We start from the raw sequence: 115343 nt of genomic DNA, 5'->3' as shown, positions 1-115343 counted from the left end.
GTGCTGGCGCCCGCGCCCGACCTGCCCGAGGAGCGGGCGGTGGCCGCGCAGCAGCTCGCCATCGATCTGGCCACCGCGCTCGGCGTGGTCGGGCTGCTCGCGGTGGAGCTCTTCGACACGCCCGCCGGGCTGGTGGTCAACGAGCTGGCCATGCGTCCGCACAACTCCGGCCACTGGACGATCGAGGGCGCGCGCACCTCCCAGTTCGAGCAGCACCTGCGCGCGGTGCTGGACTACCCGATGGGGGACACGTCGCTCGCCGCGCCGGTGGTGGTGATGGCGAACGTGCTCGGCGGGGAGCCGGGCGGTATCTCGATCGACGAGCGCCTGCACCACCTGTTCGCCGCCGAGCCGGGCGCCAAGGTCCACCTCTACGGCAAGCAGGTCCGACCGGGCCGCAAGATCGGGCACGTCACGGTGCTCGGCACGGACCTGGCCGACGTGCGGGCCCGGGCCGCCCGCGCGGCGCGGTGGCTCCAGGAGGGAACAGCATGAGTACGGTCGGGCTGATCATGGGTAGCGACTCGGACTGGCCGACCATGCGGGCCGCCGCCGAGGCGCTGGACGAGTTCGGCGTGCCGCACGAGGTCGGTGTGGTCTCCGCGCACCGCACCCCGCTCAAGATGATCGAGTACGGTCGGTCCGCCGCCGGCCGGGGCATCCGGGTGATCATCGCGGGCGCGGGTGGGGCCGCCCACCTGCCCGGTATGGTCGCCTCGGTCACTCCGCTGCCGGTGATCGGCGTGCCGGTGCCGTTGAAGTACCTGGACGGGATGGACTCGCTGCTGTCCATCGTGCAGATGCCGGCCGGTGTGCCGGTCGCCACGGTGTCGATCGGCAACGCCCGCAACGCCGGGCTGCTCGCGGTCCGCATCCTGGGCGCCGCCGACCCGGCGTTGCGCGACCGGATGGCCGCCTACCAGGCGAGCCTGGAGGACCTGGTCGCCGAGAAGGAGGCGGCGCTCCGCGCCTCGCTGTCCTGACCACTCCCACAGGTCACTCACTCTGCGTGTTGACGGCCTGCGGTCACCGAGTGTGGTCGACGGTGCCGGAGTGGTGGCTGCCCCTTCGCCCCTTTGCTCTGCAGCCATCGACGCAGCACTACATCGACCTGCGGTTCCCGTTTCACGCTCGCCCTGTGGTTCGAGAATGCCTGGTTGCGCAGGGTGACTGCTGCGCCCGTGGCTGCAGAGCAAAGGGGTCTCGCGGTGGTCGGGCCGGCGGCCGGTCCGGTGCGGAGGGTGACCGCCGTCGGTGACCGGTCGGGGCGTCAGGCAGGACGAGCGGACCCCGTCACCGCATGCCGCGCAACGCGGTCTGCAGGCGCTCCTGGGCGCGGCGGCGCCGCTCGTTGCTGGCCCCGAGCACGAGCAGCACGATGCCGACCGGGATCAGCACCAGCCACGGGCCGAGACTGAACAACGCGTGCACCGCGGCGACGGCGGTCACCGTCGCGCCCACGATCACCGGCGCCTGCTGCCGGCTCATCGAGCCGAAGATCAGCACCGCCACTGCCCCGAGCAGCAGCAACACCTGACGCAGCATGCTGGAGTCGGTGGCCACCACGATCGCCAGCGTGGGCAGGAACGCGGTCACCAGCGCCGGCCCGTACGCCACCCAGCTCGACATGTCGGGCCGGTGCCGCAGTTGCAGCACGCCGACCAGCAGGGCCAACGCGGCGAACGGCAGGGTGTAGGCCTCGGGCAGCGCCACGTCGGCCACCCACATCAGGATCCACCAGGCGGTGATCTCGCAGGCCACCACCGCCCAGAACAGCAGGTTCCGCTCGAACGGACGACGCCCCGGCCGGCTGGCCGCCACCCCGAGCACCGCACCCCAGGCGGCCAGCAACGCGGCGATGTGCCGGGGCGAGTCGAACGCCAGGGCCAGCGCGATGAGCGCCGCAGCGTACCCGCTCCACTCGACGGTGGCCGCCTCCCGGTACGCCTCGGGCCGGCGCAGCCGGGGCAGCGTGGCGGCGAACACCTGCAACGCCGCGCCCACCGCCAGCACGCCGAACGCCGACCACACCGCGGCGAGCCCGGCCACCAGCCCCAGCGTGAGCACGAAGAGCTGCGCCATCAGCGAGGCGAACAGCCAGCCGAGGATGCGGGCCCGTTGGGTGGTGCCGAAGAACGCGGCGACCGCGCCCACCCCGACCGCGCTCCCCAACGTGATCAGGGTGAGGTCGCGGGTGGCGAGCGCGCCGGCCAGTCCGGCGCCACCGGCGGCCAGCCCGATGACGAAGACCAGCACCCGGGCGACCCGGATCGAGCGACCCGGCTCGGCCAACGCCGGCGGCGGGGTCAGCGCCAACCCCAGCATCGAGATGGTGAACACCACCAGCCCCGCCTCCGCGGTCACCGGCCACCCCTGGCCGAGCGCCACCGGCGCGATCAGCAGCGTGAGGGCCGCCCCGGGCAGGATCACCGGCACCGCCCGGGAGCGGCGACCGCCGCTGAACCCGGTCGCGGCCAGCGCCGCGGTCGCGGTGAGCAGCAGCGCGGTGAGCACGTGGGTCGGGTCCACCGCGTCCGGTGGCGGGGTGAGCAGCTCCGGTGGCGGCCCCTGCCACACCCGGCCCAGCACCACGAACGTCGAGAACAGCGCCACCACCAGCGTGGGCGCCAGCGTGGCGAGCGCCAGCGCGGTGGGCAGCGCCGCCGCGGCCAGCGCGCCGGCCGCCGGGCTGACCCGCCACCGGAGCTCGGTGGGGCGGTCCGGGTCCCGGCGCAGCGCCCCGTTCAGCAGCACCGACCACCGGCGTACCGGCCGGGCCGAGCCGACCGGCGGGACGGTGGCCGCCCGGATCAGCTCGGCGAGCACACCGAGCAGCGCGGCGGCGGCGGCGAACACCCCGGCGGGCAGATGGACGACGAGGGCGGTGGCCGCCGTGACGGTGCCCGCACCCACCACTGCCACGCTGGCGTACGGCAGGTACTGCGGCACCTGCCGGCGGACCGCCGCGACCACCGCCAGGCCGAGGCTGGCGGCGGCCAGGGCGGCGGTGAGCACCACCTGCGCGGGGCGGCCGAACTCGACCGACAGGGCGGCCACCGCGCCGGGCAGGGCGAGCAGGGCCGACCCGGCCGCGGCGCCGCCCACCTGGACCAGGTGCGGCGGCATGCCCTCGGTGCGGACGTCCTCCACCAGCGCCGGCGCGAACGATCGGGCCAGGGCCGCCACCGTCACCCCGATCAGGGCGATGCTGCTCAGCGCCAACGCGGTGGTCCAGGGCCGGACCAGCCCGGCGCCGGTGGCGTGCAACGCCACCACACCGGCCACGGTGGCCCGGGACAGCGCGGCCCTCGGGTCCGTCGCGGCCACCGCCGCCATCCCGAAGACCGCGGCCACCATCGTCCCGACCAGCACCGGCGACCACCAGGGCAGGTCGAACGCGGCCGGCGCGCCCACGGTGGCGAGCACCGCGCACACGCCCGACACGTCGTACTTCCAGGGCGGCGGCAGCAGGACGGCGGCGGTCGCCGCCAGCAACGCCAGCGCGACCGGCGCCTGCCAGGTCGTACCGCCGGTCGGTGCGGCCGGCCAGCCGCTCAGGTCACCGGCCCAGATCGGGCCGGGGGTGGCCAGCACGCCGACGCCGCCGCGCAGCGCGCTCCAGGCGGCGACGAGACCGATCAGGGTGCCGCCGGCGGCGATGCCGAGGATCGGGCCGCGCCGCCACTCCTCCGGCAGCGCCCGGGCCGCGACGGCCACCACCAGCACCAGCGCGGCGGCCACCATGAGCTGGCCGCCCGGCGCGAGTACCGCGGCGATCCGCACCAGCGTGGCGACCAGCGCCACCGTGGTGGCGGCGAGCGCCAGGTCGGAACCGTCGAGCGACATGTCGGCGCGGCGTCGGGCGTCGATCCGGGGCGCCGCCGCCAGCAGCGCGGCGGCGATCAGCAGCAGCCCGCCCACCCAGCCGTCCGCCGAGGTGGCGCCGGGCGCGAAGAGCCCGGCGACGGCGACGGCCACCGCGCCGAGCACGGTGCCGAGCGCGTGCGGCATGCTCAGCTGCCGCTGCGCCACCTGCACCAGGGCGGCGTAGGCGAGCGTCACGCAGACGGCGAGGAAGCTCGCCGCGAGGATCGGCACGGTGATCTCGCGCAGGTTGGCCGGAGTGGCCGCCGGCGGGGTCGGCACGGTGGCGGCGACGAACGCGGCCACCGCTCCGGGCAGGGCGAACGCCGCGCCACCGGCCGCCCAGGCGCAGACCGGATCCGTCGCGGCAGCGGCGATCCGGACCCGGGGCGCGAGCGAGACCAACGCCCCGGCCAGGAAGAGCAGGGTCAGCGCGGCCGCGGTGAGCGCGGGCCGGGCGAGCGCGGCGCCGGCGCCGGTCAGCCCCAGCCCGGCCGCGGTCACCGCGTGCACCACCGCGGCCCGTTCCGTGCCGGCGGTGAGCCCGAACACCCCGATGGCGACCGCTGTCACCAGCATCGGCCAGCACGCCGTCGCCCAGCCCAGACCGAGCGAGGCCGGCACGGCGAGCGCGGTGAGCGCGGCACCGACCACCGCGAACTCGCGCCGGATCGAGGTGGGCAGCGCGACCACGGCGGCGACGGTGAGCAGCAGCGCGGCGACGGCGAGCTGCCAGCCGGTCGGGCCGACCGCCCGGGCCAGCTCGGCGTGCCAGCCGCCCAGGTCGGCGGACCAGGCGGGCAGCGACGCCCGGACCGGGGCCAGCCCGGCGCGCAACGCGCCACCGGCGACCACCAGGCCGCTGACCGTCAACGCCGCCGCGGAGGCGAGCTGCGGGCCCCGGCGGGCCGTCTCCGGCATGGCCCGCACGGCGAGGCCGGTGAGCGCGATGACCGCGGCGATCAGCAGCAGGGACCGGCCGGGCAGCGCCACCGAGGCGACCCGCCCGAGCGCGCCGATCACCGCGAGCGTGAGGATGCCGGCGCCCACGTCGGGCAGCGGCGGTCGGCGCAGCGCCAATGTGCCGGCCATCGCCGTCAGCGCGGCGAGCAGCAGCACCGCGCCCGCGCCGGCGGCGACCGGCACGGTGGCGGCGCGCAGCAGGGCGGTGACCGCGTACGCCAGGGCGAGCGCCACCGCCGCGCCGTGCAGCAGCCAGGTCAACTCGCGCAGCCACGGCACCGGCCGGGTCGGCGCGGCGGTGGCCGGACCGGCCGGCGGCTCGCCGCCGAGCACCTCGCCGGACTCCTCCGGCGCCGACTCCGGCCGGTCGTCGTCGCCGCGCTGCCGGGACGCGGCGGGTGCCGACGGGGTGGTGCGGGGCGGGTCGGTCCGGACGGGCCGTTCGCGCACCAGCGGGGAGCGGACCAGCGCCAGATCCAGCACCGCCACCAGCGTGAGCACCAGCGCCCAGCCGGCCGGGCCGGTCACCCGCTCGTACGCCAGCAGCGGCAGCACCGGTTGGGCGGCCAGCACGGTGGCGAAGCGGGGCGCGCGCAGCCCGGTGCCGTACGCGTACCCGACCGCGACCACGGTGGTGACCAGGAAGATCGCGCCGGCGAACGCGGCGCCCGAGGTGCCGCCGCCGATCCGGTCCACGGCCCAGACCGCGTACCCGGCCAGCGGCACCAGCAGCAGGCCGACCGCGGCGATCGTCTCGGCGGTCGAGGTGAGCCCGCGGCGGGCCAGCACCGGCGGGGCGAGCAGCATCAGCACGGTCGCGACCAGCAGCACGCCGAGCCGGGCGAGCGCGTCCATGGAGCTGGTGGCGACCGCCGCGAACACCACCGCCGCGACGCCGAGCAGCAGCGCGCCCAGCCCGAGCGGGATGTTCTGCACCTCGCGCGAGGACGCCTCCGGCGGGTGCTCCGGGTCGTCCGCGTCGAGCCACTGCGGCCGGCCGCGGGGCGGCGACGGGGGAAAATCGTCCGGTCCGGGCGGCGGGGTGCCCTGCCGGGGCACCCGGGGTGGCGCGCCGGTGGCGGCGGTGGGCGGCCGGCGTCCCGGTCGTCGCCGCAGCACCCGGCGGGGTCGGGTGGCCTGCTTGACCCGTTCCTCACCGGCGTGCGCCAGGATGTCCCGCTGGAAGAGCGCGGCCTGCATCTTGGCGGCGATCTGCCGTTGCTCACGGGCGATCTCGGCGTCCCGGGCCTTCATCTCGGCGATCGACCGCTCGATGTCGGCCAGGTGCTCGGACCACTGCGGCTGCTCCGCGCCGCAGTGCGGACAGACGGGGGCGGGCTTGATCTCCCGCCCGCACGAGGCGCACCTGAAGCTCTCCACGACCGTCTCCCGTCCGCCTGTGCCCTCGCACTGTGGACCTCCCAGAGGCAGCATGCCCTGAGCGGGCCGGGATTTCGACAGTTGCCGGCGCGTTCCGGACAACAAAAAGGACCGGCCGGCCGGGGAGGCTGCTCCCCGGCCGGCCGGCCCGGCGTCGATCGGTCAGGGACGGCCCAGGCCGCGGTACTCCCAGCCGGCCTGCGTCCACAGTGTCGAGTCGAGGCAGTTGCGCCCGTCGACGACCCGCCGACCGTTGGCCAGCTCGCCCAGGGCCACCGGGTCGGCGTTGCGGAACTCGGCCCACTCGGTGAGCACGCAGACCAGGTCGGCGCCCTGGACGGCGTCGTTCATGGTCTCCTCGTAGGCCAGGCCGGGCACCGCGCGGCGGGCGTTCTCGATCCCCTGCGGGTCGAAGACGTGCACGTCGGCGCCGGCCTTGCCGAGCAGCGCGGCCACCGCGAGGGCGGGCGCGTCGCGTACGTCGTCGGTGTTGGGCTTGAAGGTCGCGCCGAGCACCGCGATCCGGGTGCCGGAGAGGTCCGGGCCGGCCGGGCCGGAGCGGCGGTTGAGCAGTTCGGCGGCGAGCTGCACCACCCGGGTACGCCGACGCAGGTTGATCAGGTCCACCTCGTGCAGGAAGCGCAGCGCCTCGCCGGCGCCGAGCTCCTGGGCGCGGGCCTGGAAGGCGCGGATGTCCTTGGGCAGGCACGCGCCGCCGAAGCCGAGGCCGGCCTGGAGGAAGCGGTTGCCGATCCGTGGGTCGTACCCGATGGAGCGGGCGAGCTGGGTGACGTCGCCGCCTGCGGCCTCGCAGACCTCGGCCATCGCGTTGATGAAGGAGATCTTGGTGGCCAGGAACGCGTTGGCGGCGACCTTGACCAGCTCGGCGGTGGCGAAGTCGGTGACCACCAGCGGGACCTCGCGGTCCTCGGTGGCGGCCAGGTCGAAGACGCCCTTGTGGGCGGCGAAGAGCATGCCGTTGGCCCACTCGCTCTTGACGCCGACCACGATCCGGTTGGGGCGCAGCACGTCGTCGACGGCGAAGCCCTCCTGGAGGAACTCCGGGCTCCACGCCACCTCGACGCCCAGGTCGGCCGGCGTGTGCTTGCCGACGAGCTGCTCCACCCACTCGGCGGTGCCCACCGGCACGGTGGACTTGCCGACGATCAGCGCCTTGCGGGTCAGGTGCTGGGCCAGGCTGGTCACCGACGCCTCGACGTACGACAGGTCGGCGCCCATGCCGTCGGCGCGCTGCGGGGTGCCGACGCAGATGAAGTGCACGTCGCCGAAGTCGGCGGTCTCGGCGATGTCGGTGCTGAACCGCAGTCGGCCGGCGGCCAGGTTGCGCCGGAGCAGCTCGTCGAGGCCGGGCTCGTGGATCGGCACCTCACCGGCGTTCAGCTTGGCGATCTTGTCGGCGTCGACGTCGAAGCCGAGCACCTCGTAGCCCAGCTCGGCGTAGCAGATCGCGTACGTCGCACCGAGGTAACCGGTGCCGAGGAAGGTCACCCGGAGCCGGGCCGCGCCGGAGGGCGGGGTCACCGCGGCGATGGCGGGCATCGGCTGGGAGTTCGGGTACGGGATCGTCACGCCTGTCTTCTCCGCTCGCACTGGCGGCGCATCCTCGCGTCGCATTCGGCTGGGCGCCTAGGCCGGGCACCGAGGGAAACTTGATTCTGGTGTGAGGGTAGTGGGTCGGGTTGCCGCCGCCCGGGCGCGAGCCTACCCGCCGGTAAGGTCCGGTCGAGGCCCGGTGGCTATTCTTCAGTCTGCGGCAGTCGGCGGCCCCCGGGCGGTCCGGACTGCGCATGATAGCGGTGAAAGGGGAGGGCCGACATGGCCGCAGAGCAGTCGTTCGACGTCTACCGGTTGCCGGAGGAGCACGAGGCGATCCGGGAGGCGGTCCGTGAGGTCTGTGCGGCAAAGGTGGCGCCGCACGCCGCTGAGGCGGACGAGACAGGTGAGTTCCCGAAGGCGTCCTACGACGCGCTGCGGGCGGCCGACTTCCACGCCCCGCACGTCCCGGTGGAATACGGCGGCGCCGGCGCGGACGCGCTGGCCACCGCCATCGTGATCGAGGAGGTGGCGCGGGCCTGCGCCTCGTCCTCGCTGATCCCGGCCGTCAACAAGCTGGGCACCATGCCGCTGCTGCTGGCCGGCTCCGAGGAGCTGAAGCGCCGGTACCTGACGCCGGTGGCCTCGGGTGACGCGATGTTCTCCTACTGCCTCTCCGAGCCGGAGGCGGGCAGTGACGCGGCGTCGATGACCACCCGGGCGGTGCGTGACGGTGACCACTGGGTGCTCAACGGCGTGAAGCGGTGGATCACCAACGCGGGCGTCTCCGAGTACTACACCGTCTTCGCGGTGACCGACGCCACGGCCCGGTCCCGGGGCATCTCGGCGTTCGTGGTGGAGAAGTCCGACCCGGGGGTGAGCTTCGGCGCACCGGAGAAGAAGCTCGGCATCAAGGGCTCGCCGACTCGCGAGGTCTACTTCGACAACGTCCGGATCCCGGCCGACCGGATGATCGGCGCCGAGGGCACCGGCTTCGCCACCGCGATGAAGACGCTCGACCACACCCGGGTCACCATCGCCGCCCAGGCGATCGGCATCGCCCAGGGCGCGCTGGACTACGCCAAGGGCTACATCCAGGAGCGCAAGCAGTTCGGCAAGGCGATCGCCGAGTTCCAGGGCATCCAGTTCATGCTCGCCGACATGGGCATGAAGCTGGAGGCGGCCCGGCAGCTCACGTACGCCGCCGCCGGCAAGTCCGAGCGGGGCGACGCGGACCTGACCTACTTCGGCGCGGCGGCCAAGTGCTTCGCCTCGGACGCCGCGATGGAGATCACCACCGACGCGGTCCAGTTGCTCGGCGGCTACGGCTACACCCGGGACTACCCGCTCGAGCGGATGATGCGGGACGCCAAGATCACCCAGATCTACGAGGGCACCAACCAGGTGCAGCGCATCGTGATGGCCCGCCAGCTCCTCAAGGGCTGACCGGCGGGGCCGGGCGGGGCCGTCGGCGTCGCCCGGCCCGGCCCGGCCCGTACGTCCCGGCCCGTCGGCCGGACCAGTCGTCGACCACGTCGTCGAGCTGGTCGACAAGCAGCCGTCCGTACCCGGTCAGCCCGTCGGCGGTCCGGAGCAGGTCGGCCACCTCCCGGCAGGCGCCCCGGAGCCGGGCGAACTCGGCGTGCGCCAGGTGGCGGCCGGTGGTCGTGCCGAAGCGCCGTTCCCGACGCCAGAACTCGCCGACCGCCACGTGGGCGTAGAGGCCCTGCACGAGCGCCGGCAGCGGACGGGCGCCGGCCCGCCACGGCGCCGGGTGACGGGCCGGCTCCGCCGCCTCGACGAGCGGGAAGAGGTGGTCCAGGGCGGCCAGCTTGTTGTGCGCCAGCTCGTGCACGAGGGCCGCGGCGATCGGGCCGGCCGCCCCGGGGCCTTCGGACAGGGCGACGCACCCCACCGCGGCGGGGAACGTGCCGCTGATCAGCGGGGCGGTCAGCTCGTCGGGGGTGCCCCCGCTGGTCACCGCCGCCCAGGGCCGGCCGGCCGCGTCCCGGGCCAGCGGCATCACCATGGAGATCGCCTCGGTCAGCTCGGTGGCGGCCCGCCGGTGCCGGGTGGCCAGCAGCCGCCAGCCCGGGGACAGCCGGGCCGCCCAGCGGGCGGCCCGGACCGCGTCGACAGGTGCGACGGCGGCCGGGCGGGCCAGCGACCGGAGATCGTCCAGGTGCAGCCGGGGGCCGTGCCCGTCGGCCCGGAGCCGGGGCACCGGGTGCCAGGCCGGCGCCGGGCCGCCGCCGGCCGTCCCGGTCGCCCGTGGGCACAGCCCCGGGCCGGTCACCGGCACGCCGTCGAGCGTCAGCGTGCGGCGTGCCCCGTCCACGGTCAGCTCCGCCAGCCCGGCCCCGCCGCCTGGGCCGCGGTGGACCCGGCCCAGGCCGGGCAGCGCCACCGTCACCGCGCCCGAGGGGCTTGTCGGGAAGCTGACACGGGCCCGTCCGCCGGCCCGCATCGCCGCCGCGGCCACCACCGCGCCCAGCGTCGCCGGGTCGTCGGCGGACCCCCGGTCGCCGTGCCCCAGAGCCCGCAGCGTGCCCGCCGCCCAGACGCTCACGGTGGGGTAGCCGAGCACCACGCGGGTGGGCCCGGGAGCCGACCGCCGCAGCTCGCCGAGGAGCCGCCAGGCGTCGTTGACCAGCGGCGCGTGCGGGTGACCGAGGTCCGTGGCGAGCACCACGGCCGAGCGCAGCGCGAGCAGGTTCCGACTCACCGGCACCGCGAGCAACCGCCGGACCACCTCCCCGCCGCCACCGCCCCGGGCGAGCGCCCGGAACGTGCCGACGGGCATCTCGTACCGGCCCGTCCGCACGCGCGGCCTCCCCAGACCAGTCGGCGGCCCACCGCGACGACGGTGGACATCGATGAAGGCTACGATATGTTACTGCCGGAACGCTGGCTGTGCCGTGCGGAGTGGTGGTGTCGATGGATCGAAGGTTGGGCCGGAGATGTCGGAACGGGTGAGCGGTGGCGACCGGCCACTGATATCCCAACTGCTCGATGTGGCGGAACTCGACCCGGCCGACCTCGACGCCATCCCGCGCCGGCAGTTGCACCGGTCCCTACGGCGGCTGATCGACGAGAGCGGCGACCCGACCGCCGAGTTCCTCTGGTTCGGCAACCAGGCCGACAATCCGGGCGCGCGGCGGCGCTGGACGACGTCCGACACCGGGCCCGACGGGGGGACGGCATGACGATCGACGGGTTTCCGGACGCCCCGGCGCGCGGCACGTCCGCGTCCCGGCCCGAGCCGGGATCGGCCGAGACCAGGGTGACCGCCTTCGTCGCCGCGGAGAGCCTGACCGGGCGCACCAACGTGACCAGCAACGTGGCCTGGCTGCTGGCACGCGCCGGCCGCCGGGTGCTCGTGGTGGACGCCGGCCGCGGGGCGGTCCGGGTGCACGAGCACCTCAGCCCCTTCTACAGCGGGGAGTCGCCCCTCACCGATCACCTGCCGCGCGGGCTGACCGACCTGATGTTCGCGCTGCCCGGCTTCACCACCGGGCAGCCCACCCTGCGGCGCTACGCCGCCCCCGCCGGTCACCTCGACGTGGTGTGGGTGCCCGAGTCGGCGACCTGGCCGCCGGTGACCGAGATCGGCGGTGGGCTGGGCGGCACGATCCGCAGCGAACTGCGCCGGCAGTTGCGGTTCATCGAGTACGACGACGTCCTGCTCGACCCCGCCGAATTCTCCGAGACGGTCGCGCAGTGGTTGGCCGTCCTCTGCGACGCGCTCGTCGTCTGCTTCCCCTACCGGGCGCCCCGGCTCGCCGACGCCGCCGCCGTGGCCCGCCAGGTGCACCGCGGCGCTCCCGCCGGGATCCGGATCATCGCCGCCACCACGCAGTCGGCACCCGCCGACGCGGTGGCCGCCCGCCGGCACGCCGACGAGGTGGCGTCGAGCTTCCGCGGCGCCCTGGACGAGCCGGCGGTGGGCGTCGACTTCTGGCAGGTCGCCATCCCCGGGGGCCCGGAGGGCCAGCCGCTCGCCCCGCTGCTGGAGGAGTCCCCGCACCGCGCGTCGGTGCTGGCGGCGTACGGCCGGTTGCTGAGTCTGCTGACGCAGGGTGAGCTGGACCGGGCCGAGCCGGAGGCGGAGCCGGTCCGGGCGCGCTACCGGTTCGGGCTCAGCCGGCCGCTCGCCGAGAACGGCGGCGAGCTGTTCGTGGCCACCCCGGAACGGCAACGGCCGTGGGCCGACTGGCTGAGCGCGGAGCTGACCGAACTCGACATCCGGGTCCGGCCCTGGCGCCCGCGCGGCCCGGCCGTCGGCGGGCCGGCCACCGTCCTGGCGGTCGCCCCGGACCCCACCGCGCACCCGGCGGGCGGGCCCGGTGTCGAGGACGACGACGAGGCGTGGCTCGACGCGCTGACCGGGGAGGTGGCGGCGCGGCCCGGCACGGAGCTGCTGGTGCTGCGTACCGTCCCGGCCGGTCCACCCCCGGCCGGTCGCCCAGTGGACCTCTACGACTGCGACGAGCCGGAGGCACGCCGACGCCTGCGCGCGGCGTTGGGCCTGGCCGCGCTCAAACCCTCGCCGCTGGACCGGCCCTGGCGGGTGGGCTTCCCGGGCCGGGACGACCAGTCCCGGAAGACGTTCGGCCTGCCCGACCGGCCGCGGCTGTTCGTCGGCCGGGACCGGGAGCTGAGCGAGCTGCGCGACGCGCTGCTGGCGAACCCGGGCGGCCAACCGGTGTGGGTACGCGGCCCGCTGGCCGCCGGCAAGAGCACGCTGGCCCGCGAGTACGTGGCCCGGTTCCACCGCGACTACCGCCTGGTCGTCTGGATCCCGGCGGGCAGCCGGCACGCGGTGCGTACCGCGCTGGCGGCGCTCGCCGACGCGCTCGGCGTCGAGCCGAGCGGCAACGCCGTCCACGAGATGCTCGCCGAGCTGCGGAAGCGCGGCGACCAGTGGCTGCTGGTCTACGACGGGGTCGCTGACCCGGCGGACCTGGTCGGGCTGCTGCCCTCCGGCCGCGGGCACGTCGTGGTCACCGGTGGCACCGGGGACCAGCCGGTCTACGGCCCCTCGGTGACCGTCGACGGGCTGCGCCGCGAGGACGCGACCGGGCTGCTCATCCGGCAGGTGCCCGGGTTGTCCGCCGCCCCGGCCGCTGTCGTCGTCAACGCGGTGGGCACGTTCCCGCTGGACCTGCGGCTGGCGTCGGGGCTGCTGGGCCAGGCCGGCATCCTGCTCGACAAACGGGAGGCGGTCACCGGGTCACGTGGCCCGGACGCGGCGGTGCCGGCCTTCCTGGAGGCGATCCGGCCCACCGGCGACGGGGCGTCCCCCACCCGGCGGATCGTCCGGGTGGCGTTGCGGCTGATGGACGAGGAGTTCAGCGGCCGGGTCGCGGTGATGCTGACGGAGATGTATTCCTTCGCCGCGCCGATCGGCATGTCGCTCGCGCTGGTCCAGTCCCGGCGGATGCGCGGGCAGGTCGCCGCCGACCTGGCCGACGAGGACGCGGCCCTGTTGCGCGCCGACGGGTGGGAGATGGACCGGGCGCTGGCGCTGGGGATGCGGTTCCGGCTGTTCGACGTCGCCTGGGGCCGCGACGGGGCGGTCCGGATGCACCCCGCCGTGCAGGCCACCGTGCTGGCCGGCATGACCGCCGGGAAGCACGCGGCACGTCGCGGGCGGTTCCTGCTCGCCCTGGCCGGGGCCGCGCCCCGGACCATCGCGGCGGCCTCCGCGCTGCGGCACGAGCTCCACCAGCACCTGCTCAGCTCCGGCGCGCTGGACGCGGACGGCCCGGACGACGTCCGCCGGCTGGTGGTCGAACAGCTCGAACACCTCATCGCCCGGGGCGAGGACGAGGCCGCCGAGGCGCACCGGCTCTGGCGGCCGGTGCTGGACCGCTGGCTGGCCGCGTACGGCTGGCAGGACCGGATCACGCTGCGGTTGGCGACCCGCCTCGCCGACGTCACCCGGTCCCTGGGCCACAGCGACGAGTCGTTGACGCTGAGCCGGCAGGTGCTGCGGGAGAGCACGGTCCTGCTCGGTCACGACCACCCGCGGGTCCTCGTCACCCGCCGGGGTCTCGCCGGTGACCTGCGCGGGCTCGGCCGGTTCCGGCCGGCGCTCATCGAGGACCAGGCCACCTGGCGGGGCTTCCGGGACCAGTTCGGCAACTCCCACCCGGAGACGCTGGTCGCGGCGCACAACCTGGCCCAGTCGTACTACCTGGCCGGGCGCACCGACGAGGCGGCCCGGGTCGCCCGGGAGACGCTGGCCCGGCGCCGGCGGCTCTTCGCCGACGACCATCCCGACACCCTGGAACTCGCCAGCGACCTCGGTCGCTACCTGGGCGACCTGGGCGATCTCGCCAGCGCGCGGAAGCTGCTCCAGGAGGCGTACCAGGAGCGGTTGCCGGCCGGCCGCAACGGCGAGGAGGACACGCTGCTGCTGCGGATCATCCGCCACCTGGCGGTCATCGCCCGCCGGCAGGAGGAACTCACCCGGGCCAAGGAACTGAACAGTCGCGCCTACCTGGCGTTGCGACGGCTGCTCAGCGAGGACAATCCGCGTACCCAGTCCTGCCGGCTCAGTCTCGCCGTCGACTACCACCTCGGCGGGGAGAGCGAACACGCGGTGCGGCTGGCGGACGAGAGCCTGGCCGGCTACCGGCGTGACCTCCCGCCCGAGCATCCGTTCACCCAGGTCTGCCTGAGCCTGCGCGGGGTGCTGCTGCGCGGCGTCGGCGACCTCGAAGAGGCGGTCTCGGCCGGGCGCCAGGCTGCCGCCGGCCTGGCGGCCACCCTCGGCGAGTCGCACCCGTGGACGCTCGGCGGTCAGGTCAACCTGGCCGGCAGCCTGGCGGCGGCGCAGCGGACCACCGAGGCGGAACGGTTGCTGCGCGGTGTCCTCGACGAGGGCCGTCACTTCCTCGGGCTCCAGCACCCGTACCTGCGCGCCACCCGGCGGCTCCTGGCCGCGTTGGTGACCGACGGCGAGATCAGCGGCGGCATCCCGTACGGCCCCGCGAAGCTCGACTTCGTCGACATGGAGGTCCCGGCGACATGAGCGCCCCCATTCCCGCCGACGAGGCGGCCCAGCCGTCCGGCGTCGACAGGCGGATCGACGTGATGCTCGCCGACCACGTCCGGGAGCGACCGGCCATGGTGGACGCCTGCGAGCGGCTGATGCGGAGCCTGCCCGGGATGCTCCACCTCGCCCGGTACCGCACCGGGGTCTGCGACTTCGCCCTGGACGCCCCGGCGCCGGTGGCCGGCGCCCACGAGCTGGACGCCGACGAGCGGCAGCTCGTCGACCGGGACGTGGTGCACGCGATGACCACCCTGGGCGGGGTGTTGCGCCCGGCGCGCAGCGGCGAGCTGATCCGGGTGGTGCTGCACACCGCGCGGGGCGCGCTCTTCGCCCTGCAACTGAGCCGGGAACAGCACCTCGTCGGGGTGGTCCGGGTGGCGGATCCGGCGGACGGGCCGCCGCCCCGGCAGCCGACGATCCGGGCCGCCGACATCGGCCTGTCCCGGCTGGCCAACGCGGAGCACACGGCCGTCGGCGAGCAGCCCACCAACTACGGCGGCTGGCTCACCCCGGCCAGCACCGCGTCGGGACCGCCCGGCCCGTCCGGTCCGACCGCCGCCGAGGTCCGGCCCCGGACCTGGGCACGCGACGAGTCGTACGCCGGGTTGGCGGCCCGTTGCGCCGGGCAGGTCCACGCCGAGGGCCTGCACTACGTGGCGGTGTGCCGGCCGGGCCGGCTGGAGGCCACCGCGGACGTGCTCGACGACCCGCGGCTGGACGGCTTCTTCGCGGACGCGTCCCCGGCCCGGCGGCGGGCCTTCTACGGCCACCTCGCCCAACGGGTGGACGAGCTGCTGCGCGCCGTGGTGCGGTCCGCGCACCCGGCGATCGGCTCCCGGGTGCGCCGGCTGGTGCTCGACGTCGAGCAGGGCGCGTTCTACTGCTATCCGGTGGGGCTGGACCGCTACCTGCTCGCCGTCACGCTCGACCAGGACCGGGTGGCGGAGGGGGACGAGAAGGCGGCGGTGTTCGGCGCCGAGCTGGCCGGGTGAGCGCGCCGCCGGGCGGGGCGGGGCCACCGCCCGCCGACCGCCGGGCCCGGGTGGTCGAGGCGGTGCTGCCGTCGCTGCGCCGCAGCGCGCTGTTCGTACTGGTCGCCGCCGCCGGTTGGGCGCTGGCGGCCGGGCGGGGCTGGACCGACGTCCACCGGTCCGCCGGTTACCTGACGGTCGCCACCGCGCTGCTGGCGGTCGGCCTGTTCGCCAGCACCCACGGCATCGACCTCGCGGCGGCCCGGCGGAACCTGCGGCTGGTGCTGCTGGCGGTCACTGTCGGCGTGCTGGTCAAGGCGGCGCTGATCTCGGCGGTCATGTACCTCGCGTTCGGTCGGCCGGCGTTCCTGGTCCTCGGGGTGGCGGTCGCCCAGATCGACCCGTTGTCGTTCGCGGCGACCCGGCTGCGCTCCCGGATGTCCGGGCAGGCGCAGTCGATCCTGTCCGCGTGGGCGTCGTTCGACGACCCGGTCACCGTGCTGCTGACCGTGTACGCCGCCGCCTGGGTGGTCCCCGCGCTGCCCGGCGATCCGGCCGGCCCGACGGCGGCGGACCTGGGCGGGTTCACGCTCTCCCTGGTGCGGAACGCGCTGCTCGTCGCCGTGGCGGCGGTGGCCTGGTGGGGCACCCGAACCCTGCACCGGTGGGCGGCCACCCGCGCCCGGTGGGTCGGCCGGGCGGTGACCGTCGGTCAGCTCGTGATCCTGCTCGGGCTCGCGGTGCTGGCGGTCACCCAGTTCCTGCTGCTCGGGCTCGCCGTGGCCGGGCTGTTCTACCGCCCACCGATCGGGCGGGCGCTCGACCTGCTGACCCGGTGGGCGTTCCTGGCCGCCACGTTCGCGCTCGGGCTGGTGCTGGTCGGTGGCGTGGACCCGGTGCCGGGCGTGGTGCTGGGGCTGGCCGCCGTGGCGGCGCACGTGGTGGTGGCGTCCGTGATCTGTGCTCGGCTCCCCGCCGCCGACCGCCTCGACGTGCTGCTCGGCCAGCAGAACGGCATCACCGCCGTCATCCTGGCGCTGGTGCTGGAACGGCAGTTCGTCGGCACGGTCGCCGTGGTGGCGCCGGCGATCCTCGTCGTCAACCTGGTGCACGCGTTGACGAACGGCCTGCGGGAGGCGTCCGGGCGGGGCCGTCCGGGGACGGCCCCGGCCGGGCCGGCGTCGGCGGTCAGGCCGCGTCGTCGGTCAGGGCGGTCACCAGCTCCCGACGTACCCGCGCACTGAAGTCGGTCAGCACGTCGCTCGCCGTCTCCGACCGGCGGACCTCGTCGTCCACGAGGTCCCGCGCGCCGCGGAGCTGCCGCACGGGCAGGTATTCGTGCACGGCGTCGAAGATCTGGCACATCTCGCTCAGCCGGTCCCACTGGTGGGTGGCGGGACCGCCGGGGCGCTGGCGGGCCGCCCGGTACCACTCCGCCACGGCCAGCCCGAACGCCTCGACGAGCGCGTTCAGCAGCGCGGCGACCCCGACCGCCGACTGGACCTCCGGGGTCCGGACCCGGGCCCGGACCGCCTGCCGGGCGCCCCGGCCGCCCTCGTCCTCGACGAACGCCCGCCGGAACAGCACGCCGACCGGCGTCCGCAGGTCCACCACGGCGAAGGCGCGGTCGAACAGTTCGCTCACCGACGTGGGCAGGTCGGCCAGGTCGTCGCCGTTGCGGCGGTCGCCGGGCGGGACCGGCCAGCGTTGCAGCTCGCGCAGTTCCCGGCGGATCGTGGCCTGGTGCTCGTCGTTCTGGGCCCGCAGGTCGCTGAGCGAGCCGGTGAGCAGGCCGAGCAGGTGCTGGGTGGCCGAGTGACGGCGGTTCAGCCGGGCCATGTGCGGTGCCAACGGCACCAGCGGCCCGTCGGCCGGGTAACGCTCCTCGATCCGCCCGGTCATCGACGTCACCTCGGCGGCGAGCTGGTCGGCGAACGACCGGGGGCGGTAGAGCAGCGGCTCCCGGCCGACGGCCTCGCGGATCCTTGGAAGGAAGCGCTCGGGCACCGGCTCCAGCACGACGAGCAGCAGTTCGCAGTCATGGTGCGCGTGGCTGATCGCGGCCCGGGTCTCCACCCGGGCGACGTCGCTCTCCTCCAGCAGCGGGCCGGAGAGCAGGATGCCGCAGCCGGCGCCGTCCCGACCGGCCGGGATCCAGTAGTCGACGCGGCTGTCCGGGTCGTCGGTGGGGAAGTAGTCCGGCTGGAAGTTCTCGTGGCCGGTGCTCACCAGCACCCGCCGGATCTCGGCGAGGATGTGCTGCGCGCCGACGCCCCCGTACAGTTCGCGGGCCGCCTCCCGGACCATGCCGGGGGTGACCTGGCCGCCCTGGTCGCGGGCCCGGCGCCAGAGCCGGTGACAGAGCGAGATGATGCCCCGGGGAACGCCGTTGGCCAGCTCGACGAGCTGCCCGACGGTCGCCTCGCTGAACGGCTCCAGCCGGCCCCGCTGCCGCCGGAGCACGTAGTCGCGTACGTCGGCCGCGCTGAGCGGGGTCATCGTGATCTGCTCGCCGCTGCGGTCCCGCACGTCGCGCCGCAGCGTGCCGAGCAGGTCGGGCAGCCCGGCGAGCAGGAGGAACGTGTTGGAGGCGGCGAAGACCCGCAGCATCTCCTTGAACGCGTCGAGGGCTTCGTCCTCGCGCCGGCCGGCGGCGGTGAGCAGCTGATCCAACTCGTCGATGACCAGGACGAACGGGTTCGGGCCGTAGCCGATCAGCAGCGCGAAGACGCCCATCGCCTGGAGCGCGGTGGCCTCGCTGCCGGTGAGCGTGCCGGTGATCCCCCGCTCGCGGAGCACGTCGGCGGGCGGTCGACCGGCGATCCACTCCCAGACCGGGTCCTCGAACCCGCCGCGCAGCAGCAGCGTCAGCGCGCGGGCGAACTCGGCGTTCTCGGTGACCTTCCGCAGCCGGTCGCGCAACTGCCCGAGCAGTCGACTCTCCATCAGGTTGAACGTGTCCACCACGGCGACCGGGTCCAGGGCGCCGGCGAGCAGTTGCTCGGCCAGGGGTTCGGTGACCCGGGACCGGCGCAGCTCGACGGCGAGGATGTCGGCGTACAGTCCGCGGACGCGCCGGTGCACCACCTCCCGGCGGTCGGCGAGCTTGTCGGCGAAGGTGCGGTACAACGAGACGAACGTGTCCGGCGGGGCGGTCAGGTAGATCGACTGGAGGTCGCCGTCGAGGCGCTCGGTGGCGTGACGGACCAGGTAGGACGCCAGGTGGGTCTTGCCGGTGCCGTAGTCGCCCACCACGGCGACCACCCGACCGGCAGGCGTCTGCGGAGCGTCGCGCAGCGCGTCGAGGTAGCCGTTCATCGCGTCGGTGGCCCGGCGGACCGCCGCGGTGGGAATGGTGTAGACGGTCGACCCGGTGTCGGCGACCTGCGCCACGGCGCTCGACGGATAGGGGTTCGCCTCGCCGATCGGGGCCGGGTCGTACGCGTCCATCAAGGCTGCTCCCTGAGGCGGCGGGCTTCTCTCATGAAGTGTCGGGCCAGATCCTGCCAGGTCACCTGGTTGGGTCGCTCATCTTGCACACGTAGTGTCTCGTAAACGCCGAAGAGTAACCATTGCATCTCGCGGATCGTTGCCAATCTGCCGTCGTCTATGTACTCCTCCAGTGCGGTATCCGCCAGCGGAGGCAGCAGCCCGGGGGTCAGCCGGCCGAGCCGGTCGGCGGCGAAACGGGCCGCGTGCCGGTGGTCGAAGCCGTCGACCTCCAGGTGGACGGTGTTGCGACCCAACACGTCCCGGTCCCGGCGGTCCAGTGCGCTGGTGGTCTCGGCGAAGAAGACCATCCGCCGGGGCGCCCGCGCGGCGTAGTAGTGCAGCTCCTCGATCAGCTCCACCGGCGGCAGCAGCACGATCAGTGCCTGGTCGGGGTCCAGGGAGCCGGGCAGGTTGCGGTACGCGTCGTCGGGCCGGTCGCGCATCTCGTACGCCAGGTTGTGGCGCAGCAGTTGCAGCTCGTTCAGCTTGTCGAGCAGCGCCCGGCAGGTGTGCTCCCGCCGGGTGGGGATCGGGTCGTTCTCGTGGGCCTCCTGGCGCAGGTTGACCACCTCCGCCCGCAGCCCGTCCCGGCCGAGCCGATCGCGCAGCCAGTGCGCGCATCGGTTGACCAGCGCGGTCTTCCCGCACCCCCGCTCGCCCCGGACCAGTACCAGCCGCCCCTCGTGGTGCAGGTGGGCGACGTCGGCGAACCGTGCCTGACACTGCTCGAAGGACCCCTCGGTGTTGTCCACCGGGACGTAGTAGTTGACGTGTTCGGCGTACCAGAGCGGGTTGAGCGGGTCGGTGCTGCCCAACCTGGGCACCGCGAACGGGTTCGGCGGATGGCCCGGCGCCGGTGGCGGCGCGTCGGGCGGCCGGGGGTTCACCGTACGCCCGCCGGGGTGCGGCCCGGGATCAGCCCGGGATTCTCCACCGCCTGGGCCACCTGCTCCACCTGCGCCTCCAGCCGGCTCAGTTCCGTGCGTTGCCCGCGCACCCACTCGGCGCGCCGGGGATCGTCCGCCGTGCCACCGCGCGGCACGTCGTGCAGCGGGCCCGCGGACGAGTCGAGCGTGTCACCCAGCCGGCGGGCCAGTCGCCAACGCGGATGCGCGCCGGTCACCGTGTGCAGTCGGCTGGCCAGCTCCCGGCGTCGGGTCCGGAGGTCGTCCACCCCCGGGAACGGGCCCGGGGTGACCCGTTCCACGTGCGACAACAGGGACTCGACGGCCAGCGCGTACTCCCGGGTCGCCGCGCGCAGCGCGTCCGCCTCCGCCCGCCGGGTGCCGGCGGTGGCCGACCGGCGGCTGAACCAGCCGGCCAGCGCGGCACTGGCGGCGGCCAGCAGGATCGACGGGAGGAGGGTGGCCCAGGGCGACGGCGGCGTGCCGCCGCCGGCCCGGTCCAGCCGGGCGGCGGCCGTCAGTGCCCGGCAGGTGCGGTCGAAGTCGGCCCGCCGGTCGGCCTGCCACTGCTCCGGGCTGCCCTGGCGGCCGGACCAGCTCAGTTGCCCCTCGGCCGGGCCGGGCGTGGCGAGGCCGAGCGCGCGGGCGGCGTCCACCAGGCCCGGACGGTGGCCCGCCGACAGGCACCAGACCCGGGTGGCGTCGTCGACCGGGGGCTCACCCCGGGTGGCCAGGCGGACGCCGGTGACCAGGAGCGCCGACGCCAGGACGACGGTGGCCACGCCGACGGCCCGTCGCGTCCTGACGGAAGGCATCGGCATAACGGCTGACTGTAGTGACAGTCACTCGTTCGTGGGTACCGCGGTCGGGGTCCGAGATCCGACTCGGCCGATGCGTCGCCGACCCCGGCGGGGGTGGGCCGACCGGGGACCGGCGGCCCACCCGGGGTGGTCAGCGGAAGTCGTCGGGGCTGTCCGGGCGGTTCCCGGCGCGCGGTGGCGCCGACCAGGGCGACTCGCCGCCGGTGCGGCGCGGCAGGGGTTCGGTGGGGGACTCGGGATAGGCCAGCGTGAGCGGGGCGGTGTCCGGGTCCTTCGCCGGGCCCGGCGCGGACCAGCCGGTGAGCGCGGGCTCGGGCTCGGCCGGAGGGCCGGCCGGGGTCAGCTCCGCCCCGGCTCCCTCCGGCGCGGGCCGGCGACGCCAGCGTCCACCGCTGAACACGGCCATCAGCAGCAGCAGGCCGATGAGGAACAGCGTGCCGTTGTCCAGCGGCTGGCGCAGCGGCAGCGGGTCGCCGAGCAGCCTCAGGTCGCCGGGGATCCGGTCCCGCACGGTGAAGGGCGCGACGAACAGCCCCACGTACGGGGCCGCGAGCAGCAGCCCCGCCACGAGCGGGCCGAGCGGCGAGAAACGCAGCGTGCCGAGCAGGCCGAGCAGGATGCCGGCGACGCCCAGGTAGACGGCCGGTTCGATCAGGTTGGGGGTGCTGTACGTACCGATCTCCACCCAGCGGTTGACGGTCCGCCCAGATCCGTCCTGACCGAGGGTGACGAGCACCCAGGTGACGGGTGCCACCACCAACCCGGCGAGGAAGCTCCAGAGATGTCGCATCCGCGCACCGTACCGTTTCCGGCATGACAGATCATCCCGCGGTCCCGTCGGGTAAGCCGACCTCGTACTCCCGCGTCACGCTGAGTCGCATCATGACCGCCGTCGATGTCAATCTGTACGGGACCGTGCACGGTGGGGTACTGATGAAGTTCGTCGACGACGTGGCCGGCGCGGCGGCGGCCCGGCACAGCGGCGGCACCGCGGTCACCGCCTCCATCGACGAGATCGTCTTCTCCGAGCCGGTCCGGGTGGGTGACCTCGTGCACGCCCACGCCCAGGTCAACTGGACCGGCAGCACCTCGATGGAGGTGGGGGTGCGGGTGGTCGCCGAACGCTGGGACTCGGCCGAGGACGAGCCGGTCCGGGTCGCCACCGCGTACCTGGTCTTCGTGGGGGTGGACGTCGGCGGCGCGCCCCGTCCGGTCCGCCCGGTGCTGCCCGAGACGCCCGACGACGAGCGCCGCTTCCGGGAAGCGGAGATCCGGCGCGCCCACCGCTTGGCCCGCCGTCGCGCCATCCAGGCCCACCGCGCCACCTGAGGCGCGGAGAGGTGTTAAGCGGGGGCCCTTCCTATGCAGAATCCGTTAAGAAGGGGCCCCTCCTTGCGCGGGGCCCACATGGGGGCGGGGTGTGGGGTGTGGGGTGGGCACGCCCCGTGGGTGGCACCGGGTGCGGAGAATGGCGGTACGAGGTAGGGCAAGATGGCGCCACGGCCCATGCACAGTGTCGTGCCGGGCCCCAGGGGAGGGTGGAACGTGTCTGACGTGCTGTGGACGCCCCCGGCCGACGTGCGCGAGCGGTCCCGGATCGGTGACTACCTGCGCTGGCTGGCCGAGCACCGCGGGCTGGAGTTCGCCGACTACGACGCGCTGTGGCAGTGGTCGGTGACCGAGCTGACCGGGTTCTGGTCCTCGATCTGGGACTACTTCGACGTCGTCGCGCACACCCCGCCGACCGCCACGCTCGCCGAGCGGGCTATGCCCGGCGCCCGCTGGTTCCCCGGCGCGACGCTCAACTACGCGGAGAACGTGCTGCGCATGCCGGGGCTCGGCGACGACGCCCCGGCGGTGATCGCGCACGGGCAGACCCGCGCCCCGGAGACGCTGACCGCGGCGCAGTTGCGCGAGCGGGTCCGCCGGGTGGCCGCCGGCCTGCGCCGGCTCGGCGTCGGCCCCGGCGACCGGGTGGCCACGTACGCGCCGAACATCCCGGAGACGTACGTCCTGCTGCTCGCCACCGCCAGCCTGGGGGCGATCTTCTCCTCCTGCGCGCCGGAGTTCGGCACCCGCAGCGTCACCGACCGCTGGCAGCAGATCGAGCCCACGGTGCTGGTCGCGGTGGACGGCTACCGGTACGGCGACAAGCCGATCGACAGGCGCGCCGAGGTGGCCGCGATCCGGGCCGCGCTGCCGTCGCTGCGGCACACCGTCGCCGTCGGGTACCTCGATCCGGCCGGCCCGGCCCCGGACGGCGCGATCACCTGGGCGGAGCTGGCGGCGGAGACCGACGAGCCGCTGTCCTTCACCCCGGTCGCCTTCGACCACCCGCTCTACGTGCTGTACTCCTCCGGCACCACCGGCCTGCCGAAGCCGATCGTGCACGGCCACGGCGGCATCCTGCTGGAACACCTGAAGATGCTGGCGTTGCACCACGACCTGGGCCCGTCCGACCGGTTCTTCTGGTTCACCACCACCGGCTGGATGATGTGGAACTTCCTGGTCTCCGGGCCGGCGGTGGGCGCGGCGATCGTGTTGTTCGACGGCAACCCGGGCCATCCGGACCTGGGCGCGCTGTGGCGGCTGGCGGCGGAGACCGGCACCACCTACTTCGGCACCTCGGCCCCGTTCCTGCTGGCCTCCCGCAAGGCCGGGCTGGTGCCGCGGGAGATCGCCGACCTGTCCGCGCTGCGCGGCCTCGGCTCGACCGGCGCGCCGCTGCCCGCCGAGGGCTTCACCTGGGTGTACGAGAACGTCAGCGACCGCCTCCAGCTCCAGTCGCTCTCCGGCGGCACGGACGTCTGCACCGGGTTCGTCGGCGGCGTGCCGCTGCTGCCGGTGCACGCCGGTGAGATCGCCTGCCGGGCGCTCGGCGCGAAGGTGGAGGCCCGGGCCGCCGACGGCTCGGCGGTGGTCGGCCAGCTCGGCGAGCTGGTGATCACCGAGCCGATGCCGAGCATGCCGGTCGGGTTCTGGAACGACCCGGACGGGGCCCGCTACCGGGAGGCGTACTTCGAGGTCTATCCGGGGGTGTGGCGGCACGGCGACTGGATCACGGTGAACGAGCGCGGCGGCTGCGTCATCACCGGCCGCTCCGACGCCACCCTGAACCGGGGCGGCGTGCGCCTCGGCACGGCCGAGTTCTACTCCGTGGTGGAGGGGCTCGACGAGGTGGTCGACTCGGTGGTGGTGCACCTGGAGGACGACGAGGGCGGCGCGGGGGAGCTGCTGCTGTTCGTGGTGCTCGCGGACGGCCTGGAGCTGGACGACGCGATGCGGAAGAAGATCTGCCGCGAGCTGCGGACCGCCCTGTCGCCGCGCCACGTGCCCGACGAGATCCACCAGGTCCGCGCGGTCCCGCGCACGCTGAGCGCGAAGAAGCTCGAGGTCCCGGTCAAGAAGATCCTGACCGGCACCCCGGTCGACTCGGCGGCGGCCAAGGGCGCCCTGGTCAACCCCGAGTCCCTGACGGCCTTCGCCGCCCTGGCTCAACGCCGCGCCACCCCGGCCTGACCCCCACCCTCGTTGATCTTGCACGTTCCGCCCCGACGAAAGGGACGAACGCCACGGATCGAGGGCGGAAACTGCAAGATCAGCGAGGTCAGGGAAGGGTGTGGGTGGTTCGTTCCGTCTCGGCGCGGGACGGCAGGCGGGTCGGGGTGGGGTGGGCGCAGGCGACCACGCTGGCGCCTGCCGTCAGCGGGGCCAGCAGCCAGTCGACCGGGTCGGGATGCCGGGTCACGTCGACCAGCAGGCGGTCGCCGGGGGTGAGGCCCAGCTCCGTGGCGCGGGCCGCCGCGCGGGCCAGCAGCGCCGCGTCCCCCGCGCCACCCGAGGGGTACGGCGTGAAGTGGTCGCCGTGCGTGCGGACCGCGCTGACGAAGTCGGTGCAGCCGGCCGGCACCTGCCGCATCGGCAGCGCGAACGGGTCCAGCGCCAGCGCGTAACGCTCGCCGGCCGGCCAGCGGGCCGCCTCGTCGACCCGGTCGACGGCGGTGAACAGCACCTCCACCGGACCCGGCGCGTCGACCACTGTCAACGACGCCGACCAGCAGCCGAGCAGCACCGCGGCGGTCTGCCAGTGCGGTGGCAGCAACACGCCGGCCATCTCGTCCGGTGCGGTGCCGACCTCGTCCACGAGCAGGTTGGCGGTCTTGGCCACCCAGTTCGCCAGCGTCGCGCCGGAAAGCTCGGTGCGCTCGCCGGTGGCATCGTCGTACCAGGTCAGCAGCGGTCGGGTGGGGTCGGACGCGATCGCGTCGGCGAAGACCCGGGCAATGTTGTCGGCCATCGGAGCGAACGATACGCGCCCGGACCGCGTACTCGATGACGACGACAAGTCGGCGTACCGTCGGGTCGCAGTCAGCGTCGGACGGCCCGCGCGGCGTAGGCTTGCCGACAGTGTTCTTCCCCACAACCGCGCCACCTGAGGAGTCGCCCCGTGACCGCCGGTCGCCCGCCCCGCGTTCTCATCGACGCCACGAGTGTCCCCGCCGATCGCGGCGGCGTCGGTCGATACGTCGACGGCCTGCTCGGCGCGCTCGGCCGGGTCTGCGGCGACGGCGTCGACCTGGCGGTGGTGAGTCTCCGCACCGACCTGGAGCGCTACACCCGGATGCTGCCCGGGGCCGAGATCGTCCCGGCGCCGGCGGCGGTGGCGCACCGGCCGGCGCGGCTCGCCTGGGAGCAGACCGGCCTGCCGCTGCTGGCCCAGCAGGTCGGCGCGGAGGTGCTGCACTCGCCGTTCTACACCTGTCCGCTCAGGGCCGGGTGTCCGGTGACGGTCACCGTGCACGACGCGACGTTCTTCACCGAGCCGGAGCACTACGACAAGTCGCGCCGGACGTTCTTCCGCAGCGCGATCAAGACCTCGCTGCGTCGCGCCGCCCGGGTGATCGTGCCGAGCAAGGCCACCCGGGACGAGCTGATCCGGCTGCTGGACGCCGACCCGACCCGCATCGACGTCGCCTACCACGGTGTCGACCAGGCCGCCTTCCACGCGCCGGGCGACGAGGAGAAGGCCCGGGTCCGGGCCCGGTTGGGGCTGGGCGACAACAGCTACATCGCGTTCCTCGGCGCCAAGGAGCCGCGCAAGAACGTGCCCAACCTGATCCGCGGTTGGGCCCGGGCGGTGGCCGACCGGCCGAACCCGCCGGTGCTGGTGGTGGCCGGCGGCCAGGGGCACGACGACGACATCGACCGCGCGGTCGCCGAGGTCCCGTCGCACCTGCGGCTGCTGCGCCCCGGCTACCTTCGCTACGCCGACCTGCCCGGCTTCCTCGGCGGCGCGCTGGTCGCCGCCTACCCGTCGTACGGCGAGGGCTTCGGGCTGCCGATCCTGGAGGCGATGGCGTGCGCCGCGCCGGTGCTCACCACGCCGCGGCTCTCGCTGCCCGAGGTGGGCGGCGACGCGGTGGCGTACACCAGCGAGGACCCGGATCAGATCGCCGCCGACCTGGGCGCCCTGCTCGATGACGAGCAGCGGCGGCTGTCGCTGGCCAAGGCCGGCTTCGACCGGGCCAAGGAGTTCACCTGGGAGTCCAGCGCCGAGGTGCACATCGCCGCCTGGCGGCGGGCCCGCGCCTGACCGGCGGGCGGCGCGCCGCCTCATCCGCCGTGGCGGCTCGCCCGCTTCGGGCATGATGTGCTGATGTTCTACGCCGTCATCCCGGCGGGCGGCAGCGGCACAAGGTTGTGGCCGTTGTCCCGCGCCGGCCATCCCAAGTTCCTCCACCCGCTGACCGGCACCTCCGCCTCGCTGTTGCAGGCCACGGTGGACCGGTTGGGGCCGCTGACCACACCGGAACGCACACTGGTGGTCACCGGGGCCGCGCACGCCGCGGCGGTGGCCCGGCAACTGGCTGGCCTGCCGGAGGAGAACATCCTGGTCGAGCCGTCGCCACGGGACTCCTGCGCGGCCATCGCGCTGGCCGCCGCGGTGATCGCCGACCGCGCCCCGGACGCGGTGATGGGCGCGTTCGCCGCCGACCACCTGATCGCCGACCCGGCCGGCTGGGCCGAGGTGGTGCGGCAGGCGATCCGCGGGGCCGAGCAGGGGCTGCTGATGACGGTGGGCATCACCCCGACCCGCCCGGAGACCGGCTACGGCTACCTGGAGACCGGTGACCCGGTCGGTGACGGGCCGCTGCGCCCGGTGCACGAGTTCAAGGAGAAGCCCGCGGCCGAGGTGGCCGAGGGCTACCTCCGTTCCGGCCGGCACCTCTGGAACGCCGGCATGTTCGTCTGGCGGGTGGACGTCTTCCTGGCCGAGCTGGCCCGCCAGCAGCCGGCCCTGCACGCCGGGATCACCGCGATCGCGGCGGCCTGGGGCAACCCCGAGCAGGACGACGTGCTCGGCACGGTCTGGCCGACGCTGCCGAAGATCTCGGTCGACTACGCGGTGATGGAGGGCGCGGCGACCGCCGGCCGGGTGGCGACCGTGCCCGGCGACTTCGGCTGGAACGACGTCGGCGACTTCCACACGCTCAGCGAGGTGCTGCCGACCGACGCCGCCGGCAACGTGGTGCTCGGCGGCGACGCGAAGCCGGGCGTGCTGCTGCACGACACCACCGGCACCGTGGTGGTGCCGCACTCCGGCCGCCTGGTCGCCACCGTCGGCGTGCGTGACCTGATCGTGGTGGACACCCCGGACGCGCTGCTGGTCTGCCCCCGGGACCGGGCACAGGACGTGAAGAAGATCGTCGACCAGCTCAAGGAGCGCGGCGAGGAGGGCCTGATCTGAGCCGCCGCGCCGCCGGCCCGTCCCGTCACCCGGTGGCGCGACGGGCCAGCGCCGCGAGCGCCGGCGCCACCAGTTGGGCGGTCCCGCCGGCCAGCGGTTCCGGCAGCCGGTCCGGCGGGAACCACCCCAACGCCTCGGACTCGTCGCTGACCCGTTCGACCGCGCCGGCCGGGGCGAACACGGCGTACCGGACGTCGTAGTGCAGGGAGCCGCCCTGGCAGGCGACCGGGTGGACGTCCACGTCGATCGGTGCCGGGTCCAGCGTCAGGCCGGTGATCCCGGACTCCTCGGTCGCCTCGCGCAGCGCCGCCGCCGCCAGCGTCCGGTCGCCGGGCTCGCAGTGCCCGCCGAGCTGCACCCACTTGCGGAACCTGCCGTGCAGGCAGAGCAGCACCCGAGCGCCGGTCGGGTCGAGGACCAACGCGCTGGCGGTGACGTGCCCGGGTCGGTGCGCGCGGCTCATCGCCACCGGCCCGGCGGCCAGCAGCGCCAGCGTCCGGTCCCGGTTGGCGGCGGCGGCCGGGCTGGTCGCCGTCCAGCGGCTCAGCGTCGTCGTGGCGTCGGCGTGCAGATCGGCGTACGCGGTGTGATCGGTGTCGGGCACCCGGACACTGTACGAGCGCGGCCTCCGTACCCTGACCCGGTGACCCTTCGACTCGTCGAGTTCCTGGTGGCCGGCAACGAGGCCAGCGACCTGCTGCCGGTCCGTTCGCCGACGCTGCTGCGGGCGTACGGCGCGCGGCGCGGCTTCTGGACGGTGCTGGACGAGGGGCCGGTCGAGCAGTGTCTGGCGTTGCTGCTGGAACGCGACGACGGCGAGTGGGTCGCGCACCACGTGCCCGCCGACGCGGGCCCGGAGAACGGCCGCACCGAGGACGGCGAGGCGCTCGCCCACCACGACGGCTGGGTGTACGTCTTCGGTTCGCACTTCGGGTCGAAGGCCGGGCCGTTGCGTCCCCGGCGCGCGTTCGTGGCCCGGTTCCGGGAGGACGACGCGGTGTCCGGCCCGCTCGCCGTGCACGTGGTGCGCAACCGGTTCCGACTGCACCGGGCGATCAACGACGCGCTCGTCGCCGCGCCGCTGGCCACGCTGCCGCCGGGCGAGCGGGTCCGGCAGCGGTTCGTGACGGAGACCGTGGCGCGCGGCACCGCCCGGGCCAAGGGCTGGGTGAGCCGGCTGGCCGAGGACGACCTGCCGCTGAACGTGGAGGCGGCGACGTTCACGCCGGCCGGGACGGCGCTGCTCGGGCTGCGTTTCCCGGTGACCGCCGCCGGTGAGCCGATCTACGTGGAACTGGCCGGGGTGGCGGGGATGTTCGACCGGGTCGCGCCGAGCTGGCCCCGGGCGCTCGGGGCGTACGCGCTGACCGGGGTGACGCCGGCCGGCGCGCTGGCCGGCTTCCGCGCGATCACGCCGACCGACGACGGCGGCTACGCGGCGGTGATCGGCTCGATCGACGCGCTGGGCAAGGGCTCGGTGCTGCTCGACGACCACCCGCACGGCGGGCAGGTGACGTCCCGCCACGTGCGGTTCCGCCACGCCGCCGCGGACGACGCCCGGGTGGGCGCGGAGCTGGTGGCGGAGCTGGCCCCGTTCCATCACGTGGAAGGGCTGGCGGAGGAGGCGGGACGCTGCTATTACGTGACCGACGAGGACCACCGGGTGGCGCTCTGGATCGGATGAGCGAGGGCCGGACGGCACCCCTGCGGAACGAATCCGCAGACCCTCGTGGTGCCGTCCGGCCACGCCCGTCAGCCGGCGCCCGGGTCGACAATGCGCCCCGGCGTCGGCGGGCAAGGGAGAGTCTGCCGAACCGGCCGCCCTACCGTCGAGGTCTTTCACGTCACGCTTAAAGATGGAGATTACTGCCGGCGGGTAAAGTGCCAGGGGTGGCGGGCACCTCCGCCGTCCACCCGGGAGCGCTCTCCATGCTGAAGATTATTTTCTCGAGTGAGGACATTCTGCGGACCCGGGTCGCCCCGGCCGCGGACCCGCTCTGGGAGTTGGTCCTCAGCCTGCACCTGCTCCAGGGGCGCGGCCGAGACCCCATGATGACCACCTGGCGGCGCGCCGTCGCGCAGGGGCTGCGGGCCGACAACAGCGCCGAGCACTACCGGTTGCTCCTCGCGCTCAACCCCCCGCGTGGCTACTTCCCCGACTTCCTCACGCCCTCCGCCAGCAAGGACGGCATCGAGGCGGGATTGGAGGCGGTCCGCGGCACCCCGCGCGGCATGCTGCGCCGCGACCTGACCATGCTGGCCGCGGAGACCCCGCTGCCGTCCTCGGCGACCGCGCTCGCCCGGGGCGAACCCGAGGTGTTGCAGAACCTCACCGACACCATGGCGCGCTACCAGTCCCTGGCCGTCACGCCCTACTGGGCCCGGGTCCAGGCCGCCGTCGAGGCGGACCGGGCCCGCCGTGCCCGAGCCATGCTCGACGGTGGCGCCGAAGGGTTGCTCGCCAGCCTGCGACCTGCCATGCGCTGGGGTGGCGGGGTGCTCGAGGTGCTCGACTACCCGGACAGCCGGGAGCTGCACCTGGACGGTCGAGGGCTGCTGCTCGTCCCGTCCTTCTTCTGTTCCCGCACTCCGGTGGCGCTCGTCGATCCGACGTTGCCCCCGGTGCTGGTCTACCCGGTCGACCGGCTCGGCGGCCTCACGCCCGGCAACGGCGCCGGGCAGAGCGAGGCGCTCGCCGCGCTGCTCGGCCGCACCCGCGCGGCGGTGCTCCAGGTCGCCGACGAGGGCTGCACCACCGGCGAGATGGCCCGGCGGCTGCGCATCTCCGCCGCCGCGGCCAGCCAGCACACCACCGTGCTGCGCAACGCCGGGCTGCTGGTCAGCCACCGGGACCGCAACACCGTGCTGCACACGCTGACCCCGCTGGGCCGCGCCGTTCTCGACGCCTGACCGCGCCGTTCTCGACGCCTGACCGCGCCGTTCTCGACGCCTGACCGCGCCGTCCTCGACGCCTGACCAGGGCGGAGGCGGTCAGAGCGCCAGCGTGGCGCTGGCAGTGCTGCCCGCCGGCGGTGGCAGCAGCACCGAACCGATGCCCTCGGCGGCCAGCGCGGTGCGCAGGCGTTGCAGGTCCGCGCCGAACCGGACCAGGTCCGGCCGGTCGACAGGCGTCGGCGCCGCGCCGAGCAGCAGACCGGTGGCGGTGGCCGGCCAGTCGGGCACGGTGGCGGCGAACCCGGCGCGTACCTCGTCGTCGGTGACGTGGGTGAACACGGTGCCCGGGGCCACCAGGTCGGCGACCGCGGCGATCGCCCGGTCCACCGCGGCCGGGTCGGGGGGCGTCGGGCCGGTCCCGTCGGGGAGCGTGGCCGCCGCCCGGAGGCCGGCGGCGTGCGCCTCGGCGGTGCCCAGCGAGAAGAGGTCCAGCGAGGCGTCCCGTACCAGCGCGCGGGCGCCCTCGTCGTCGTCCCGGGTCGCGCCGAGGTAACCGCGGACCACGGCGACGGGCACCTGGTCGCACTTGCCCTTGATCAGCTCACCGGCGGCGGCCAGTTCGTCGACCACCGCCATCTGGGTGAGCTGGAGCTCGTTGCCGTACGGGTCGACCTCGCCCCGGTGGTCGCGGATCGCCGGCATGCCGGCCACGCCGAGCGCCACGTCGGTCAGGCCGTTGCGCCACGGGCGGCCCATGGTGTCGCTGACGACGACCGCGACGTCCAGACCGTGCCGCTCGCGCAGCGCGGACCGCAACGCCCGGGCGGACGCGTCCGGGTCCACCGGCAGCAGCACCAGGCGGGTCTTGTCCACGTTGGACGCGTCGATGCCGGCGGAGGCCATCACGAAGCCGTGGTGGGTCTGCACGATCCGGGTCGCGCCCCGGGTGGCGACCACCCGGGCGGTCTCGGCGGCCAGCACCCGGTCCCGCGCGGCGAGACGCTCCGGACCGTCGGCGGGCACGTCGACCAGCCGGCCCTCCGCCTTCGACACGATCTTGCTGGTGACCACCAGCACGTCGCCGTCGCGCAGCCAGGGCGCCGCGCCGGCGATCAGCGCCGCCAGGTCGTCGCCATCGGTCACGTGGCCGATGCCCGGCACCGGCAGGATCTCCAGCCTCACATCAACTCCAACGCGGCGCGCACCATCGCGGCGGTCGCCGCCTCGTCGGTCATCCGCAGCGGTGCCGCGCGGACGGTCACGCCCGGCACCACGGCGTCCTCGTCCTCCGGGGCGACCAGCCAGCCGTCGAGCAGCCCGCCGCCGGACCGGCTGCCGTAGAGGGTGCCCACCCCGGCCGCGCTGCACTCCACGCCGAGCACGGCCAGGCAGCGGTCGGCCATGCCGCGTACCGGCGCGCCGCCGATGATCGGCGACACCCCGATCACCGGGGCCGGACCGCCGACCACCGCGTCGCGCAGGCCGGGCACGGCCAACACCGGGGCGACGCTGACCACCGGGTTGCTCGGCGCGATCAGCACCACGTCCGCGGCGGCGATCGCCTCGACCACGCCGGGCGCGGGCTTCGCCGCCTCCGCGCCGACGAAGACGAACTGCTCGGTCGGCACCTCGGCCCGGTACCGCACCCACCACTCCTGGAAGTGGACCGCCCGCCGCCCCTGCTCGTCGGAGAGGACGGCGTGCGTCTCCAGCCGTTCGTCGGTGGCCGGCAGCAGGCGTACGCCGGGCTGCCAGCGGGTGGCCAGCGCCTCGGTGACCTGGGACAGCGGATAGCCGGCGTTGAGCATCGAGGTGCGCACCAGATGGGTGGCGAGATCCTTGTCGCCGAGGCCGAACCAGCTCGGCTCCGCCCCGTACGCGGCCAGCTCGGTCTTCACCGTCCAGGTCTCACCGACCCGCCCCCAGCCCCGCTCCGGATCGGCGCCGCCGCCCAGCGTGTAGAGCACGCTGTCCAGGTCGGGGCAGACCTTCAGCCCGTGCAGCAGCAGGTCGTCGCCGACGTTGACCACGGCGGTCACGTCGGCGCCGGTCTCCCGGGCGTACGCCCGGACGCCGAGCAGGAACCGGGCGCCCCCGATGCCGCCGGTCAGTACCACGATGCGCATGCCGTCCATCCTTCCGCACGTGCCGCCGTGGATCGCCCGGTGGCCGGAGAGACTAGGCTCACGTCGCCAACTGTCCGCTTTCGTCCCCTGGGGGAGTCCGTGACCAGCCCCACCGAGCCCGCGTCCGGTGACGCCGCGCAGGCCAGCCAACTGACCAAGCCGCTGCGCGAACTGGCCGCGCTCGTCCTGCTCGGCGCGAACGCCGTGCTGCTCTTCGTCGGCCTGCTGCGCCTGCTGGTGCCGGTCGACGACTACAGCACGTTCGGCGGTCGGGCCGGGAGCACCTACTTCACCTTCGTCGGGCTGGAGTCGACGGTCCTGCCGCTGCTGGCCGTGCTGCTCGCCACGCACATCCGCCCGGTGCTGCCGAAGGCGAAACTGATCACCCAGGTGGCGTTGATCGAGTTCGCCGTCTCCGCCGTCTTCGGTGCGCTGACGTTCCTGATCTGGCTGGTGAACCGGCTCGCCGACGGCGAGGTGCTCGATGCGTTCCTCGGGCTGCTCACCCGGGTGGCCTGGCTGGCCGTCTTCGCGATCGCCGGCTTCGTGGTGTTCAAGATCTGGCGCACGCTCTACTACGTGCCGAAGCCCAAGCCGCAGCCCGGCGTCTACGGTCAGGCCCAGCCGGGCTGGCCGCAGCAGCCGGGTCAGCCCGGCGGCTACCCCGCCCAGGGCGGCTACCCGCCGGCCGGGGTGCCGCCGCAGCCGGGCCAGGCCCCGGCGGGCTACCCGTCGGCCGGCGCGCCCCCGCAGCCCGGTTGGCCGCAGGCCGGTCCGTACGGCCAGCCGCAGTCGGCGCCGCCGTTCAACACCGCCCCGCCGCACGCCCCGCAGTCGGCCCCGCCGTTCGCCGGCCAGCAGCCCGGCCCGCAGTTCGGCGCCCCGCAGGCCGGCCCGCAGGCGGGGGGCCCGCAGTTCGATGCCCCGGCGGCCGGTGGCCCGCAGTTCGGTGGCCCGCAGTTCGGCGCCGCGCAGTCCGGTGCTCCGCAGTTCGGTTCGGCGCCGGCGGCGCCGCCGTTCGGTCAGCCGCCGTCGGCCGACCCGACCCAGGCGATCCCGCGCCAGAGCGCCGAGCCGGGCCAGCCGGCGTCCCCGGTCGACGACGAGCGCACCCAGCGCTTCGACCGCGAGGACCCGAACCAGCCGCGGTGACCCGGGTCGGCGGGCGGCGGACCACCTCCGCCGTCCGCCGCGGCGCTCCGCCTGGCGGCAGATGTTAAGCGGGGCCCCCGCCTCTACCGAAAGCGTTAAGCGGGGGCCCCTCCTTACACTGGGCCGATGGGTGAGCGCAGCGAGTTCGAACCGACCGAGGCGAGCGTCCGGCGGGCGCTGGGCCGCGCCGCCACCGGCCGGGCGTTGGACGCGGACGAGGCGGCCGCCCTGCTCACCGCGCGCGGCGCGGCGCTCGACGAGCTGCTCCGCGTCGCCGGGGAGATCCGCGACGCCGGGCTGCGTGAGGCCGGTCGGCCGGGCGTGGTCACGTACTCCAAGAAGGTCTTCATCCCGCTGACCCGGCTCTGCCGGGACCGCTGCCACTACTGCACGTTCGCCACCGTGCCGCACCGGCTGCCCGCCGCCTACCTGGAGCGCGACGAGGTTCTCGCCATCGCCCGGGAGGGCGCGGCGCAGGGCTGCAAAGAGGCGCTGTTCACGCTCGGCGACCGGCCGGAGGAGCGCTGGCCGGCGGCCCGCGAGTGGCTGGACGAGCGGGGCTACGACTCCACCCTCGACTATCTGCGCGCCTGTGCGGTGGCGGTGCTGGAGGAGACCGGCCTGCTGCCGCACCTGAACCCGGGCGTGCTGTCCTGGTCGGAGTTGCAGCGGCTCAAGCCGGTCGCGCCGAGCATGGGCATGATGCTGGAGACCACCGCCACCCGGCTCTGGTCGGAGCCGGGCGGCCCGCACTTCGGCTCGCCGGACAAGGAACCCGCGGTGCGGCTACGGGTGCTCGACGACGCCGGCCGGGTCGGCGTGCCGTTCACCACCGGCATCCTGATCGGCATCGGCGAGCACCGGGCCGAGCGGGTCGACGCGGTGTTCGCGATCCGTCGCGCGATGCGGGAGTACGGCCACCTCCAGGAGGTGATCGTGCAGAACTTCCGCGCCAAGCCGGACACCGCGATGCGCGGCATGCCGGACGCGGAGCTGCACGACCTGGCCGCCACCGTGGCGGTGGCCCGGGTGCTGCTCGGCCCGAAGGCGCGCATCCAGGCCCCGCCGAACCTGATCGCCGGCGAGTACGACCTCCTGCTGCGCGCCGGCATCGACGACTGGGGCGGCGTCTCCCCGGTGACGCCGGACCACGTCAACCCGGAGCGGCCCTGGCCGCAGCTCGACGAGCTGGCCGCGCGGACCGCAAGCGCCGGGTTCACGCTGCGCGAGCGGTTGACCGTCTACCCGGAGTACGTACGGGCCGGCGGGCCGTGGCTGGACCCGCGCCTGCTGCCGCACGTCACCGCGCTCGCCGACCCGGCGACCGGGCTGGCGGTCGAGGCGGCCCGCCCGGTGGGGCGGCCCTGGCAGGAGCCGGAGGAGGTGTTCGGGGGCCGGACCGACCTGCACGTCACCATCGACGTGACCGGGCGGACGGAGGACCGGCGCGGCGACTTCGACAGCGTCTACGGCGACTGGTCCGAGGTGGCGAACAAGGTCACCCGCCCGGTGCCCGGGACCGGCGGCGGGGACGCCGACCTGCGCGCCGGCCTGCGGCTGGCGGCGGAGAATCCGGCCGCGCTGCTGACGCCGGCGCACGAGGCGGCGGCGCTGGCGTTGTTCGACGCGGACGGGCCGGCGCTGGACGAGTTGTGCCGGATCGCGGACGACGTGCGCCGGGACGCGGTCGGCGACGACGTGACCTACGTGGTCAACCGGAACATCAACTTCACGAACGTCTGCTACGTGGGCTGCCGGTTCTGCGCGTTCGCGCAGCGGGAGAGCGACGCGGACGCGTTCCGGCTCTCCCTGGACCAGGTGGCGGACCGGGCCGAGGAGGCGTGGACGGCCGGCGCCACCGAGGTCTGCCTCCAGGGTGGCATCGACCCGAAGATGCCGGTCACCGGCTACGCCGACATCGTCCGCGCGATCAAGGCGCGGGTGCCCGGGATGCACGTGCACGCGTTCTCCCCGATGGAGATCGTCACCGCCGCCGCGAAGGCCGGCGTGCCGGTGCGGGAGTGGCTGGGCCGGCTGCGCGAGGCCGGGCTGGACACCATCCCGGGCACCGCCGCGGAGATCCTCGACGACGACGTGCGCTGGGTGCTCACCAAGGGCAAACTGCCGGCCGCCGCCTGGGTCGAGGTGGTCAGCACGGCCCACGAGCTGGGCATCCGGTCCAGCTCCACGATGATGTACGGGCACGTCGACCACCCCGGCCAGTGGCTGGCCCACCTGCGGGTGCTGGCCGGCGTGCAGGACCGTACCGGCGGGTTCACCGAGTTCGTGGCGCTGCCGTTCGTGCACACCAACGCGCCGATCTACCTGGCCGGCATCGCCCGGCCGGGGCCGACCTGGCGGGAGAACCGGGTGGTGCACGCGATGGCCCGGCTGCTGCTGCACGGCCGGATCGACAACATCCAGTGCTCCTGGGTGAAGCTCGGCGACGCCGGCACGGTGGAGATGCTGCGCGGTGGCTGCAACGACCTCGGCGGCACGCTGATGGAGGAGACCATCTCCCGGATGGCCGGCTCGGGCAACGGTTCGGCCCGTACCGAGGAGCAGTTGCGGTCGATCGCCACGGCGGCCGGGCGGCCGTTCCGCAAGCGGACGACCGCGTACGGTCACGCCCGCGCCTGACGTCGAACCTTTCGCCGCGCCGCGCCGTACCTGTGGATGCCGGCGGCGGTTGCGGCGAGGACCGCCGCCGGTGACCCCCAGCCCGGGGACCCGGCGGCGTCCGGGTGCCCGGCCCCCGCGGCGCTGCGGCGCCGGTTGCGGAAAGGTTGCCGATGAGCACTGACGAGACCACCGACGCGCCGAAGCGGCGGCCCTGGCCGCGGCTGACCCGCCGGCAGACGCTGACCGCCGCCGCGAGCGCCACCCTGGGCGCGGCGGCGCTCACCGTGCCGGGCCTGTCCGCCGCGCAGAACGCCCCGACCGCGGGCCGCCGCGACGAGCCGATCGTGGTCCACCTGCGCGACGCCGCCACCGGCACGATGGACGTCTTCGTCGGCACGACCCGGGTCCAGGTGCGCGACCGTGGCCTGGCCGACCGGCTGGTGCGCGCCGCCCGCCGCTGACCCCGCTCCTCCCGGCGCGGGCTCCCGGCGCCGGTCCGACAGACGTTTCCCCGACGAAGGTGTGGTCCGCCATGTCCTCTCACCGCGAGGCCCCGGAGATCGCCAAGGATCCGGTCGCCGACAGTTCCGACCTGTACGCGTTCGTCAGCCCGACCCGGCCGGACACGGTCACGTTGATCGCCAACTACGTGCCGGTGCAGCTTCCCTCCGGCGGCCCCAACTTCTTCGAGTTCGGTGACGACGTCCGGTACGAGATCCACGTCGACAACGACGGCGACGGTTACCCGGACGTCACCTATCGTTTCGAATTCACCACCGAGATCACGAATCAGAACAGTTTTCTCTACAACACCGGGCCGATCGAGTCGCTGGACAGCAAGAACTGGAACCGGCGGCAGTTCTACAAGCTGACCCGGCTCGCGGACGGCCGGGAGCACGTGCTGGCGAACAAGCTGCCCTGCCCGCCGTGCAACGTCGGCCCGCTGTCCACGCCGAACTACCAGAACCTGGTGAAGCAGGCGACGTTCAAGCTGTCCACCGGTGAGAAGGTGTTCGCCGGCCAGCGCGCCGACGGGTTCTTCGTCGACCTGGGCGCGGTGTTCGACCTGGGTACGCTGCGGCCGTTCCAGCAGCTCCACGTGGCCGGCAAGAAGCTGTTCAAGACCGAGGGCGAGCCGGTCAACGCGTTGGACCGGCTGAACGTGCACAGCATCGCGATCCAGGTGCCATTGGGCAAGGTGCGCCGGAAGGCGGCCCGGTACGGCTACGCCGACCGCGCGTCGACGATCGGTGTCTGGACCACCGCGTCCCGGCAGCAGGTGCGGGTGCTCGGCGACCGGGTGTCCGCGGACACCGCCACCGGCCCCTTCGTCCAGGTGTCCCGGCTCGGTAACCCGTTGTTCAACGAGGTGATCGTGCCGATGTCGAAGAAGGACCTGTGGAACACGCTGCCGCCGTCGGAGGACAAGCGGTTCGCCGGGTTCGTCGAGCGGCCCGAGCTGGCCGCGCTGCTGCCGGTGCTCTATCCGGGTGTCTTTCCCAACCTGGACGCGTTGAACAAGGCGAAGAAGCCGCGCGCCGACCTGGTGGCGCTGCTGCTCACCGGCGTACCGGCCGGGCTGGTCGACGGCTTCGCGAACACCACCGGCGACACCCAGGCCGACATGCTGCGGCTGAACACGGCGATCCGGCCCAGTGCCCGGCCGGACCGGTTCGGGGTGCTCGGCGGTGACCTGGCCGGCTTCCCCAACGGCCGCCGGGTCACCGACGACGTGGTGACCATCGCGCTGCGCGCGATCGCCGGGTTGACCGTGCCGCTCGTGGACAAGACGTTCAAGCCGGACGCCGCGGCGGCGGCCGTCACGCCGGGTCTGGACGCGACGGACGTGACCGCGCCGTTCCTCGGTGACTTCCCGTTCCTCGGCACCCCGTACGACGGGTTCGGCAACCCGCCGGCGAAGCGGTCCTGAGGGGATGGGCGGCATGCACCGGCACCACGACCTCGGCCCGTCGTACCGCGGGACCGTGCTGCTCGACCTCGGCGGCGACACCGGCGCACTGATCATCCACACCGGCCGGGACCTGCACGGGCGGGAGATCGAGATCAGTCGCGCGGACCGGGACGGCCCGCGTACCCACTCGGCGGTACGGGAGCGGCACGTCCTGGACGGGGTGTTCCACAGTGCCGTCTACCCGGACCTGGAGGCGGGCGTTTATACCGTCTGGTGGGACGAGGACACACCGGCCGGCGCGATCTCCGTCACCGGCGGGGCGATCACCGAATTCGTCTGGCCGACCAGTTCACCACCGCGAACCGACTGATCGAACGCTCAGCGACCCACGCGCCCCGTCCACATGTTGGACGGGGCGCGGTCGGCGTTGGTGGATGGACGGGCGGTACCGCGCCGAGCGCGTTAACCTTTGCCCCACCATTAGTGATCTTGGGCGGCGGCCGACGGGGGCGTCCGGCCGGCCCGCCGGTGTTGCGCCACGGCAGAAAACTTGGGGCAACTCGCCGGGGAGGGCGTTACTCGCCCGGGGTCTGAATCGATAGGGCAGGTTGCGAGGCTACGGACGGCCGCAGCGGTCGCGCCGGACGTGTCGGGAGGGCGACTCCATTATCAAGTTTGGCTTGACGGCGCACGCATTACACGCGTGTAATTTGAATGGGGTTGTTCGCGCGGAACGCACCAATTGGGTCCGTACGGACAAGCACGCCTTTCGCGTGGGGGGTTGCAGCGGCGAATGACGCCGGTGCGCGACAAGGAGGCAATCGATGGACGGCCAGCTCGAGGTGGCCGACCTGCTCGGGAACGCGCCGGAGTGGCAGGAGCGGGCGCTCTGCTCGCAGACCGACCCGGAGGCGTTCTTTCCCGAGAAGGGCGGCTCGACCCGCGAGGCGAAGCGCATCTGCTCGCGGTGTGAAGTCAAGACGGAATGTCTGGAGTACGCGCTCGGCCACGACGAGCGGTTCGGGATCTGGGGCGGCCTCTCCGAACGGGAGCGGCGCAAGCTCAAGCGGCGGGTGGCCGCCTGACCCGACATGGACCGGGCGGTGGGGGCCGCCCGGGTCCGTGGGGTCGCGGTGTGCGGGGTGCGACGCGGACGGCGGTCAGGCCAGCTCGTCGGGGTCGACCCCGAGCAGGTTCGCCACCTGCTCGATGATCACGTCGTGCACGAGATCCGCGAGGTCCTCCCGGTCCATCGCGCGGAACTCCAACGGTCGCCGGTAGAGCACGATGCGCGGCGGCACCTCCTGCCGGCCGGGACGACCCGGCAGCAGTCGGGCGAGCGGCACCTCGCCGTCCTCCAGTACGTCGGAGTCGTAGACGTTCAGATCCGGGGGGACGTCCTCGACGGCGAACTCCACCCCGGCCAGCTCCTTGGCGAACCGGCGTTCGAGCGTCTCCACGGTGTCGAGCACCAGGTCGTCGAAGACCTCGGCCTTGGTCCGGGCCAGCGGCACGGTGGCCGGCACCAGCCGCCCGCGCAGCCCGCGACCGTGCCGGTCGCGGTGGGTGCGCCGGCCCGAGCCGGGGCGGCTGTTCTGCGGGCTCGTCATGACGCACAGGGTAGCCCGGTGACAGGGCCGCTCCGCCGTCGCGCGGCACGCCCGGCGCGCCGGTGCGCCGATCGGACGAATTGTGATCACCGTGACGGGCGTGTCGTAACGCGAAGCGGTGCGCCGGACCCGGTAATGGGGATACCCTGCCGCACGTGAGGTCACCACGGCGCTGCTCCCGTAACGGCTGCCCCCGGCAAGCGGTCGCCACATTGACCTATGTCTACAACGAGTCGACAGCGGTGGTGGGGCCGCTCGCGGCGTTCGCCGAACCGCATACGTACGACCTGTGTGAGCAGCACGCCCGCAGCTTGACGGCCCCGCGCGGCTGGGACGTGGTGCGGCACGAGGGCGAGTTCGAGCCGCCGCCGCCCACGACCGACGACCTGGTCGCGCTGGCCGAGGCGGTCCGCGAGGCCGCCCGCCCGGCGCCGCCGCGTCCTCCCGAGGACCCCCACCCCAAGCCGAACTCCCAGCCGCCGCACCAGCAGGGTCGTCGCGGCCACCTCCGGGTGATCCCGCCCAACCACTGACCGTCGGGTCAGTGCCCCAGGAGTCAGTGGCCCAGGAAGCGGTTGAAGAGGGCGGCGCGGCGGGCCGGGCGGTGGGTGCGGGTCTCGGTGGCGTCGGCCGACGACATGATCTTCAAGCCGGCGTTCATGGCCAGCCACCGCAGCGGCTCCGGCTCCCAGCGCGGCGAGCGGTGCCCGACCCAGGGCAACGCGGTCAGGTCGCTCGCCTCGCCCCGGATCAGGTCGGCGAGCGTGCGGCCGGCCAGGTTGCTGGTGCCCACCCCGTCGCCGACGTACCCGCCGGCCCAGGCCAGCCCGGTGCGGCGGTCCAGCCCCACCGAGGCGGCCCAGTCCCGGGCCACACCGAGCGGGCCGCCCCAGGCGTGCGTCACCGGTACGTCCGGGCCGAGCGCCGGGAACAGCTCGCCGAGCGTGCGGCGCAACGCCGCGAACACCCGGGGCTCCCGGTCGAAGTCGGGGCGCACCCGGGAGCCGTAGTGGTAGGGGGCGCCCCGCCCGCCGAACGCCAGCCGCCCGTCGGCGGTGCGCTGGCCGTACACGATGAGGTGCCGGTGGTCGGCGAACGTCTCCCGGTCGGCCAGGCCGATCCGGGCCCAGGTCGCCGCCGGCAGCGGCGCGGTGGCCACCATCAATGAGTAGACCGGCGCGACCACCCGCCGGTGCCCGGGCAGCCCCGGCGTGAAGCCCTCGGTGGCGCGGACCACCACCGGCGCCCGGACCACGCCGGCCGGGGTCACCGCCGCGCCGGGCCGCAGCGCGGTGACCGGGGTGCGTTCGAAGACGCGTACGCCCCGGCGCTCCACCGCCCGGGCCAGGCCCCGGACCAGCTTCGCCGGCTGCACGGTGGCGCAGTGCGGTGTGTACGTGCCGCCGCGTACCCCGTCGGCGGCGCAGCGGGCGGTGGCCTCGGCGGCGTCGAGCAGCACCAGGTCGTCGTCGGTGAGCCCGTGCGCGCGGGCCTGGGCGACCTCGGCGCGGGCCCGGTCGAGCTGCGCCCCGGTGCGGGCCAGCACCACGGTGCCGCCGGCCCGCCAGTCGCAGTCGATGCCCTCGGCGGCGGCCACCCGGCCCACCTCGTGGACGGTGTCGTGCATGGCCCGCTGCATGGCCAGCGCCCGGTCCGGCCCGTGGCGTCGGGCCAGCGCCGGCAGCGAGGTGGGGAACAGCGCCGAGCACCAGCCGCCGTTGCGACCGGACGCGCCGTACCCGGCGATCTCCCGCTCCAGCACGACGACCCGCAGCGTCGGATCGGCAAGCGCCAGGTAGTACGCCGTCCACAGCCCGGTGTACCCGGCGCCCACGATCGCCACGTCGGCGTCCGTGTCGCCGGGCAGGCCGGGCCGGGGGGTCAGCGGCTCGTCCAGGTCGGACAGCCAGTGGGACAACTCCTGGTAGCGCACCGTCTACAGCCGGGACCACGCCTCGGTCAACACCGCGCGCAGGATCTGCTCGATCTCGTCGAACTGCTGCTGCTCGGCGATCAGCGGCGGGGCGAGCTGCACCACCGGGTCGCCCCGGTCGTCGGCCCGGCAGTAGAGCCCGGCCTGGAAGAGCGCGGTGGAGAGGAAGCCGCGCAGCAGCCGCTCGGACTCCGCCTCGTCGAACGTCTCCCGGGTCGTCTTGTCCTTGACCAGCTCGATGCCGTAGAAGTAGCCGTCGCCCCGGACGTCGCCGACGATCGGCAGGTCGGTCAGCTTCTCCAGGGTGGCGCGGAACGCGTCCTCGTTGGCCCGGACGTGCCCGACCAGGTCCTCCCTGGCGAACACCTCCAGGTTGGCCAGCGCCACCGCGCAGGAGACCGGGTGCCCGCCGAACGTCACGCCGTGGGCGAACATGCCGGTCTCGGTGAGGAACGGCTCCATCAGCCGGTCGCTGGCGATCATCGCGCCGAGCGGGGCGTAGCCGGAGGTGATGCCCTTGGCGGTGGTGATGATGTCCGGCTGGTAGCCGTATCGGGTGGCGCCGAAGTACTCGCCGAGCCGGCCCCAGGAGCAGATCACCTCGTCGCTGACCAGCAGCACGTCGTACGCGTCGCAGATCTCGCGGACCCGGGCGAAGTAGCCGGGCGGCGGCGGGAAGCAGCCGCCGGAGTTCTGCACCGGCTCCAGGAAGACCGCGGCGACCGTGTCCGGCCCCTCCCGCTCGATCGCCCGGCCGATCTCGTCGGCGGCCCACCGGCCGAACGCCTCGGCGTCGTCGCCGTGCTCCGGGGCGCGGTAGAAGTTGGTGTTCGGCACCTTGATCCCGCCGGGCACCAGCGGCTCGAAGTCGCTCTTGATGCCGGGCAGCCCGGTGATCGACAGCGCGCCCATCGAGGTGCCGTGATAGGCGATGTAGCGGCTGACCACCTTGTGCTTGTTGGGCTGGCCGGTGCGCTTGAAGTAGGCGCGGGCCAGCTTCCAGGCCGCCTCGACGGCCTCGGAGCCGCCGGTGGTGAAGAAGATCCGGTTCAGGTCGCCGGGGGTCAGCGCGGCGATCTTCTCGGCCAGCTCCACGGCGGTCGGGTGGGCGTACGACCAGAGCGGGAAGTAGGCCAGCTCGCCGGCCTGCTTGGCGGCGGCCTCGGCCAGCTCGGTCCGGCCGTGGCCGGCGTTGACGACGAAGAGCCCGGCGAGCCCGTCGAGGTAGCGGCGGCCCTGTGCGTCCCAGACGTACGCGCCCTCGCCCCGCACGATGGTCGGAACCTCGCCGGCGGAGTAGCTGGCCATCCGGGTGAAGTGCATCCAGAGGTGGTCGGTGGCGTTGGCCATGTCAGCCCCATCGGGTCTCGGGCCGGTCAGGGGTGACACCGGCCGCTCTGCCCACGGTTATCCCACAGTCGATATCGCCAAGGCAAGTGTTATCGGTGGCGCAGGAGGGTGGACGCGACGAATTCGGCGCACTGTGGGCTTCCGCACAACGGAAACCGCACCTCGTGATTCGTTGTCCCGGCGAACCTGGCGCGTCCGGACGGCGAGTGCGCTCACCGGGCTACCAACTTGAGCGCGTAGACGGTTCACCGTCGTGACCCGTCCACGCCATCAAGTTCGTAGGGCCCGGCATCACCACGACGCGCGGAGCGCCGCCCGTCCGGTTCTCGGGCAGCGGTCGAGGACATCCGGGACGTCCGCCAACACGTCCCACCGCAACACGCCGGTGGACCGCAGACGTGCACACGTAGCGTGGCTATCGTGCGGCGCAGCGCATCGAGCGACGCGACGGCGGCACGCTGGCTGACGGCCGACCGCATCCGCACACCCGGATCGCGGTCGCGAAGGTGCTGGGGCGCGACGCGGCCGAGCTGTGGCCGGAGCCGTTCCGCCGCCGCGACCTGTCGTGGTTCCGCCCGTGGGCCGACCTGGAGCAGGACGCCACCTCGTTGCGGTCGTACCAGCCGCTGCTCGTGCCGGGCCTGCTCCAGACCGAGGGGTAAGCCCGCGCGGTGCTGGGCACCTGCCCGGCCGGGTGCTGGTGCGCGACAGCAAGGACCGCACCGGCGGCACGCTCACCTTCACACCGACCGCCTGGCGGGCCTTCGTCGTCGGTCAGGCTCAGGCCGTGCCCCAGGTGTAGGTCTGCTTGCGCAGCTTGAGATAGACGAACGCCTCGGTCGACAGCACGCCGGGCACGCCGCGCAGCTTCTGGAGGATCTCCAGCAGGTGCGCGTCGTTGCGGCACACCACCTCGGCCAGCAGGTCGAACGAGCCGGCGGTGATCACCACGTAGTCGACCTCCTCGAACTCGGCGAGCCGGTCGGCCACCGGCTCCAGGTCGCCGTCGGTGCGCAGCCCGATCATGGCCTGCCGGGGGAAGCCGAGCTGGAGCGGATCGGTCACCGCCACGATCTGCATGACACCGGCGTCGAGCAGGCGCTGCACCCGCTGGCGTACCGCCGCCTCGGAGAGGCCGACCGCCTTGCCGATGCTCGCGTACGGGCGGCGGCCGTCCTCCTGGAGCTGCTCGATGATCTGCTTGGCCACGTCGTCCAACAGGGCGTGGTTGGAACCCTCACGCACAGTGACGCGGCGGCTGCCGTTGCCGTTCTCCAGTTGCCGGTTGGCCATCGCCGCTCCCCATGTCCGATTCGCTGTGCAGAAGCGTAGTGCCCCGGCGCAGTCTGGCGTAATTCGTGGTCCTTAGCTATTCCCACAACGGAATCCCTTGTGAGAGAGGGTTCCTCATGTCAGGATCAGGCCTCCATCGCCACTGACCTCCCGCCGGCGAGCCACCCCCGTCCCGCCGCCGACGATGCCCCCAAGGAGTCGTCACATGCGTAGTCCCCTCCGGACGCTCACCCGGCGTGGCCTGCTCACCGGAACGCTCGGCTCGGCCGCGCTGCTCGCCACCGCGGGCACGCTCGCCGGCTGCGGCACGAAGGGCGCCCAGCAGACCGAGGCCGGCTGCAAGAGCGACGACGTGTCCGCCACCGAGAAGAAGCTGGCGTTCTCGAACTGGCCGCAGTACATGGACACCGACGAGAAGGACGAGTCGAAGCGCCCCACGCTCGACGCGTTCATCGCCAGCACCGGCATCCAGGTGACCTACACCGAGGACGTCAACGACAACAACGAGTTCTTCGGCAAGGTGCAGAACCAGCTCGCCGGCTGTCAGAGCACCGGCCGGGACATCATGGTGCTCACCGACTGGATGGCGGCCCGGATGATCCGGCTCGGCTGGGTCCAGAAGCTGGACAAGTCCAAGATCGGAAACGTCGAGGCGAACCTGCTGCCGTCGCTGCGCGGCCGGTCCTTCGACACCGGCACCGAGATGGCGATCCCGTGGCAGTCCGGTCTGGCCGGCCTCGCCTACAACGCCAAGGTGACCAAGGAGATCCGCACCGTCGACGAGTTGCTCACCCGCCCCGACCTCAAGGGCAAGGTGACCGCGCTGTCCGAGATGCGCGACACCATGGGCCTGCTGATCCAGGCCGGAGGCCACGACCCGGCCAACTTCACTCCGGCCCAGTTCGACGACGCGCTGAACAAGCTCAAGAAGGCCGTGGACAGCAAGCAGATCCGGCGCTTCACCGGCAACGACTACGCGCCCGACCTGGCCAAGGGGGACATCGCCGCGTGCATCGGCTGGTCCGGCGACGTGATCCAGCTCGGCTTCGAGGACTCCAAGATCAAGTTCGTGGTGCCGGAGTCCGGCGTGATGCTCTGGTCGGACAACATGCTGGTGCCGAACAAGGCCACCCACAAGGCCAACGCCGAGGCGCTGATGAACTACTACTACGACCCGGCGGTGGCGGCGAAGCTGGCCGCGTACGTCAACTACATCTGCCCGGTGCAGGGCGCGCAGGCCGAGATGGAGAAGATCGACCCGGACCTGGCGAAGAACCCGCTGATCTTCCCGGACGACGCGATGCTGGCGAAGTCGAAGGTCTTCATGGCCCTCGACGAGCAACGCGAGAAGGAGTACGAGACCAAGTTCCAGCAGGTCATCGGGGCGTGAGGCAGATGGCGCAGGAAACACCGGCCGGCGACCTGAGACTGGCCGACCTGACCAGGCGGTTCGGCGTCTTCACCGCCGTCGACGACCTCAGCCTCACCATCCCGCAGGGCTCGTTCTTCGCCCTGCTCGGCGCGTCCGGCTGCGGCAAGACCACCACCCTGCGGATGATCGCCGGGCTGGAGACGCCGACCGGCGGGCAGGTGCTGCTCGGCGACCGGGACATCACCGGGCTGCGGCCGTACAAGCGGCCGGTCAACACCGTGTTCCAGAGCTACGCGCTCTTCCCGCACCTCGACATCCACGAGAACGTGGCGTTCGGGCTGCGCCGCCGGGGCATCCGCAAGGTGGGCGACCAGGTGGAGCGGATGCTCGCGCTGGTGCAGCTCCAGGGGTACGGCCGACGCCGGCCGGCCCAGCTCTCCGGCGGCCAGCAGCAGCGCGTCGCGCTGGCCCGGGCGCTCATCAACCACCCGCAGGTGCTGCTGCTCGACGAGCCGCTCGGCGCGCTCGACCTGAAACTGCGCCGGCAGATGCAGCTTGAGCTGAAGCGCATCCAGACCGAGGTCGGCATCACGTTCGTGCACGTCACCCACGACCAGGAGGAGGCCATGACCATGGCCGACACGGTCGCGGTGATGAACGCCGGCCGGATCGAGCAGCTCGGCGCACCGGCCGACATCTACGAGTACCCGGCCACCGCGTTCGTGGCGAACTTCCTCGGCCAGTCCAACCTGCTCGCCGCCGAGGCCGGCGGCCACGCCGGGGACGACGTGCTGGTCACCGCGCACGGCGCGCGCTTCTCGGTGCCCGCCGGCCGGGCCCGGCTCGTCGACGGGCCGGCCTTCCTCGGCGTACGCCCGGAGAAGCTGCACCTGGTCGACGGCCCCGACGAGGTGCCCGCCGGCCACCAGCACGTCGGCGGCGTGGTCACCGACGCCTCCTACGTCGGGGTGAGCACCCAGTACCTGGTGCGCACCGCGTGGGGCAGCGAGCTGTCCGTGTTCGCGGCGAACAGCGGGCTGGGCGGGCGGCTCGCCACCGGCACGCCGGTGACCGCGCACTGGGACCCCCGGCACGCGTTCCTGCTGCCCCGGGCCGGCGGCGCGGACGACCAGACCACGCCGTTGCTCGACGAGCCGCCGGTCGGGGCGTTGCCGTGACCGCGCTGGCCCACGTCCCCACCTCCGCCGGGTCACCCGCGCCGCCGCCGGCGCGGCGCGGACGGAACCGGCTGCTGCCGTACCTGTTGTTGCTGCCCGGCGCGGCCTGGCTGCTGGTCTTCTTCGCGTTGCCGCTGCTGCAACTCGCCGCCGCCAGCCTCTACGACCCGGCCGGCTCGCTCTCCACCGGGTACGCGATGACCTGGGCGGTCGGCAACTACCCGGACGCGTTGCAGGCGTACTGGCCGCAGTTCCTGCGATCGTTCCTGTACTCGGCGATCGCGCTGGTGCTGGCGCTGCTGATGGGCTACCCGCTGGCGTACGCGATCGCGCAGAAGGCCGGCCGCTGGAAGAACCTGCTGCTGGTGGCCGTGGTCGCGCCGATGTTCACCAGCTTCCTGGTGCGCACGCTGGCCTGGAAGACCATCCTGTCGGACAACGGCGCGGTGGTCGGGCTGCTGCGCGACGTGCACCTGCTCGGGCCGGACGGCCGGCTGCTGGCCACCCCGATCGCGGTGGTGCTCGGCCTGACGTACAACTTCCTGCCGTTCCTGGTGCTGCCGCTGTACGCGAGCCTGGAGCGGCTCGATCCCCGGCTGCTGGAGGCGGCGAGCGACCTGTACGCGAGCCCGCTGCGCGCGTTCGCCCGGGTCACGCTGCCGCTGTCGATGCCCGGCCTGATCGCCGGCACGCTGCTGTTCTTCATCCCGGCCACCGGCGACTACATCAACGCGGAACTGCTCGGCACGCCGAACGAGTACATGATCGGCAACGTCATCGACTCGGCGTTCCTGGTCCGGCTCGACTATCCGCAGGGCGCGGCGCTGTCGTTCCTGCTGATGGCCGCGATCCTGGTGATCGTCTTCGCCTACCTGCGCCGGGCCGGCACGGAGGAGGTGCTCTGATGAGACTCAGGCGCTGGCTGGCCGACCGGTGGGTGATGGGCGTGGCAGTGCTCGTGCTCGGCTACCTCACGCTGCCGATCCTGGTGGTCGCCGGGCTCTCGTTCAACCGCCCGTCCAGCCGGGTCTCCTACGACTTCAACGAGTTCACGCTGGACAACTGGGCCCGCCCCTGCGCCACCGCCGACATGTGCGACGCGGTGGTGCGCAGCATGGAGATCGGTCTGATCGCCACCGTGGTCTCCACAGTGCTCGGCACGCTGATGGCGTTCGCGCTGGTCCGGCACGGCTTCCGCGGCCGGTCCGGGATCAACGGCCTGATCTTCCTGCCGATGGCCACGCCGGAACTGGTGATGGGCACCTCGCTGCTCGCGCTCTTCGTCGCCGCCGGGGTGCCGCAGGGCTTCTGGACCATCGTCATCGCGCACGTGATGTTCTGCGTCTCGTTCGTGGTGGTCACCGTGAAGGCCCGGCTCGCCGGCATGGACCGGCGGCTGGAGGAGGCCGCCATGGACCTGTACGCCAGCGAGTGGCAGACGTTCCGCCGGATCACGCTGCCGCTGGTGCTGCCCGGCATCGTCGCCGCCGCGCTGCTGGCGTTCTCCCTCAGCTTCGACGACTTCATCATCACCAACTTCAACGCCGGCACCACCGTCACGTTCCCGATGTACGTCTGGGGCGCCGCCCAGCGGGGCATCCCGCCGCAGGTAAACGTCATCGGCACGGCCATGTTCGGGATAGCGCTGCTGCTGGTCGGGGCCAGCTCGCTGCGCGGCCGGCGGGCCCGCAAGGCGGCGCTCGCGGTGATCGCCACGCCGGCGGGCCGGCCATGACGCTCCCGCATACCGGCCGGGCGCTGGCCGACGCCGCGCCCGTGCCGTACTGGCTGGACCGCCCGACACGCCCCGACCCGCTGCCGCCGCTCACCGGCCCGGCCACCGCCGACCTGCTGGTGATCGGCGGCGGATACGCCGGGTTGTGGACCGCGCTGCTGGCCAAGGAGGCCGACCCGGACCGCGACGTGCTGCTGGTCGACGCCGGCACCTGCGGCTGGGCGGCGTCCGGGCGCAACGGCGGGTTCTGCGCCGCGTCGCTCACGCACGGGCTGGCCAACGGCGTCGAGCGGTTCCCCGACGAGATCGGCGAGCTGGAACGGCTCGGCCGGGAGAACCTGGACGCGATCGGCGCGACGATCGAGCGGCACGGCATCGACTGCGACTTCGAACGCACCGGCGAACTGGCGGTGGCCGTCGCGCCGTACCAGCTCGACGGGCTCGCCGCCGACGCCGAGCTGGGCCGCCGCCACGGTCGCGACGCGCGGCTGCTCGACCGCGACGAGGTACGCGCCGAGGTGGCCTCGCCGACGTACCTCGGTGGGCTCTGGGACACCGACCGGACGGCGCTGCTCGACCCGGCGAAGCTCGCCTGGGGGCTGCGCCGGGCCGCGCTCGACCTGGGCGTCCGGATCCACGAGCACACCCGCGTCACCGGGCTGGCCGCCGACGGCCCGGCGCTGCGCGCCACCACCGCCGGCGGCGCGGACGCCGCGCCCGGCACCGTGCGCGCGGCCCGGGTGGCGCTGGCCACCAACGCGTTCCCGCCGCTGCTGCGCCGGCTGCGCGCCTGGACCGTGCCGGTCTACGACTACGCGCTGATGACCGAGCCGCTGACCGCCGCCCAGCGGGACGCGATCGGCTGGCGCAACCGGCAGGGGCTGGCGGACACCGGCAACCAGTTCCACTACTACCGGCTCACCGCCGACAACCGGATCCTGTTCGGCGGCTACGACGCGGTCTACCACTACGGCAACCGGGTGGCCCCCGCGCTGGAACGACGCGAGGCCACGTTCCGCACGCTGGCCGCGCACTTCTTCAGCACGTTCCCGCAACTGGACGGGCTGCGGTTCAGCCACCGTTGGGGCGGCGTCATCGACACCTGCACCCGGTTCTGCGCGTTCTTCGGCACCGCCCACCAGGGGCGGCTGGCGTACGCGGCCGGGTACACCGGGCTCGGCGTCGGCGCGACCCGGTTCGGCGCGCGGGTCACGCTCGACCTGCTCGCCGGCGCGGACACCCCGCTCACCCGACTCGACCTGGTCCGCCGCAAGCCGCTGCCGTTCCCGCCGGAGCCGATCCGGGCCGCCGGCATCAACCTCACCCGATGGTCGCTCGCCCACGCCGACGCGCGGGACGGGCGGCGCAACCTCTGGCTCCGTACTCTCGACCGCTTTGGACTGGGGTTCGACTCCTGATGCGTATCCTCCTCGTCGGCGCCGGTGGCGTCGGCTCCGCCGCCGTATCCATCGCCGCCCGACGTGCCTTCTTCGAGACCATGGTGGTCGCCGACCACGACCCGGCGCGCGCCGCCCGAGCGGTCACCGGCCACGGCGACCGGTTCGTGGCCGCCACCGTCGACGCCTCCGACGCCGACGCGGTCGCCGCGCTCTGCCGGGAACACCGGATCACCCACGTGTTCAACGCGGTCGACCCGCGCTTCGTCCTGCCGATCTTCGACGGGGCGTTCGCGGCCGGCGTCGACTACCTCGACATGGCCATGTCGCTGTCCCGGCCGCACCCCGACCGCCCCTACGCGGAGACCGGCGTCAAGCTCGGCGACGAGCAGTTCGCCGCCGCCGACCGCTGGGCCGCCGCCGGCCGGCTGGCGCTCTGCGGCATCGGCGTCGAACCGGGCCTGTCCGACGTGTTCGCCCGCTACGCCGCCGACGAGCTGTTCACCGAGATCGACGAGATCGGGGTACGCGACGGCGCGAACCTCACCGTCGCCGGCTACGACTTCGCGCCGTCGTTCTCCATCTGGACCACCATCGAGGAGTGCCTCAACCCGCCGGTGGTCTGGGAGGCCGACCGCGGCTGGTTCACCACCGAACCGTTCAGCGAGCCGGAGGTGTTCGACTTCCCGGCCGGCATCGGCCCGGTCGAGTGCGTCAACGTGGAGCACGAGGAGGTGCTGCTCATCCCGCGCTGGGTGAAGGCGAGGCGGGTCACCTTCAAGTACGGCCTCGGCGCGGAGTTCATCGAGGTGCTGCGCACGCTGCACAAGCTCGGCCTGGACTCGACCGCCCCGGTGCGGGTGCGCGGCGTCGACGTGTCGCCGCGCGACGTGGTGGCCGCCGCCCTGCCCGACCCGGCCACGCTCGGCGACCGGATGAGCGGCAAGACCTGCGCCGGCACGTACGTCACCGGCACCGGGCCGGACGGCCGGCCCCGCCGGGTCTACCTCTACCACGTGGTCGACAACGAGTGGTCGATGACCGAGTACGGGCACCAGGCGGTGGTCTGGCAGACCGCGGTCAACCCGGTCGTCGCGTTGGAGCTGCTGGCCACCGGCGCCTGGTCCGGCACGGGCGTGCTCGGCCCCGAGGCGTTGCCGCCGACGCCCTTCCTCGACCTGCTCACCGACTACGGTTCCCCCTGGGGGATGGAGGAACGATGACCCGCTACGGCCCGATGTACGGCCCCGACGTCACGTTCCTCGGCGTGCCGCCGTGCACGGTCGAGGAACCGGTCACCTACGCCGACGCCGACGTGGTGGTCATCGGCGCGCCGTTCGACGGCGGCACCTCGCACCGGCCGGGCACCCGGTTCGGGCCGTCCGCCATCCGGCAGGCGTGCTACCTGCCGCACGACGGCTCCCGCCCGTCGCTGGCGCTGCGCGTGGACGCGCTCAAGGACCTGTGCGTCTACGACGCCGGGGACGTGGAGATGTTCGGCGGCGACATCGAACGCTCGCTGGCCGCGCTGGAGACCGCCGTGCACGCGGTCGCCGCCGCCGGGGCGATCCCGGTGGTGCTCGGCGGCGACCACTCCATCGCGTTGCCGGACGCGACCGGCGTGGCCCGGCACCACGGGCTCGGCCGGGTCTCGCTCGTGCACTTCGACGCGCACGCCGACACCGGTGACGTCGAGTTCGGCTCGCTGCACGGGCACGGCCAGCCGATGCGCCGGCTCATCGAGTCCGGCGCGGTACGCGGCGACCGGTTCCTCCAGATCGGCCTGCGCGGCTACTGGCCCGGCCCGGACACGTTGGCCTGGATGGCGGAGCAGCGGATGCGCTCGTACGAGATGACCGAGATCGTGGCGCGCGGCCTGGACACCTGCCTCACCGAGGCGTTCGGCATCGCCACCGACGAGTGCGAGGGCGTGTTCCTCTCCGTCGACGTGGACGTGGTCGACCCCGGCATGGCCCCCGGCACCGGGACCCCCGAGCCAGGCGGGTTCACCTCCCGCGAGCTGCTCGACGCGGTCCGCCGGGTCTGCTACGAACTGCCGGTGGTCGGCCTGGACGTGGTTGAGGTCGCCCCGCCGTACGACCACGCCGACATCACCGCCTACCTGGGCAACCGCGTCGTCCTGGAGGCCCTGTCCGCGATCGCCCGCCGCCGCCGCGACGCCGAGACGGGCACGACCTGGAACCCCACCCAACCCCTCCTCGACTCCCGCTGAACGTGGCCCATCCGGTTTAGCCCGGACTATAGTTGTGCCATGGGTGCTGACGGGAAGCGGTGGTCGGTCCGGGTCACCGGTGAGATCCGGCACTGGCTGCGCGACCTGCGGCACCACGACCCGGCGTCCTACGAGAGCGTGCGCGTGGCGGTGGACAAGCTGGCCGAGGTCGGGCCAGGGTTGGGGCGGCCCCTCGTGGACACGCTGCGGGGCAGCAGCCTGCGCAACCTCAAGGAGCTGCGGCCCCGCTCCGGTCGCGACGTGGCGATCCGGGTGTCGTTCGTCTTCGACCCGTGGTCCCAGGCCGTCCTCCTGGTCGCCGGCAACAAGGCGGGCGACTGGAGTCGCTGGTACCAGCGGAACATCCCGGCGGCGGAGATCGCCTACAAGGCCTGGCTCGACAACGAACGTGAGCGAAGGGGGGAGTCGTGACGGAGTTCCACGACTGGGACGAGGTTCGCGCCGAACTCGGCGGCGACGACGAGGCGTACGCGCAGGAACGCGCCCGGACCGAGGCCTGGGTGAGCGCCTTCCACCTGGCCGAGGAGCGCAAGCGGTTGGGGCTCACCCAGCGGCAGGTCGCCGAGATCATGGGGGTCACGCCGGGCCGGGTGAGTCAGATCGAGAACGGTGACCTCGACGTCAACGAGGTGGCCACGCTGAGCCGGTACGCCAACGCCCTCGGCGCCCGACTGCGGATCATCTTCGACTACGGCGACGACCTCCGGCAGATCGCCTGATGAGGGCCGCCGGGGTCAGTGACGCGGGCAGTGGGGGAGCAGGCGTAGGCGCTCGGTGGTCTCGGTGAGCGAGTTGGGCTCGACGACCAGGCGGGCCGTGGCGGTGGCGGGGCCGGGACGGAAGGTGCCCGCGTCGGCGGGGACGGTCGCCGTCCAGGTGCCGGCCGTACGCTCGTCGGTGCACGCGCCGATCACGCCGAACCCGAAGCCGGTGACGTCGGTGCCCCGCACCCGCTGAGCCAGGTGCACCTCGATGTACGCCAGGCCGCGTTCGCCGCCGCAGTCGAACCGGCCCCGCACCGTGCCGGCGTGCGCGTGGACGTCGGCGGCGCCGAACCAGTTGACGGAGATCGCCGGGGCCGAGGCGGCCGGGCTCGGGGCGGCGAGCGCGGCGCCCGGTGCGAGCCCGAGGGCGGCGGCGGTGGCCAGCGTGGTGAGGCCGGCGGCGAACAGGGACGGTCGGACCTGGTACATGCGCGGCTCCTGGGACGAGGATCCGAAGTGGACGGCACCAGCATCCCAGCACCGCGAGACCCACAAGCTGCAAGATCTTGGACAGGAAGGACGGGCCCCCCTGGTAACGCCTCCGGCACAGCAGGGCGCCCCGCTTGACCGGCGGTCCGGCTGAACGGTCCGGGGCTGGCATCCGTATCACGCGTCGAGGACACCGACGACGGGAGACAACGTGAGGGTGCAGCGCAAGCACGTGCTGGCGGCGACCGTGGCGGTGGTCGCCTCGGTGGGCCTCTCGGTCGGCACCGGAATGGGATTCGCGGAGACCACGCCGGCCGGGCGGTCCGCCTGCGTCGGGTCGGTGACGTTCTCGGCGGAAGGCGGGGCGCCGGCCGCCACCAGCGACCGGTTCCCGGCGGGCACCCGGCTGCGGGTGACGAACCTGGACAACAACCGGAGCGCCACCGTGACCGTGGTCGGGCCGTCGGGCAGTTGCGTGTTGCTCAACGCCGCGGCCATGGACCTGGTCCGCGAGCCGGGCAAGAACGTCATCCGGCGTAACGTGGTGGAACGCCTCGACGGCGCCGCTCCCGCCCCCGGCGGCGGGCAGCCGGTCGAGACGCGACCCGGCAACGCGCAGCCGATCGGCGGCAGCGTCTGCACCGGAGCGATCACGTTCTCCGCCGAGGCCGGCGCGCCGGCCGCCACCAGCGGACAGTTCCCGGTCGGCACCCGGCTGCGGGTGACGAACCTGGACAACAACCGGAGCGCCACCGTGACCGTGGTCGGGCCGTCGGGCAGTTGCGTGCTGCTCAACGCCGCCGCCATGGACCTGGTCCGCGAACCGGGCAAGAACGTCGTCCGCCGCAACACGGTGCAGTTGCTGCGCTGACCACGAGGGGAGTGGAACACCACGGGCGGGACCTGGGGGGATCAGGCCCGTGGTGCTCCACGATCAGGGGCGGCCGGGTCAGCCGAACGCGGCATCGAGAATGTCGAGGCCCCGGCCCAGCTCGCCGTCGGCGATCACCAGCGGGGGTAGGAAACGCAGCACGTTGCCGTAGGTGCCGCAGGTCAGGGTGAGCAGCCCGGCCGCGTGGCAGGCCGCCGACAGCGCCGCCGTGGCCACCGGATCGGGGGTGGTCCCGCCCGGCTGCACGATCTCCATGGCGAGCATCGCGCCCCGGCCGCGTACCTCGGCGACCCGCGGGTCACGGGCGGCGATCGCGTGCAGCCGCTCGCCCATCACCGCGCCGATCCGGCGCGCGGCGGCGGGCAGGTCCAGCTCCCGCATCGTCTCCATCGCCGCGAGCGCGGCGGCGCAGGCGACCGGGTTGCCGCCGTACGTGCCGCCCAGGCCGCCGACGTGCACCGCGTCCATCAGCTCCGCCCGCCCGGTCACCGCCGCCAGCGGCAGCCCGCCGGCCATGCCCTTGGCGAGCGTGACCAGGTCCGGCTCGACGCCCTCGTGGTGGCAGGCGAACCAGTCACCGGTGCGGCAGAAACCGGTCTGGATCTCGTCGGCGACGAAGACCACCCCGGCCGCCGTCGCCCACTCGCGCAACGCCGGCAGGAACCCCTCGGCGGGTACGACGAAGCCGCCCTCGCCCTGGATCGGCTCGATCAGCAGCGCGGCCACGTTCTCCGCGCCCACCTGCTTCTCGATCATCTCGATCGACCGGGCCGCCGCGGTCGCCCCGTCGAGCCCGCCGTCGCGCAGCGGATACGACATCGGCACCCGGTAGATCTCCCCGGCGAACGGTCCGAACCGGTGCTTGTACGGCATGTTCTTCGCGGTCAACGCCATGGTCAGGTTGGTCCGGCCGTGGTACGCGTGGTCGAACACCACCACCGCCGGCCGCCCGGTCGCGTGGCGGGCGATCTTCACCGCGTTCTCCACCGCCTCGGCACCGGAGTTGAACAGCGCCGACCGCTTCTCGAAGTCGCCCGGCGTCACCGCGTTGAGCTGCTCGCACACCGCCACGTACGACTCGTACGGCGCGACCATGAAACAGGTGTGGGTGAACCGTTCGACCTGGGCGCGGACCGCCTCGACCACCTTCGGGGCGGAGTTGCCCACGTTGGTGACCGCGATGCCGGCCGCGAAGTCGATCCACTCCCGCCCGTCCACGTCGGTGAGCGTCCCGCCGCCGGCGTGATCGACGTACGCGTCGACGACGCTGCCCACGCCCCGGGCCACCGCCGACGCGCGGCGCTTGCGCAACTCGTCGCTGGAAGTCATCGGGTCAGCCTTCGATGTTGTGCATGACGTGCTTGACCCGGGTGTAGTCCTCCAGGCTGTAGACCGACAGGTCCTTGCCGTGGCCGGAGTGCTTGAAGCCGCCGTGCGGCATCTCCGACACGAACGGGATGTGCGTGTTCACCCAGACGCAGCCGAAGTCCAGCCGGCGGGTCATCCGCATGGCCCGACCGTGGTCACGGGTCCAGACCGAGGCGGACAGGCCGTACTCGACGCCGTTGGCCCAGCGCACCGCCTCGTCCTCGTCGGAGAACCGCTGCACGGTGATCACCGGCCCGAACACCTCGTCCTGGATGATCTCGTCGGCCTGCCGGACGCCGGAGACCACGGTCGGGGCGTAGAAGAAGCCCCGGTCGCCGACCCGGCTGCCGCCGGTGGTGACGTCCGCGTGGTCCGGCAGACGGTCCACGAAGCCGCTCACCCGGGCGAGCTGGTTGGCGTTGTTCAGCGGGCCGTAGAGCACGTCCGCGTCGTCCGGGCCGCCGGTGCGGGTGTTGCGGGCCTGCTCGGTGAGTGCGGCCACGAAGTCGTCGTGGATGCCCGGCCCGGTCAGCACCCGGGTCGCGGCGGTGCAGTCCTGGCCGGCGTTGAAGTAGCCGCCCACCGCGATCGCCTCGGCCGCCGCCGCCACGTCCGCGTCGTCGAAGATCACCACCGGGGCCTTGCCGCCCAGCTCCAGATGGGTCCGCTTCAGGTCCGGCGCCGCCGCGGCGGCGACCTCCATGCCCGCCCGGGTCGAGCCGGTGATCGACACGAGCTGCGGGATCGGGTGGGAGACCAGCGTACGGCCGGTGTCCCGGTCGCCGCAGACCACATTGAACACACCCGGCGGCAGGTGCTCGGCGGCGATCTCGGCCAGCAGCAGCGTCGACACCGGCGTGGTGTCCGACGGCTTCAGCACCACCGCGTTGCCGGCCGCGAGCGCCGGGGCGATCTTCCAGACCGCCATCATCAGCGGGTAGTTCCAGGGCGTCACCTGGGCACACACGCCGATCGGCTCGCGCCGCACGTACGACGTGTGGCCGGCCAGGTACTCACCCGCCGAACGCCCCTCCAGCAGGCGCGCCGCGCCGGCGAAGAACCGCAGCTCGTCCACGGCCGGCGGCAGCTCCTCGTCGGTGGTGAGCTGCCGAGGCTTGCCGGTGTTGCGCACCTCCGCGTCGACCAGGTCGGCGGCCCGGGCCTCCACCGCGTCGGCGAACTTCAGCATCGCCCGCTGCCGCTCCGCCGGGGTGGCGTCCCGCCAGCCCTCGAACGCGGTGGAGGCCGCCCGCATCGCCGCGTCCACGTCCGCCGGCCCGGACACCGGGGCGCGGGCGAACACCTCGCCGGTGCACGGGTCGACCAGATCGGCGTAGCCGCCGTCCACCGGGTCGACGTACTCGCCGTTGACGAAGTTGCGCAGCTGCTGCTGGTCGCTCATCTCAAGTCTCCGAGAGGGTGGCCGGAAGGAAGGTCAGCGGAGGTTCTCGCAATCTGACTGCCATCTTGGCTACTGAATTCGAGGCAGACAAGGGTTTGGGCAACTGTTTCCGCGCGAGCGTTCCTGGTCTACGCTGCCGGACGTGGAGCCGAGAGCCTTCTACGTCGCCGGCCGCCCCGTCCACGGCGAGGCAGAGCTGACCGTCACCCACCCGTACGACGGGCGGGCGGTGGGGCGTACCACGCTCGCCACGGCCGACCAGGTCGAAGCCGCCGTCGCGGGCGCCTCCCGGGTGGCCGCGACGGCCGCGGCCCTGCCCGCGCACGTCCGTGCGACCGCCCTGGACCACGTGTCCCGGCGGCTCGCCGAACGGGCCGACGAGGTCGCCGCGCTGATCACCGCCGAGAACGGCAAGCCGGTCAAGTGGGCGAAGGCCGAGGTCGGGCGCGCGATCTCGACGTTCCGCTGGGCCGCCGAGGAGGCCCGCCGATTCTCCGGCGAGCTGCAACGCCTCGACACCGACCCGGCCGCCACCGGCCGGATCGCGCTGGTCCGGCGCGTGCCACGCGGGCCGGTGCTCGGCATCACCCCGTTCAACTTCCCGCTCAACCTGGTCGCCCACAAGGTCGCCCCGGCGCTCGCCGTCGGCGCCCCGATCGTGGTCAAACCGGCCCCGGCCACCCCGCTCACCGCGCTGCTGCTCGGCGAGATCCTCGCCGAGACCGACCTGCCCGAGGGCATCTTCTCGGTGCTGCCGCTGCCCAACGAACGCGCCGCCGAACTGGTCGCCGACCCGCGCCTGCCGGTGGTCTCGTTCACCGGCTCCGGCCCGGTCGGCGCGGCCATCCGCCGCGCCGCCCCGGACAAGCACGTCACGCTGGAGCTGGGCGGCAACGCGGCGGCGGTGATCTGCGCCGACTGGTCGGCCGACGAGGACCTGACGTTCGCCGCGCACCGCATCGCCACGTTCTCGAACTACCAGGCCGGGCAGTCGTGTATCGCGGTGCAGCGGGTCTACGTGCACGAACGGCTCCTGGACGGCTTCCTGCCCCGGCTCGTCACCGCCGTCGAGGAACTGCGCACCGGCGACCCCCGCGCCGAGCTGACCGACGTCGGGCCGCTGGTGTCCGTCGAGGCGGCGCAGCGGGTGGAGACGTGGGTGGACGAGGCGGTCGCCGCCGGGGCCACCATCGAGGTGGGCGGCCGGCGCGACGGCGCGACCTACCCGCCGACCGTGCTCAGCGGCGTGCCCGCCGACGCGAAGGTGTGCGCCGAGGAGGTGTTCGGGCCGGTGCTCGTGGTCGCCCCGGTCCCGGACGATCAGGCCGCGTTCGCCGCGGTCAACGACTCCGCGTACGGGTTGCAGGCCGGCGTCTTCACCCACCGGCTGGACGTGGCGTTCGCCGCCGCCCGGACACTGGAGGTCGGCGGCGTGATCGTCGGCGACGTGCCGTCGTACCGGGCCGACCAGATGCCGTACGGCGGGGTGAAAGGCTCGGGCGTCGGGCGGGAAGGGCTGCGCAGCGCGATGGACGACTACACCGAGCCGCGCGTCCTGGTGCTCACCGGGGTGGCGTTGTAGGCGGTCACCAGGTGCCGTCATCGCGGACCCGGGGGGCGGCACGGCCGAGCAGCAGCGTGGTGAGAGCGGCGTCGACGTCGGCGCCGAGGAACCACTCGCCGGCCTGGTCGAGCGCGAAGACCCGGCCGTGCTCGTCGACCGCGAGGATGCTCTCCTGACGTTCGCTGCCCACCGGGAAGAGGCGGACACCCAGGACCGCGCCGAAGTCGGCGAGGCTGTCGGCGGTGTGCGCGGCACGGAGCGGATTCGTCGTGAACCGACTGATCCACACCTGTTCCCCCGGCCCCCGGCGTCGGCTCAGGACGGCCGGGAACGCGGTGAGCGCCGCCTCGGCGGCCGGGAAGACCTCATGTCGGTGGTGTTGGCCCGCCACCTCGGTGGTCTCGGCGATCGCGCCCATCGCGAGGGCCTCGTTGAACATGCTGAGCTGCCAACCGCCGTCCGCCAGCGCATGAGCGACCTCGTCGGGAAACCTGCCCGGCTGGACGAGCTCGCGCGGCTCCGGACGCCACTCCTCGACGAAGGCGAGATCGGACCAGGGCAGGACCGCGAAACGCACCAGGAACCTGACGCACGAATCGCAGGGCAGCTCGGCCGCCCCGGCCGCCGGGTCGCCCGGCTCGCGGCTCCGGAAGGTCTCGATCCGCCCCGCGCCGAGGTGCTCACGTGCCTCGTCGAGCGTCAGCGGCGGTAGCCCTTCGGCGGCGCGACGGTGGTCGTGCTCGTGCAACGCGTCGGAGACGACGATCATCTCCGCGTGCCGATCGCCGCCCCGCACCAGGTGACCGGCGGGCAACTCGTCGAGATAGGACCGGACGAGCGGGTGGTGGTGCAGCTCGACGTCGCCCTTCGCGCCCTGCGCGACGTGCAGCCGGCCGTCCAGGGTGAGGTGCGCCGCCGCGCCGGGTGTGGGCAGCCGGGTCAGCTCGCGGAGCAACTGCCCGGCCGGGTCGACCGTACGGGGGGCGCGCGGCGCGGTCGGCCGGCGTTGCCGATACATCTGCTCGACCGCCGACGCCGGCACCCGGGGCCAGGTGGAGACCTCGCCGGTCTCCTTGTCGATGACCGTGGTCGGCAGGTCGCCGGGCAGGGCCCGCGCCTCGGTGGACACGGTGGACAGCACCACGTAACCCAGGTCGAACTCCTCGACCACAGGCGTGCAGGGGAAACCGAGACGGTCGGAGTCCCGCCGGGCCCAGACGGAGGCGAGCTGCTCGGCCTGCTGTCGCTCGATCACCACCTGAAATTACCGGACCCCACGGATTCCGTGGCACCCGGTATGGTCGGCCCTACCCACGGTGACGGAAGGGGAGCGGCGGTGGCCGAGAGTGCCGATCGGGATGCGAACCGTGCGCTGCGTGCCAGGTTCGACGAGGTGTACGGCCAGTACCGACGACTGCGGTCCGGTCTGGACGAGCTCCAGACCAGGCTGGCCGAGTTGCGGGTGACCGAACGCTCCGACGACGGCCAGGTCACCGTCGTGGTCGGGGCGCGCGGCGAGCTGATCACCGTCGAGGTGAGTCCCGCCGTGTTCCACGATCGGGACGCCCGGGCGCTGAGCCGGAAGATCACCGAGACCGTGCTGCGTGCCTCCGCCACCGCGTCCGCCGCCACCTGTGAACTGGTCTCCGGCTATCTGCCGCCCGGCTCGCCCTCGGTCGAGTTCCTGCGTACCCATGACTTCGGCGCGTTGCTCGGCCGGGCCGACGCCGTGGCGTCACGCGGCGAGTGACGTGGCCGGGGGAGAGATCTGGCTGGACGCGGACCGCGCCCGGCGCGGGGGCGGCGACCTGGCCGCGACCGGGAAGGCCGTCACGGCGGCCCGGCGCGAGACCGGCGATCCGATCGCCGCGGCGGGTGGCCGACGACCGTGGGGGCGCGACGACATCGGCGCCGCGTTCGACAAGCACTACCAGGGATACGCCGAGACGCTGCTGCGGGCGTGGGAGCTGCTCGGCCGCTCGCTCGAAGGGCTCGGGTCGGACGTGGTCCGCTCGGTCACCGCGACCGTGGAGACCGATCTGAGCAACGCCCGTGACCTCGGGAAGATCCCGCACCAACGGCACAACCCGCATCGGCCCTGGCGCTGACCACCGGAGGATCCGCGCGTGAGCATGCTGCCCAGCCCGATCCCGCACCCGCTCGACTACTGCCCCTGGGACGTGCCCGGCTGGATCTACGAGGCGCTCGACTGGGTGGTCGGCGTGGAATGGCCGGAGGGCAACGAGCGCGCCGTCTGGGACCTGGCCGACCAGTGGTACGCCGTTGCCGGCGTGCTGGCCGGCCCGCGCGACGAGGCGACCACCGCCGCCGGTGAGGTGAAGAGCGGCTACGGCGGCGTCGGTCTGGTGGCGCACGCGTTCGACACGGCCTGGGACAAGGTGGCGGGGGGCGAGGACGCGCCGCTGCACGCCCTCGTGTCGGCCACCGACGAGCTGGGGCGGCTCGTCGACTCCTGCGGCTGCGACATCGAGGGCGCGAAGCTTGAAGCCTGGATCGAGCTGGGCATCCTGGTCGTCGAACTGCTGTCCCTCGCGGTGGTCACCGTGCTCACGCTCGGTGCGGCGTCACCGGCGGCCGGTGCCGCGATCACCGCCACCCGGATCGCCGTGCAACAGATCTTCAGGCGGCTGGTGGCCCAGTTGGCCCGCAAGGCGGTCAAGGAAGGCCTGAAGGAGGCCGGCGAACGGGCCGCGAGGGAGGCCGTCAAGAGCGGCGCCCGGGGTCTCGCCCGCCAGGCCGTGCTCGCCGGCCTGGCGGAGGCCGGGCAGGAGGCGGGCACCAGCCTGGCCACCCAGGCGTACCAGAACTCCACCGGCCGCCGGAACGGCCTCGACCTGACCGACGTGGGCGCGTCGGGGCTCGGTGGCTTCGCCGGCGGCTCGGTCGCGCCACTCGCCGGTCTGGGTCGACATGCGAGCGGGCGGTTCGCGCAGGTCGGGGAGCGCTTCGGGCGCGAGATGGCCGGCGAGAGCCTCGCCGAGACCGCGGCCGGGCTGGCCACCGGCCAGGGCCCGTCACTGGAAGACCTGGCTCGCGCCGCGGCGTCCGGCGTGAGCGGTTCCGCCACCGGGCAGACCGAGACGGCGCTGCACCACCGGCTCGACGGGAAGCTGGGCGGCCTCACGGCCCCGCCGGTCGGCCTGGACCTGCCGCCGGTCGGTCCGGAGAAGCCATCCGGGCTCGGTCCGGTCGATTTCGTTCCGGACCAGCGGTCCGGCGGGTCGCCGTCCGCGCAGAGTGGTGAGCCGGTCGCGCACTCCCGGCCGGTTGCCGGCCCGCTTTCCTCGACCCCGCTGGCCGATGCCGGGACGGCGGCTCCGCACCTCGACCCGGTGGGCGCGGCACACCCGACGCCGGAGCTGACCGCCCCGACGCTGCCTGCCCTGGGAAACGTCGATTCCGTCGTCGTGACAACCACCTCGACCAGCACTCCGATGCTGTCCTCGGTGGCCGTCGACACGCCGAGCCCCGGCATCGCTCTTCCGGGGGCCGCCGACGCTTGGCACGGCGCGGGCCCGACACCGGCGGTGACCGACACCCAGGCTTCGGCACCGACCACACCCGTGCAGGCGGCAGCCCCGACGACATTCGCGCCGCCGCCCGTCGACCATCCGTACCCGGCGATGCCGCCGTCACCGGATCGGATCACCGCCGGTGGTCTTGACGGGCATCTCGCCGCGCCGGCAGCTCCGCCGCTTCACCCCCAGGTCGCGCCGAATTCGGGAGCACCCGGCGTCGGCCCTGATCCCCGGCCGGTGCCGAACCCTCGCTTCCCGCTACTGGACTCGTTGGCCCCACCGCATCCCTCTGTCGATCCCTCGTCCCCGATTCCCGGTCCGCCGCACCGGCCCCCGCGCCGCGAGACCTTCCAACAGCGGGCCGCGCGACTGGCGGCCGACCGCGAGGCCCTGGACCGGCGGCGTTACCAGGGCTACCTGCAATCCCAGCGGACGCTGCACGAGGAGAATCGGCGGCAGGCGCAGGTCAAGGAGCTCCGCGACCTTGCCGATCAGCACTACGAGGCAGCCCGCTGGCTCCTCACCCGAGGCTACGAGCTGCGCCAGGCCGGGCAGCACCAGCTCGCCGACCAGCACGTGCGCGAGGGACGGCTGCGGGAACGCCTGCATTACCGGGCGGTCGACGAGGCGGACGCGATACGTGCCGGCAAGCGCCTGCCGGAACGGGTGATGGTCGAGGACGACCTCGACTTCTACCGGATCAACGACGACGTGGCGGACCTGGCCCTCGGCGCGGTGGAGACGGCCGACCACTCCGCGCTCACCGGCCATGGTCACCCCTCGCCGGTCGACCGGTCCCGCCCCTACGGCCGGCGCGGCGGACTCCGGCCTCCGCTCGCGCTGCACCAGACCGACCTCGAACGGCAGATGCCCCGCAACCCCGACGGCAGCGTGATCCGGACCGCCGATCCCCGACACGGCGACTGGTTCCGGCTGGCCAACGACGGTGGACCGGCCGCCGACGCCACCCGGGGCATCAACTGCCTCGACTGCACGCTGTCCCTCTTCGAGACCTGGGTACACGGTCGGCCACGGGTCGCGGCGCCGCGTACCTTCGACGGATATCTCGCGGGCGACGTGCGCCGGCCGGTCGGCGGCGAGATCGACGGCCCGCTGCGGGTCGAGGAGACGACGGGCGGCCGGTTCCAGAACCTGTGCGGGCCCGACCGCGCCGGGGTGACCGGCGCGGCCCGGCGGCGGCTGGTCGAGCGCGGCTACCGCGACCTGCACGCGCAACTCGCGTCGGGCGGTCACGGCAGCTACGCCTTCCTCATCACCAGTTTCGAGGGCGGTGGCTCGCACGCCTGGGTGGCGCTCAACCAGAACGGCACGGTGCTCTACCTCGACCCGCAGAGCGGGATGGTGGCGGGGCAGCCGCTCTACCGGCACAGCGGCGTCCCGTTCGAGGGGAACGTGGTGGCGGTGGACGCCCTGGTCCTCGGCCCGGACGGCCGGCCGATGCCGCTCGCCGGCCGGCCGCCCGGCGACTTCAACGTGCTGCCCGAGCCACGGCACCGTCCGACGCCGCCACGACCGCCCGACCCGCTGCCGCACGACCATGGGGGCACCCCCGACTTCAACCGCGTCCACCTGCTCGGCGAGTCCACCACCTTGCACCACCCGCCGGGCCCTCCGGTCCCGGGCGGCGCGCCCGAGGCCGAGCCGACGCCCGTCCGGATACGCGACACGCACCGTGCGGCCCACGCGGACCGCATCGCCGCCGGGCTCTACGTGCGCGACGCGCTGGCGGCCAGCGGAAGCCTGGCCGACGCCTTCGCCGCCGGGGTGACCCCGGTCGAGTTGGCGCAGCACGCCGACGGGCCGACGTTGCGACGGCTCGTGCCAGGGTTGGACGAGGCGGCGGCCGGTGACCTGAAGCGGCTGTTCACCGACACCCGCGTGCAGCGGATGCTGGACCAGAGCTGGGAGGCACCGCCGCGGCGGGAGGAGTTGCTCGCCGAAACGTTGGTGCGGCAGCTCGCGGAGCGTCCCGACCTGGTGCGGATCATCCTGGCGACGCCGGAACTCGCCAACTCGCTGACCGCCAGGCCGGTGACTCTGCACCATCTCGCCAGCCACCAACAGGCCATCGACGTCCTCGGCGACGTGGTGCAGGAGATCGAGAGCAGCGGGCCGGACGCGCTGGTCATTCTCGGCGACCGGGATCCCGTTCCGACTCCACTGACCGCCGAACAGCGCTCTCTGAGCCGGGCGGTGGCATCTCGGCGACAGTTGGCTCAACAAGCCGGCTTTGAACAGGGCCGGAAGAACGACCCGATCTATCTCGATGACTACGTCGATCGGTTGTATGCCGGTGCGGCGGTGGCTCAGTTGGAGCTGAACGACATCGCGAGCACGATAGCGGGCGAGACCGGTACGCCGGGTTGGCGTAGCGAGCCCAAGAGCCGCAAACGCGTTAGGGACAAGCTGGTTGAGTACGCGAACAACGCCGCACGGCTGAAGGACCTGGCCGGGGCCAAGGTTGAGTTCGCCACGCTCGGTGAGATCTATGGCGCGCTGGCGACTCTCGCTGATCACCCCGATGTGTTGATCATGGATATCAAGGACCGCTTTGTCTCGCCGCAGAGCAGCGGTTACCGGGATATCTTGTTGAATCTGAACCTCTCGAACGGTCATGTGGGCGAGCTGCGCCTACACCTCGCCGCACTTGAGGACGTGGCGAGGTGGGAACATGCGCTCTATGAAGTCAGGCGGGATCTGGAAGCACTGGCCGAGTTGGATCATCGGCCGTTGACGAAGACCGAGACGGCGATTCGGGATGGCCTTCTGCGGCGGGCGCAGAGCATCTACTGGGATGCGCAGGGCGGGCTGGAAGGACGACGATGACGCATCCGCCTGGCCTGACGCTGCCGAAGTTCTTCCTCTACTACGAGTCTCCGCTGAAGCTGGTGAAGGCGGAAGGCGGCGGAACGGCCGGTTGGCGACTCTCGCCAGACACCGGTGGCTGGCGTGCGGCGAACAATCTCGTGGACAAGGTGCTCTTCGTGGGGGGCGACGAGATACATGAGATCGATCGCAGCGAGTTCGTCTGGTATGTGGAACAGGAGCGGGGCCGCTACCTTCGCGGTGAGGGACCCCTCTTCGCGCTCTACGAAACAGTTCGAGGGCTCGAGGACACCATCCGGGAGGAACGTCGCTACCCGACGACGCGCGAGCAGGCACTCATCCGGGGCATCCGGCGGCGGACCTTTGTGATGTTCGAGGAGCAGCTCCAACAGGCCGGGGACCCCGGTGCCGATCCCACCATCGCGGCCTCCTGATGGCCCCGTGCCGGTCATGAGCAGCGATGCCGGAGCCGCCCGTCCGGCACGCCGGTTCGGCTGGGCGGACATGTTCGTCGCGCCGGACAAGGATCCCCGCGCCGACGGTCCGGGTGCGGACGAGCGGAGCGTCCTGGCCAGCGAGTTGGGGTACCACCGTCGCACGCTGGAGCTGACGTGCGCCGGGCTCGACGCGGAGCAGCTCGCCCGGCGGTCGGTGCCACCGTCGACGCTGTCGTTGCTCGGGCTGCTCCGTCATGCCGCCGAGCGCGAGCGGCACTGGTTCCGCCGCGTCATGGCCGGGAAGGACGTGTCGCGGATCTGGCCGACCGGTGACGTGGACGAGCCCTTCACCGGCGCCGTCGCCGATCCGGCGCTGGTCGCGCAGGCGTGGACGGCGTGGCGCCGTGAGGTGACGTTCGCCGAGCGGTTCGTGGCGGAGGCGCCGAACCTGGAGGTCAGGGGTCACCGGGGTGACCGGACGGTCTCGCTGCGGGAGCTGCTGGTGCACGCGATCGGGGAGTACGCCCGGCACAACGGGCACGCTGATCTGCTGCGCGAGCGGATCGACGGTCGGGTGGGCCGGTGACGCGCGCCGACCCCGTGTGTCCCGGGAACCGGGCCGGGCCGCCGACGGCGGGGATTCCGTACCGGCCGCCGGCCGACGTGGCGGAGGCGCTGCGCGTACAGGAGGAGTTGCGGTCGCGGGTCGACCTGCTCGGGCCCGGTCCGAGCGCGCCCGCGACGGTGGCCGGGCTGGACGTCGCGTACGCGGAGAGCGGTGACCGGCTCGCGGCGGCCGTCACGGTGCTGGACGCGGCCACCCTGGCCGTGGTGGACGAGGCGGTGTGCGTGGGGCGGCCGGCGTTCCCCTACGTGCCGGGGTTGTTCGCCTTTCGGGAGATGCCGGCGCTGCTCACCGCGTTGGAGCGGCTGACCGTCCGCCCGGAGCTGCTGGTGTGCGACGGGCACGGGGTGGCGCACCCGCGCCGGTTCGGGTTGGCCTGCCACCTGGGTCTGGTGACCGGGCTGCCGGCGATCGGGGTGGGCAAGACGCCGCTCGTCGGTTCGTGGACCGGGCCGGGCCAACGGCGCGGCGACCGGGCCGACCTGCGGGACGGCGGGGAGGTGGTCGGGCGGGTGCTGCGGACCCGGGACGGGGTCCGGCCGGTCTTCGTCAGCGTCGGGCACCGGATCGGATTGGACGGGGCGGTGGAGCGGGTACTGGCTCTGACGCCCCGGTACCGGCTGCCGGAGACCACCCGGACGGCCGACCGGCTCTGCCGCCGGGCCCTCGCGGCGGGTGGCGACCGGAGCTGACCGGGGCGCGTAACGCTGCACACATGTGGGGCGCTCGATGAGCGGGTGCCCGGGTGGCCCGGTAGTAACCTGACCGGCGGATCTCGTCCGGGACGGAAACGGTGAGGTGGGGATGTCGGTGAGGCGGCACGCGGCGCGTTGGGCCACGGCCGGTGCGATGCTGGGCGGCCTGGTGGTCGCCGTGGCGTCCCCGGCGCTGGCCGACGGTGACCGGGTCGGGCTGCGCTCGGCGGGCAGCTTCACGGCCGGCGGCTCGGCGGGCGCGGTGACGGTCGAGGTGCGCAAGCGCACCGAGGGGTGTGTGTCGCTGCGCACCACGCTCGGGTTGCGGCTGGACGGTCTGCGGGCCGATCAGGTCCGGGTGCAGGTGGCGTCCGGTGGCCGCTGGGTGGGGGTGCCGGTCTCCGGTGGTGGTGGCGTGGTGACCACCTCCCAGGTGGCGTCGGTCGAGCGGCCGCTGTGCAAGGGCAAGGGCGCGGCGGTGCGCTACCGGGTGGCCTTCCTGTCCGGCGTCGTGGGCGGGCGGCTGGAGATCGCCGGTGAGGCGAGTGCCGCGACCGGCCAGGTGCTCGGCCGGGCCGGCCGGTCGGCCCGGCTGGTGGGCGCGGAGCCGACGCCGAGTCCGAGCCCGACGCCCTCCCGCAAGCCGTCGCCGACCCCCACGCCCAGCACGGTCGCCGCCACACCGCCGGAGACGACGGGCACGTCGGCGGTGGTCGCCGCCGTCGAGCCGGCCGCCGGTGCCGCGGCCGACGATTCGTCCTTCGGAGGTTCCATGATCATGTGGTTCGGCATCGCGCTGGTCCTGGTCGGCGTCGCGCTGATCGTCCTGCTGGTGCGCCGCAGCCGCGCGGACCGGACGGACGACGGCCCGGTGGTCGAGCATCCCCCGGTCCCGCTGCCCCGCAGCAGCACCACCTACCGTTCCGGGGCGCCCGGGCCGGCCCCGACGGTGTACGGCGGCGGCGCCGCGCCATCGCGCCCGACCGGCAACGTGTACGGGACGCCGCCCGCCGGGTCCCCGCCGACGGCCCCCGCGGACGGGGACGCCACCAGCCTGTTGCCCCGCATGCCGGACTGAGCCGGACCCGACGGCTCCCGGGTTTACCGTGACCATGGGTGGACCCGGCCGGCCGGGTACCGAACAGGGCCGGGTGCCGGGGCCGGTTCGCCGTTAAGATCGCGTGCGCCGGACGGCACCGCCGACCGGTGAGACCACATACGTGGAAGGAGCCGCGCCGTGGCCCTGGACCCGCAGTTGCTCGAGATCCTCGCCTGCCCGGACACACACCACGCCCCGCTCGACTACGACCCGCAGGCGCAGACGTTGACCTGCACCGAGTGCGGTCGCGTCTTCGAGGTCCGGGACGACGTCCCGGTGCTGCTCCTGGACGAGGCGCGGGGCGGTCCGGCGGCTGACGACGCGCGGGGCGGGTCGTCGCGGTGATGGACGGTACGGCCGGGGTGAGTGGGCACCGGCACGCGGACGAGGCCCTGCTGGACGATCCGGCGCAGCTCGGCGAGCGGGATCCGGGCGGGATGCTGCGGTTCACCGCCTCAGCCGGCGCCCAGGTACGCGAGTCAGCGGCGTTGGCCGCCGAGGCGAACCTGTCCGTGCTGGCCGACGACGGGCGTCCCCGTGCGGTGGTCATCGCCGGCATCGGCACCGCCGGGCGTACCGGGGACGTGTTGGCCACGGTCGCCGGGCCGCGCTGCCCGGTGCCGGTGATCCCGCACCGGAGCGCCGGCGTGCCCGGCTGGGTGGGCGCGGCGGACGTGGTCATCGCGGTGAGCGCCTCCGGCCGTAGCCCGGAGGCGTTGGGCGCGGCCGAGGCGGCGCACCGGCGCGGGGCCCGCCTGGTCGCGGTCGGCGCTCCGGACTCGCAACTCCAGTCGGTGGCGGAGCGGGCCCGCGCGCCGTTCATCCCGGTGCCGCGGCGGGCCCCGGCCCGGGCCAGCCTGTGGGCGCTCACCGTGCCGGTTCTGCTCGCCGCCCGTACGCTCGGCCTCGTGAAGGTCAACGAGGCGGATCTGGCCGAGACGGCGGCCCGGCTGGACGCCGACGCCGACCGGTGCCGGCCGACCGCCGAGTCGTTCGTCAATCCGGCGAAGTCCCTCGCGCTGGGGCTGGCCGGGTCGATCCCGATCGTGTGGGGTTCGTCCCCGCTGGCCACCGTGGCCGCCCGCCGGTTCGGTGACACGCTGTCGGCGAACTCCCGCTACCCGGTGGTGAGCGGCGCGCTGGGCGAGGCCGGCCGGGGTCGGGTGGGCCTGCTCGACGGCGTCTTCGGCGGGCTGGCCGAGGGCGAGCGGGACATCTTCGCCGACCCGGACGACTCCGACCCGGACGGCATCCGGCTGCGGCTGGTGCTGCTGCGCGACGGCGGCCTCAACGCCGACGACGACACCGACGAGCCGCTGGCGGTGGAGGAGCGCCGGGCGGACGCGGTGCAGACGCTCGCCGAGCGGCGCGGGGTGCGCTGCGACGTGGTGACCGCCGAGGGTGGTTCCGCGCTGGAGCGGCTCGCGTCGCTGGTGGCGGTGCCGGACTTCGCCTCGATCTACCTCGCCCTGGCACACGGGCTGGACCCGATGGCGGTTCCGGCCATCACGGAAATGAAGGAGCTGGCAAACCAGTGAGCATGTGCGGCATCGAGCGAGGCGGGGCATGAGCGCAAACGGGGGCACCAAGGCGATCGTCGCCGCCCTGGCGGCGAACCTCGGCATCGCCGTCACCAAGTTCATCGCGTTCCTGCTGACCGGCTCGTCGTCGATGCTGGCGGAGTCGATCCACTCGGTGGCCGACTCCGGTAACCAGGGGCTGCTGCTGATCGGCGGCCGGCGGGCCAAGCGTGAGGCCACGCCGCAGCACCCGTTCGGCTACGGCCGGGAGCGCTACATCTACGCGTTCATCGTGGCGATCGTGCTGTTCAGCCTCGGTGGCCTGTTCGCGCTCTACGAGGCGTACCACAAGGCGTCCGACCCGCACGCGATCACGGAGTGGCAGTGGGTGCCGGTGGTGGTGCTGCTCGCGGCGATCGTGATGGAGGGCTTCTCGTTCCGCACCGCGATCAAGGAGTCGAACCTGATCCGGGGCAAGCAGACCTGGGTCCGGTTCATCCGCCGGGCCAAGGCTCCGGAGCTGCCGGTGGTGCTGCTGGAGGACTTCGGCGCCCTGGTGGGTCTGGTCTTCGCGCTGTTCGGTGTCGGCATGACGCTGGCCACCGGCAACGGCATGTGGGACGCGGCCGGCACCGCGATGATCGGTGTGCTGCTGGTGATCATCGCGATCACGCTGGCGATCGAGACCAAGAGCCTGCTGCTCGGTGAGGGTGCCGAGCGCAGCGAGCTGGCCAAGATCGAGCAGGCCGTCACCGGCGGCCCGGAGGTCGAGCGCATCATCCACATGAAGACGCTCTACCTCGGCCCGGAGGAGCTGCTGGTGGCCGCGAAGATCGCGGTGCCGGCGTGCGAGAGCGCGGAGGAGCTGGCCCGGGGCATCAACGCGGTCGAGGCGCGGATCCGCCGCGAGGTGCCGATCGCCCGGGTGATCTACCTGGAGCCGGACATCTGGAGTGCGGCGGCGCAGCGGGCGGGCACCGGCCAGGCCGCCGACACCGCCGTGCCGGAGACGGACGACGCGACCGCGCCGGAGGCGACGAAGGCCGACGAGGTGGCCGGGCGGCCCGGGAGCTGACCGATGGAGTTGATGCAGGGCCGGATCCGGGACTACGCCTGGGGCTCGCGGACCGCGATCGCGCAGTTGCAGGGCCGGGCGGTGCCGAGCGACGGGCCGGAGGCCGAGCTGTGGCTGGGCGCCCACCCGGGCGCCCCGGCCACCGTCGACCGGGACGGCGGCCCGGTGAGCCTCACCGAGCTGTTGCTGGCCGAGCCGGGGCACTGGCTGGGTGAGCGGCTGGTCGGCCGATTCGGCACCCGGCTGCCGTTCCTGCTGAAGGTGCTGGCCGCCGACGCGCCGCTGAGCCTCCAGGCGCATCCGGACGCCGAGCAGGCCCGCACCGGGCACGCGGCGGACTCCGGGCGGGTCAACTACGTCGACCCGTTCCACAAGCCGGAACTGTTGGTGGCGCTCTCCGAGTTCGACGCGCTCTGCGGCTTCCGGGACCCGGCCGAGTCGGCGGCGGTGCTCGCCGGGTTCGGCGTACCCGCGTTGGCGCCGGTGGTGGCCGCGTTGCGTGGCGGTCCGGCGGGGCTGCGGGAGGCCGTACGCGCGCTGTTGAGCTGGCCGGAGTCGGAGCGTGCCGGGCTGGTGGCGGCCGTGCTGGCGGCGGCGACCGCCGGACCGGCGTCCCCGGACGCGGCGCTGGTCCGCACGCTCGCGGCCGGTTATCCGGCCGACCCGGGTGTGGTGGTGGCACTGCTGCTGAACCGGGTGCTGCTGGCGCCGGGTGAGGGGATCTGGATGCCGGCCGGCAACCTGCACGCCTACCTGCGCGGCACCGGCGTGGAGATCATGGCGGCGAGCGACAACGTGCTGCGTGGCGGGTTGACCTCGAAGCGGATCGACGTGGACGAGCTGCTACGGGTGCTCCGGTTCGAGGTGCTGGCCGATCCGGTGCTGCGGCCGGAGCCGGTGGCGCCCGGTGTGTCGACCTGGCCGGTGCCGGTGGAGGATTTCGCGTTGCACCGGGTGGTGGTGGGCGCCGGGTCGCCGGAGGTGCGGTTCACGCTGCCCGGCCCGCGGGTGGTGCTGTGCGGGGCCGGCAAGCTGACCGTGGACGACGGGGTCGGTGTGGTGACGTTGGCGGCGGGCCGGTCCGCGGTCGGCACCGCCGCCGGTGGCCCGCTGGTGCTCACCGGCGACGGCGAGGCGTTCGTGGCCACCTGCGGCCTGTCCTGAGCCCGCGGCGCCGATTTCCCGGAACCGCTTGACGGGTCGGTCGCTCAGTGTGACTCTTTGTGTACGCAGCGTTGTCGCGACGAACGTCCGGGAACGCGCGGGGATCCAAACCGGGGGGATGCACGGGAGTGGCCGGGCCGTGGGCGGAAAGTCGTCCGCGACCGTCCGCTCCCGTGCGCTGTTCGCCGCTCCTGCGCCAACCGGACCCGGGTGAGCGGGCCCACGCGCGTAAGGTGGAAGGCTGCGCAGCCCTTCGTTCGACAGGAGCTTCCATGACCAGCACGCTTCCGGCGGCCCCCAGCGGCGCGCCGTCCGGCGCCCGGCCGAGCACCCTCGCCGAGGGCGACTACAAGGTGGCCGATCTGTCGCTCGCCGAGTTCGGGCGCAAGGAGATCCGGCTCGCCGAGCACGAGATGCCCGGCCTGATGGCGATCCGGCGCGAGTTCGCCGACGCCCAGCCGCTCGCCGGCGCCCGCATCACCGGGTCGCTGCACATGACCGTGCAGACCGCCGTCCTGATCGAGACCCTGGTCGCGCTCGGCGCGCAGGTCCGCTGGGCGTCCTGCAACATCTTCTCCACCCAGGACCACGCTGCCGCGGCCATCGTGGTCGGCGCGGAGGGCACCCCGGAGGCCCCGGCCGGTGTCCCGGTCTACGCCTGGAAGGGCGAGACGCTGGAGGAGTACTGGTGGTGCACCGAGCAGGTGCTCGCCTGGCCGGACGGGCAGGGCCCGAACATGATCCTCGACGACGGCGGCGACGCCACGCTGCTCGTGCACAAGGGCGCCGAGTTCGAGAAGGCCGGCGTCGTGCCGCCGGTCGAGTCCGCCGACTCCGAGGAGTACGCGGTCATCCTCCAGGTGCTGCACCGCTCGCTCGGCGAGGACAACCAGCGCTGGACCCGGATCGCCGCCGGCATCAAGGGTGTCACCGAGGAGACCACCACCGGCGTGCACCGGCTCTACGAGATGCACCGCGCCGGCACGCTGCTCTTCCCGGCCATCAACGTCAACGACTCGGTGACCAAGAGCAAGTTCGACAACAAGTACGGCTGCCGCCACTCGCTGATCGACGGCATCAACCGGGCCACCGACGTGCTGATCGGCGGCAAGATGGCCGTCGTGATGGGCTACGGCGACGTGGGCAAGGGCTGCGCCGAGTCGCTGCGTGGCCAGGGCGCCCGGGTCGTGGTGACCGAGGTCGACCCGATCTGCGCGCTCCAGGCGGCGATGGACGGCTACCAGGTCGCCACGTTGGACGACGTGGTCGAGCAGGCCGACATCTTCATCACCGCCACCGGCTGCTTCGACGTGATCACCAACGAGCACATGGCCCGGATGAAGCACCAGGCCATCGTGGGCAACATCGGCCACTTCGACAACGAGATCGACATGGCCGGCCTGGCGAAGCGCGCGGACGTGACCCGGGAGAACATCAAGCCGCAGGTCGACGTGTGGCGGTTCGACGACGGCCACGCCATCATCGTGCTCTCCGAGGGTCGCCTGCTGAACCTGGGCAACGCCACCGGGCACCCGAGCTTCGTGATGTCGAACTCGTTCGCCAACCAGACCATCGCGCAGATCGAGCTGTTCACCAAGACCGACGAGTACCCGATCGGCGTCTACGTGCTCCCCAAGCACCTGGACGAGAAGGTCGCCCGGCTGCACCTGGACGCGCTCGGCGCCAAGCTGACCACGCTGACCAAGGAGCAGGCCTCCTACCTGGGCGTCTCCCAGGAGGGTCCGTTCAAGTCGGAGCACTACCGCTACTGAGTTCCACTCCCGGAAGGGACCGGGGTCGGCCGCCGCGCGGCCGTCCCGGTCCCTTTTCGCGTACGCACCGACGATCGGGTCCTCCGGCCCTGTCCGATCCGGCCGGCCCGGGACGAGGCTGGGGCGACGGTCGCGGCCGGCAGGGTGACGTTGCCGTGAACAACTTGACGCCGTGCCGGAACAGGAGCAAGGTATGGCTGCCCTAAGTTAGCTGAGGCATGCCTGACCGACTACGGAGTTACGGATGTTCGCCACGTACCTGATCGGCCTGCGGGAAGGCCTGGAAGCGACCCTGGTGGTCAGCATCCTGGTCGCCTTCCTGGTGAAGTCGCAGCGGCGTGACCGGCTGCCCCAGGTCTGGGCCGGCGTCGGCCTGGCCGTGGTGCTCTCCGTCGTCTTCGGCTCGCTGATCCAGTACACCTCGACCTCGCTGCTGCGGACCTCCGAGTCGCGCGAGTTCTTCGAGGCGGTGACCTCGGTCGCCGCCGTCGTGTTCGTGACCTGGATGATCTTCTGGATGCGCCGGGCGGCCCGCTCCATCGCGGGCGAGCTGCGCGGGAAGCTCACCGAGGCGCTCGCCGTCGGGTCGCTGGCGGTCGCCGGCATGGCCTTCCTCGCGGTGGTCCGGGAGGGTCTGGAGACCGCGCTGATCTTCTACGCCGCGGCTGAGAGCGTGGCCGGCGGCACCGGCGCGGGCTCGCTGCTCGCCCTGGTCGGGGGCATCGCCACCGCCGTGGTGATCGGCTTCCTGCTCTACCGCAGCGCCCTGAAGATCAACCTGAGTCGCTTCTTCACCTGGACCGGCGCGCTGCTGATCCTGGTCGCCGCCGGCATCCTCAAGTACGGCGTGCACGACTTCCAGGAGGCCGGCGTGCTGCCCGGCCTGAACAACCAGGCCTTCGACATCTCCGCCACGCTCGACCCGAACGCCTGGTACGGCGCGCTGCTCGCCGGCATGTTCAACATCACCGCCGCGCCGACCGTGCTGGAGCTGATCGCCTGGGTCGCATACGCGGTGCCGGTGCTGGTGCTCTTCCTGCGCAAGCCGGCCGCGCCGGCCAAGCCTCCCGTCGCGCCGGCCACCGCCGCGCCGACCGCGGCCCCCGTCGCGAACACGCCGACCGCGGCCCCGGCCGGGAACGCGCCGGCCGAGTCCACCGCGACCACCCCCGAGCCCGCCGCGCCGGCCGCTGTCGACGCCGCCGCCGTCCCGTCCCCGCGCGCCTGACCGCCCGTTTCCGAGGAGATCCCGCACCGATGCGTACCACTCGATTCGTCGCGCCCGCCGCCGCGGGGTTGCTCGCCGTCGCCGGACTGGCCGGTTGCGGCGGTGGTGACGACGCCGACGCGACCGCCGGCGGGCCGATCGCCGTCAAGGCGACGGACAGCGCCTGCGAGGTCGGCAGCACCGAGATCGACGCCGGCCAGGTGACGTTCAAGGTGACGAACAACGGCTCCAAGGTCAACGAGTTCTACGTCTACGCCGCCGGCGACCGGGTGATGGGCGAGGTGGAGAACATCGCCCCCGGGCTGAGCCGGGAGCTGCGCGTCGAGCTGCCCGCCGGGACGTACGAGACCGCCTGCAAGCCGGGGATGAGCGGCCGGGGCATCCGGGGCGCGCTGAAGGTCAGCGGCACCGCCGCGAGCGTCGCGCCGGACGCCGCGCTCACCGAGGCCACCGCCAGCTACCAGCGTTACGTACGCAGCCAGACCGCCGCGCTGCTGACCAGGACCGAGGAGTTCGTGGCCGCGGTGAAGGGCAACGACGTGGCCAAGGCCAAGGCGCTCTACCCGGTGGCCCGCACCTACTGGGAGCGGATCGAGCCGGTCGCGGAGAGCTTCGGCGACCTCGACCCGAAGATCGACGGTCGCGAGGAGGTGGTCGAGGAGGGCATGGAGTTCACCGGCTTCCACCGGATCGAGAAGGACCTCTGGACCACCGGCGACATCAGCAAGGACGGCCCGATCGCCGACCAGCTCCTGGTCGACGTCAAGGCGATCGTGGCCAAGGCCGACGCCGAGAAGCTCACCCCGCTCCAGCTCGCCAACGGCGCCAAGGCGCTGCTCGACGAGGTTGCCAGCGGCAAGATCACCGGTGAGGAGGAGCGGTACTCGCACACCGACCTCTGGGACTTCAACGCCAACCTGGAGGGCTCGAAGGCCGCCGTCGGCGCGCTGCGCCCGGCCCTGGAACAGCGCGCGCCCGATCTGGTCAAGCAGCTCGACGCCGAGTTCGCCAACGTGGAGGCCGCGCTCGGCAAGCACCGGGCCGGGGACGGCTGGAAGCTGCACACCCAGCTCAGCAAGACCGAGCTGAAGGAGCTGTCGGACAGCATCAACGCGCTGGCCGAGCCGGTCAGCAAGATCGCGGCGGCCGTCGCGCGATGAGCACCCCGGCCGGCGGTGACGCGACGAGCGAGCCGAACAGCGAGCAGACCGGTCGCGGGATCTCCCGCCGACGGGCGATGACCCTGGCCGGCGTCGGTGCGGCCGGCGTCGGCGCGGTGGCGGCCGGCGCGGGCGCGCTGATCGCCGGTGGCGGCGAGGCGTCGGCCACCGAGACGGCCGCCGGGGCGGTGCCGTTCCTCGGCGAACACCAGGCCGGCATCACCACCGCGGCCCAGGACCGGCTGCACTTCGTCGCGTTCGACGTGGTCACCAAGGACCGGGACCGGCTGGTCGCGATGCTCCAGGAGTGGACCGCAGCGGCGGCCCGGATGACCGCCGGCAAGGACGCCGGGCTGATCGGTGCGGTCGGGGGCGTGCCGGAAGCCCCGCCGGACGACACCGGCGAGGCGCTCGGGCTGCCCCCGTCGCAGCTCACCGTCACGGTCGGGTTCGGCCCGTCGCTGTTCCGCGACGCCCAGGGCCGGGACCGGTTCGGGATCGCCGACCGCCGCCCCACCGCGCTGGCCGACCTCCCGCACTTCGCCGGCGACGCGCTCAAGCCGGAGCTGTCCGGCGGCGACATCTGCGTCCAGGCCTGCGCCAACGATCCGCAGGTGGCGGTGCACGCCATCCGCAACCTGGCCCGGATCGGCATGGGCGTGGTCAGCGTCCGCTGGTCGCAGCTCGGGTTCGGGCGTACCTCGTCGACGTCGCGGGGCCAGGCCACGCCGCGCAACCTGTTCGGCTTCAAGGACGGCACCGCCAACCTCAAGGCCGAGGACGCCGGCCTGCTCCGCGAGCAGCTCTGGGTGCAGCCCGGCGACGGCCCGGACTGGATGGCCGGCGGCTCCTACCTGGTCACCCGCAAGATCCGGATGCTGATCGAGACCTGGGACCGCAGCCCGCTGGCCGAGCAGGAGATGATCACCGGCCGGACCAAGGGCAGCGGCGCCCCGCTCGGCCGGCGCGACGAGTTCGACGAGCCGGACTTCGCCGCCAAGGGCGACGACGGCGAGCCGGTCATCGCGCCGACCGCGCACGTGCGACTCGCCCACCCGGACCAGAACGGCGGCGCCCGCCTGCTGCGTCGCGGCTACAACTTCGTGGACGGCTCGGACGGGCTGGGCCGGCTCGACGCCGGGCTGTTCTTCATCGCCTACCAGCGTGACCCACGCAAGCAGTTCGTGCCGATCCAGACGCGGCTGGCCCGCAACGACGCGATGAACGAGTACCTCCGCCACGTCTCCAGCGGCCTGTTCGCCTGCCCGCCGGGCGTCCGCGACGCCGCCGACTGGTGGGGCCGGACCCTGTTCTCCTGAGCCGGTCCGGTCCCCTGAGCCGGTCCGGTCCCTGATCCGGTCCGCCGCGCTCAGCGGCGTACCGGATCGGGCCCGGCGGGTTCCGGGGCGGCCCGCCGCAGCGGGACGCCGGGCGACGCGGCCCGGGTCGGGGCCAGCTCCGGCCAGAGCGCGCCGCTGACCGCGCGGGCCCGGCCCAGCCGGTACCCGGCCCGTCGCCGGCGCTCGGCCAGCACGGCGGCCAGGTACGCCCAGTCCGGCGCGGTCCACGGCGGCGGCGGTGACGTCACCGCGGCCACCTCCGCCCACAGCTCCCGGCCCAGCCGCACCCGGTCCGCAGCGGCGAGCTGGGGGAGCCGGTCCACGTACTGCCGGACGGCCAGGGCCAGCCCGTCGTCCACCCGGGTCAGGTCCAGCGTGCCCGCCCAGGCGAGCAGCGGCGGCACGGCCGGCGGCAACGGCCGCCACACCGACGCGCTCCGGGTGTGCACCACGAGCGTGCCGGCCACCAGGTCGCCCAACCGTCGACCGCGCGGGTCGGTGAGCATCACCGTCACGGTCGCCGCCCAGCTCAGCAGTGGCAGCACCAGGCCGGGCCACTCCACCGCGACGCCCACCAGCGCCCGGGCCAGCGACTGCCCGACCCCGACCGGCCCGCCGTCGGCCCGTACCACCCGCAGTCCCACCGCCAGCTTGCCCACCGTCCGGCCGCCGGCGAACCGCTCCATCACCACCGGGTAGCCGACCAGCACCAGCACCAGCAGCACGACCTGGAGACCGCCGGCCAGCGCGGCATCCATCAGGTCCGGCGGCAGCGTGAGCACCAGCATGGACAGCGCCGCACCGAGCACCAGCGCCAGGCCGAGCTGGACGATCAGGTCGATCAGCAGCGCGAGCACCCGGGAACCCAGCCGGGCGGCCCGGACGTCCAGCTCCACCGCCTCGCCACTGACCAGACCGGCGTCGGCCCACCGGGAGGGCGGGGGAGGTTGCGCGCGCACCCCGACAGTGAACACCATGAACGAGTGGATCTCGACGCGTACGTGGCGGAGCACGGTGTGCAGTGGCGGCGCCTGGAGCAGTTGACCGGCCGGCGTCGGCTGGACGCGGCCGAGGTCGACGAGCTGGTCTCGCTCTACCAGCGCACCGCCACCCACCTGTCCGTGCTGCGCAGCCGTGCCCCTGAGCCGGCGCTCCTCGGTCACCTGTCCCACCTGGTCCTGGCCGCCCGCGCCCGGATCATCGGCCGGCCCCGGCCGTCCTGGGCGGCGGTACGCCGGTTCCTGCTGGCCGACCTGCCGGCCGCCCTCTACCGGGCCTGGCCCTGGTGGTGCGGCGTCGCCACCGGCTTCAGCGCGTTGAGCGTCTTCCTCATCTGGTTCGTCGCCGGCCACCCGGACACCGCCGCCGCGTTCATCGGCGCCGAGTCGGCCCGGCAGCTCGTCGACTCCGGCTTCGCCGGCTACTACACCGAGTTCGCCGCGCCGACGTTCGCGTTCCACCTGTGGACGCACAACGCCTGGCTGGCGGCCCAGTGCCTGGCCGCCGGCGTGCTGGTGGTGCCGGTGTTCTGGCTGCTGTGGCAGAACGCGCTGAACCTCGGCGTGGTGGGCGGCGTGATGGTCTCCTACGACCGGGCGGACGTCTTCTTCGGCCTGATCACGCCGCACGGCCTGCTGGAGCTGACCGGCATCTACGTCGCCGCCGGGGTCGGGCTGCGCACCGCCTGGGCGTGGATCGCCCCGCCCGCGCACCTCGGGCGCGGCCGGGCGGTCGCCGAGGCGGGGCGGTCGGCCATGGTCGTCGCGGTCGGCCTGGTCGGGCTGTTCGCCGTCTCCGCGCTGCTGGAGGCGTTCGTCACCCCGGCACCCGTGCCGACGGCCGTGCGGGTGGCGACCGGCGCCACCGTCTGGGCGGCCTTCCTGGCGTACGCGCTCATCCTGGGCCGACGCGCCGCGTCCTCCGCTCCGCGCCCCTTCCGCCCCTGACCGCAGATTCACGGAAACAGTGGCTGTGGAGCCCGCGAGAGCCACTGTTCCCGTGAATCAGGGCGCAGGAGGCCGGGGGGTGGGGGTCAGAGCTGGCCGAGGGACTTCAGGTGCAGGTAGGTGTCGGCCACGGTGGGGGCCAGGCGGTCGGCGGGGACGTCCACCACTGTCACGCCGTGCCGGGACAGCGCGATCCGCACCCGGTCCCGCTCGTCCAGCGACCGCCACGCCGACGCGGCCGCGTACGGGTCGTCGGGGCCGACCGGGGTGGCGGTGGCGAGCCCGGCCAGCACCGGATCATGGGTGGCCGCCAGCACCACCCGGTGCCGGGCGGCCAGCCGCGGCAGCACCGGCAGCAGCCCTTCCCGGAGCGCGTCCGCGTCCAACGCGGTGAAGAGCACCAGCAGGCTGCGCTGCCGCTCCCGGCGCAGCAGCTCACCGGCGACCAGCTCGAAGTCCGTCTCGACCAGCGCCGGCTGGAGCGGCGCCATCGCCTCGACCAACCGGGTGAGCAGCGCCGGCCGGTTGCCGCCGGTCACCCGGGCCCGTACGGCGGTGTCCACGGCGAGCAGGTCCACCCGGTCCCCGGCGCGGGCGGCCAGCGCGGTGAGCAGCAACGCCGCGTCGATCGCGGTGTCCAGCCGGGGCTCGTCGCCGAGCCGGACCGCCGAGGTGCGGCCGGTGTCCAGCACGCAGACGAGCCGCCGGTCCCGCTCCGGTCGCCAGGTGCGCACCAGCACGTCAGCGCGGCGCGCGCTGGCCCGCCAGTCGATCGACCGGACGTCGTCGCCGACGGCGTACTCGCGCAGCGTGTCGAACTCGGTGCCGTGGCCGCGTCCCCGGGTCACCTGGACGCCGTCGATGATCCGCAGCCGGGCCAGCTTCTCCGGCAGGTGCCGGCGGGAGTCGAAGCGGGGCAGCACGCGCAGCGTCCACGGTGGCGTGCCGGGCCGTTCGGCGCGTTGCCGGAAGCCCAGACGCATCGGCCCCAGCGAGCGGACGGTCAGCGCCACCGCCCGCCGGTCGCCGCGCCGGGTCGGGGTGAGGCGGACCGGCAGCGTGGCCGTGCCGCCGGGCGGGACCGTCAGCGTCTCCCGCGGCGACCGCCCGGGACGCGCCCCGGCGGACGGCACCCATGCGTCGCGGACCTGGGCGCGCAGCGTCCGGTCGGTGGGGTTGGCCAGGTGCAGGGTGACCGTGGCGGTGCCGCCGAGCCGGACGGTCCGGTCGCCGGCGCGGGTGGCGGTGAGCGCGTGCGGCGGGGCGGCGAGCGCCCGGTCCAGGGCGACCAGCAGCAGCACCGTCGCGGTCAGCACGGCGACGCCGAGAAACGGCGCCGGCCAGGCCGGCAGCGTTCCGGCGCCGGCCGCGAGCAGCAGGCCCGCCCGCCAGGTCATCGCGGCGTCGGCACGGTGGCCAGCACCGAGTCGAGCACGGCGTCGGCCGTCACGCCCTCCAGCTCCACCTCCGGTCGCGGCCGGAGCCGGTGCCGCAGCGTCGGGCGGGCCACCGCCTTCACGTCGTCCGGCGTGACGTGGTCGCGGCCGGCCAGCCAGGCCCACGCCTTGGCGGTGGCGAGCAGCGCGGTCGCGCCCCGGGGCGAGGCGCCCAGCTCCAGCGCGGGCGCGCTCCGGGTGGCCCGGCAGAGGTCCACGATGTAGGCGAGCACCGGCTCGGCCACGTGCACGGCGTGCGCCTGCGCGCGGGCGGCGGCCAGGTCGGCCGCGCCGGCCACCGGGCGTACGCCGGCGGCGCGCAGGTCACGCGGGTCGAAGCCGGCGTGGTGCGCGCGGAGCACACCCAGTTCCTCGTCCCGCCCCGGCAACGGCACGGTCAGCTTGAGCAGGAAGCGGTCGAGCTGCGCCTCGGGCAGCGGGTAGGTGCCCTCGTACTCGACCGGGTTCTGGGTGGCCGCGACGATGAACGGCTCGGGCAGCGGACGGCGCTCGCCCTCGACGGTGACCTGCCGTTCCTCCATGACCTCCAGCAGCGCGGACTGCGTCTTCGGCGGGGTGCGGTTGATCTCGTCGGCGAGGAGCAGGTTGGTGAAGACCGGCCCCTCGCGGAACGTGAACGCGGCGGTGTGCGGGTCGAAGATCAGCGAACCGGTGACGTCGCCGGGCATCAGGTCGGGGGTGAACTGCACCCGTTTGGCGTCCAGGTCGAGCGCGGCGGCGAGCGTGCGCACCAGCAGCGTCTTGGCCACCCCCGGGACGCCCTCCAGCAGCACGTGCCCCCGGCAGAGCAGCGCGATGACCAGGCCGGTGACCACCGCGTCCTGGCCGACCACGGCCTTGGCCACCTCGGCGCGCAGCCGGTGCAGGGCGTCGCGGGCGTCGGACGGGGCGGCGGGCGACGCGGCGGCGATGACGGGTCCGGTCACCGGGGTTCTCCTTCGCTCGGGGGCGGGGCCAGGGTACGGGTCAGCGTGTCCAGCGCCCGGGCCAGCTCCAGCAGCTCCCGGTCGTCGTCCGGGGCGGGGCCGTACAGCAGCCCGGCCACCCGCTCCGGGTCGCCGCCGGTCGCCGCCGCGACCCGGGCCACCACCTCGTCGTCCGGGGTGTCGGGCGGCAGGTTGAGCCGGGGCAGGACGCGATCCCGGGCGGCGGCGCGCAGCGTCGCGGCGACGGTGTCCCGGGCGCCGGCGCGTCGGTAGAGGCGGGCCCGGCCGCGGACGGTCTCGGCGGCGCGGACGGTCACCGGCAGCGGCTCCGTCACCGGTGGCCCGAGGCGGCGGGCCCGCCAGAGCACCACCAGCAGCCCGGCCAGCGCGAGCTGCGCCAGGATCGCCCAGAACCAGGCCGGGAACGCGTCCCACAGCGGGTTCTCGGCGCGCCGCGGCGGGTCCGCCCGGTCGGGGCGCTCGGCGGTGCGGCGGGGCGTCGGTGGAGCCTCGGTCTCGGTGGTCCGCGACGCGCCGGTCGCGGTCGGGGCCGGGTCGGGCGCGGGCAGGTCCAGCCAGACCAGCGGACGGCCGGTGGCGCCGAGCAGGCCGGTGGCGAGGTCCCGGTTGCCCCACTCGTCGATCCGGTCGTTGCGGAACGGGTCACTGGCACCCACCAGCACCAGCTCGGTGCCGGCCGGGATCCGGAGCAGCGCGCCGCCGTAGCAGCTGTCGGCGCGCTCCGGCCCGGCGTACCGCTGGTGGTCGACCGCGGCGGTGCCGGCGCGGACCGCCTCGGGCAGCCGGCACTCCGCGCCGTCGGCGTCCGGCGGCAGCGCCCGGGTGGCCCACCGGCGACCGGCCGGCTCGACCGACGTGCCCAGCTCGGCCAGCACCCGGCGGGACGGCTCGACGAGCACCAGCCGGCTGCCGGGCGGCAGCGCGGTCAGCCCGCTGAGCGTGTCCGGGTGCACCAGGTCGGGTGCGGGCACGAAGAGCGTGCTCGGCGCCGTACGGGCGGCCCGCAGCGCTCCGGCGGTGTCGGTCTCCCGGCGCACCGGCACGCCCTGCGCGCGTAGCTCCTCGGCGAGCCGGCTGCCGCCGTCGTCGTCGCCGGCGACGGGGGAGAGGAAGCCGCGTTCGTCCGGGTCGGGCTGGTCCACCGCGTGCAGCACCACGGTGGCCCCGATCAGCAGCGCGGCCAGCCCGAGCGGGACGACGGTCCGGTGCCACCGGCGGCGGGACGCCGGCGGGGCCGCGGGCCGGGCCGGGGCGGGGGCGACGGTCACCACGCGTCCTCCTCGCCGGTCAGTTCGCGGCGCAGCTCGGCGGCGAGCGCGCGCATCCGTTGGTCGTGGCCGGCGGTGGCGGGTCGCTGGGCGTACCAGAGGTCGGAGAAGATCGTGCCGGCGGCGTTCAGGGTGGGCCTTGTCGCCGGGCGGGTCCGGGCCGCCGCCTCGGTCAGTTCGGTGACGGTGAGTCCGGCCCGTGGTTCCACCACCTGCCGGATGACCAGGAGTCGGACCATGTCCCGGAGCCGTTCCCGCACCGCCTCGGCGTAGCGGCCCTCGGCGGCCAGCCGGTCGGCCGTCCCCGGGCCGCCGACGGGTGCCGGCGACGCGGCCCGGGGCGCGGGGACGCGCACCGGCGGGTCGGGCCGCCGCCGGCGGGCGGGCCGACGTAGGCGCATCCGCGGTCGCCGGAGCCGGGGCAGCCGCGGTCGGGGCAGTCGCGGCCGGGGCAGCCGGAGCCGGGGTAGCCGGCGGGGCACCCAGGCCGGGAAGGAGTGCCAGGCCAGCGCCGTCAGCAGCGCGGCGGCCAGCAGGAGCAGCGCGACCAGCGGCAGCGGCACCACGTCGCCCAGCGCGGCCACCGTCTCGGTCCACCAGCGGCTCACCGCTCGACCGCCAGCAGCACCGGCTCCGGGACGCCGGCCGGTGCCCGGGAGAGCCGGATGTCCAGCCCCTCGGTGCGGATGCGGGTCTCCAGGTGCAGCACCGCGTCCAGGCAGGCCAGCGCCGGGTACGCGAGCGCGTTCACCGCCGCCTGCGCGACGACGGCGACCGGCAGCGCCCAGGCCGACACGTCGAACAGGTCGAGCAGCCCGAGACCATAGGGGACGCCCAACCCGATGCCGACCCTGACCAGCCACCAGCCCAGATAGCCGAGCAGTCGGACGGCGGCGGCGCGCCCGCCCACCCGACCGGCCAGTCGGATCGCCCGGCCCGGCGCGCGGTGCGTCGGCACCCCGTCCAGCACGAGCACCGGCACCACGAGGCCGAGCAGCCCGTACGCGACGAACCAGGCGGGCCCGGCCAGCCCGGCGACGCCGACGGCGAGCCCGACCGCGCCCGCGGCCAGCAGGGTCGCGCCCGGACGGGCCTTGTGGAGCAGCTCCGACGGCGCGCGGCGGCGGCCGAGCAGCGCCGACGCGCCGCCCCGCGCGGCCGGGTTGCCCAGCAGCGCGATGATCGCCGCCTCGGTCCCGGCACCGGCCGCGAGCAGCAGCCAGTACCAGCCGAACGACTCCCCGCCGGCGGGCCACCAGCCGGGCGGGTGCGCACCGGCCAGCAGCCGTACCGGGTACAGCACGGCCTGCTCGGCGAGGGCCAGCGCGACGGCGAGCGGCAGCAGCACCCGGGCCTGGTCGCGGAGCAGCAGCACGGCGGCGTCGAGCAGCTCACCGACGGTCAGCGGACGGCACGGGAGCACCGCGGTCGGGCCGACGTCGGACACGCGTACTCCCGGGCGGGCAGGGCAGCAGAGGTGGCGGGCGGCGGGGCACCCGGGGGATCATGGTTGCACGGCGGGTCCGTATCCGGTGGACCCGTCCGTCGTGGCGCGCCACGCTGGTGACCACGCCGTCAGCTGTGGTGCGGGGGCGCGCTCGGCGCTACCGTGCCGGGAAAGACTCCGACCCTCCAGATGAACGGGGATGGAACGATAAACCCCATGAGAGCCCGCGTACTCGTGGTCGACGACGACCCCGCCCTTGCCGAGATGCTCGGCATCGTGTTGCGCAGCGAGGGCTTCGTGCCGTCCTTCGTCGCCGACGGAGAACGGGCATTGGCCGCGTTCCGCGACAGCCGGCCCGACATCGTCCTGCTCGACCTGATGTTGCCGGGCATGAGTGGCATCGACGTGGCCCGGGCGATCCGCGCCGAGTCCGGGGTGCCGATCGTGATGCTGACCGCCAAGAGCGACACGGTCGACGTGGTGCTGGGGCTGGAGTCCGGCGCCGACGACTACGTGGTCAAGCCGTTCAAGCCCAAGGAGCTGGTGGCCCGGATGCGGGCCCGGCTGCGTCGCGGCGAGGACGTCGCGCCGGAGCTGCTCACCATCGGCCCGCCCGGCAACCAGATCACCATCGACGTGCCGGCGCACACGGTCAGCCGGGACGCCGAGGAGGTCAAGCTGACGCCGCTGGAGTTCGACCTGCTGGTCGCGCTCGCCCGCAAGCCCCGCCAGGTGTTCACCCGGGAGGTGCTGCTGGAGCAGGTGTGGGGGTACCGGCACGCCGCCGACACCCGGCTGGTCAACGTGCACGTGCAGCGGCTGCGGGCCAAGATCGAGCCGGATCCGGAGCGACCCGAAATCATCCTCACCGTCCGGGGCGTGGGCTACAAGGCGGGCACCGGATAACCTGGTCAGCACTGTGCTGACCGCCCCGCTGCCCGACCCGCCGACCGCCTCGCCCCGCCGGCTCCGTGCCGCGCGGGCGCTCTGGCGCGCGCTGTCCGGCCGGTCGACGCGGTTCGCCGCCGGCGTGCGCCAGGCCTGGCGGCGCTCGCTCCAGGTCCGCGTGGTCACCATCACACTTGTGGCGTCGAGTCTGCTGGTGGGCGGTTTCGCCTACCTGATCGCCGACAAGATCACCAACATCCTGCTGGAGAACGCCGAGACCGACGTGCGGATGCGGCTGAGCAACGGCAGCGAGTACGCGGCGAAGCAGTTCAACCTCTACAGCCAGCCGCAGGAGGCCCAGCTCCAGGACACCATCGACGGCACGGTCAACTACCTGGCCGGCGGGGACCCGGCGCAGACCAGCGGCGTGGTGGTGGCGATCACTGCCGACAACTTCGCCGAGTTCATCGAGCCCCGCGTCTCCCCGGACGTGCCGGTGCGCCCGGTGATCGGCGACGAGCTGCGGGCCACCGTGGCGTCCGGCAAGGTGGCCCACCAGATCCGCACCGGCACGCTCGGCGGCGACCGCACGAAGTACCTGGTCTACGGCTCCCCGGTGCCCACCCGGTTCGGGCAGGTCGAGCTCTACTACCTCGTGCCCCTGGCCCGGCAGGACGCCACGGCGGCGGACGCCCGGGCCACCGTGGTCGCCACCGGTGTCGCGTTGGTGCTCCTGCTCGGCCTGCTGGCCGCGCTGGTGACCCGGCTGGTGGTGACGCCGGTCCGGGTGGCCGCGCGCACCGCTCAGCGGCTCTCCGCCGGCCTGCTCGACCAGCGCATGGTGGTCTCCGGTGAGGACGACCTGGCCCTGCTCGCCGCCTCGTTCAACCAGATGGCGACCAACCTGCAACGGCAGATCCTCCGGCTTGAGGAGATGTCCCGGCTGCAACGCCGGTTCACCTCGGACGTCTCGCACGAGCTGCGGACGCCGCTGACCACGGTCCGGATGGCGGCCGACCTGATCTTCGCGGAACGGGACGAGTTCGATCCGGCGGTGGCGCGCAGCGCCGAGCTGCTCCAGGCCGAGCTGGACCGGTTCGAGGAGTTGCTCACCGACCTGCTGGAGATCAGCCGGTTCGACGCCGGTTTCGCCGTGCTGGACAGCGAGCCGACCGATCTGGTGCCGGTGGTGCACCGGGTGGTCGAGCGCCTGGCCGGGCTGGCCGAGCGGGTCGGGGTGACCATCGAGCTGGACCTGCCGGACGCTCCGGTGATCGCCGAGGTGGACCCGCGCCGGGTCGAGCGGGTGCTGCGCAACCTGGTCGGCAACGCGGTCGAGCACGGTGAGGCCAAGCCGGTGCGGGTCACGCTGGGCGTCGACCAGAGCGCGGTGGCGATCACCGTGCGGGACCACGGCGTCGGGCTCAAGCCGGGGGAGGAGAAGCTGGTCTTCAACCGGTTCTGGCGGGCCGACCCGTCCCGGGCCCGGCAGACCGGCGGCACCGGCCTGGGCCTGTCGATCAGCGTGGAGGACGCCCGGTTGCACGGCGGCTGGCTGGAGGCGTGGGGCGCACCCGGGCAGGGCGCGCAGTTCCGGCTCACGTTGCCGGCGCGGGCCGGCGACCGACTGACCACCTCGCCGTTGCGGCTGGTGCCGGCCGACGCGGCCCTGCCGTTCGGCGGCCCCCGCGACGGTGGCCTGCTCGCCATCGGTCCGGGCAGCGGCGCCGGTGCGCTTGCCGTCGGCCCCGCCGACGACTCCGCGCGGATGGAGGTGGGGCCGTGAACGTGCCCCGGCGACTGCTGGCCGTGCTGCTGGCCGGCGTCCTGCTGCCGGCCGGGTGCGGCATTCCGGCCCAGACGGACGTCCAGGTCGACGGTTCGGTGCCGGCCGGCGAGGCCGGCTCGCTCAACGGCCCGCCGGCCTCGCCGCCCGCGCCGACCGACAGCGACGAGCCGGTGCCGTTCATCGAGAACTACCTGAAGGCGGCCGCGGCCGGGGAGCGCGACCAGGCGTACACCCGGGCCCAGAAGTTCCTCGCCCCGGAGGCCCGGGAACTGCTGCCCGGCAAGCCGCAGACCAGCGAGGTCGAACTCACCGTGGTCCGGCTGCGGGCGAAGGAGAGCACCCCGCCGAACAACCAGGGCACCAGCCGGGTCACCATCAAGGTGCAACAGGTCGGGGTGCTGCGGGCCGACGGCACCCTCGGCCCGCCGGGGGCCACCGAGACCGAGTACGTCTTCCAGTTGCGGCGGGCCGAGCCGGCCGGGACCGGGCTGCTGATCACCAGCCTGCCGAACGTGCTGCTGACCACCGACACGGCGCTGCGCCAGTACTACCGCACGCGCACCGTCTACTTCTGGAACTCCGACCTGACCCGGCTGGTGCCCGACCTGCGCTACCTGCCGTCGTCGGTGTCGGCCGAGCGGCGCGTCACCGAGGTGGTGAAGTGGCTGGCCGGTGGCCCCTCCGACTGGCTGGAGTCCGGGGTGACCGGGCTCCCGGACGGCACCCGCCCGATCAACAACGCCACCGGCGCGGACTCCCAGTGGGAGGTCAACCTGACCATGCCGGGCGCCAACGAGGGGCGGTTGGCCCGGCTCGGCACCCAGCTCGCCTGGTCGTTGCCGGAGTTGACCGGGCAACTCGAGCTGAAGATCCAGAACCAGAAGCGGCTCAGCGTCGACCTGGAGCGGGAGCGCGACACCCATCTCGCGTACCCGAGGGGCGCGAATCCCACCCGGTTCAGCGTCTACGACGGCGTCATCCATCCGCTCGCCATCGGCACCGAGCAGCGGGCCGTCGTGCCGTTGCCGGCCGCGGAGAACCGGAACGTGGTCTCGGCGACCCTCGCCCGCGCCGAGGACCAGGTGCTGGCCGCGCTGGTGGTGACCGGGGCGGACCGGCGACTCCGGCTCAAGGTGGGCACCGGGCCGGAACCGGTGGCGGTGTTCAACACCAGCGACCCGAAGGCCGGGTTCCAGACGATGAGCCGGCCCACCTGGTTGCGCTCGCTGGCCACCGACCATCCGGCGGGTCTGGTGGCGGCCGACGGCAAGCTCTACCGGTTCGACGGGACGGCCACGCTGAGCCCCGTCCCGCTGAACGTCTCCGGAAGCGTCGTGGCGGTCGCCGCTTCCCTCGACGGCCACCGGATCGCGCTGGTCAGCGGCGGCGCGGTCTACGTGGCCCCGGTGAGCGTGGAGGGCGGCGTGGTCACCCTGGGCCAGCCCCGCCGGCTGCCCACGCTGCTCACCGGCGTGACGGCGGTCGACTGGATCGCGGAGGACCAACTGGTGATCGCCGGCAACGACCCGGACCGGCGTTCGGCCATCCACCAGCTCAGCATCGACGGCGGCCTGGGCTCCGAGCTGAAGTCCGGGATCGGTGCCGCGGTGACCCAGTTGGCGGGATACCCGGGCGGCGGTGGGGGCGGGCTGCCCGCGCTCTCGTTCATGTTCGAGACCGCCGGCAGCGCCTGGCGGAACAATCCGTTCGACCTCGTCACGCCGGAGCAGGTGCTGGACCTGCCGGCGGGCGGCCGGCCGGCCAACCCGACCGCACCGTTCTTCTTCTACTGAGATGCCGGTGCCGGACCTGGGCGGCCTCTGGTCGGACCTGACCGATCTGGTGCTGCCCGCCGGGTGCGCCGGGTGCGCGGTCCGCTCCCCGGCGCTGCGGCAGGGCTTCTGCCCGCGCTGCGTGGCCGAGCTTCAGGCGCTGCGGCCCGCGTCGACCCGGCCCGATCCGGCCCCACCCGGCCTGCCGCCCTGCGTCGCCCTCGGCCCGTACGACGGGGCGTTGCGTGAGGGCCTGCTGGCGTACAAGGAACGGGGCCGGCACGGGTTGGCCCGGCCGCTGGGCGCGTTGCTGGCCGAGGTGGTGGCCGTGGCGGTGGGCCGGCCCGGTCCGGTGACGCTGGTGGCGGTGCCGGACACCGCCCGCGCGGCCCGGGCCCGGTACGGCGACCACCTGGAGCGGCTGGTCCGGCCGGCCGCGGCCCGGTTGCGCGCGGCCGGCTGGCCGGTTCGCGTGCTGCGCCCGCTGCGGGCGCTGCCCCGGCCGGACTCGGTGGTGCTGGACAGCGCCGGCCGGGCCGCGGCGGCGGAGGCGGCGTTCCGGTTGCGCCGGCCGGGGACGTCGACGCCGGCCGGGACCGTGGTCCTGCTCGACGACATCGTCACCACCGGTGCCACGCTGGCAGCGGTGAGCCGGAAATTGCACCGCGCGGGAATGACGCCAAAGGTCGCGGCGGTGCTCGCCGCAACGCAAAAGCGGCGGCCTCGGTAACGCTTCGTGATTCCGTTTCACCCCATGGTGTATGAGGTGTTAATTTTCCCGACCGCTCTCGACAACCGGGGGTGACTGCTGACCGAACAGGAGTTAGCGTTTCCGTGTCGGGGGTAGTGAGGAAGCCAACCTTCCCCGGCACTGGAAGGAGGCGTAGCCGTACATCACCGGTCGACGCCGAGCGGGGCCGTCCCAGGCGCGTCGACCGGAAGATCCGGACCGAACGACCGTCCGAACAAGGGAGGTCACGTGGACATCGTGGTCAAGGGCCGTAACGTCGAAGTGCCGGACCATTACCGGGTGCACGTAGCCGAAAAACTCGCGAAGATCGAACGCTACGACCACAAACTCATTCGCGTGGATGTCGAGTTGTTCCACGAGCGCAATCCGCGCCAGGCCGACCACTGCCAGCGGGTGGAGATCACCTGCGTGTCGCGGGGCCCGGTGATCCGGGCCGAGGCCTGCACGAACGACTTCTACAGCGCGCTCGACGCCGCCATCGCCAAGCTGGACACCCGGTTCCGCCGCGCGGCCGACCGCCGCCGGGTGCACCGCGGGCGGCACGCGCCGCTCTCGGTGGCCGCCGCGACCGCCGGGCTGCCGGTGGCCGACCTCGACGGGCCCGGGTTGGCGTCACTGAACGGGCACGCCGCGGCCACCGCCGTGGCGGAACGCCCCGACGCCGACGGCTACTCCGAACCCGACGACCAGCCGTGGCACATCGCCCGGGAGAAGGTCCACCCCGCCGAACCGATGACCGTCGACGACGCGTTGTTCCAGATGGAACTGGTCGGCCACGACTTCTACCTGTTCCTGGACAAGGAGTCCGGCCGCCCGAGCGTGGTCTACCGTCGACGCGCGTACGACTACGGGATCATCTCGCTCGACACCTGACCCTTGGCCGACGACCCGGAGCCCCCGCCCGCCCGCGGGGGCTCCGCCTCACCGAGCGTCCGAGGCCAGCCGACCGAAGATCACCGTGTCGGTGCGGGTGCCGGCCAGGCCGGGCAGTCGCCCGCGCAGCAGGCCCTCCCGCCGGAAGCCGGCCCGCTCCAGCACCCGCTGGGAGGCGACGTTCTCCGGTCGGGTGCCGGCCCAGAGGCGGGCCACCCCGACGCCGAAGGCCCAGCCGGCGACGAGCCGGACCGTCCCGCTGGCCAGACCCCGGCCGCGGGCCTCGGGCAGCAGGCTGTAGCCCAGCATCGCCTGACCGGTGGCCGGCTCGTCGTACGCCAGCAGGCAACCGCCCACGGGCGTGCCGGTGGCCGCGTCGACGACGGTCAGGTCGGCGGCGTCGCCGGCCAACCAGTGACTCGCCGCGAGCCGGCACCGGCGGGCGATCGACGCCCGGTCCGGCGGCGCCGGCGGCACCCGGCTCGCCACCACCTCCGGCAGCGTGTGCAGCCGGTACATCATGTCCTCGTCCGCCGGTTCGACGCGGCGCAGCGTCACCACGCCGTCGGTGAGCCGGCCGTCGGGCAGGTCCGGCAGCGGCCGGGCGGTCGGCCCGGGCGGGTCGTCGGCCAGCCGCGCCCAGACGACCAGGTCGGGGCGGACGCCGTCGCGTGGCGTGCCGGCGCCCCGCCGTACGCCCTCCCGCCGGTAGCCGCAGGTCAGCGCCGTCCGCTGGCTCGGCACGTTCTCCTGGTGGGTGAGCAGTTCCAGCCGGGCCGCGCCGGCGGCGAAGGCCCGCTCGGTCAGCAGCCGGGTGGCGGCGGTCGCCACGCCCCGGCCGCGCGCCGACGGTCCGACCCAGTAGCCGATCTCGTAGGTCGCCCGCTCGGCGCTGAGCAGGGTCAGGCCGATGCTGCCCAGCAGCCGGTCGGTGGCCGGGTCGGCGATCGTGTACGCGGCCCCGCCCGCCGCCCGGGCGGCCGGCGCCCCTTCGGTGATCCACCAGCGCGCGCTGTCCGCGTCGTACGGGTCGGGCAGCCGTGGGAGGAACCGCCGGGTCTCCGGGTCGGCGCAGCCGGCCACCGTCCCGGGCACGTCCGCCGGGCCGCACGGGCGCAGCCGGACCCCGTACCCCTCGATCGTCTCCGGGGTCACACCAGGTCCTGGGGCAGCAGGCCGCCGATCCACACGTCCTGCCGTTCGCCGCGGTGCTGGACGCCGCCGCGCAGCGTGCCCTCGACGGTGAAGCCGGCCTTCTCGGCCGCCCGCCGGGACGCGGTGTTGCCCACGTTGGCCCGCCACTCGACCCGGGCCAGGCCGAGCGTGGTGAACCCCCAGGCGCAGAGCGCGGTGAGCGCGGCCGGCAGGTAGCCCCGCCCCCGGGCGGCCGGGGCGGTCATGAAGCCGACGTCGGCGACCAGCGGGTCGGTGGGGAGGATGCGCAGGTCGATCGAGGCGACGTAGTGGTCGTCCGGGTCGGCCACCGCGAACATCGCGGCGGTGCCCCGGGCCCAGGCCGGCCGCACCAGGTCCCGCAGGTAGCCCTCGGCGTCCTCCGCCCGGTAGGGGTGCGGCACCGTGGTCCAGCGCACCGTCTGCTCGTCCTGACAGGTGCGGGTGATGTCCGGGAGGTCGCGTTCCTCGAGCGGTCGCAGCCGCAGCTCGGTGCCGCCGGCGGTGGCGAACAGGACGGGCTGCGGCCGGCCGAAGACGGCCGCCCGGCGGGCCTGGAGCGTGGTCGGACCGTACGGGACCGGGTCGCCCGGCGCGGCCAGCCCGGCCGGGAGCAGCGCGCCGATCCACCCCTCCGGCCGGCCGCCGTCGGCCGGGTGGGCCAGCCGCAGCTCTCCCTCCACCCGGAAGCCGGCCCGCAGCGCGACCAGCCGGGACGCGTGGTTGCCGATCTCGGCCTGCCAGGTCAGCCGGCGCAGGCCGAGCGTGTCGAACGCCCAGCGGGCGACCGCGCGGACGGCGCGGACCGCGACGCCCCGTCCCCGCGCCCAGGGCGCGGTCCAGTAGCCGATCTCGGCCGAGTCGAGCGCGCGGTCGACGGAGACCAGGCCGCACGAGGCGAGCAGCTCGCCGCTGTCGGCGTCGCAGACCGCGAACGGCGCGCCGGCACCCGTCGCCCAGGCCGTCGCGGCGACCGTGGTCACGAACGCGAGGGCGTGTTCGGGCCGGTACGGGCGCGGTACGGTGGTCCAGCGCTGGATGTCCGGGTCCTGGCAGGCGCGGTGCACCGCGTCGGCGTCCGCCGCCCGCCAGGGGCGCAGCAACAGCCCGTCCTCGACGATCTCCACAGGCTCCATCCGAGCCATGGTGCCGGATCGTTCGCGGACGGCGTAACCCGATTAGCGGTTGCTGCCCGCGTGCCCACGGCGTTATGTCGGGTTCCCGGGTCTGGACCGCCGCCACCAGTGACCATCGCCGCGTCGGAGCGCCTACGATGGTTCGAGACCGTCTAGGGGAGCGTTGATCCGTGTCGATTCTGGAAAAGGTCCTTCGCGCCGGCGAGGGCCGCATGGTGCGTCGGCTGAAGGCCATCGCGGCCGCCGTCAACTCGATCGAGGACGACTACGTCAACCTCGACGACGACGAGCTGCGCGGCATGACCGACCAGTTCAAGGAGCGGCTCGCCGACGGCGAGACCCTCGACGACCTGTTGCCCGAGGCGTTCGCGGTGTGCCGTGAGGCCGCCTCGCGGGTGCTCGGTCAGCGCCCCTACGACGTCCAGGTGATGGGCGGCGCGGCGCTGCACTTCGGCAACATCGCCGAGATGAAGACCGGTGAGGGCAAGACGCTGACCTCGGTCATGCCGGTCTACCTGAACGCGCTCGCCGGCAAGGGCGTGCACGTGATCACCGTGAACGACTACCTGGCCGAGCGCGACGCCGCCTGGATGGGCCGGGTGCACGAGTTCCTCGGGCTCACCGTCGGGGTGGTGCTGCCGAACCGGCCCGCCACCGAGCACCGCGCGGCCTACGAGTGCGACATCACCTACGGCACCAACAACGAGTTCGGCTTCGACTACCTGCGCGACAACATGGCCTGGTCGAAGGAGGAGCTGGTCCAGCGCGGCCACTTCTTCGCGGTGGTCGACGAGGTCGACTCGATCCTCATCGACGAGGCACGCACCCCGCTGATCATCTCCGGGCCGGCCGAGCACTCCGCCCGGTGGTACCAGGAGTTCGCCGGGGTGGTGGCCCGGCTCCAGCCCGGCACCGACGGCGAGGGCGACTACGAGGTCGACCACGCCAAGCGCACCATCGCGGTCAGCGAGCGCGGGGTGGCCCGGGTCGAGGACCGGCTCGGCATCGACAACCTCTACGAGTCGGTCAACACGCCCCTGGTGGGCTACCTGAACAACGCCATCAAGGCCAAGGAGCTCTACAAGCGCGACAAGGACTACATCGTCAGCGACGGCGAGGTCCTGATCGTCGACGAGTTCACCGGCCGCATCCTGCACGGCCGCCGCTACAACGAGGGCATGCACCAGGCGATCGAGGCCAAGGAGGGGGTGGAGATCAAGCAGGAGAACCAGACCCTGGCCACCATCACCCTCCAGAACTACTTCCGCCTCTACGAGAAGCTGTCCGGCATGACCGGCACCGCGCAGACCGAGGCGGGCGAGTTCAACAAGGTCTACAAGGTCGGCGTCGTGACCATCCCGACGCACCGGCCGATGGTCCGGATGGACAAGCCCGACGTCATCTACAAGACCGAGAAGGCCAAGTTCAACGCCGTGGTGGAGGACATCGCCGAGCGGCACGAGCAGGGCCAGCCGGTGCTGGTCGGCACCGTCTCGGTGGAGAACTCCGAGATCCTGTCGCACATGCTGCGCCGCCGTGGCATCCCGCACTCGGTGTTGAACGCGAAGTTCCACGCCAAGGAGGCGGAGATCGTCGCCCAGGCCGGGCGCAAGGGCGCGGTCACGGTCGCCACCAACATGGCCGGCCGGGGCACCGACATCCTGCTCGGCGGCAACCCCGAGTTCCTCGCCGCAAACGACCTCCGCCAGCGCGGCCTCGACCCGGTCGAGCAGCCGGAGGAGTACGCCAAGGCGCTGGAGGAGATCCTCCCGACCTGGAAGCAGGCCTGCGACGCCGAGGCGGAGGAGGTCGCCGCCGCCGGTGGGCTCTACGTGCTGGGCACCGAGCGGCACGAGTCCCGCCGGATCGACAACCAGCTCCGGGGCCGGGCCGGCCGGCAGGGCGACCCGGGCGAGTCCCGGTTCTACCTGTCGCTCCAGGACGAGCTGATGAAGCGGTTCCGGGCGGGCGCGGTCGAGGCGGTGATGGACCGTTTCAACATCCCGGAGGACGTGCCCATCGAGTCGAAGATGGTCACCCGCCAGATCAAGAGCGCCCAGGCCCAGATCGAGGGCCAGAACGCCGAGATCCGCAAGAACGTCCTGAAGTACGACGAGGTGCTCAACAAGCAGCGCCAGGTGGTCTACGCCGAGCGCCTCCGGGTGCTCAACGGCGAGGACCTCTCCGACCAGGTCCGCAACATGATCGACGACACGGTCGGCGCGTACGTGGTGGGCGCCACCAGCGACGGCTACGCGGAGGACTGGGATCTCGACCAGCTCTGGTCCAGCCTGAAGCAGCTCTACCCGGTCGGCGTCACGGTCGACGAGTTGGAGGAGGAGGTGGGCTCCCGGGCCGGCCTCGACCAGGACTTCCTGCTCGCCCGCCTCAAGGAGGACGCGCACGCCGCGTACGACCGGCGCGAGGAGACCCTCGGCGAGGAGGCGGTCCGCCAGTTGGAGCGGATGGTCCTGCTCCAGGTGATCGACCGCAAGTGGCGCGAGCACCTCTACGAGATGGACTACCTCCAGGAGGGCATCAGCCTGCGGGCGTACGCCCAGCGCGACCCGGTCATCGAGTACCAGCGCGAGGGCTTCGACATGTTCGCCACCATGATGGACGGCATCAAGGAGGAGACGGTCGGCTTCCTCTACAACCTCGACGTGCAGGTCGAGGAGGCCGAGCCGGAGGCCGAGGAGGTCGAGCTGCTGGAGAAGCCGGTGGAGATCCGGGCCAAGGGTCTCAACCGCACGCCGCAGCAGCAGGGCCTGCAATACTCCGCGCCCGCCGTCGACGGCGAGGCCGGTCGCGGTGCCCCGGTGATCGAGCGGGTCGAGCAGCAGGCACCGGCGCTGGGCATCGGCCAGCCCGCGCCGGAGCGCCCGGCGGCCTCGACGCCGCGCCGGGCCCCGGCCGGGGCGAGCGGTCAGGCGGCTGCCGCGAGCAGTGCCGCCCGGCGCTCCGCGTCCTCCCAGGTCGACGGCGGTGAGGGCCCGTCCCGGAACGCGCCCTGCCCGTGCGGCTCCGGCCGCAAGTACAAGCGCTGCCACGGCTCGCCCAACGGCGGCAACTGACCCCAGCGTTCGCCCGACGGGCCCCGGCCACCGGCCGGGGCCCGTCGGCGTCCGGTGGCCGGGCGGTCAGAGCACGTCCAGGACGAGGCAGAGCCAGTTGCCGCGGCGGTGTTCCAGGCGCACGGCGATGGCCCAACCGGTGCCGCCCATGCCGGCGAACACGGCGGTGGCCTCCACCGCGCCGGCCCGGGGTTCACAGACGCGCAGCCGGCGCAGGAGCAGGGCCGGCCGGGCGCTGCGGCGGCGGACCGGGGGGACCCGGCGGGCCGCCCGGGTCAGCTCGGCCGACACCTGGGCGGCGGCCTCGGGCAGGCAGAGCGGCCGGAGCTGCCCGGGCGGCCGGAAGCCGTTGACGATCTCCAGGAACGTGCGCACGAACCGGTGGGCCGCCCGCGCGGCCTCGGGCGTGGCGGCGGCGAGCGCGGAGGACGGCGGTTCGCCGGTGGGCCGCCCGGCGGCGATCCCGGCGGTGGACCAGCGCGGCCAGCTGGGAGCGCGGTCCGGCGCCCGGCTGGCGGGGCGATCGGGCTCGCGGCGACGCCTGTCGACCAGGTCGAGCGCGAGCTGGCCGACGTGGCTCCAGACCGCTTCCTCGTCGGTGCAGGGCGGGTCGAGCGGCGGGGCGGGGCGGAGACGGACCGGTGGACGCGGTGCCCGGGGACGGCGGGTGTCAACCATCTCAGCCCTCGAATTCCTACGTTTTCCTGTGTTTGCCTCCGACAGCCTCATCTTCGAGCATGAAGACCGTCAGCGTCAATGGCTCACGGTTCACGGAAGGTCACTCCACGTCGCGTTCGCCCAACGGGTTGCCGCGTACCCACTCGGCGGTCTCGGCGTACTTACGCTCGATGTACTCCTCCAGACGGGCGCGTTCGACCCGCCACTGGCCCCGGCCGCCGATCTTGATCGCGGGCAGCTCACCGCTCCGGACCATGTGGTAGACCTGCGAGTCCGAGACGTTCAGCTCGGCGGCGACGTCGGAGAGCAGCAGGAACCTCGACTCCACGGTGACTCCTGGGGTTGGTTTCGTTTGCCTCAGTTTGCCACCAGCGAGCGACACCCTTCGCGCCCGCTTCGGTGGACACGCCGGTGGGAGGCTTCTCCCCGGCGGGTGCCGGGTGTATGACGGTGTCGGCGTACGGCATGATCGGCGCCCGGAGCCGGCGTCCGCCGGCGAGCGGCGGAGAGTGCGGGGAGAGTGCGGTGACCGACGAGCTTGTCCGGGTGTACCTGCCGGCGACCGTCCCGATGCTGGCCCGGCTGCGGGACGAGGGCCTGGCCGCCGAGGCGGCGCACGCGGTCACCCCGGAGCTGCGCGAGTGGTACGCCGAGGGCGACGAGGAGGAGCTGGAGTACGTGGCCTTCACCCGGGCCGCCCAGGAGGCGTTGCTCCTGCTGCGGGCCGATCCCGGTGCTCCCCGGCGGCGGGTGGTGGTCTCGGCCGACCTGCCGGCCCGCGCGGTGGGTCGGGTCGCCGGCGAGCTGGGGTCCAGCGTGGTCCGGCCGGCCGGGCCGGTGCCGGTGAAGTCCGTCGCCGCGATCCACGTGGACGGCGCGGACGCGGCCGGGGACGTGGCCGCCGCCGCCGACGTGGCGGCGCAGGCGCAGGCCGGTGACCCCGACGCCCAGTTCACCGTCGACGGCGTCGAGGACCACGAACTGGAGTGGTACGACGTCACGGAGCTGGACCTGCTGCTGCGCGACGCCGGCTGAGGGCCGACGGACGGCTCAGGCCGCCGGCTCGTCCTCGTCGTCGTCGACGGCGCGCGGCCCGAGCGTGCGCCCGAAGACGATGAGCGTGGTGAGCGCGCCCACGAAGAGCACCCAGATCGCGTTGTCCACCCGGGAGGTGCCGAGCGCGGTCTGTGCCACCTGGTCGGCCTCGCTGAGCGCGGCGGCCAGGTCGAGCAGCCCGCGCCCGCCGATCCGGATGATCACCTCGGTGAGCAGCAGGAGCAGTCCGGCGCCGGCGCCGGCCACCAGGTACGCCGGCCAGCGCAGCGACGACGCCGCGCCGTTCCGGCGCTCCGCGCGCCGACGCGACCAGGCGAGGTAGAGGTACGCCACCAGGCCGGCGATCAGCCCGGCGAGCAGCGACTCCGTCCGGGACACCCACTTGGCGGCGTCCAGCACCGACTGCTGCGTCTCCCCGGCGCCGAACAGGTCGGACAGCGGGTCCCGGGCGCGGCTGAACAGCACCACGAAGACCTGCGCGGCGAGCGTGGCGGCGGCGAGACCGGCCACCACCCGCGCCTGGCGCGCGCCGGCCGTCGCCCCGCCGATGATCGCGGCGGCGGCCGTGGTGCCGGCGATGGTGTTGGTGGTGGCGTTGTCGGCGTACGTGAGGTTGACGCCCACCGCGGCGGCGAGCCCGACCAGCAGGCCGGCGCCGACGGTGGCCAGGAAGCGCAGCGAGGCGCGGTCCAGCCGGTTCGTGGCCGCCAGCGCGACGGTGGCGCCGGTGACCAGCGCCGCGGTGATCACGCCGGGGAGCGCGTACGCGGAGAGGCTGATCGCGGTGACCCCGGCCGCGGTCGAGGTGATCGCCTCCCGGGTCGACCAGAGCATGGCCACCAGCCAGGCGAGCGACAGCACGGCCAGCGGCAGCGCGCCCGGCGCGTACCCCGGCTTGCTGGCGCCGGTGCCGACCTGGCCGGCGACGGGCGGCGCGTCGGCCTCGGGCCGGTCCGGTTCCGCGGCCGTGGAGCTGCCGGGCTGGTTGCTCATCGTCTCCCTTTCGACGGCTGCCGGATCGCCCCGCACGGGCCTGGCAGGTCACCGGCCATCCAGCGTACGCGTCCCGCGACGCCGCTCCGGCGGGCCCGCCGCGGTGGCCGACAGCCAGGGCTGCCACCGTTCGGCCCGGCGAGTGCTCCGACGAATCGTCGACCAGAAGCTCTCTGTTCTGAGGTTTCGTCGGGTGGGAGCCACTTCTGCCGATGGTCCGGAGAGGGTGGGTGCGTCCGATCTCCCGGCCCGCACCCGGGGAGCGCGGGCTGACGGGAACGTCGCGTGACAGAATCGGCGCAGGTCCCGCCGCCGCGACCGGTCCGCCGCGTGGTGTCCGGCACCCGGCCGCCCGGCCGGTGCCCGCGGGTCCGGTTTCGCCACCGCCGTCGAGATCGCACAGGAGCCTGTGATGGACGCCGTGTTCTCCGTCCCCGAGCCGCGCAACGAGCCGGTCCACACCTACGAGCCCGGCAGCGCCGACCGGGAGCGGCTCCAGCGGCGGCTGGCCGAGCTGGCCGCCGAGCGGATCGAGCTGCCGATGACCATCGCCGGCGAGCAGCGGATGGCCGGCGGTGAGTCGATCGACGTGGTCCAGCCGCACAAGCACGCCCACGTGCTCGGCGTCACCGGGCACGCCACCCACGACGACGCCCGCGCCGCCGTCGAGGCGGCGAAGGACGCCGCCCCGATGTGGCGGGCACTGCCGTTCGAGGAGCGGGCCGCGATCTTCCTGCGCGCCGCCGACCTGCTGGCCGGCCCCTGGCGGGACACGCTCAACGCGGCCACCATGCTGGGCCAGTCCAAGACCGCCGTCCAGGCCGAGATCGACGCCGCCTGCGAGCTGATCGACTTCCTCCGGTTCAACGTCCACTTCGCCCGCCGGCTCCTGGCCGAGCAGCCGATGTCCTCGCCGGGCGTGTGGAACCGCTTCGACCACCGGCCGCTGGAGGGCTTCGTCTACGCGGTCACGCCGTTCAACTTCACCGCCATCGCCGGCAACCTGCCGTCCGCGCCGGCCCTGCTCGGCAACACCGTGGTCTGGAAGCCGGGCCCGACCCAGCAGTTCGCCGCGCACTTCACCATGCGGCTGTTCGAGGCGGCCGGCCTGCCGCCCGGCGTGATCAACATGGTCACCGGGCGCGGCGAGGAGGTCTCCGACGTGGTGCTCGCCGATCCCGACCTGGCCGGCATCCACTTCACCGGCTCCACCAAGGTCTTCCAGCAGCTCTGGCGTACGGTCGGCGAGAACATCGCCCGCTACCGGGCCTACCCGCGACTGGTCGGCGAGACCGGCGGCAAGGACTTCGTGGTGGCGCACACCAGCGCCGACGTGGACGCGCTGCACACCGCGCTGCTCCGGGGCGCCTACGAGTACCAGGGCCAGAAGTGCTCGGCCGCCTCGCGGGCGTACGTGCCGCGCTCGATCTGGGAGGGCGGGCTGCGGGACCGGCTCGCCGCCTCCGCGGACGCGCTGACGTACGGCGACGTGACCGACTTCAGCAACTTCGGGGGCGCGGTCATCGACGACCGGGCGTTCGGCCGGCACACCGCCGCGCTGGAGCTGATCAAGGGGGACGACAGCTGCCGGGTGCTGGCCGGCGGCACCGCCGACGACTCGGTCGGTTACTTCGTCCGGCCGACGCTCTTCGAGTGCTCGGACGCCGCGCACGAGACGTTCACCACCGAGTACTTCGGGCCGATCCTGGGCGTGCACGTCTTCGACGACGCCCGGTTCGACGACGTGGTGGCCCAGGCCGAGTCGATCGCGCCGTACGCGCTGACCGGGTCGATCTTCGCGACCGATCGCCGGGTGGTCGACCAGGTGGCGGAGAAGATGCGGTACGCGGCCGGCAACTTCTACATCAACGACAAGCCGACCGGCGCGGTGGTCGGGCAGCAGCCGTTCGGCGGCGCGCGGGCCAGCGGCACCAACGACAAGGCGGGCTCCTGGCACAACCTGCTCCGCTGGACGTCGCCCCGGACGATCAAGGAGACGTTCGTGCCGCCGACCGACCACACCTACCCGCACATGGGCTGAGGTGTAAGGCGGGGCCCCTTCTTAACAGACGTCTGTTAAGAAGGGGCCCCGCCTTACTGTCGTCGGTCGACGGTCGACGGTGCACTCTGGACCGCCTACGAGTGGCGAAAACGGCAAATCCTGGACGCCAGAGCCGACAAAGTGGCAGCTTAGAGGGCATGGCGGAATCCGGAGTCAACCCGACGGCGGCGGCCCTGCTCGGCCTGCTGCACGACGGCCCGATGACTGGCGGCCAGTTGATGGCCGCCGCCGAGCGCCGGCTGGCGCCGTACTGGTCGATGACCCGCAGCCAGGTCTACCGGGAGCTGCCGGTGCTGGCCGAGAAGGGTCTGGTGCGTCTCGGCAAGCCCGGGCCGCGGATGAGCCAGCCGTATGCGCTCACGGCGGCCGGGAAACGGACATTCTCCCGCTGGCTCGCGGAGAATCCCGGCAAGGACACCATCCGCAACCCGGTGGCGCTGCGGATCGCGTTCGGCAACCTGCACTCGGCGAGCCAGCTCAAGAACCTGTACGCCTCGGCCAACGAGTACCACACCGAGGCGCTGGCGGCGGTGCGCGAGCAGGTCAAGAACGCGAAGAAGGAGGGCGACGGCTACGACGCCAGCGCGCTGGAGTTCGCGGTCGCCTACCATCGCGCGGCGCTGTCCTGGCTGAAGACCGCGCCGGCCGGCTGACCACCTGCGGCGAACGCGCTGGACTAGGCAGTAGTCTTGTCTGTCGTGACCGCTGCCGATTATGCCGAACAGCTCAAGGAACTCGACGCCACGCTGCGCAACATCGAGGCCGTGCTCGACCTCGACAAGCTGCGCGAGCAGAAGGCCCGCCTGGAGCAGGAGGCCTCCGCGCCCGACCTGTGGGACGACCAGGCCAAGGCGCAGGCAGTGACGTCGCAGCTGTCGTACGTCAACGGCGAGATCACCAAGCTGGGGGACCTGCGCTCCCGGCTCGACGACGCCGGCGTGCTGCTGGAGTTGGCCCAGGCGGAGTCCGACCCGGCCGCGCTGACCGAGGTCGAGTCGGAGATCACCGGGCTGACCAAGGCCATCCAGGAGATGGAGGTCCGCACGCTGCTCTCCGGCGAGTACGACTCGCGGGAGGCGCTGGTCGCCATCCGGGCCGGGGCCGGTGGCGTGGACGCCGCGGACTTCGCCGAGATGCTGCTGCGGATGTACCTGCGCTGGGCCGAGCGCCACGGCTACCCGACCGAGGTCTACGAGACGTCCTACGCCGAGGAGGCGGGCCTGAAGTCGGCCACCTTCACGGTGAAGGTGCCCTACGCCTTCGGCACGCTCAGCGTGGAGTCCGGCACCCACCGGCTGGTGCGGATCAGCCCGTTCGACAACCAGGGCCGCCGGCAGACCAGCTTCGCCGGCGTCGAGGTGCTGCCGGTGGTGGAGCAGACCGACCACATCGACATCCCCGAGAACGAGATGCGGATCGACGTCTACCGGTCCTCCGGTCCGGGTGGGCAGAGCGTCAACACCACCGACTCGGCGGTCCGGATCACCCACATCCCGACCGGCATCGTGGTCACCTGTCAGAACGAGAAGTCCCAGCTCCAGAACAAGGCGTCCGCGCTGCGGGTGCTCCAGGCCCGGCTGCTGGAGCGCAAGCGGCAGGAGGAGCAGGCCAAGATGGCCGGTCTGAAGACCGACGCCGCCGGCTCGTGGGGCGACCAGATGCGGTCGTACGTCCTGCACCCGTATCAGATGGTGAAGGATCTGCGTACCGAGCAGGAGACGGGCAATCCGTCCGCGGTCTTCGACGGTGAGCTGGACAGCTTCATCGAAGCGGGTATCCGCTGGCGGAAGCAGCAGCAGCTCACCGCTGACAGTGCGTGATCACCCTCGAACGCAGCGCGTCATCGATCTCGGTCTGACCCGGTAAATCGATGACGCGCACCGCATCTGAGGGGCGTGGGGCTTGGCTCTGCGGTTACACCGCGTAGACTCTCGACCCGTGATTCAGCTTGAGCAAGTGACGAAGACGTACCCGAAGGCGTCCCGGCCTTCGCTCGACAACGTGTCCGTCTCGATCGAGAAGGGCGAGTTCGTCTTCTTCATCGGTCCATCCGGCTCCGGCAAGTCCACCATCATCAAGTTGCTGCTGCACGAGGTCACGCCCAACAAGGGCCGCGTCGTCGTCAACGGCAAGGACGTCACATCGATGCGTTCCTGGAAGCGACCCCACTTCCGGCGTTCCATCGGCTGCGTCTTCCAGGACTTCCGGCTGCTGCCGAACCGCACCGCGTACGAGAACGTGGCGTTCGCGCTGGAGGTGATCGGCAAGACGAAGGCGGTCGCCCGTCGGGTCGTACCGGAGGTGCTGGAGCTGGTCGGTCTCGGTGGCAAGGAGCACCGCTACCCGCACGAGCTCTCCGGTGGTGAGCAGCAGCGTGTGGCGGTGGCCCGGGCGTTCGTGAACCGGCCGCTGATCCTGCTGGCCGACGAGCCCACCGGAAACCTGGACCCGGACACCTCGATCGAGATCATGCGCCTGCTGGACCGGATCAACCGCACCGGCACGACCGTCGTGATGGTCACGCACGACTCCAACATCGTGAACCAGATGCGGCGCCGGGTGATCGAGATCGAGAGCGGCCGCATCGTGCGCGACCAGGCCCGCGGCGTCTACGGCTGAGCCGACAAGGCAGACCGAAGACCCCGACGACGAACACCTCACGCCGGAGAGCCGGAGGAATATCCCGATGCGGATGAAGTACGTCCTGTCCGAGGTACTGGTCGGACTGTGGCGCAACGTCACCATGACGGTCGCCATGATCATCACCATGGCGGTGTCGCTGTTCATGCTGGGCGGCAGCGGCCTTCTGTACCAGAAGGTCGGCGACATGAAGGATCTCTACTACGAGAACGTCCAGGTGTCGATCTTCCTGAAGACCGACGTCCAGGAACAGCAGCGGACCGACCTGGAGACCAAGCTCAACGCCGACCCGCTGGTCAAGGACGTCACGTACGTCAACAAGGACGAGGCGTACAAGCGCTTCCAGCAGATGTACGCCGACGCGCCCGACCTGGTCAACGCGGTCAAGCCCGACCAGCTGCCCGAGTCGTTCCGGCTCACGCTGAACGACCCGCAGCAGTACAAGCAGATCTACGACCAGTACAAGACCGCCGAGGGCATCGACACGATCGTCGACCAGTCCAAGCTGCTCGACAAGGTCTTCGGCGTGCTCACCGGCATCCAGAACGGCGCGTTGGCGCTGGCCATCGTGATGGCCGCCGCCGCCCTGCTGCTGGTCGCGAACACCATCCAGGTGGCCGCGTACAGCAAGCGCCGTGAGGTCGCGGTCATGAAGCTGGTCGGCGCCTCCAACTGGTTCATCCAGGCGCCGTTCGTGCTGGAGGCGGTGGTGGCCGGTCTGATCGGCTCCATCCTCGGCCTGCTCGCGCTGATCGGCGTGAAGACACTCGCGGCCGGCAGCTCGATGGCGGCCCTCGAGGGCCTGATCACCCCGATCTCCTGGTCCGAGATCTTCCTGACCTTCCCGCTGATGGCCGCCGTCGGTGGCCTGGTCAGCGCCATCACGGCTTGGGTCACGCTCCGCTTCTACCTGCGGGTCTAGTTACCGTACGGCTCTCCGCGAGGGGCCCTCCCGTGCCGGAACAAACGGCGCGGGAGGGCTCTTGTGGTTCCGGTAGCATGATCTTCGCTCGTCGGCCGCCGGCCGGGGAGCCGGCGGAAAGGGGGTGGCGCCGATGCCACGGGAAAAGGGTCGCAAGGTGGTCGCCTCCAACAAGAAGGCGCGGCACGACTACGCCATCCTCGACACGTACGAGGCGGGCATGGCGTTGACCGGCACCGAGGTGAAGTCGCTGCGGGCCGGTCGGGCGTCACTCGTCGACGCGTTCGCCCAGGAACGCGACGGCGAGCTGTACCTGCACGGCATGCACATCCCGGAGTACACGCAGGGCACCTGGACCAACCACGAGCCCCGGCGGACCCGCAAGCTGCTGCTCAACCGGTTGGAGATCGACCGGCTGATCGGCAAGACCCGCGAGGGCGGCCTCACCATGGTCCCGTTGCAGGTCTATTTCTCGGACGGCTGGGCCAAGGTCGAGATCGCCCTGGCCAAGGGCAAGAAGTCGTACGACAAGCGGCAGGATCTGGCCAAGCGGGACGCCGACCGGGAGATCCAGCGGGCGGCGGGCCGGCGCGGCAAGGGAATGGACGACTGATTCGTCACGTTCGTCCGGTTCAGCGCGTCCGACCGGGGCTCGGGATGAAACCCGTTGCGGGAGGCGTTAGGCTTGTCAGTGCCACCACATGGGTGGCCTGTCGAGGGGGTGACTGGTTTCGACTTCGTACGCAGCGACAGGGGAAGCGAGCCGAGGAAGCCGACGTCGTCTCGAGAATCGGTCGTCGGAAACCAATAAGCGCCAAGAACAATCGCGCTGACTTCGCTCTCGCCGCCTGAGGCGAGTAGCAAGTCTGTCGGCCTGGGAGCGCCTTCGACCCAGTTAGCCGGCATCAGCTAGAAGGCTGGCCAATCGGACCCGGTCGCGGGGTCCGTGCGGCGAGATCAATCAGCGACTGGGCCCGTCACACCAACTTGCTCGCGTGAGCGGTGGGGCCGAGTAGAGGCACAGCGAGCTGCGCTCGGAGAAGCCCTGACAAACCGGCGAAGGACCCGGGTTCGATTCCCGGCACCTCCACCACCTTGACCTGTGCGCCCCGGTCCACCGGACCGGGGCGCACAGTCGTCTGTGCCGCCCGCACGAGCGGTGTTAAGCGGGGCCCCTGCTATGCGGAATGCGTTAAGCGGGGGCCCCTCCTTACTCCTGGGAACCGGAGGTGGGGGATCGGCGTCTGATCCGTATGCGCCGATCGATCGCCCTGCTCGGGCTGCCGCTGCTGGTCCTCTCCGGATGCGCCGCGCCCGGCGTCGGGTCGGGCGCGCCGCCGCCCACCGGCCCGGACCAGCGCCCCGCGTTCACCCAGCGCGCCGACGAGGTGGCCGCGCGGTGGCGCCCCGGACCGCAGTGGCGCGACGGGTACGTGCCGCTCCAGGACGCCACAGTCCTCGGCGGCGATCCCGGCTTCACCGAGGAGACCAGGGCGGCGTTCGCCGCCGGCTGGTACCGGGACCAGATCGCGATGCCGACCGCCGCTCCGCCGCAGGGCTCGATCCGCTTCCCCGACGGCGTGCTGCGGGTGCCGCTGGTCAGCGCCGCCGACGCGTACGCCCAACTGGACCGGGGTGATCCGCCGCCCTGCGACGGTCGCCCCCGTGGACCGGAGCCGGCCGACACGACCGCCGCGCCGGGCCCGGACGACCCGGTGTCGACCACCGCGCCCACCCCGTGCATCCCGCTCACCGTCACCTCGGTGCGGCTGGGCAGCGCGTCGGTGTGGACCAGCCGGGGCCGGGCCGACGTGCCTGCCTGGCTGTTCACCGTGACGGAACTGGCCGCACCGGTGGCCCGGCTGGCGGTCGCGCCGCGCGCGGTCGGCACGGTGCCCAGCGGGGCGGCGGACACCGGCCCGTTGCCGGCGGGCCTGGTCGCGGCGCAGGAGCTGCGGGCGGTGGCGGCCGACCGGCTCGACTACCTGGTCGGCGTCGGCGTCTGCGACGGCGCGCCGACCCCGCTGGTACGGGAGGGAGCGGACGTGGTGGTGGTCGGCGCCGCCGTGGTCCCCGCCACCGGCCCCTGCACCATGCAGCTCGCGTTGAAGCCGGTCAGCGTCACGCTCACCGCCCCGCTGGGCGACCGTACGGTCCTGGACGTCGGCAGCGGCGCGCCGCTGATCGTCCGCTCCGGCGGGTGAGGGGTCACAGGATCCGGGGTACCTCGGTGCTGATCGGCACCGGCAGCACCGTGGGCCGGTCCGCGGCCAGCGCCCGGGCCAGCGCCGGGCCGAGCGCGTCCGGCGACGCCACCACCTCGGCCGCGCAGCCGTAGCCGTGGGCCACCGCCGTGAGATCCAGTCCGGGCAGGTCCAGCGCCGGTACGCCCGGGGTGTGCTTCAGCTCGGCGAACGCCTTCAGGATCGCGTACTGCTGGTTCACCGGGACCACGACGGGCAGCGCAAGGCCCAGCCGCGCCGCGGTCCACAACGCCTGCACCGAGTAGTGGACCGAGCCGTCACCGATCACCGCGACCACCGGCCGGCCGCGCCCGGTGTCCCGTTCGGCCAGCGCCAGGCCCACCGCCGCCGGCAGCCCGAACCCGAGTCCGCCGCTGGCCATGGTGAAGTACGAACGCGGCCGGTCGATCCGCAGCCGGCGGCGCAGTGCGGCCAGGTTGGACGGTGACTCCTGCACCAGCACCCCGTCCGCCGGCCAGGCGGCGGCCAGCGCCGCGAAGAGCACGTCCGCGCTGGGCGGCTCGGCCGGCTCGGGCGGGGCGGGCGGATCCCGGGGCGGCGGCGCGGGCGGGTCGGCCGGCGGGAGCAGCTCCCGCAGCGCGGCCAGCACCAGCTTGGCGTCGCCGAGCAGGCTCTCCCCGACCGGGGCCCGGCCCGCCTCGTCCGGGTCGTCGGTGACGTGCAGCAGCCGGGCGTCGCCGGGCAGGTAGTCGCCCGGCACGTGCGGGTAGTAGCGGAACACCGGGGCGCCCACCACCAGCACCACGTCGTGACCGCGCAGCGCCGCCGACAGCGGCCCGATCGCGTACGGCAGCACGCCCCGGAACTGCGGGTGGTCCTCGGGGAAGACGGCCCGTTCCGGTGCCGGGGCGGCCCAGACCGGGGTGGCCAGCCGTTCGGCCAGCGCGACCGCCTCCGGCCAGGCGTCGGCCCGGTCCACTGCCGCGCCCAGCACCAGCACCGGGGCGCGGGCGGTGGTCAGCGTGGTGGCGAAGTCACGCAGCCGGTCCGGGTCCGGCCCGATCCGGGTGGCCACGGTCCGCACCGGTGGTGGCGGGTCGGCGGGCCGGTCCCAGTCGTCCATCGGCAGGGACAGGAAGACCGGCCCGGCGGGCGGCTGCGCCGCCGTGGCGTACGCCCGCATGAACGCCGCCGGGATGTCCTGCGCGCGGGCCGGCTCGTGCGCCCACTTGACGTACGGCTGGGCCAGCTCGACCGCCCGGGGGCTGGCCAGGCGCGGCTCGATCAGCAGCATCTCGCGGGTCTGCTGGCCGGCGCTGACGATCAGCGGGGTCCGGTTGTGCCAGGCGGTGACCAGGTTGCCCATGCCGTTGCCGGTGCCCGGCGCGGTGTGCAGGTTGACGTGCGCGGGCCGCCCGGTGCCCTGCGCGTAGCCGTCGGCCATGGCGACCGCGGACGCTTCCTGGAGCGCGTGCACGTAGTGGAAGTCGGCCGGGAAGCCGGCGAGGAACGGCTCCTCGGTGGAGCCGGGGTTGCCGAAGACGGTGGTCAACCCGAGCGCGCGCAGCAGGTCGTGGGTGGCCTCGCGCACCGTCGCCATCGCCGGCTGCCTCCGTCCCTGGCCGAGAGCGTCGGAGACGGCCCGGTGCACAGCCCCGACCCACCGAATCTAGCGGGCCGGGCGCGGCTTTTCGGGCGCTTCGCCCCGGCTCAGGGCAGCGGGAACGGCAGCGTGATGCCGTCCAGCGTGGTCCCGCAGGGGCAGTCCCGGGTGGTGGGCAGCGCGGCGACCGCGTCCAGCAGCAGCTCGCGCAGCCGGTCGGTGTTCTCCGCGAAGACCCGGAACACCTCCTCCTGCGTGACCGACTCGCCCGCCTCGACGCCCGCGTCCAGGTCGGTGACAAGCGCGATGGACGAATAGCAGAGCGCCAACTCGCGGGCCAGCACCGCCTCCGGGTACCCGGTCATGTTGACCACCGCGCCGCCCATCGAGGTGAACCAGCGAGACTCCGCACGGGAGGAGAAACGCGGGCCCTCGACCACCACCACCGTCCCGCCGTCCACCGCCGGCACGTCCCGCCGGGCCGCCGCGTCCAGCAGCGTCCGCCGCCCGGCCGGGCAGTACGGATCGGCGAACGAGACGTGCACCGCCCCCTGGTCGTAGTAGGTCTGCGCCCGCCCGCTGGTGCGGTCGATGAGTTGGTCCGGCACCACGAACGTGCCCGGACCCAGCTCCGGCCGGAGCCCGCCGACCGCACAGGGCGCCAGCACCTGGCGTACGCCGAGGGAGCGCAACGCCCACAGGTTGGCGCGGTAGGGGATCAGGTGCGGGGGGTGCCGGTGGTCCCGACCGTGTCGCGGCAGGAACGCCACCCGCCGGCCGCCCACCTCGGCGACCGTGATCGGGTCCGACGGTGCGCCGTACGGGGTGTCCACCACGTGCTCCACGCCGTCGAGCAGGGCGTAGAGACCCGACCCGCCGATCACCGCCAGTTCCGCCTGCGCCGCCATCCGGTCCTCCCTCGATCCGTCGCGATCACCCGACGGTCAGACCTTAGCCAGCGGGCGGGACGCAAGCTATGGTGCGTGACATGGCGTTGACAGCGTGGACGGTCGACGACGGAGGGCCCGCGCGGGCGCACGGCTGACGGGTGTCGGACATGCAGGGTGAGGGGCAGGCGATCGGTGGCCGAGCCATGGAGTCGATGACCGGACGGCTGCTGGTCGCGACACCCGTGCTCAAGGACCCGAACTTCGACCGTACGGTCGTGCTGCTGGTCGCCCACGAGCCCGGCGGCGCGCTCGGCGTGGTGCTGAACCGGGCCACCGAGGTCCCGGTGGCCGACGTGCTCGGCGACTGGAGCGACCTGGCCCGCGAGCCGGCGGTGCTCTTCGAGGGCGGCCCGGTGCAGCCCGACTCGGCCATCTGCCTGGCCCGCATGCGCCACCCGGTCCAGCCGGTCAAGGGCTTCCACCGGGTCTCCGGCGCGGTCGGCACCATCGACCTCTCGGTCGACCCGGAGAAGCTGCGCGACGCGGTCGGCGGCATCCGGGTCTTCGCCGGCTACTCCGGCTGGGGCGCCGGCCAGTTGGAGCGGGAGATCGAGGAGGGGTCCTGGTTCGTGCTGGACGCGCTGCCCGGCGACGCCTTCGTCGACCGGCCGGACGATCTCTGGCCGATGGTGCTGCGCCGGCAGGGCGGCATGATGGCGGCGGTGGCCCACTTCCCGCCGGACGTGGCGCTCAACTGACCCGGCCGGGGGGACCCCCGCGAGATGACCATGGCGGGCGGCGTGTGTATAGTTCTTCCCGTGCCCGGGCGACCGGGGACGACCGCAAGGGGCCGTGGCGCAGCTGGTAGCGCACCACACTGGCAGTGTGGGGGTCAGGGGTTCGAGTCCCCTCGGCTCCACCCTTGAGTCAACAGGTCAGCGGCCTGGTCGATCATCGACCGGGCCGCTGATTCGTTTCCGCCGGGGTGGGTGCCGACGGTAGCGGCAGTGGCCGGAGATCACGCTCGTCGAGGCCGCCATATCAGAGTATGGTGTTTGTGTGGCAACGAAGAAGGTGACGGTCACTCTCCCAGAGGAACTGGTCGCGGCGCTCGGTGCGGCGGCCCAGGAGGACGGGGTTCCCCTGTCCCGGCTGGTCGCCAACGCGGCCGAGAGCGAACTCCGCCGGCGTGTCGGCCGTCGGTTGGTGGCCGACTGGCAGGCCGAACACGGTGCCTTCACGGCGGAGGAGCTGGCCGCAGCCCGCGCGGAAATGGCCTCTGCCGACGCCCAGGCACTCAGCGCGCCGGGTCAGGCGGCGGCGTGAGCATTCCCTACGTCTACGACGCCGGGGCGCTACTCGCGATCGACGGGAACGACCGGCGGATGTGGGCGATCCACCACCTGGCGCTGGAGGACGGGCGGCGTCTCCTGGTTCCCTCGGTCGTGGTGGGCCAGGCCTGGCGTGACGCCCGCCGCCAGGTCCAGCTCGGTAGATTCCTGCACAGCTGTGAGGTCGTTCCGGTCGGTCTCGAACTGGCCAAGGCAGCCGGTGTGTTGTGTGGCCGGGCCGGCTCCCGCGACGTCGTCGACGCGACGGTGGTCACCGTCGCGCTGGCCCACGGCGCCGTCGTCTTCACCTCCGATCCGGACGACATCGCACAGCTGTCGGCCGCGTCCGACGTCAAGCCGGGGCTGGTCATCCGCCGCCTGTGACCGCCTGGTGCCACGAGGTCGAGCGGCCGGCGACCACCAGGGCCCAGCAGAGCGCGCCGAACCCCGCCGTGCCCGCCAGCGCGCGGACCACGTTCCAGGCGACCCAGGTGGCCTCGAACCGCTGCCGGGCGGCGTGGAGGTCGGACGCGCCCGCCGCCGCCAGCGCGTCGTTCAGCGGCACGTTGACCGCGATCGTGACGCCGACCGTGATCAGGTTCAGAACGAGCCCGGCGATGAGCCACGGCAGCGCCGGACGATTCGCGCCGTGCCCGGCCAGGATCGCCGCCAGCGCGGCGAGCAGCGGCGTACCGAGGAAGAGCAGCAGGAACCAGCCGTTGACGATGGTCACGTTGATCCGCTGCATCGCGTCGACGAACGTACGGTCGTCGGCCCCGCGTAGCGCCGGCATGACGGCGTAGGCGAACGCGGCGAAGAGCCCGGCCATCAGCCCGGCCCCGACCGTGGCCCCGATCATCGACAGTTGCTGCACGAGTCGCATGCGCCCAGTCAACCGCCGTCCGGTGGGACGGCCCATGGCCAGGACGCGCGATCCTGTGTGTAATCGTCTCCGTGGACGCCGTCACCGGGCTGCTCGACGGGCCCCGGGCCCGGGGCGCCTTCCTGCTCCGCTCGATGCTGACGCCGCCCTGGTCGATGCTGATCCGGGACGAGGCGCCGCTCACCGTGGTCGCGGTGGTGCACGGCGACGCCTGGCTGGTGCCGGCCGAGGCCGCCGCCACGCGGCTCGGCACCGGGGACGTGGCGATCGTGCGCGGTCCGGCGCCGTACACCGTCGCGGACGATCCGGCCACGCCGCCGCAGGTGGTCGTCCACCCGGGCCAGCGCTGCACCACGCCGGACGGGCAGGATTTGTACGAGATGGCCCGGCTCGGCGTCCGTACCTGGGGCAACGGCCCGGACGCCCGGACAGTGCTGCTCACCGGCACGTACCCGGTCCGGGGTGCGGTCGGCCGGCGGCTGCTGGACGCATTGCCGGCGCTCGTGGTGGTCCCGCGCGCGTCCTGGGACTCGCCGCTGGTGCCGCTGCTGGCCACCGAGATCGTCAAGGACGACCCCGGCCAGGAGGCGGTCCTGGACCGCTTGCTCGACCTGCTGCTCATCGCCGCGCTGCGGGAGTGGTTCGACCGGCCGGGAGCGGCGGCACCCGCCTGGTACCGGGCGTACGCCGACCCGGTGGTCGGGCGGGCCCTGCGGATGCTGCACCATGATCCGGCCCGGCCGTGGACCGTGGCGTCGCTGGCGGCCGGCGTCGGGATCTCCCGGGCGGCGCTGGCCCGGCGCTTCACCGGGCTGGTCGGCGAGCCGCCGATGTCGTACCTCACCGGGTGGCGGCTGGCGCTCGCCGCCGACCTGCTGCGGGAACCCGGCGCCACAGTCGGCGCGGTCGCCCGGCGGGTCGGCTACGGCAGCTCGTTCGCGCTGAGCGCCGCGTTCAAACGCCGGTACGGCGTGAGCCCGCGCCAGCACGTCGACCGGTCCGCCTAGCCGGTCGGGACGGGGCTGCCCGCCCCGACCGGCGCCGGCTCAGCGGGCCCGGTACGCCTTCGGCAGCCGCATGCCGCGCTCGGCCATGAGCTGTCGGACCCGGTTCGGGTAGTCGGTGATGATCCCGTCCACGCCCAGGTCCATGAGTGCGGCCACGGTCGGCATGTCGTCGCAGGTCCAGGGGATGACCTTGAGCCCGCGCGCGTGCGCGTCGGCGATCATGCGGGCGTCCGGGTAGAACCGGAAGGTCGGGTCGGCGATGGTGCCGTTCTGCGGGAACCCGTAGTTGGGGGAGAGCGCCGTGACGCCGGGAATCGCGTCGGCGGCGCGGACGAGGTCGCCACCGAAGTCGTCCGCGTCGAGCCCGCCCAGCCACGGCGACGCGCCCGGCTGGCCGACCTGGAGGAAGTCGTAGTTGGTCAGCGCCACCAGGGGCCAGCGCGGCGCAAGCCGGTGCATCGCCCGCAGCGCTCCCCAGTCGAACGACTGGATGGTGACCTGCCGCTCGATGCCGGAGCGGCGGATCTCCTCGAAGACGCGCCTGACGAACAGCTCGCGCGGCGCGGTCTGCTCGGGCGCCCCCGCCTCCACCTTGGTCTCGATGTTGAGCGTGATCCCGTACGCGCGGTAGCGCTTCACCAGGTCGAGCACGTCACGCAGCTCGGCCATCCGGACGCCGGCGATCCGCTCCTGCTCCGGGAAGCCCGGCAACTGCTGGTAACCGCAGTCCATCGTCTTGATCTGGGCGAGCGTCAGGTCCTTGATGTACTTCCCGACGTAGGGGTACGTCGGGTCGTCGGGCCGGGCCGGGCCGGTGTCCCGGCACTTCTGCGCGCTGACCTGACGGTCGTGCGTGACGACGACCTTCTCGTCCCGGGTGACCTGGGTGTCCAGCTCCAGGGTGGTGACGCCGAGCCGCATCGCCTTGGCGAAGCCGGCCAGCGTCTCCTCGGTGGTCATGCCGATGCCGCCACGATGGGCCTGCAGGTCGAAGTGGGTCCGCTGCGGCGGCGCCCCGGGCCGGGTCGCCGGTCCGGCGTGGGCGGCCGTCGGCACGGCCAGCACCGCACCGGCGACCAGTGCCGTCATGAGTCGACGGACGGACATGGTGGAACCTCCGCTACCTCGGTTGATGGAGCGCAGCCGACGCTAGGTGCCCGAGGCGGTGGGGACCGTGGCGACCAGGTGAGGGGAGGATGAATGGTCCCGGTCGGGCCACCCGTCCGGGCGGCCCGACCGGTGGGCGTCAGCGGGGACGCCGGGTCTTCGGCAGGTCGAACTGGTCCGCCCGGCGGCAGTCCTTCGGGCCGCCGACCGCACCCGGACCGACCCGGTCGAGGGCCTGGCGGGCCCGGTGCCGGCCCAGGTTCCAGGCGTACCAGGGGTCGGGCTGGTCGAGGTCGTCCGCGATCCAGCTCAGCGTGCAGCGGCGGACCGGGTCGGGGAGCCGGGTGAGGGCGGGGGTGGCGTCGGCGGACAGCGCGCGCAGGTACCAGGCGTCGATCTTGCCGGTCTGCTCGTACCGGAGGGTGTTGCGCCGGGCCGCGTAGTCCTCCGGGTTGAGCACCGCGAGACCGAGTAGCATCGCCACCGCCAGCGCCACAGTGGTGCCGGGGATCCAACTGCCCCGCCACCGTACGCCGGCCGCCAGGATCATCAGGAAGACCGCGCCGAGCAGCAGCTCGAACGCCATCACGAAGATCCGCTCGCCGGTGAAGCTGTAGACCTTCTGGTACGTCCACATCCGGGACAGCGCGGACACCACGATCACCACGCTCAGCGCGCTGAGCAGCCCGAGCAGGACGCGCAGCAGGATCCGCTCGACCGCCCGTTCCCGGCCGGCCCAGCGGCTCACCGCGCCGAGCACCGCCACGGTCAGCAGCGTGACGAAGAGCAACTGCCAGAAGCCGCTGCGGGCGTACTCCGCGTAGCTGAGCCCGGCGACGTTCCGCACGTGCCGCTCGCCGCCGAAGAGCACGGTGAACTGCACCACCACGAAGCCGGCGAAGAGCAGCGTCAGCGCCGTGATGGCCGGCGCCCACTCCAGCAGGCCGAGTCGCCGCCCGCTCGCCCGGTCCACGGTGGACAGGTCCGGCGGGGCGGTGAGCGTGTAGACGGCGGCGACCGCGATCAGCCCGCCCACCGCGGCCAGGAACAGCCCGCGGAACACCGTGCCGAGGTCGACCGCGGGCACCACCGCGCCGAGCGCCTCGGAGAACGCCGCGTCGGCCGAGGCGAGCAGGCTGCCGAAGACCACCAGCACCACCACGGTGGCGACCACCGAGACGGTGACCTTGCGGACGGTCGCCGTCTCCGCCGAGACGGCGACGTGCCGGCGCACCCAGGGCAGGCCGCGGAACGCCGCGAACGGCGTGGCGGCCAGGCCGAACAGGATCGAGCGGACCAGCCGGCCGCCGACGATCGCCAGCGTGGCGCAGCCCAGCGCGCCGAGCACGCAGAACGTCACCAACCACCAGGCGTTGCGGAACGCCGGCACGGCGAGCAGGGCCAGGGACGCCGCCGCCCAGCCGGCCCGGATCAGCCGGTCGGCGCGGGGCAGCTCGGCGGCGCGGGTGCGGACCGCGAACAGCACCCCGAGGGTGAGCGTGAGCCAGCCGAGGAACCAGCCGATGCCGACCCGGCTCAGCGGGACGAAGAGCGCGCTGCCGAGCGCGCCGGCGAGCACCGCGAGCGGCACCGCGCGGCCGGTGGCCGGTTTCGGGCCGGGCCAGCGCGCACCCAGGAACGAGGTGCGGGGCGTCCGCGGTCGGGGCGCCCAACCCGGTGTCGGCGGGTGGTTGACCCACTGTCGCATGTCCTGGTGCCCCGGCCCGGGCACCGCGGGCGCCGCGCCACCGTGGACCGGTGGAAAGACATGCCCGGTGGCTGCCGTCGGGGTGCCCGGGCCGCCCGTCGGCGCGGCCGACCCGGCCAGGGCGACCGGCGTGCCGGGGGCTGGCGGGGTGGCGACCGGCGTGCCCGGGGCCAACGGCGTGCCGGCCGGTGTGGTGGCGCCCGTCGGCGCCGGCGTGCCGGGCGCCGG

Annotated in this window: 100 protein-coding genes, 1 tRNA gene, 1 other RNA gene and 2 pseudogenes (1 of these 104 running past the window's edge); 69 read left to right on the top strand and 35 right to left on the bottom strand. The window is 73.6% G+C overall.

Translation table 11 applies throughout. The annotated features are described in order from the left end of the window. Positions 1–495, top strand: the 3' end of a protein-coding gene (locus C8054_RS17070; protein ID WP_107157785.1) for a 5-(carboxyamino)imidazole ribonucleotide synthase. The gene continues 666 nt to the left of window position 1, outside the view; the window shows 495 of its 1161 coding nt (coding positions 667–1161); its start codon lies beyond the left edge, outside the window; it ends in the stop codon at positions 493–495. Further along, entirely contained in the window at positions 492–983 is a 492-nt protein-coding gene (gene purE, locus C8054_RS17065) for a 5-(carboxyamino)imidazole ribonucleotide mutase (RefSeq protein ID WP_107157784.1), read from the top strand. The genes C8054_RS17070 and purE overlap by 4 nt, the downstream gene beginning before the upstream one ends. A 310-nt stretch (positions 984–1293) precedes the next feature. On the opposite strand, the gene C8054_RS17060 is transcribed toward purE, so the two are convergent. Both C8054_RS17060 and C8054_RS17055 read right to left on the bottom strand, forming a co-directional pair. Continuing rightward, positions 1294–6207, bottom strand: a complete 4914-nt coding sequence (locus C8054_RS17060) for an SCO7613 C-terminal domain-containing membrane protein (protein ID WP_107157783.1) — start codon at positions 6205–6207, stop codon at positions 1294–1296. A 162-nt stretch (positions 6208–6369) separates the two neighbouring features. After that, entirely contained in the window at positions 6370–7797 is a 1428-nt protein-coding gene (locus tag C8054_RS17055; protein WP_107157782.1) for a UDP-glucose/GDP-mannose dehydrogenase family protein, read from the bottom strand. Between the two features lie 246 nt (positions 7798–8043). Between C8054_RS17055 and C8054_RS17050 the strand changes: the two genes are divergently transcribed. Further along, positions 8044–9207 (top strand): acyl-CoA dehydrogenase family protein, encoded by a 1164-nt coding sequence (locus tag C8054_RS17050; RefSeq protein WP_107157781.1) that lies wholly within the window; start codon positions 8044–8046, stop codon positions 9205–9207. On the opposite strand, the gene C8054_RS17045 is transcribed toward C8054_RS17050, so the two are convergent. Next, positions 9197–10585 (bottom strand): HEXXH motif-containing putative peptide modification protein, encoded by a 1389-nt coding sequence (locus tag C8054_RS17045; RefSeq protein ID WP_107157780.1) that lies wholly within the window; start codon positions 10583–10585, stop codon positions 9197–9199. The genes C8054_RS17050 and C8054_RS17045 overlap by 11 nt on opposite strands. A gap of 136 nt (positions 10586–10721) precedes the next feature. Between C8054_RS17045 and C8054_RS17040 the strand changes: the two genes are divergently transcribed. From C8054_RS17040 to C8054_RS17025, 4 genes are read left to right on the top strand one after another with little or no spacing between them, the layout of a single operon-like run. Further along, positions 10722–10967: a hypothetical protein gene (locus C8054_RS17040; protein ID WP_107157779.1), complete on the top strand. Its 246-nt coding sequence runs from the start codon at positions 10722–10724 to the stop codon at positions 10965–10967. Next, complete coding sequence (gene fxsT, locus C8054_RS17035) at positions 10964–14800, top strand: FxSxx-COOH system tetratricopeptide repeat protein (RefSeq protein WP_107157778.1); 3837 nt, start codon at positions 10964–10966, stop codon at positions 14798–14800. Before C8054_RS17040 ends, fxsT begins: the two co-directional genes overlap by 4 nt. Continuing rightward, positions 14797–15816 (top strand): hypothetical protein, encoded by a 1020-nt coding sequence (locus tag C8054_RS17030; RefSeq protein WP_107157777.1) that lies wholly within the window; start codon positions 14797–14799, stop codon positions 15814–15816. The genes fxsT and C8054_RS17030 overlap by 4 nt, the downstream gene beginning before the upstream one ends. After that, positions 15813–17039, top strand: coding sequence for a hypothetical protein (locus C8054_RS17025; RefSeq protein WP_107157776.1), 1227 nt, complete (start codon positions 15813–15815; stop codon positions 17037–17039). The genes C8054_RS17030 and C8054_RS17025 overlap by 4 nt, the downstream gene beginning before the upstream one ends. On the opposite strand, the gene C8054_RS17020 is transcribed toward C8054_RS17025, so the two are convergent. From C8054_RS17020 to C8054_RS17005, 4 genes are all read right to left on the bottom strand, one after another. Next, entirely contained in the window at positions 16984–19245 is a 2262-nt protein-coding gene (locus C8054_RS17020; RefSeq protein WP_107157775.1) for an AAA family ATPase, read from the bottom strand. The genes C8054_RS17025 and C8054_RS17020 overlap by 56 nt on opposite strands. Continuing rightward, positions 19245–20102, bottom strand: a complete 858-nt coding sequence (locus C8054_RS17015; protein WP_158273866.1) for an AAA family ATPase — start codon at positions 20100–20102, stop codon at positions 19245–19247. Before C8054_RS17015 ends, C8054_RS17020 begins: the two co-directional genes overlap by 1 nt. A 68-nt stretch (positions 20103–20170) precedes the next feature. After that, positions 20171–21007 (bottom strand): hypothetical protein, encoded by an 837-nt coding sequence (locus C8054_RS17010; RefSeq protein WP_146179930.1) that lies wholly within the window; start codon positions 21005–21007, stop codon positions 20171–20173. A gap of 136 nt (positions 21008–21143) precedes the next feature. After that, positions 21144–21803 (bottom strand): hypothetical protein, encoded by a 660-nt coding sequence (locus C8054_RS17005; protein WP_107157772.1) that lies wholly within the window; start codon positions 21801–21803, stop codon positions 21144–21146. A gap of 23 nt (positions 21804–21826) precedes the next feature. Between C8054_RS17005 and C8054_RS17000 the strand changes: the two genes are divergently transcribed. Then, a complete protein-coding gene (locus C8054_RS17000; protein WP_107157771.1) occupies positions 21827–22342 on the top strand; it encodes an acyl-CoA thioesterase in 516 nt (171 codons plus the stop codon). A 216-nt stretch (positions 22343–22558) separates the two neighbouring features. Beyond that, positions 22559–24532 carry an acetoacetate--CoA ligase gene (locus C8054_RS16995; protein ID WP_107157770.1) on the top strand — a complete coding sequence of 658 codons (1974 nt, stop codon included), beginning with the start codon at positions 22559–22561 and terminating at the stop codon, positions 24530–24532. A gap of 88 nt (positions 24533–24620) precedes the next feature. Here the strand turns inward: C8054_RS16995 and C8054_RS16990 are convergent, their stop codons facing one another. After that, positions 24621–25310: a TIGR03089 family protein gene (locus C8054_RS16990; protein ID WP_107157769.1), complete on the bottom strand. Its 690-nt coding sequence runs from the start codon at positions 25308–25310 to the stop codon at positions 24621–24623. A gap of 150 nt (positions 25311–25460) precedes the next feature. Between C8054_RS16990 and C8054_RS16985 the strand changes: the two genes are divergently transcribed. Together C8054_RS16985 and C8054_RS16980 are read left to right on the top strand one after the other, a co-directional pair. Continuing rightward, on the top strand, positions 25461–26606 hold the full coding sequence (locus C8054_RS16985; protein ID WP_107157768.1) for a glycosyltransferase family 1 protein: 1146 nt from the start codon (positions 25461–25463) through the stop codon (positions 26604–26606). 63 nt (positions 26607–26669) lie between these two features. After that, positions 26670–27761 (top strand): mannose-1-phosphate guanylyltransferase, encoded by a 1092-nt coding sequence (locus C8054_RS16980; RefSeq protein WP_107157767.1) that lies wholly within the window; start codon positions 26670–26672, stop codon positions 27759–27761. Positions 27762–27786: 25 nt separating this feature from the next. On the opposite strand, the gene C8054_RS16975 is transcribed toward C8054_RS16980, so the two are convergent. Continuing rightward, a complete protein-coding gene (locus C8054_RS16975; RefSeq protein WP_233219683.1) occupies positions 27787–28332 on the bottom strand; it encodes an NUDIX hydrolase in 546 nt (181 codons plus the stop codon). Between the two features lie 72 nt (positions 28333–28404). On the opposite strand from C8054_RS16975, the gene C8054_RS16970 reads away from it, so the two are divergent. Then, positions 28405–29445 carry a hypothetical protein gene (locus C8054_RS16970; protein WP_107157765.1) on the top strand — a complete coding sequence of 347 codons (1041 nt, stop codon included), beginning with the start codon at positions 28405–28407 and terminating at the stop codon, positions 29443–29445. A gap of 206 nt (positions 29446–29651) precedes the next feature. Beyond that, on the top strand, positions 29652–30671 hold the full coding sequence (locus C8054_RS16965; protein ID WP_233219680.1) for a helix-turn-helix transcriptional regulator: 1020 nt from the start codon (positions 29652–29654) through the stop codon (positions 30669–30671). 81 nt (positions 30672–30752) lie between these two features. On the opposite strand, the gene C8054_RS16960 is transcribed toward C8054_RS16965, so the two are convergent. After that, positions 30753–31838, bottom strand: coding sequence for a coenzyme F420-0:L-glutamate ligase (locus C8054_RS16960; RefSeq protein WP_107157764.1), 1086 nt, complete (start codon positions 31836–31838; stop codon positions 30753–30755). Then, positions 31835–32782: a 2-phospho-L-lactate transferase gene (gene cofD / locus C8054_RS16955; RefSeq protein WP_107157763.1), complete on the bottom strand. Its 948-nt coding sequence runs from the start codon at positions 32780–32782 to the stop codon at positions 31835–31837. Before cofD ends, C8054_RS16960 begins: the two co-directional genes overlap by 4 nt. Positions 32783–32881: 99 nt before the next feature. Here cofD and C8054_RS16950 point away from each other — a divergent pair, with 99 nt between their 5' ends. From C8054_RS16950 to C8054_RS16925, 6 genes are all read left to right on the top strand, one after another. After that, positions 32882–33934 carry a hypothetical protein gene (locus tag C8054_RS16950; RefSeq protein WP_107157762.1) on the top strand — a complete coding sequence of 351 codons (1053 nt, stop codon included), beginning with the start codon at positions 32882–32884 and terminating at the stop codon, positions 33932–33934. Between the two features lie 126 nt (positions 33935–34060). Further along, positions 34061–36574 carry a bifunctional FO biosynthesis protein CofGH gene (locus C8054_RS16945; RefSeq protein WP_107157761.1) on the top strand — a complete coding sequence of 838 codons (2514 nt, stop codon included), beginning with the start codon at positions 34061–34063 and terminating at the stop codon, positions 36572–36574. A 152-nt stretch (positions 36575–36726) separates the two neighbouring features. After that, on the top strand, positions 36727–37017 hold the full coding sequence (locus C8054_RS16940) for a hypothetical protein (protein ID WP_107157760.1): 291 nt from the start codon (positions 36727–36729) through the stop codon (positions 37015–37017). A 71-nt stretch (positions 37018–37088) separates the two neighbouring features. Then, positions 37089–38486, top strand: coding sequence for a DUF4331 domain-containing protein (locus tag C8054_RS16935; RefSeq protein WP_107157759.1), 1398 nt, complete (start codon positions 37089–37091; stop codon positions 38484–38486). A 13-nt stretch (positions 38487–38499) separates the two neighbouring features. Continuing rightward, positions 38500–38838 (top strand): phospholipase, encoded by a 339-nt coding sequence (locus tag C8054_RS16930; protein ID WP_107157796.1) that lies wholly within the window; start codon positions 38500–38502, stop codon positions 38836–38838. 454 nt (positions 38839–39292) lie between these two features. Continuing rightward, on the top strand, positions 39293–39553 hold the full coding sequence (locus C8054_RS16925; RefSeq protein ID WP_013284161.1) for a WhiB family transcriptional regulator: 261 nt from the start codon (positions 39293–39295) through the stop codon (positions 39551–39553). Between the two features lie 75 nt (positions 39554–39628). On the opposite strand, the gene C8054_RS16920 is transcribed toward C8054_RS16925, so the two are convergent. Continuing rightward, a complete protein-coding gene (locus C8054_RS16920) occupies positions 39629–40078 on the bottom strand; it encodes a metallopeptidase family protein (protein ID WP_107157758.1) in 450 nt (149 codons plus the stop codon). Between the two features lie 155 nt (positions 40079–40233). Here C8054_RS16920 and C8054_RS16915 point away from each other — a divergent pair, with 155 nt between their 5' ends. Further along, a complete protein-coding gene (locus tag C8054_RS16915; RefSeq protein ID WP_107157757.1) occupies positions 40234–40611 on the top strand; it encodes a DUF3499 domain-containing protein in 378 nt (125 codons plus the stop codon). A 23-nt stretch (positions 40612–40634) separates the two neighbouring features. Here C8054_RS16915 and C8054_RS16910 read toward each other — a convergent pair whose 3' ends face one another. Together C8054_RS16910 and C8054_RS16905 are read right to left on the bottom strand one after the other, a co-directional pair. Next, positions 40635–42011, bottom strand: coding sequence for an FAD-binding oxidoreductase (locus C8054_RS16910; protein WP_107157756.1), 1377 nt, complete (start codon positions 42009–42011; stop codon positions 40635–40637). 3 nt (positions 42012–42014) lie between these two features. Further along, positions 42015–43361 carry an aspartate aminotransferase family protein gene (locus tag C8054_RS16905; protein ID WP_107157755.1) on the bottom strand — a complete coding sequence of 449 codons (1347 nt, stop codon included), beginning with the start codon at positions 43359–43361 and terminating at the stop codon, positions 42015–42017. 473 nt (positions 43362–43834) lie between these two features. Here C8054_RS16905 and C8054_RS16900 point away from each other — a divergent pair. Continuing rightward, a pseudogene (locus C8054_RS16900) lies at positions 43835–44020 on the top strand (Scr1 family TA system antitoxin-like transcriptional regulator); the annotation flags it as partial. Positions 44021–44034: 14 nt separating this feature from the next. Continuing rightward, positions 44035–44163 (top strand): annotated as a pseudogene (locus C8054_RS32805) (DUF397 domain-containing protein); the annotation flags it as partial. Here C8054_RS32805 and C8054_RS16890 read toward each other — a convergent pair. Continuing rightward, positions 44142–44654, bottom strand: coding sequence for an Lrp/AsnC family transcriptional regulator (locus tag C8054_RS16890; RefSeq protein WP_107157753.1), 513 nt, complete (start codon positions 44652–44654; stop codon positions 44142–44144). The pseudogene C8054_RS32805 and the gene C8054_RS16890 overlap by 22 nt on opposite strands. Before the next feature lie 205 nt (positions 44655–44859). Here C8054_RS16890 and C8054_RS16885 point away from each other — a divergent pair, with 205 nt between their 5' ends. The 9 genes from C8054_RS16885 to C8054_RS16845 are packed head-to-tail and all read left to right on the top strand — an operon-like array spanning position 44860 to position 53309. Further along, on the top strand, positions 44860–46044 hold the full coding sequence (locus tag C8054_RS16885) for a PotD/PotF family extracellular solute-binding protein (protein ID WP_107157752.1): 1185 nt from the start codon (positions 44860–44862) through the stop codon (positions 46042–46044). 5 nt (positions 46045–46049) lie between these two features. Next, positions 46050–47204: an ABC transporter ATP-binding protein gene (locus C8054_RS16880; protein ID WP_107157751.1), complete on the top strand. Its 1155-nt coding sequence runs from the start codon at positions 46050–46052 to the stop codon at positions 47202–47204. After that, positions 47201–48109 (top strand): ABC transporter permease, encoded by a 909-nt coding sequence (locus tag C8054_RS16875; protein ID WP_107157750.1) that lies wholly within the window; start codon positions 47201–47203, stop codon positions 48107–48109. The genes C8054_RS16880 and C8054_RS16875 overlap by 4 nt, the downstream gene beginning before the upstream one ends. Further along, a complete protein-coding gene (locus C8054_RS16870; protein WP_199199800.1) occupies positions 48109–48939 on the top strand; it encodes an ABC transporter permease in 831 nt (276 codons plus the stop codon). The genes C8054_RS16875 and C8054_RS16870 overlap by 1 nt, the downstream gene beginning before the upstream one ends. After that, the gene (locus C8054_RS16865; protein WP_107157748.1) at positions 48936–50357 is read left to right on the top strand and encodes an FAD-binding oxidoreductase; all 1422 of its coding nucleotides are present in this window, start codon (positions 48936–48938) and stop codon (positions 50355–50357) included. Before C8054_RS16870 ends, C8054_RS16865 begins: the two co-directional genes overlap by 4 nt. Beyond that, positions 50357–51559, top strand: coding sequence for a saccharopine dehydrogenase family protein (locus tag C8054_RS16860; RefSeq protein WP_107157747.1), 1203 nt, complete (start codon positions 50357–50359; stop codon positions 51557–51559). Before C8054_RS16865 ends, C8054_RS16860 begins: the two co-directional genes overlap by 1 nt. Then, positions 51556–52569, top strand: a complete 1014-nt coding sequence (speB, locus tag C8054_RS16855) for an agmatinase (protein WP_107157746.1) — start codon at positions 51556–51558, stop codon at positions 52567–52569. The genes C8054_RS16860 and speB overlap by 4 nt, the downstream gene beginning before the upstream one ends. 39 nt (positions 52570–52608) lie before the next feature. Next, entirely contained in the window at positions 52609–53001 is a 393-nt protein-coding gene (locus C8054_RS16850; RefSeq protein WP_107157745.1) for a type II toxin-antitoxin system RelE/ParE family toxin, read from the top strand. Then, on the top strand, positions 52998–53309 hold the full coding sequence (locus tag C8054_RS16845; RefSeq protein ID WP_107157744.1) for an XRE family transcriptional regulator: 312 nt from the start codon (positions 52998–53000) through the stop codon (positions 53307–53309). The genes C8054_RS16850 and C8054_RS16845 overlap by 4 nt, the downstream gene beginning before the upstream one ends. A gap of 15 nt (positions 53310–53324) precedes the next feature. Here the strand turns inward: C8054_RS16845 and C8054_RS16840 are convergent, their stop codons facing one another. Beyond that, positions 53325–53783, bottom strand: coding sequence for a hypothetical protein (locus tag C8054_RS16840; protein ID WP_107157743.1), 459 nt, complete (start codon positions 53781–53783; stop codon positions 53325–53327). A gap of 211 nt (positions 53784–53994) precedes the next feature. On the opposite strand from C8054_RS16840, the gene C8054_RS16835 reads away from it, so the two are divergent. Continuing rightward, entirely contained in the window at positions 53995–54654 is a 660-nt protein-coding gene (locus C8054_RS16835) for a hypothetical protein (RefSeq protein WP_107157742.1), read from the top strand. Between the two features lie 78 nt (positions 54655–54732). Here the strand turns inward: C8054_RS16835 and gabT are convergent, their stop codons facing one another. Further along, positions 54733–56004 carry a 4-aminobutyrate--2-oxoglutarate transaminase gene (gabT, locus tag C8054_RS16830; protein ID WP_107157741.1) on the bottom strand — a complete coding sequence of 424 codons (1272 nt, stop codon included), beginning with the start codon at positions 56002–56004 and terminating at the stop codon, positions 54733–54735. Between the two features lie 4 nt (positions 56005–56008). Then, a complete protein-coding gene (locus tag C8054_RS16825) occupies positions 56009–57445 on the bottom strand; it encodes a gamma-aminobutyraldehyde dehydrogenase (protein ID WP_107157740.1) in 1437 nt (478 codons plus the stop codon). Positions 57446–57587: 142 nt separating this feature from the next. Here C8054_RS16825 and C8054_RS16820 point away from each other — a divergent pair, with 142 nt between their 5' ends. Beyond that, positions 57588–59027 (top strand): aldehyde dehydrogenase family protein, encoded by a 1440-nt coding sequence (locus C8054_RS16820; protein WP_107157739.1) that lies wholly within the window; start codon positions 57588–57590, stop codon positions 59025–59027. 4 nt (positions 59028–59031) lie between these two features. Here C8054_RS16820 and C8054_RS16815 read toward each other — a convergent pair whose 3' ends face one another. Then, positions 59032–60264, bottom strand: coding sequence for an SUKH-3 domain-containing protein (locus C8054_RS16815; protein WP_233219678.1), 1233 nt, complete (start codon positions 60262–60264; stop codon positions 59032–59034). A gap of 81 nt (positions 60265–60345) precedes the next feature. Between C8054_RS16815 and C8054_RS16810 the strand changes: the two genes are divergently transcribed. The 15 genes from C8054_RS16810 (at position 60346) to efeB (ending at position 77489) form a co-directional block, all read left to right on the top strand. After that, positions 60346–60759: a YbaB/EbfC family nucleoid-associated protein gene (locus tag C8054_RS16810; protein WP_107157737.1), complete on the top strand. Its 414-nt coding sequence runs from the start codon at positions 60346–60348 to the stop codon at positions 60757–60759. Between the two features lies 1 nt (position 60760). After that, on the top strand, positions 60761–61117 hold the full coding sequence (locus tag C8054_RS16805; protein WP_107157736.1) for a hypothetical protein: 357 nt from the start codon (positions 60761–60763) through the stop codon (positions 61115–61117). A 24-nt stretch (positions 61118–61141) separates the two neighbouring features. Continuing rightward, positions 61142–65395, top strand: coding sequence for a toxin glutamine deamidase domain-containing protein (locus C8054_RS16800; RefSeq protein ID WP_233219682.1), 4254 nt, complete (start codon positions 61142–61144; stop codon positions 65393–65395). Beyond that, positions 65392–65829: a hypothetical protein gene (locus tag C8054_RS16795; RefSeq protein WP_107157734.1), complete on the top strand. Its 438-nt coding sequence runs from the start codon at positions 65392–65394 to the stop codon at positions 65827–65829. The genes C8054_RS16800 and C8054_RS16795 overlap by 4 nt, the downstream gene beginning before the upstream one ends. Before the next feature lie 16 nt (positions 65830–65845). Further along, positions 65846–66418: a DinB family protein gene (locus C8054_RS16790; RefSeq protein ID WP_199199798.1), complete on the top strand. Its 573-nt coding sequence runs from the start codon at positions 65846–65848 to the stop codon at positions 66416–66418. A gap of 77 nt (positions 66419–66495) precedes the next feature. After that, positions 66496–67149, top strand: coding sequence for a deoxyribonuclease V (nfi, locus tag C8054_RS16785; RefSeq protein ID WP_199199802.1), 654 nt, complete (start codon positions 66496–66498; stop codon positions 67147–67149). 112 nt (positions 67150–67261) lie between these two features. After that, entirely contained in the window at positions 67262–68230 is a 969-nt protein-coding gene (locus tag C8054_RS16780; RefSeq protein ID WP_107157733.1) for a hypothetical protein, read from the top strand. Between the two features lie 159 nt (positions 68231–68389). After that, entirely contained in the window at positions 68390–68596 is a 207-nt protein-coding gene (locus C8054_RS16775; RefSeq protein WP_107157732.1) for a Trm112 family protein, read from the top strand. Continuing rightward, positions 68593–69789, top strand: coding sequence for an SIS domain-containing protein (locus C8054_RS16770; protein ID WP_107157731.1), 1197 nt, complete (start codon positions 68593–68595; stop codon positions 69787–69789). The genes C8054_RS16775 and C8054_RS16770 overlap by 4 nt, the downstream gene beginning before the upstream one ends. Positions 69790–69817: 28 nt before the next feature. Beyond that, positions 69818–70846, top strand: coding sequence for a cation diffusion facilitator family transporter (locus C8054_RS16765; RefSeq protein ID WP_107157730.1), 1029 nt, complete (start codon positions 69818–69820; stop codon positions 70844–70846). Between the two features lie 3 nt (positions 70847–70849). Next, positions 70850–72010: a mannose-6-phosphate isomerase, class I gene (manA, locus tag C8054_RS16760; RefSeq protein ID WP_107157729.1), complete on the top strand. Its 1161-nt coding sequence runs from the start codon at positions 70850–70852 to the stop codon at positions 72008–72010. A gap of 272 nt (positions 72011–72282) precedes the next feature. Further along, entirely contained in the window at positions 72283–73782 is a 1500-nt protein-coding gene (gene ahcY, locus C8054_RS16755) for an adenosylhomocysteinase (protein ID WP_107157728.1), read from the top strand. 244 nt (positions 73783–74026) lie between these two features. Then, positions 74027–75010, top strand: coding sequence for an iron uptake transporter permease EfeU (efeU, locus tag C8054_RS16750; protein WP_107157727.1), 984 nt, complete (start codon positions 74027–74029; stop codon positions 75008–75010). A 29-nt stretch (positions 75011–75039) separates the two neighbouring features. Next, entirely contained in the window at positions 75040–76170 is a 1131-nt protein-coding gene (gene efeO / locus C8054_RS16745; RefSeq protein WP_107157726.1) for an iron uptake system protein EfeO, read from the top strand. After that, positions 76167–77489: an iron uptake transporter deferrochelatase/peroxidase subunit gene (gene efeB, locus C8054_RS16740; RefSeq protein ID WP_107157725.1), complete on the top strand. Its 1323-nt coding sequence runs from the start codon at positions 76167–76169 to the stop codon at positions 77487–77489. Before efeO ends, efeB begins: the two co-directional genes overlap by 4 nt. A 50-nt stretch (positions 77490–77539) precedes the next feature. Here efeB and C8054_RS16735 read toward each other — a convergent pair whose 3' ends face one another. Continuing rightward, positions 77540–78523 (bottom strand): RDD family protein, encoded by a 984-nt coding sequence (locus C8054_RS16735; protein WP_233219677.1) that lies wholly within the window; start codon positions 78521–78523, stop codon positions 77540–77542. Between C8054_RS16735 and C8054_RS16730 the strand changes: the two genes are divergently transcribed. After that, positions 78494–79456, top strand: coding sequence for a stage II sporulation protein M (locus C8054_RS16730; RefSeq protein WP_107157724.1), 963 nt, complete (start codon positions 78494–78496; stop codon positions 79454–79456). The genes C8054_RS16735 and C8054_RS16730 overlap by 30 nt on opposite strands. Before the next feature lie 86 nt (positions 79457–79542). Here the strand turns inward: C8054_RS16730 and C8054_RS16725 are convergent, their stop codons facing one another. Genes C8054_RS16725 through C8054_RS16705 form a run of 5 tightly spaced genes read right to left on the bottom strand, consistent with a single transcriptional unit; the run spans position 79543 to position 84575 of the window. After that, positions 79543–80853 carry a DUF58 domain-containing protein gene (locus C8054_RS16725; protein WP_107157723.1) on the bottom strand — a complete coding sequence of 437 codons (1311 nt, stop codon included), beginning with the start codon at positions 80851–80853 and terminating at the stop codon, positions 79543–79545. Further along, positions 80850–81839, bottom strand: coding sequence for a MoxR family ATPase (locus C8054_RS16720; protein WP_107157722.1), 990 nt, complete (start codon positions 81837–81839; stop codon positions 80850–80852). Before C8054_RS16720 ends, C8054_RS16725 begins: the two co-directional genes overlap by 4 nt. Beyond that, a complete protein-coding gene (locus C8054_RS16715; protein ID WP_233219681.1) occupies positions 81836–83128 on the bottom strand; it encodes a DUF4350 domain-containing protein in 1293 nt (430 codons plus the stop codon). The genes C8054_RS16720 and C8054_RS16715 overlap by 4 nt, the downstream gene beginning before the upstream one ends. Continuing rightward, positions 83125–83736, bottom strand: a complete 612-nt coding sequence (locus C8054_RS16710; protein ID WP_107157720.1) for a DUF4129 domain-containing protein — start codon at positions 83734–83736, stop codon at positions 83125–83127. Before C8054_RS16710 ends, C8054_RS16715 begins: the two co-directional genes overlap by 4 nt. Beyond that, entirely contained in the window at positions 83733–84575 is an 843-nt protein-coding gene (locus C8054_RS16705) for a hypothetical protein (protein ID WP_107157719.1), read from the bottom strand. The genes C8054_RS16710 and C8054_RS16705 overlap by 4 nt, the downstream gene beginning before the upstream one ends. Before the next feature lie 216 nt (positions 84576–84791). On the opposite strand from C8054_RS16705, the gene mtrA reads away from it, so the two are divergent. The 5 genes from mtrA (at position 84792) to raiA (ending at position 90648) form a co-directional block, all read left to right on the top strand. Next, positions 84792–85481: an MtrAB system response regulator MtrA gene (gene mtrA / locus C8054_RS16700; protein WP_091060316.1), complete on the top strand. Its 690-nt coding sequence runs from the start codon at positions 84792–84794 to the stop codon at positions 85479–85481. A gap of 13 nt (positions 85482–85494) precedes the next feature. Further along, positions 85495–87249, top strand: coding sequence for an MtrAB system histidine kinase MtrB (gene mtrB / locus C8054_RS16695; protein WP_107157718.1), 1755 nt, complete (start codon positions 85495–85497; stop codon positions 87247–87249). Then, complete coding sequence (locus C8054_RS16690) at positions 87246–89045, top strand: LpqB family beta-propeller domain-containing protein (RefSeq protein ID WP_233219676.1); 1800 nt, start codon at positions 87246–87248, stop codon at positions 89043–89045. The genes mtrB and C8054_RS16690 overlap by 4 nt, the downstream gene beginning before the upstream one ends. 7 nt (positions 89046–89052) lie before the next feature. Continuing rightward, complete coding sequence (locus C8054_RS16685; protein WP_107157791.1) at positions 89053–89754, top strand: ComF family protein; 702 nt, start codon at positions 89053–89055, stop codon at positions 89752–89754. Between the two features lie 249 nt (positions 89755–90003). Continuing rightward, positions 90004–90648 (top strand): ribosome-associated translation inhibitor RaiA, encoded by a 645-nt coding sequence (gene raiA / locus C8054_RS16680; RefSeq protein ID WP_107157717.1) that lies wholly within the window; start codon positions 90004–90006, stop codon positions 90646–90648. Between the two features lie 48 nt (positions 90649–90696). Here raiA and C8054_RS16675 read toward each other — a convergent pair whose 3' ends face one another. Together C8054_RS16675 and C8054_RS16670 are read right to left on the bottom strand one after the other, a co-directional pair. Next, on the bottom strand, positions 90697–91803 hold the full coding sequence (locus C8054_RS16675) for a GNAT family N-acetyltransferase (RefSeq protein ID WP_107157716.1): 1107 nt from the start codon (positions 91801–91803) through the stop codon (positions 90697–90699). After that, positions 91800–92957 carry a GNAT family N-acetyltransferase gene (locus C8054_RS16670; protein ID WP_107157715.1) on the bottom strand — a complete coding sequence of 386 codons (1158 nt, stop codon included), beginning with the start codon at positions 92955–92957 and terminating at the stop codon, positions 91800–91802. Before C8054_RS16670 ends, C8054_RS16675 begins: the two co-directional genes overlap by 4 nt. A 170-nt stretch (positions 92958–93127) precedes the next feature. Here C8054_RS16670 and secA point away from each other — a divergent pair, with 170 nt between their 5' ends. After that, entirely contained in the window at positions 93128–96031 is a 2904-nt protein-coding gene (gene secA, locus C8054_RS16665) for a preprotein translocase subunit SecA (RefSeq protein WP_107157714.1), read from the top strand. A gap of 66 nt (positions 96032–96097) precedes the next feature. On the opposite strand, the gene C8054_RS16660 is transcribed toward secA, so the two are convergent. Together C8054_RS16660 and C8054_RS16655 are read right to left on the bottom strand one after the other, a co-directional pair. Further along, entirely contained in the window at positions 96098–96709 is a 612-nt protein-coding gene (locus tag C8054_RS16660; protein ID WP_107157713.1) for an Rv3235 family protein, read from the bottom strand. Positions 96710–96809: 100 nt separating this feature from the next. Beyond that, positions 96810–97037 (bottom strand): helix-turn-helix domain-containing protein, encoded by a 228-nt coding sequence (locus tag C8054_RS16655; protein WP_091060288.1) that lies wholly within the window; start codon positions 97035–97037, stop codon positions 96810–96812. Between the two features lie 197 nt (positions 97038–97234). Here C8054_RS16655 and C8054_RS16650 point away from each other — a divergent pair, with 197 nt between their 5' ends. Further along, the gene (locus tag C8054_RS16650) at positions 97235–97744 is read left to right on the top strand and encodes a hypothetical protein (RefSeq protein ID WP_107157790.1); all 510 of its coding nucleotides are present in this window, start codon (positions 97235–97237) and stop codon (positions 97742–97744) included. A 15-nt stretch (positions 97745–97759) separates the two neighbouring features. Here C8054_RS16650 and C8054_RS16645 read toward each other — a convergent pair whose 3' ends face one another. Further along, positions 97760–98758: a hypothetical protein gene (locus C8054_RS16645; RefSeq protein ID WP_107157712.1), complete on the bottom strand. Its 999-nt coding sequence runs from the start codon at positions 98756–98758 to the stop codon at positions 97760–97762. 412 nt (positions 98759–99170) lie between these two features. On the opposite strand from C8054_RS16645, the gene pruA reads away from it, so the two are divergent. The 8 genes from pruA (at position 99171) to C8054_RS16605 (ending at position 106586) form a co-directional block, all read left to right on the top strand. After that, complete coding sequence (pruA, locus tag C8054_RS16640) at positions 99171–100799, top strand: L-glutamate gamma-semialdehyde dehydrogenase (RefSeq protein ID WP_107157711.1); 1629 nt, start codon at positions 99171–99173, stop codon at positions 100797–100799. A 158-nt stretch (positions 100800–100957) separates the two neighbouring features. Beyond that, on the top strand, positions 100958–101473 hold the full coding sequence (locus C8054_RS16635) for a PadR family transcriptional regulator (RefSeq protein ID WP_107157710.1): 516 nt from the start codon (positions 100958–100960) through the stop codon (positions 101471–101473). A 45-nt stretch (positions 101474–101518) separates the two neighbouring features. Beyond that, positions 101519–102640 carry a peptide chain release factor 2 gene (gene prfB / locus C8054_RS16630; RefSeq protein ID WP_107157709.1) on the top strand — a complete coding sequence of 374 codons (1122 nt, stop codon included), beginning with the start codon at positions 101519–101521 and terminating at the stop codon, positions 102638–102640. A 118-nt stretch (positions 102641–102758) separates the two neighbouring features. After that, on the top strand, positions 102759–103439 hold the full coding sequence (ftsE, locus tag C8054_RS16625) for a cell division ATP-binding protein FtsE (RefSeq protein WP_013284225.1): 681 nt from the start codon (positions 102759–102761) through the stop codon (positions 103437–103439). A gap of 67 nt (positions 103440–103506) precedes the next feature. Beyond that, positions 103507–104382 (top strand): permease-like cell division protein FtsX, encoded by an 876-nt coding sequence (gene ftsX / locus C8054_RS16620; RefSeq protein ID WP_107157708.1) that lies wholly within the window; start codon positions 103507–103509, stop codon positions 104380–104382. 133 nt (positions 104383–104515) lie between these two features. Then, on the top strand, positions 104516–104995 hold the full coding sequence (gene smpB, locus C8054_RS16615; RefSeq protein WP_107157789.1) for an SsrA-binding protein SmpB: 480 nt from the start codon (positions 104516–104518) through the stop codon (positions 104993–104995). A gap of 104 nt (positions 104996–105099) precedes the next feature. Continuing rightward, positions 105100–105475: a transfer-messenger RNA gene (gene ssrA / locus C8054_RS16610) on the top strand. Between the two features lie 160 nt (positions 105476–105635). After that, positions 105636–106586 carry a hypothetical protein gene (locus C8054_RS16605; protein ID WP_107157707.1) on the top strand — a complete coding sequence of 317 codons (951 nt, stop codon included), beginning with the start codon at positions 105636–105638 and terminating at the stop codon, positions 106584–106586. Between the two features lie 4 nt (positions 106587–106590). Here C8054_RS16605 and mdlC read toward each other — a convergent pair whose 3' ends face one another. Both mdlC and C8054_RS16595 read right to left on the bottom strand, forming a co-directional pair. Next, positions 106591–108186, bottom strand: coding sequence for a benzoylformate decarboxylase (gene mdlC, locus C8054_RS16600; protein WP_107157706.1), 1596 nt, complete (start codon positions 108184–108186; stop codon positions 106591–106593). 110 nt (positions 108187–108296) lie between these two features. Next, on the bottom strand, positions 108297–109097 hold the full coding sequence (locus C8054_RS16595) for an S-methyl-5'-thioadenosine phosphorylase (protein WP_107157705.1): 801 nt from the start codon (positions 109095–109097) through the stop codon (positions 108297–108299). Positions 109098–109246: 149 nt separating this feature from the next. On the opposite strand from C8054_RS16595, the gene C8054_RS16590 reads away from it, so the two are divergent. The 4 genes from C8054_RS16590 (at position 109247) to C8054_RS16575 (ending at position 110794) form a co-directional block, all read left to right on the top strand. Further along, entirely contained in the window at positions 109247–109837 is a 591-nt protein-coding gene (locus C8054_RS16590) for a YqgE/AlgH family protein (RefSeq protein WP_107157788.1), read from the top strand. Positions 109838–109925: 88 nt separating this feature from the next. After that, positions 109926–109998, top strand: a tRNA-Ala gene (locus C8054_RS16585). Between the two features lie 140 nt (positions 109999–110138). Continuing rightward, the gene (locus C8054_RS16580; protein ID WP_107157704.1) at positions 110139–110405 is read left to right on the top strand and encodes a hypothetical protein; all 267 of its coding nucleotides are present in this window, start codon (positions 110139–110141) and stop codon (positions 110403–110405) included. Further along, complete coding sequence (locus tag C8054_RS16575) at positions 110402–110794, top strand: PIN domain-containing protein (protein ID WP_107157703.1); 393 nt, start codon at positions 110402–110404, stop codon at positions 110792–110794. Before C8054_RS16580 ends, C8054_RS16575 begins: the two co-directional genes overlap by 4 nt. Here the strand turns inward: C8054_RS16575 and C8054_RS16570 are convergent. Continuing rightward, entirely contained in the window at positions 110778–111293 is a 516-nt protein-coding gene (locus C8054_RS16570) for a DUF1772 domain-containing protein (protein WP_107157702.1), read from the bottom strand. The genes C8054_RS16575 and C8054_RS16570 overlap by 17 nt on opposite strands. A gap of 71 nt (positions 111294–111364) precedes the next feature. Between C8054_RS16570 and C8054_RS16565 the strand changes: the two genes are divergently transcribed. After that, a complete protein-coding gene (locus tag C8054_RS16565) occupies positions 111365–112300 on the top strand; it encodes an AraC family transcriptional regulator (RefSeq protein ID WP_107157701.1) in 936 nt (311 codons plus the stop codon). Positions 112301–112339: 39 nt separating this feature from the next. Here the strand turns inward: C8054_RS16565 and C8054_RS16560 are convergent, their stop codons facing one another. Next, positions 112340–113407, bottom strand: coding sequence for a glycerophosphodiester phosphodiesterase family protein (locus C8054_RS16560; protein WP_107157700.1), 1068 nt, complete (start codon positions 113405–113407; stop codon positions 112340–112342). Between the two features lie 139 nt (positions 113408–113546). After that, positions 113547–115115, bottom strand: a complete 1569-nt coding sequence (locus C8054_RS16555; protein WP_233219675.1) for a DUF4153 domain-containing protein — start codon at positions 115113–115115, stop codon at positions 113547–113549. Positions 115116–115343 lie beyond the last annotated feature (228 nt).

The organism is Micromonospora sp. RP3T (assembly GCF_003027925.1).
In the GTDB taxonomy this organism is placed as follows: Bacteria; Actinomycetota; Actinomycetes; order Mycobacteriales; family Micromonosporaceae; genus Micromonospora.
This window is presented reverse-complemented; position numbering and strand designations above follow the sequence as displayed.

Excerpts from the sequence above, each read along its gene's own strand:
- manA (WP_107157729.1), top strand. The coding sequence starts at position 70,850 with ATGGAGTTGATGCAGGGCCGGATCCGGGACTACGCCTGGGGCTCGCGG.
- ahcY (WP_107157728.1), top strand. The coding sequence starts at position 72,283 with ATGACCAGCACGCTTCCGGCGGCCCCCAGCGGCGCGCCGTCCGGCGCC.
- C8054_RS17030 (WP_107157777.1), top strand. The coding sequence starts at position 14,797 with ATGAGCGCCCCCATTCCCGCCGACGAGGCGGCCCAGCCGTCCGGCGTC.
- C8054_RS16920 (WP_107157758.1), bottom strand. The coding sequence starts at position 40,078 with ATGACGAGCCCGCAGAACAGCCGCCCCGGCTCGGGCCGGCGCACCCAC.
- purE (WP_107157784.1), top strand. The coding sequence starts at position 492 with ATGAGTACGGTCGGGCTGATCATGGGTAGCGACTCGGACTGGCCGACC.
- C8054_RS16780 (WP_107157733.1), top strand. The coding sequence starts at position 67,262 with ATGTCGGTGAGGCGGCACGCGGCGCGTTGGGCCACGGCCGGTGCGATG.
- C8054_RS16840 (WP_107157743.1), bottom strand. The coding sequence starts at position 53,783 with ATGTACCAGGTCCGACCGTCCCTGTTCGCCGCCGGCCTCACCACGCTG.
- C8054_RS16990 (WP_107157769.1), bottom strand. The coding sequence starts at position 25,310 with ATGGCCGACAACATTGCCCGGGTCTTCGCCGACGCGATCGCGTCCGAC.
- C8054_RS16555 (WP_233219675.1), bottom strand. The coding sequence starts at position 115,115 with ATGCGACAGTGGGTCAACCACCCGCCGACACCGGGTTGGGCGCCCCGA.
- C8054_RS16860 (WP_107157747.1), top strand. The coding sequence starts at position 50,357 with ATGCGTATCCTCCTCGTCGGCGCCGGTGGCGTCGGCTCCGCCGCCGTA.
- C8054_RS16890 (WP_107157753.1), bottom strand. The coding sequence starts at position 44,654 with ATGGCCAACCGGCAACTGGAGAACGGCAACGGCAGCCGCCGCGTCACT.
- C8054_RS16930 (WP_107157796.1), top strand. The coding sequence starts at position 38,500 with ATGCACCGGCACCACGACCTCGGCCCGTCGTACCGCGGGACCGTGCTG.
- smpB (WP_107157789.1), top strand. The coding sequence starts at position 104,516 with ATGCCACGGGAAAAGGGTCGCAAGGTGGTCGCCTCCAACAAGAAGGCG.
- C8054_RS17020 (WP_107157775.1), bottom strand. The coding sequence starts at position 19,245 with ATGGACGCGTACGACCCGGCCCCGATCGGCGAGGCGAACCCCTATCCG.
- mdlC (WP_107157706.1), bottom strand. The coding sequence starts at position 108,186 with ATGGCGACGGTGCGCGAGGCCACCCACGACCTGCTGCGCGCGCTCGGG.
- cofD (WP_107157763.1), bottom strand. The coding sequence starts at position 32,782 with ATGCGCATCGTGGTACTGACCGGCGGCATCGGGGGCGCCCGGTTCCTG.
- C8054_RS17000 (WP_107157771.1), top strand. The coding sequence starts at position 21,827 with ATGACAGATCATCCCGCGGTCCCGTCGGGTAAGCCGACCTCGTACTCC.
- C8054_RS16980 (WP_107157767.1), top strand. The coding sequence starts at position 26,670 with ATGTTCTACGCCGTCATCCCGGCGGGCGGCAGCGGCACAAGGTTGTGG.
- C8054_RS17040 (WP_107157779.1), top strand. The coding sequence starts at position 10,722 with ATGTCGGAACGGGTGAGCGGTGGCGACCGGCCACTGATATCCCAACTG.
- C8054_RS16905 (WP_107157755.1), bottom strand. The coding sequence starts at position 43,361 with ATGGCCAACGCCACCGACCACCTCTGGATGCACTTCACCCGGATGGCC.
- C8054_RS16790 (WP_199199798.1), top strand. The coding sequence starts at position 65,846 with ATGAGCAGCGATGCCGGAGCCGCCCGTCCGGCACGCCGGTTCGGCTGG.
- C8054_RS16865 (WP_107157748.1), top strand. The coding sequence starts at position 48,936 with ATGACGCTCCCGCATACCGGCCGGGCGCTGGCCGACGCCGCGCCCGTG.
- ftsX (WP_107157708.1), top strand. The coding sequence starts at position 103,507 with ATGCGGATGAAGTACGTCCTGTCCGAGGTACTGGTCGGACTGTGGCGC.
- efeB (WP_107157725.1), top strand. The coding sequence starts at position 76,167 with ATGAGCACCCCGGCCGGCGGTGACGCGACGAGCGAGCCGAACAGCGAG.
- C8054_RS16880 (WP_107157751.1), top strand. The coding sequence starts at position 46,050 with ATGGCGCAGGAAACACCGGCCGGCGACCTGAGACTGGCCGACCTGACC.
- C8054_RS16825 (WP_107157740.1), bottom strand. The coding sequence starts at position 57,445 with ATGAGCGACCAGCAGCAGCTGCGCAACTTCGTCAACGGCGAGTACGTC.
- C8054_RS16725 (WP_107157723.1), bottom strand. The coding sequence starts at position 80,853 with ATGACCTGGCGGGCGGGCCTGCTGCTCGCGGCCGGCGCCGGAACGCTG.
- efeO (WP_107157726.1), top strand. The coding sequence starts at position 75,040 with ATGCGTACCACTCGATTCGTCGCGCCCGCCGCCGCGGGGTTGCTCGCC.
- C8054_RS16670 (WP_107157715.1), bottom strand. The coding sequence starts at position 92,957 with ATGGAGCCTGTGGAGATCGTCGAGGACGGGCTGTTGCTGCGCCCCTGG.
- efeU (WP_107157727.1), top strand. The coding sequence starts at position 74,027 with ATGTTCGCCACGTACCTGATCGGCCTGCGGGAAGGCCTGGAAGCGACC.
- C8054_RS16935 (WP_107157759.1), top strand. The coding sequence starts at position 37,089 with ATGTCCTCTCACCGCGAGGCCCCGGAGATCGCCAAGGATCCGGTCGCC.
- C8054_RS17005 (WP_107157772.1), bottom strand. The coding sequence starts at position 21,803 with ATGCGACATCTCTGGAGCTTCCTCGCCGGGTTGGTGGTGGCACCCGTC.
- C8054_RS16765 (WP_107157730.1), top strand. The coding sequence starts at position 69,818 with ATGAGCGCAAACGGGGGCACCAAGGCGATCGTCGCCGCCCTGGCGGCG.
- C8054_RS16605 (WP_107157707.1), top strand. The coding sequence starts at position 105,636 with ATGCGCCGATCGATCGCCCTGCTCGGGCTGCCGCTGCTGGTCCTCTCC.
- mtrA (WP_091060316.1), top strand. The coding sequence starts at position 84,792 with ATGAGAGCCCGCGTACTCGTGGTCGACGACGACCCCGCCCTTGCCGAG.
- C8054_RS16660 (WP_107157713.1), bottom strand. The coding sequence starts at position 96,709 with ATGGTTGACACCCGCCGTCCCCGGGCACCGCGTCCACCGGTCCGTCTC.
- C8054_RS17010 (WP_146179930.1), bottom strand. The coding sequence starts at position 21,007 with ATGCCTTCCGTCAGGACGCGACGGGCCGTCGGCGTGGCCACCGTCGTC.
- C8054_RS16645 (WP_107157712.1), bottom strand. The coding sequence starts at position 98,758 with ATGAGCAACCAGCCCGGCAGCTCCACGGCCGCGGAACCGGACCGGCCC.
- C8054_RS16635 (WP_107157710.1), top strand. The coding sequence starts at position 100,958 with ATGGCGGAATCCGGAGTCAACCCGACGGCGGCGGCCCTGCTCGGCCTG.
- C8054_RS16570 (WP_107157702.1), bottom strand. The coding sequence starts at position 111,293 with ATGCGACTCGTGCAGCAACTGTCGATGATCGGGGCCACGGTCGGGGCC.
- C8054_RS16590 (WP_107157788.1), top strand. The coding sequence starts at position 109,247 with ATGCAGGGTGAGGGGCAGGCGATCGGTGGCCGAGCCATGGAGTCGATG.
- C8054_RS16925 (WP_013284161.1), top strand. The coding sequence starts at position 39,293 with ATGGACGGCCAGCTCGAGGTGGCCGACCTGCTCGGGAACGCGCCGGAG.
- speB (WP_107157746.1), top strand. The coding sequence starts at position 51,556 with ATGACCCGCTACGGCCCGATGTACGGCCCCGACGTCACGTTCCTCGGC.
- C8054_RS16560 (WP_107157700.1), bottom strand. The coding sequence starts at position 113,407 with ATGTCCGTCCGTCGACTCATGACGGCACTGGTCGCCGGTGCGGTGCTG.
- C8054_RS16885 (WP_107157752.1), top strand. The coding sequence starts at position 44,860 with ATGCGTAGTCCCCTCCGGACGCTCACCCGGCGTGGCCTGCTCACCGGA.
- gabT (WP_107157741.1), bottom strand. The coding sequence starts at position 56,004 with ATGACTTCCAGCGACGAGTTGCGCAAGCGCCGCGCGTCGGCGGTGGCC.
- pruA (WP_107157711.1), top strand. The coding sequence starts at position 99,171 with ATGGACGCCGTGTTCTCCGTCCCCGAGCCGCGCAACGAGCCGGTCCAC.
- C8054_RS17050 (WP_107157781.1), top strand. The coding sequence starts at position 8,044 with ATGGCCGCAGAGCAGTCGTTCGACGTCTACCGGTTGCCGGAGGAGCAC.
- C8054_RS16800 (WP_233219682.1), top strand. The coding sequence starts at position 61,142 with ATGCTGCCCAGCCCGATCCCGCACCCGCTCGACTACTGCCCCTGGGAC.
- C8054_RS16595 (WP_107157705.1), bottom strand. The coding sequence starts at position 109,097 with ATGGCGGCGCAGGCGGAACTGGCGGTGATCGGCGGGTCGGGTCTCTAC.
- fxsT (WP_107157778.1), top strand. The coding sequence starts at position 10,964 with ATGACGATCGACGGGTTTCCGGACGCCCCGGCGCGCGGCACGTCCGCG.
- C8054_RS16850 (WP_107157745.1), top strand. The coding sequence starts at position 52,609 with ATGGGTGCTGACGGGAAGCGGTGGTCGGTCCGGGTCACCGGTGAGATC.
- C8054_RS16940 (WP_107157760.1), top strand. The coding sequence starts at position 36,727 with ATGAGCACTGACGAGACCACCGACGCGCCGAAGCGGCGGCCCTGGCCG.
- C8054_RS16795 (WP_107157734.1), top strand. The coding sequence starts at position 65,392 with ATGACGCATCCGCCTGGCCTGACGCTGCCGAAGTTCTTCCTCTACTAC.
- C8054_RS16945 (WP_107157761.1), top strand. The coding sequence starts at position 34,061 with ATGGGTGAGCGCAGCGAGTTCGAACCGACCGAGGCGAGCGTCCGGCGG.
- C8054_RS16870 (WP_199199800.1), top strand. The coding sequence starts at position 48,109 with ATGAGACTCAGGCGCTGGCTGGCCGACCGGTGGGTGATGGGCGTGGCA.